This window comes from Methylobacterium sp. NPDC080182, from assembly GCF_050281105.1.
Classification (GTDB): domain Bacteria; phylum Pseudomonadota; class Alphaproteobacteria; order Rhizobiales; family Beijerinckiaceae; genus Methylobacterium.
This window is the reverse complement of the sequence record NZ_JBNNWO010000008.1, coordinates 111,411-219,655: the sequence shown is the minus strand read 5'-3', so window position 1 is coordinate 219,655 and position 108,245 is coordinate 111,411. Positions and strand designations below refer to the sequence as shown.

General features: G+C 71.4%; 118 protein-coding genes and 1 tRNA gene (2 of these 119 cut by a window edge). 54 read left to right on the top strand and 65 right to left on the bottom strand.

Annotated elements, in window-relative coordinates:
* The 9 genes in view from ACQKQD_RS16055 to ACQKQD_RS16015 are tightly spaced (at most 11 nt apart) and all read left to right on the top strand, a layout consistent with a single transcriptional unit that may run on beyond the window.
* Window positions 1–325, top strand: the 3' portion of a protein-coding gene (locus ACQKQD_RS16055; protein WP_427508850.1) for a hypothetical protein. It extends 32 nt beyond the left edge of the window; 325 of the gene's 357 nt are visible here — the last part of the coding sequence; the start codon falls outside the window, past its left edge; the stop codon is at window positions 323–325.
* Window position 326: 1 nt separating this feature from the next.
* The gene (locus ACQKQD_RS16050; protein ID WP_427508849.1) at window positions 327–617 is read left to right on the top strand and encodes a hypothetical protein; all 291 of its coding nucleotides are present in this window, start codon (window positions 327–329) and stop codon (window positions 615–617) included.
* Window positions 618–619: 2 nt separating this feature from the next.
* On the top strand, window positions 620–1,294 hold the full coding sequence (locus ACQKQD_RS16045) for a hypothetical protein (RefSeq protein WP_427508848.1): 675 nt from the start codon (window positions 620–622) through the stop codon (window positions 1,292–1,294).
* A complete protein-coding gene (locus ACQKQD_RS16040) occupies window positions 1,287–1,934 on the top strand; it encodes a hypothetical protein (protein ID WP_427508847.1) in 648 nt (215 codons plus the stop codon). Before ACQKQD_RS16045 ends, ACQKQD_RS16040 begins: the two co-directional genes overlap by 8 nt.
* Window positions 1,931–2,575 (top strand): hypothetical protein, encoded by a 645-nt coding sequence (locus ACQKQD_RS16035; RefSeq protein ID WP_427508846.1) that lies wholly within the window; start codon window positions 1,931–1,933, stop codon window positions 2,573–2,575. Before ACQKQD_RS16040 ends, ACQKQD_RS16035 begins: the two co-directional genes overlap by 4 nt.
* An 11-nt stretch (window positions 2,576–2,586) precedes the next feature.
* The gene (locus tag ACQKQD_RS16030; protein ID WP_427508845.1) at window positions 2,587–3,018 is read left to right on the top strand and encodes a hypothetical protein; all 432 of its coding nucleotides are present in this window, start codon (window positions 2,587–2,589) and stop codon (window positions 3,016–3,018) included.
* Window positions 3,015–3,326 (top strand): hypothetical protein, encoded by a 312-nt coding sequence (locus ACQKQD_RS16025; RefSeq protein ID WP_427508844.1) that lies wholly within the window; start codon window positions 3,015–3,017, stop codon window positions 3,324–3,326. Before ACQKQD_RS16030 ends, ACQKQD_RS16025 begins: the two co-directional genes overlap by 4 nt.
* Complete coding sequence (locus ACQKQD_RS16020; RefSeq protein WP_427508843.1) at window positions 3,323–3,610, top strand: hypothetical protein; 288 nt, start codon at window positions 3,323–3,325, stop codon at window positions 3,608–3,610. Before ACQKQD_RS16025 ends, ACQKQD_RS16020 begins: the two co-directional genes overlap by 4 nt.
* Window positions 3,607–3,849 (top strand): hypothetical protein, encoded by a 243-nt coding sequence (locus tag ACQKQD_RS16015; RefSeq protein ID WP_427508842.1) that lies wholly within the window; start codon window positions 3,607–3,609, stop codon window positions 3,847–3,849. The genes ACQKQD_RS16020 and ACQKQD_RS16015 overlap by 4 nt, the downstream gene beginning before the upstream one ends.
* 85 nt (window positions 3,850–3,934) lie before the next feature.
* On the opposite strand, the gene ACQKQD_RS16010 is transcribed toward ACQKQD_RS16015, so the two are convergent.
* From ACQKQD_RS16010 to ACQKQD_RS16000, 3 genes are all read right to left on the bottom strand, one after another.
* Window positions 3,935–4,010: transfer RNA gene (locus tag ACQKQD_RS16010), tRNA-Lys, on the bottom strand.
* Window positions 4,011–4,110: 100 nt separating this feature from the next.
* Window positions 4,111–5,676 (bottom strand): 2-isopropylmalate synthase, encoded by a 1,566-nt coding sequence (locus tag ACQKQD_RS16005; protein ID WP_091676703.1) that lies wholly within the window; start codon window positions 5,674–5,676, stop codon window positions 4,111–4,113.
* Between the two features lie 269 nt (window positions 5,677–5,945).
* Window positions 5,946–6,887 (bottom strand): hypothetical protein, encoded by a 942-nt coding sequence (locus tag ACQKQD_RS16000; protein ID WP_427508841.1) that lies wholly within the window; start codon window positions 6,885–6,887, stop codon window positions 5,946–5,948.
* Window positions 6,888–7,059: 172 nt separating this feature from the next.
* On the opposite strand from ACQKQD_RS16000, the gene ACQKQD_RS15995 reads away from it, so the two are divergent.
* From ACQKQD_RS15995 to ubiB, 4 genes are all read left to right on the top strand, one after another.
* Window positions 7,060–7,791: a carbonic anhydrase gene (locus ACQKQD_RS15995; protein ID WP_427508840.1), complete on the top strand. Its 732-nt coding sequence runs from the start codon at window positions 7,060–7,062 to the stop codon at window positions 7,789–7,791.
* A gap of 115 nt (window positions 7,792–7,906) precedes the next feature.
* Window positions 7,907–9,016 (top strand): 3-isopropylmalate dehydrogenase, encoded by a 1,110-nt coding sequence (gene leuB / locus ACQKQD_RS15990; protein WP_091676710.1) that lies wholly within the window; start codon window positions 7,907–7,909, stop codon window positions 9,014–9,016.
* Window positions 9,017–9,129: 113 nt separating this feature from the next.
* Entirely contained in the window at window positions 9,130–9,915 is a 786-nt protein-coding gene (ubiE, locus tag ACQKQD_RS15985) for a bifunctional demethylmenaquinone methyltransferase/2-methoxy-6-polyprenyl-1,4-benzoquinol methylase UbiE (RefSeq protein ID WP_427508839.1), read from the top strand.
* 31 nt (window positions 9,916–9,946) lie between these two features.
* Window positions 9,947–11,509: a 2-polyprenylphenol 6-hydroxylase gene (ubiB, locus tag ACQKQD_RS15980; protein ID WP_132366688.1), complete on the top strand. Its 1,563-nt coding sequence runs from the start codon at window positions 9,947–9,949 to the stop codon at window positions 11,507–11,509.
* Between the two features lie 51 nt (window positions 11,510–11,560).
* On the opposite strand, the gene ACQKQD_RS15975 is transcribed toward ubiB, so the two are convergent.
* Window positions 11,561–14,536, bottom strand: coding sequence for a response regulator (locus ACQKQD_RS15975; RefSeq protein WP_427508838.1), 2,976 nt, complete (start codon window positions 14,534–14,536; stop codon window positions 11,561–11,563).
* Window positions 14,533–15,765: a cell division protein ZapE gene (zapE, locus tag ACQKQD_RS15970; protein ID WP_056529318.1), complete on the bottom strand. Its 1,233-nt coding sequence runs from the start codon at window positions 15,763–15,765 to the stop codon at window positions 14,533–14,535. The genes ACQKQD_RS15975 and zapE overlap by 4 nt, the downstream gene beginning before the upstream one ends.
* 348 nt (window positions 15,766–16,113) lie before the next feature.
* Here zapE and ACQKQD_RS15965 point away from each other — a divergent pair, with 348 nt between their 5' ends.
* Window positions 16,114–16,707 (top strand): GNAT family N-acetyltransferase, encoded by a 594-nt coding sequence (locus ACQKQD_RS15965; RefSeq protein WP_020092128.1) that lies wholly within the window; start codon window positions 16,114–16,116, stop codon window positions 16,705–16,707.
* Between the two features lie 8 nt (window positions 16,708–16,715).
* Here ACQKQD_RS15965 and ACQKQD_RS15960 read toward each other — a convergent pair whose 3' ends face one another.
* Both ACQKQD_RS15960 and ACQKQD_RS15955 read right to left on the bottom strand, forming a co-directional pair.
* On the bottom strand, window positions 16,716–17,477 hold the full coding sequence (locus tag ACQKQD_RS15960; RefSeq protein ID WP_020092127.1) for a ComF family protein: 762 nt from the start codon (window positions 17,475–17,477) through the stop codon (window positions 16,716–16,718).
* 28 nt (window positions 17,478–17,505) lie between these two features.
* The gene (locus ACQKQD_RS15955) at window positions 17,506–17,751 is read right to left on the bottom strand and encodes a hypothetical protein (RefSeq protein WP_020092126.1); all 246 of its coding nucleotides are present in this window, start codon (window positions 17,749–17,751) and stop codon (window positions 17,506–17,508) included.
* Window positions 17,752–17,900: 149 nt separating this feature from the next.
* Between ACQKQD_RS15955 and ACQKQD_RS15950 the strand changes: the two genes are divergently transcribed.
* Together ACQKQD_RS15950 and ACQKQD_RS15945 are read left to right on the top strand one after the other, a co-directional pair.
* Window positions 17,901–18,791, top strand: coding sequence for a methyltransferase domain-containing protein (locus ACQKQD_RS15950; protein ID WP_056528928.1), 891 nt, complete (start codon window positions 17,901–17,903; stop codon window positions 18,789–18,791).
* Window positions 18,788–19,150, top strand: coding sequence for a DUF427 domain-containing protein (locus ACQKQD_RS15945; protein WP_056528925.1), 363 nt, complete (start codon window positions 18,788–18,790; stop codon window positions 19,148–19,150). The genes ACQKQD_RS15950 and ACQKQD_RS15945 overlap by 4 nt, the downstream gene beginning before the upstream one ends.
* 18 nt (window positions 19,151–19,168) lie before the next feature.
* On the opposite strand, the gene ACQKQD_RS15940 is transcribed toward ACQKQD_RS15945, so the two are convergent.
* Both ACQKQD_RS15940 and ACQKQD_RS15935 read right to left on the bottom strand, forming a co-directional pair.
* Complete coding sequence (locus tag ACQKQD_RS15940) at window positions 19,169–20,680, bottom strand: DUF6880 family protein (RefSeq protein ID WP_427508837.1); 1,512 nt, start codon at window positions 20,678–20,680, stop codon at window positions 19,169–19,171.
* 52 nt (window positions 20,681–20,732) lie between these two features.
* Window positions 20,733–20,972, bottom strand: a complete 240-nt coding sequence (locus tag ACQKQD_RS15935) for a hypothetical protein (RefSeq protein ID WP_427508836.1) — start codon at window positions 20,970–20,972, stop codon at window positions 20,733–20,735.
* A 95-nt stretch (window positions 20,973–21,067) separates the two neighbouring features.
* On the opposite strand from ACQKQD_RS15935, the gene ACQKQD_RS15930 reads away from it, so the two are divergent.
* Window positions 21,068–21,361, top strand: a complete 294-nt coding sequence (locus ACQKQD_RS15930; RefSeq protein ID WP_427508835.1) for a hypothetical protein — start codon at window positions 21,068–21,070, stop codon at window positions 21,359–21,361.
* Window positions 21,362–21,367: 6 nt separating this feature from the next.
* Here the strand turns inward: ACQKQD_RS15930 and fabI are convergent, their stop codons facing one another.
* The 3 genes from fabI to fabA form a co-directional block, all read right to left on the bottom strand.
* On the bottom strand, window positions 21,368–22,198 hold the full coding sequence (gene fabI, locus ACQKQD_RS15925; protein WP_427508834.1) for an enoyl-ACP reductase FabI: 831 nt from the start codon (window positions 22,196–22,198) through the stop codon (window positions 21,368–21,370).
* Window positions 22,199–22,565: 367 nt separating this feature from the next.
* Complete coding sequence (gene fabB, locus ACQKQD_RS15920) at window positions 22,566–23,792, bottom strand: beta-ketoacyl-ACP synthase I (protein WP_427508833.1); 1,227 nt, start codon at window positions 23,790–23,792, stop codon at window positions 22,566–22,568.
* A 140-nt stretch (window positions 23,793–23,932) separates the two neighbouring features.
* The gene (fabA, locus tag ACQKQD_RS15915; RefSeq protein WP_427508832.1) at window positions 23,933–24,469 is read right to left on the bottom strand and encodes a 3-hydroxyacyl-[acyl-carrier-protein] dehydratase FabA; all 537 of its coding nucleotides are present in this window, start codon (window positions 24,467–24,469) and stop codon (window positions 23,933–23,935) included.
* 215 nt (window positions 24,470–24,684) lie between these two features.
* Between fabA and irr the strand changes: the two genes are divergently transcribed.
* Window positions 24,685–25,200, top strand: coding sequence for a Fur family transcriptional regulator Irr (gene irr / locus ACQKQD_RS15910; protein ID WP_012319639.1), 516 nt, complete (start codon window positions 24,685–24,687; stop codon window positions 25,198–25,200).
* Window positions 25,201–25,340: 140 nt separating this feature from the next.
* Here the strand turns inward: irr and ACQKQD_RS15905 are convergent, their stop codons facing one another.
* Window positions 25,341–25,904 (bottom strand): SH3 domain-containing protein, encoded by a 564-nt coding sequence (locus ACQKQD_RS15905; protein WP_427508831.1) that lies wholly within the window; start codon window positions 25,902–25,904, stop codon window positions 25,341–25,343.
* A gap of 270 nt (window positions 25,905–26,174) precedes the next feature.
* Between ACQKQD_RS15905 and ACQKQD_RS15900 the strand changes: the two genes are divergently transcribed.
* Window positions 26,175–27,173 (top strand): 2-hydroxyacid dehydrogenase, encoded by a 999-nt coding sequence (locus ACQKQD_RS15900; protein WP_020092116.1) that lies wholly within the window; start codon window positions 26,175–26,177, stop codon window positions 27,171–27,173.
* A gap of 32 nt (window positions 27,174–27,205) precedes the next feature.
* Here the strand turns inward: ACQKQD_RS15900 and ACQKQD_RS15895 are convergent, their stop codons facing one another.
* Both ACQKQD_RS15895 and ACQKQD_RS15890 read right to left on the bottom strand, forming a co-directional pair.
* Complete coding sequence (locus tag ACQKQD_RS15895) at window positions 27,206–27,832, bottom strand: Crp/Fnr family transcriptional regulator (protein ID WP_056528908.1); 627 nt, start codon at window positions 27,830–27,832, stop codon at window positions 27,206–27,208.
* 87 nt (window positions 27,833–27,919) lie between these two features.
* Window positions 27,920–29,179, bottom strand: coding sequence for a flavin monoamine oxidase family protein (locus ACQKQD_RS15890; RefSeq protein ID WP_427508889.1), 1,260 nt, complete (start codon window positions 29,177–29,179; stop codon window positions 27,920–27,922).
* Window positions 29,180–29,409: 230 nt separating this feature from the next.
* Between ACQKQD_RS15890 and ACQKQD_RS15885 the strand changes: the two genes are divergently transcribed.
* From ACQKQD_RS15885 to ACQKQD_RS15875, 3 genes are all read left to right on the top strand, one after another.
* Window positions 29,410–30,111, top strand: coding sequence for a sulfate transporter family protein (locus tag ACQKQD_RS15885; RefSeq protein WP_091676735.1), 702 nt, complete (start codon window positions 29,410–29,412; stop codon window positions 30,109–30,111).
* A 101-nt stretch (window positions 30,112–30,212) separates the two neighbouring features.
* Window positions 30,213–31,487: an efflux RND transporter periplasmic adaptor subunit gene (locus ACQKQD_RS15880; RefSeq protein WP_427508830.1), complete on the top strand. Its 1,275-nt coding sequence runs from the start codon at window positions 30,213–30,215 to the stop codon at window positions 31,485–31,487.
* Window positions 31,488–31,882: 395 nt separating this feature from the next.
* Window positions 31,883–34,765 (top strand): EAL domain-containing protein, encoded by a 2,883-nt coding sequence (locus tag ACQKQD_RS15875; RefSeq protein ID WP_427508829.1) that lies wholly within the window; start codon window positions 31,883–31,885, stop codon window positions 34,763–34,765.
* Window positions 34,766–34,852: 87 nt separating this feature from the next.
* Here the strand turns inward: ACQKQD_RS15875 and ACQKQD_RS15870 are convergent, their stop codons facing one another.
* From ACQKQD_RS15870 to ACQKQD_RS15840, 7 genes are all read right to left on the bottom strand, one after another.
* A complete protein-coding gene (locus ACQKQD_RS15870; RefSeq protein ID WP_020092110.1) occupies window positions 34,853–36,235 on the bottom strand; it encodes a class II 3-deoxy-7-phosphoheptulonate synthase in 1,383 nt (460 codons plus the stop codon).
* 127 nt (window positions 36,236–36,362) lie between these two features.
* Complete coding sequence (locus ACQKQD_RS15865) at window positions 36,363–36,680, bottom strand: RNA polymerase sigma factor region1.1 domain-containing protein (protein WP_020092109.1); 318 nt, start codon at window positions 36,678–36,680, stop codon at window positions 36,363–36,365.
* A 55-nt stretch (window positions 36,681–36,735) separates the two neighbouring features.
* Window positions 36,736–38,118, bottom strand: coding sequence for a glutathione-disulfide reductase (gene gor, locus ACQKQD_RS15860; protein WP_427508828.1), 1,383 nt, complete (start codon window positions 38,116–38,118; stop codon window positions 36,736–36,738).
* Entirely contained in the window at window positions 38,115–39,335 is a 1,221-nt protein-coding gene (locus tag ACQKQD_RS15855; protein WP_427508827.1) for an O-antigen ligase family protein, read from the bottom strand. Before ACQKQD_RS15855 ends, gor begins: the two co-directional genes overlap by 4 nt.
* Before the next feature lie 42 nt (window positions 39,336–39,377).
* On the bottom strand, window positions 39,378–39,971 hold the full coding sequence (locus ACQKQD_RS15850; RefSeq protein WP_020092106.1) for a DUF2059 domain-containing protein: 594 nt from the start codon (window positions 39,969–39,971) through the stop codon (window positions 39,378–39,380).
* Window positions 39,972–40,015: 44 nt separating this feature from the next.
* On the bottom strand, window positions 40,016–40,729 hold the full coding sequence (rpiA, locus tag ACQKQD_RS15845) for a ribose-5-phosphate isomerase RpiA (RefSeq protein WP_020092105.1): 714 nt from the start codon (window positions 40,727–40,729) through the stop codon (window positions 40,016–40,018).
* 129 nt (window positions 40,730–40,858) lie between these two features.
* The gene (locus ACQKQD_RS15840) at window positions 40,859–41,323 is read right to left on the bottom strand and encodes a hypothetical protein (RefSeq protein ID WP_020092104.1); all 465 of its coding nucleotides are present in this window, start codon (window positions 41,321–41,323) and stop codon (window positions 40,859–40,861) included.
* A gap of 172 nt (window positions 41,324–41,495) precedes the next feature.
* Between ACQKQD_RS15840 and gph the strand changes: the two genes are divergently transcribed.
* Window positions 41,496–42,188 (top strand): phosphoglycolate phosphatase, encoded by a 693-nt coding sequence (gph, locus tag ACQKQD_RS15835; RefSeq protein WP_427508826.1) that lies wholly within the window; start codon window positions 41,496–41,498, stop codon window positions 42,186–42,188.
* Between the two features lie 4 nt (window positions 42,189–42,192).
* Here gph and ACQKQD_RS15830 read toward each other — a convergent pair whose 3' ends face one another.
* The gene (locus ACQKQD_RS15830; RefSeq protein ID WP_427508825.1) at window positions 42,193–43,347 is read right to left on the bottom strand and encodes a pyridoxal phosphate-dependent aminotransferase; all 1,155 of its coding nucleotides are present in this window, start codon (window positions 43,345–43,347) and stop codon (window positions 42,193–42,195) included.
* A 183-nt stretch (window positions 43,348–43,530) separates the two neighbouring features.
* On the opposite strand from ACQKQD_RS15830, the gene ACQKQD_RS15825 reads away from it, so the two are divergent.
* The 4 genes from ACQKQD_RS15825 to aat all read left to right on the top strand — a co-directional run bounded on the left by ACQKQD_RS15825 (window position 43,531) and on the right by aat (window position 47,166).
* The gene (locus tag ACQKQD_RS15825; RefSeq protein WP_020092101.1) at window positions 43,531–44,313 is read left to right on the top strand and encodes a DsbA family protein; all 783 of its coding nucleotides are present in this window, start codon (window positions 43,531–43,533) and stop codon (window positions 44,311–44,313) included.
* 156 nt (window positions 44,314–44,469) lie between these two features.
* A complete protein-coding gene (accB, locus tag ACQKQD_RS15820) occupies window positions 44,470–44,946 on the top strand; it encodes an acetyl-CoA carboxylase biotin carboxyl carrier protein (RefSeq protein WP_427508824.1) in 477 nt (158 codons plus the stop codon).
* 104 nt (window positions 44,947–45,050) lie between these two features.
* Window positions 45,051–46,403, top strand: a complete 1,353-nt coding sequence (gene accC / locus ACQKQD_RS15815) for an acetyl-CoA carboxylase biotin carboxylase subunit (RefSeq protein ID WP_091676759.1) — start codon at window positions 45,051–45,053, stop codon at window positions 46,401–46,403.
* 79 nt (window positions 46,404–46,482) lie between these two features.
* The gene (aat, locus tag ACQKQD_RS15810; protein WP_020092098.1) at window positions 46,483–47,166 is read left to right on the top strand and encodes a leucyl/phenylalanyl-tRNA--protein transferase; all 684 of its coding nucleotides are present in this window, start codon (window positions 46,483–46,485) and stop codon (window positions 47,164–47,166) included.
* A gap of 24 nt (window positions 47,167–47,190) precedes the next feature.
* Here aat and ACQKQD_RS15805 read toward each other — a convergent pair whose 3' ends face one another.
* Together ACQKQD_RS15805 and ACQKQD_RS15800 are read right to left on the bottom strand one after the other, a co-directional pair.
* Window positions 47,191–47,556: a hypothetical protein gene (locus ACQKQD_RS15805; RefSeq protein ID WP_427508823.1), complete on the bottom strand. Its 366-nt coding sequence runs from the start codon at window positions 47,554–47,556 to the stop codon at window positions 47,191–47,193.
* 66 nt (window positions 47,557–47,622) lie between these two features.
* Window positions 47,623–47,829 carry a DUF2842 domain-containing protein gene (locus tag ACQKQD_RS15800; RefSeq protein WP_012319661.1) on the bottom strand — a complete coding sequence of 69 codons (207 nt, stop codon included), beginning with the start codon at window positions 47,827–47,829 and terminating at the stop codon, window positions 47,623–47,625.
* Window positions 47,830–48,039: 210 nt separating this feature from the next.
* Here ACQKQD_RS15800 and ACQKQD_RS15795 point away from each other — a divergent pair, with 210 nt between their 5' ends.
* The 4 genes from ACQKQD_RS15795 (at window position 48,040) to ACQKQD_RS15780 (ending at window position 52,980) form a co-directional block, all read left to right on the top strand.
* Window positions 48,040–49,143: a COX15/CtaA family protein gene (locus ACQKQD_RS15795; RefSeq protein WP_427508822.1), complete on the top strand. Its 1,104-nt coding sequence runs from the start codon at window positions 48,040–48,042 to the stop codon at window positions 49,141–49,143.
* 150 nt (window positions 49,144–49,293) lie between these two features.
* On the top strand, window positions 49,294–49,977 hold the full coding sequence (trhA, locus tag ACQKQD_RS15790) for a PAQR family membrane homeostasis protein TrhA (protein WP_020092095.1): 684 nt from the start codon (window positions 49,294–49,296) through the stop codon (window positions 49,975–49,977).
* A 141-nt stretch (window positions 49,978–50,118) separates the two neighbouring features.
* Window positions 50,119–51,318 carry a glycosyltransferase family 4 protein gene (locus ACQKQD_RS15785; RefSeq protein ID WP_091676765.1) on the top strand — a complete coding sequence of 400 codons (1,200 nt, stop codon included), beginning with the start codon at window positions 50,119–50,121 and terminating at the stop codon, window positions 51,316–51,318.
* Between the two features lie 144 nt (window positions 51,319–51,462).
* Window positions 51,463–52,980, top strand: a complete 1,518-nt coding sequence (locus ACQKQD_RS15780; RefSeq protein WP_091676768.1) for an undecaprenyl-phosphate glucose phosphotransferase — start codon at window positions 51,463–51,465, stop codon at window positions 52,978–52,980.
* A gap of 41 nt (window positions 52,981–53,021) precedes the next feature.
* Here the strand turns inward: ACQKQD_RS15780 and ACQKQD_RS15775 are convergent, their stop codons facing one another.
* The 9 genes from ACQKQD_RS15775 to ACQKQD_RS15735 all read right to left on the bottom strand — a co-directional run bounded on the left by ACQKQD_RS15775 (window position 53,022) and on the right by ACQKQD_RS15735 (window position 61,814).
* Window positions 53,022–53,375, bottom strand: coding sequence for a hypothetical protein (locus tag ACQKQD_RS15775; RefSeq protein ID WP_091676771.1), 354 nt, complete (start codon window positions 53,373–53,375; stop codon window positions 53,022–53,024).
* Between the two features lie 212 nt (window positions 53,376–53,587).
* Window positions 53,588–56,158: a TonB-dependent receptor gene (locus ACQKQD_RS15770; RefSeq protein ID WP_091676773.1), complete on the bottom strand. Its 2,571-nt coding sequence runs from the start codon at window positions 56,156–56,158 to the stop codon at window positions 53,588–53,590.
* 247 nt (window positions 56,159–56,405) lie between these two features.
* Window positions 56,406–57,044, bottom strand: coding sequence for a hypothetical protein (locus tag ACQKQD_RS15765; protein ID WP_091676777.1), 639 nt, complete (start codon window positions 57,042–57,044; stop codon window positions 56,406–56,408).
* Between the two features lie 13 nt (window positions 57,045–57,057).
* Window positions 57,058–57,951, bottom strand: coding sequence for an ABC transporter permease (locus ACQKQD_RS15760; RefSeq protein WP_020092089.1), 894 nt, complete (start codon window positions 57,949–57,951; stop codon window positions 57,058–57,060).
* A complete protein-coding gene (locus ACQKQD_RS15755; protein ID WP_091926704.1) occupies window positions 57,948–58,697 on the bottom strand; it encodes an ABC transporter ATP-binding protein in 750 nt (249 codons plus the stop codon). Before ACQKQD_RS15755 ends, ACQKQD_RS15760 begins: the two co-directional genes overlap by 4 nt.
* Window positions 58,694–58,936 (bottom strand): hypothetical protein, encoded by a 243-nt coding sequence (locus ACQKQD_RS15750; protein WP_091926749.1) that lies wholly within the window; start codon window positions 58,934–58,936, stop codon window positions 58,694–58,696. Before ACQKQD_RS15750 ends, ACQKQD_RS15755 begins: the two co-directional genes overlap by 4 nt.
* Window positions 58,936–59,370: a hypothetical protein gene (locus ACQKQD_RS15745; protein WP_081636452.1), complete on the bottom strand. Its 435-nt coding sequence runs from the start codon at window positions 59,368–59,370 to the stop codon at window positions 58,936–58,938. Before ACQKQD_RS15745 ends, ACQKQD_RS15750 begins: the two co-directional genes overlap by 1 nt.
* A 67-nt stretch (window positions 59,371–59,437) precedes the next feature.
* Window positions 59,438–60,421, bottom strand: a complete 984-nt coding sequence (locus tag ACQKQD_RS15740) for a YVTN family beta-propeller repeat protein (RefSeq protein ID WP_020092085.1) — start codon at window positions 60,419–60,421, stop codon at window positions 59,438–59,440.
* A 121-nt stretch (window positions 60,422–60,542) separates the two neighbouring features.
* A complete protein-coding gene (locus ACQKQD_RS15735) occupies window positions 60,543–61,814 on the bottom strand; it encodes an ABC transporter substrate-binding protein (RefSeq protein WP_427508821.1) in 1,272 nt (423 codons plus the stop codon).
* A gap of 186 nt (window positions 61,815–62,000) precedes the next feature.
* Between ACQKQD_RS15735 and ACQKQD_RS15730 the strand changes: the two genes are divergently transcribed.
* From ACQKQD_RS15730 to ACQKQD_RS15700, 7 genes are read left to right on the top strand one after another with little or no spacing between them, the layout of a single operon-like run.
* Complete coding sequence (locus ACQKQD_RS15730) at window positions 62,001–62,525, top strand: DUF3280 domain-containing protein (RefSeq protein ID WP_427508820.1); 525 nt, start codon at window positions 62,001–62,003, stop codon at window positions 62,523–62,525.
* Window positions 62,526–62,552: 27 nt separating this feature from the next.
* Window positions 62,553–63,254 carry a (5-formylfuran-3-yl)methyl phosphate synthase gene (locus ACQKQD_RS15725; protein ID WP_427508819.1) on the top strand — a complete coding sequence of 234 codons (702 nt, stop codon included), beginning with the start codon at window positions 62,553–62,555 and terminating at the stop codon, window positions 63,252–63,254.
* Entirely contained in the window at window positions 63,251–63,826 is a 576-nt protein-coding gene (locus ACQKQD_RS15720; RefSeq protein WP_427508818.1) for a uridylate kinase, read from the top strand. The genes ACQKQD_RS15725 and ACQKQD_RS15720 overlap by 4 nt, the downstream gene beginning before the upstream one ends.
* Window positions 63,823–65,385, top strand: coding sequence for a DUF6513 domain-containing protein (locus tag ACQKQD_RS15715; RefSeq protein ID WP_427508817.1), 1,563 nt, complete (start codon window positions 63,823–63,825; stop codon window positions 65,383–65,385). The genes ACQKQD_RS15720 and ACQKQD_RS15715 overlap by 4 nt, the downstream gene beginning before the upstream one ends.
* 4 nt (window positions 65,386–65,389) lie before the next feature.
* Window positions 65,390–65,980, top strand: coding sequence for a DUF447 domain-containing protein (locus tag ACQKQD_RS15710; protein ID WP_427508816.1), 591 nt, complete (start codon window positions 65,390–65,392; stop codon window positions 65,978–65,980).
* 21 nt (window positions 65,981–66,001) lie between these two features.
* Window positions 66,002–66,535, top strand: a complete 534-nt coding sequence (locus ACQKQD_RS15705; RefSeq protein WP_020092078.1) for an SRPBCC family protein — start codon at window positions 66,002–66,004, stop codon at window positions 66,533–66,535.
* Window positions 66,532–67,488, top strand: coding sequence for a YncE family protein (locus ACQKQD_RS15700; RefSeq protein WP_427508815.1), 957 nt, complete (start codon window positions 66,532–66,534; stop codon window positions 67,486–67,488). Before ACQKQD_RS15705 ends, ACQKQD_RS15700 begins: the two co-directional genes overlap by 4 nt.
* Window positions 67,489–67,491: 3 nt before the next feature.
* Here ACQKQD_RS15700 and ACQKQD_RS15695 read toward each other — a convergent pair whose 3' ends face one another.
* The 8 genes from ACQKQD_RS15695 to ACQKQD_RS15660 all read right to left on the bottom strand — a co-directional run bounded on the left by ACQKQD_RS15695 (window position 67,492) and on the right by ACQKQD_RS15660 (window position 72,712).
* Window positions 67,492–67,692, bottom strand: a complete 201-nt coding sequence (locus tag ACQKQD_RS15695) for a hypothetical protein (RefSeq protein WP_020092076.1) — start codon at window positions 67,690–67,692, stop codon at window positions 67,492–67,494.
* A gap of 74 nt (window positions 67,693–67,766) precedes the next feature.
* On the bottom strand, window positions 67,767–68,942 hold the full coding sequence (locus tag ACQKQD_RS15690) for an alpha/beta hydrolase (protein ID WP_427508814.1): 1,176 nt from the start codon (window positions 68,940–68,942) through the stop codon (window positions 67,767–67,769).
* A gap of 115 nt (window positions 68,943–69,057) precedes the next feature.
* A complete protein-coding gene (locus ACQKQD_RS15685; protein ID WP_020092074.1) occupies window positions 69,058–69,258 on the bottom strand; it encodes a hypothetical protein in 201 nt (66 codons plus the stop codon).
* Between the two features lie 78 nt (window positions 69,259–69,336).
* Window positions 69,337–69,792, bottom strand: coding sequence for a response regulator (locus ACQKQD_RS15680; RefSeq protein ID WP_042675510.1), 456 nt, complete (start codon window positions 69,790–69,792; stop codon window positions 69,337–69,339).
* Between the two features lie 190 nt (window positions 69,793–69,982).
* Window positions 69,983–70,855 carry a dienelactone hydrolase family protein gene (locus ACQKQD_RS15675; RefSeq protein WP_427508813.1) on the bottom strand — a complete coding sequence of 291 codons (873 nt, stop codon included), beginning with the start codon at window positions 70,853–70,855 and terminating at the stop codon, window positions 69,983–69,985.
* An 80-nt stretch (window positions 70,856–70,935) separates the two neighbouring features.
* On the bottom strand, window positions 70,936–71,340 hold the full coding sequence (locus ACQKQD_RS15670; RefSeq protein ID WP_020092071.1) for a hypothetical protein: 405 nt from the start codon (window positions 71,338–71,340) through the stop codon (window positions 70,936–70,938).
* Between the two features lie 121 nt (window positions 71,341–71,461).
* Complete coding sequence (locus ACQKQD_RS15665) at window positions 71,462–71,956, bottom strand: DUF192 domain-containing protein (RefSeq protein WP_100251254.1); 495 nt, start codon at window positions 71,954–71,956, stop codon at window positions 71,462–71,464.
* Between the two features lie 150 nt (window positions 71,957–72,106).
* A complete protein-coding gene (locus ACQKQD_RS15660) occupies window positions 72,107–72,712 on the bottom strand; it encodes a cold-shock protein (RefSeq protein WP_056528802.1) in 606 nt (201 codons plus the stop codon).
* A 353-nt stretch (window positions 72,713–73,065) separates the two neighbouring features.
* Between ACQKQD_RS15660 and ACQKQD_RS15655 the strand changes: the two genes are divergently transcribed.
* Entirely contained in the window at window positions 73,066–74,085 is a 1,020-nt protein-coding gene (locus tag ACQKQD_RS15655; RefSeq protein ID WP_427508812.1) for a heparan-alpha-glucosaminide N-acetyltransferase, read from the top strand.
* A 45-nt stretch (window positions 74,086–74,130) separates the two neighbouring features.
* Here ACQKQD_RS15655 and efp read toward each other — a convergent pair whose 3' ends face one another.
* Window positions 74,131–74,754 carry an elongation factor P gene (gene efp, locus ACQKQD_RS15650; protein ID WP_199778764.1) on the bottom strand — a complete coding sequence of 208 codons (624 nt, stop codon included), beginning with the start codon at window positions 74,752–74,754 and terminating at the stop codon, window positions 74,131–74,133.
* 191 nt (window positions 74,755–74,945) lie between these two features.
* On the opposite strand from efp, the gene epmA reads away from it, so the two are divergent.
* The 5 genes from epmA (at window position 74,946) to ACQKQD_RS15625 (ending at window position 79,262) form a co-directional block, all read left to right on the top strand.
* Window positions 74,946–76,001, top strand: coding sequence for an EF-P lysine aminoacylase EpmA (epmA, locus tag ACQKQD_RS15645; protein WP_427508811.1), 1,056 nt, complete (start codon window positions 74,946–74,948; stop codon window positions 75,999–76,001).
* Window positions 75,998–77,041, top strand: a complete 1,044-nt coding sequence (locus ACQKQD_RS15640; protein WP_427508810.1) for a lysine-2,3-aminomutase-like protein — start codon at window positions 75,998–76,000, stop codon at window positions 77,039–77,041. The genes epmA and ACQKQD_RS15640 overlap by 4 nt, the downstream gene beginning before the upstream one ends.
* 16 nt (window positions 77,042–77,057) lie before the next feature.
* On the top strand, window positions 77,058–77,669 hold the full coding sequence (locus tag ACQKQD_RS15635) for a glutathione S-transferase family protein (RefSeq protein WP_042675274.1): 612 nt from the start codon (window positions 77,058–77,060) through the stop codon (window positions 77,667–77,669).
* A gap of 100 nt (window positions 77,670–77,769) precedes the next feature.
* On the top strand, window positions 77,770–78,420 hold the full coding sequence (locus ACQKQD_RS15630; protein ID WP_427508809.1) for a dimethylmenaquinone methyltransferase: 651 nt from the start codon (window positions 77,770–77,772) through the stop codon (window positions 78,418–78,420).
* Between the two features lie 5 nt (window positions 78,421–78,425).
* Window positions 78,426–79,262, top strand: coding sequence for a YdcF family protein (locus ACQKQD_RS15625; RefSeq protein WP_427508808.1), 837 nt, complete (start codon window positions 78,426–78,428; stop codon window positions 79,260–79,262).
* Here the strand turns inward: ACQKQD_RS15625 and ACQKQD_RS15620 are convergent.
* The 10 genes from ACQKQD_RS15620 to ACQKQD_RS15575 all read right to left on the bottom strand — a co-directional run bounded on the left by ACQKQD_RS15620 (window position 79,190) and on the right by ACQKQD_RS15575 (window position 85,804).
* Window positions 79,190–79,507 carry a DUF3253 domain-containing protein gene (locus tag ACQKQD_RS15620; protein ID WP_427508807.1) on the bottom strand — a complete coding sequence of 106 codons (318 nt, stop codon included), beginning with the start codon at window positions 79,505–79,507 and terminating at the stop codon, window positions 79,190–79,192. The two genes, ACQKQD_RS15625 and ACQKQD_RS15620, sit on opposite strands and share 73 nt — an antisense overlap.
* Entirely contained in the window at window positions 79,504–80,277 is a 774-nt protein-coding gene (locus ACQKQD_RS15615) for a DUF599 domain-containing protein (RefSeq protein WP_020092060.1), read from the bottom strand. Before ACQKQD_RS15615 ends, ACQKQD_RS15620 begins: the two co-directional genes overlap by 4 nt.
* A gap of 79 nt (window positions 80,278–80,356) precedes the next feature.
* Entirely contained in the window at window positions 80,357–80,641 is a 285-nt protein-coding gene (locus ACQKQD_RS15610; protein ID WP_427508806.1) for an acylphosphatase, read from the bottom strand.
* Window positions 80,642–80,696: 55 nt separating this feature from the next.
* Window positions 80,697–81,545 (bottom strand): formate/nitrite transporter family protein, encoded by an 849-nt coding sequence (locus ACQKQD_RS15605; protein WP_020092058.1) that lies wholly within the window; start codon window positions 81,543–81,545, stop codon window positions 80,697–80,699.
* 146 nt (window positions 81,546–81,691) lie between these two features.
* Window positions 81,692–82,123 carry a gamma-glutamylcyclotransferase family protein gene (locus tag ACQKQD_RS15600; RefSeq protein WP_056528783.1) on the bottom strand — a complete coding sequence of 144 codons (432 nt, stop codon included), beginning with the start codon at window positions 82,121–82,123 and terminating at the stop codon, window positions 81,692–81,694.
* Window positions 82,124–82,140: 17 nt separating this feature from the next.
* Window positions 82,141–82,263, bottom strand: coding sequence for a hypothetical protein (locus ACQKQD_RS15595; RefSeq protein ID WP_427508805.1), 123 nt, complete (start codon window positions 82,261–82,263; stop codon window positions 82,141–82,143).
* Complete coding sequence (locus ACQKQD_RS15590) at window positions 82,260–82,490, bottom strand: hypothetical protein (protein ID WP_056528780.1); 231 nt, start codon at window positions 82,488–82,490, stop codon at window positions 82,260–82,262. The genes ACQKQD_RS15595 and ACQKQD_RS15590 overlap by 4 nt, the downstream gene beginning before the upstream one ends.
* Before the next feature lie 28 nt (window positions 82,491–82,518).
* Window positions 82,519–84,522, bottom strand: coding sequence for an acetyl-CoA carboxylase biotin carboxylase subunit (locus ACQKQD_RS15585; protein ID WP_427508804.1), 2,004 nt, complete (start codon window positions 84,520–84,522; stop codon window positions 82,519–82,521).
* A gap of 100 nt (window positions 84,523–84,622) precedes the next feature.
* Entirely contained in the window at window positions 84,623–85,063 is a 441-nt protein-coding gene (locus ACQKQD_RS15580; RefSeq protein WP_427508803.1) for a hypothetical protein, read from the bottom strand.
* Window positions 85,064–85,225: 162 nt separating this feature from the next.
* On the bottom strand, window positions 85,226–85,804 hold the full coding sequence (locus ACQKQD_RS15575; protein ID WP_427508802.1) for a L,D-transpeptidase: 579 nt from the start codon (window positions 85,802–85,804) through the stop codon (window positions 85,226–85,228).
* A gap of 189 nt (window positions 85,805–85,993) precedes the next feature.
* Here ACQKQD_RS15575 and ACQKQD_RS15570 point away from each other — a divergent pair, with 189 nt between their 5' ends.
* Window positions 85,994–86,923: a histone deacetylase family protein gene (locus ACQKQD_RS15570; protein ID WP_427508801.1), complete on the top strand. Its 930-nt coding sequence runs from the start codon at window positions 85,994–85,996 to the stop codon at window positions 86,921–86,923.
* 129 nt (window positions 86,924–87,052) lie between these two features.
* Window positions 87,053–87,667 carry a LysE family translocator gene (locus tag ACQKQD_RS15565; protein ID WP_427508800.1) on the top strand — a complete coding sequence of 205 codons (615 nt, stop codon included), beginning with the start codon at window positions 87,053–87,055 and terminating at the stop codon, window positions 87,665–87,667.
* 20 nt (window positions 87,668–87,687) lie between these two features.
* Here ACQKQD_RS15565 and ribB read toward each other — a convergent pair whose 3' ends face one another.
* From ribB to ACQKQD_RS15545, 4 genes are all read right to left on the bottom strand, one after another.
* On the bottom strand, window positions 87,688–88,764 hold the full coding sequence (gene ribB / locus ACQKQD_RS15560) for a 3,4-dihydroxy-2-butanone-4-phosphate synthase (protein WP_026604765.1): 1,077 nt from the start codon (window positions 88,762–88,764) through the stop codon (window positions 87,688–87,690).
* 32 nt (window positions 88,765–88,796) lie between these two features.
* Window positions 88,797–89,897, bottom strand: coding sequence for a chorismate synthase (gene aroC / locus ACQKQD_RS15555; protein ID WP_020092049.1), 1,101 nt, complete (start codon window positions 89,895–89,897; stop codon window positions 88,797–88,799).
* Between the two features lie 103 nt (window positions 89,898–90,000).
* The gene (locus ACQKQD_RS15550) at window positions 90,001–90,618 is read right to left on the bottom strand and encodes a DUF3578 domain-containing protein (RefSeq protein WP_427508799.1); all 618 of its coding nucleotides are present in this window, start codon (window positions 90,616–90,618) and stop codon (window positions 90,001–90,003) included.
* Window positions 90,615–91,748 carry an anhydro-N-acetylmuramic acid kinase gene (locus ACQKQD_RS15545; protein WP_427508798.1) on the bottom strand — a complete coding sequence of 378 codons (1,134 nt, stop codon included), beginning with the start codon at window positions 91,746–91,748 and terminating at the stop codon, window positions 90,615–90,617. The genes ACQKQD_RS15550 and ACQKQD_RS15545 overlap by 4 nt, the downstream gene beginning before the upstream one ends.
* Before the next feature lie 123 nt (window positions 91,749–91,871).
* Here ACQKQD_RS15545 and tyrS point away from each other — a divergent pair, with 123 nt between their 5' ends.
* Together tyrS and ACQKQD_RS15535 are read left to right on the top strand one after the other, a co-directional pair.
* Window positions 91,872–93,143 (top strand): tyrosine--tRNA ligase, encoded by a 1,272-nt coding sequence (tyrS, locus tag ACQKQD_RS15540; RefSeq protein WP_427508797.1) that lies wholly within the window; start codon window positions 91,872–91,874, stop codon window positions 93,141–93,143.
* Window positions 93,144–93,175: 32 nt separating this feature from the next.
* A complete protein-coding gene (locus ACQKQD_RS15535; RefSeq protein WP_091676838.1) occupies window positions 93,176–93,859 on the top strand; it encodes a response regulator in 684 nt (227 codons plus the stop codon).
* Between the two features lie 15 nt (window positions 93,860–93,874).
* Here ACQKQD_RS15535 and tatC read toward each other — a convergent pair whose 3' ends face one another.
* The 6 genes from tatC to argS all read right to left on the bottom strand — a co-directional run bounded on the left by tatC (window position 93,875) and on the right by argS (window position 100,240).
* Window positions 93,875–94,675: a twin-arginine translocase subunit TatC gene (gene tatC, locus ACQKQD_RS15530; RefSeq protein ID WP_020092044.1), complete on the bottom strand. Its 801-nt coding sequence runs from the start codon at window positions 94,673–94,675 to the stop codon at window positions 93,875–93,877.
* The gene (tatB, locus tag ACQKQD_RS15525) at window positions 94,672–95,271 is read right to left on the bottom strand and encodes a Sec-independent protein translocase protein TatB (RefSeq protein WP_056528755.1); all 600 of its coding nucleotides are present in this window, start codon (window positions 95,269–95,271) and stop codon (window positions 94,672–94,674) included. The genes tatC and tatB overlap by 4 nt, the downstream gene beginning before the upstream one ends.
* A 103-nt stretch (window positions 95,272–95,374) precedes the next feature.
* Window positions 95,375–95,647 (bottom strand): twin-arginine translocase TatA/TatE family subunit, encoded by a 273-nt coding sequence (locus ACQKQD_RS15520; RefSeq protein WP_020092042.1) that lies wholly within the window; start codon window positions 95,645–95,647, stop codon window positions 95,375–95,377.
* Between the two features lie 157 nt (window positions 95,648–95,804).
* Window positions 95,805–96,809 (bottom strand): beta-N-acetylhexosaminidase, encoded by a 1,005-nt coding sequence (gene nagZ / locus ACQKQD_RS15515; protein WP_427508796.1) that lies wholly within the window; start codon window positions 96,807–96,809, stop codon window positions 95,805–95,807.
* A gap of 251 nt (window positions 96,810–97,060) precedes the next feature.
* Window positions 97,061–98,440, bottom strand: coding sequence for an SPOR domain-containing protein (locus tag ACQKQD_RS15510; protein ID WP_091976498.1), 1,380 nt, complete (start codon window positions 98,438–98,440; stop codon window positions 97,061–97,063).
* Window positions 98,441–98,488: 48 nt separating this feature from the next.
* The gene (gene argS, locus ACQKQD_RS15505) at window positions 98,489–100,240 is read right to left on the bottom strand and encodes an arginine--tRNA ligase (RefSeq protein ID WP_427508795.1); all 1,752 of its coding nucleotides are present in this window, start codon (window positions 100,238–100,240) and stop codon (window positions 98,489–98,491) included.
* Between the two features lie 279 nt (window positions 100,241–100,519).
* On the opposite strand from argS, the gene ACQKQD_RS15500 reads away from it, so the two are divergent.
* Window positions 100,520–100,972, top strand: coding sequence for a hypothetical protein (locus tag ACQKQD_RS15500; protein ID WP_427508794.1), 453 nt, complete (start codon window positions 100,520–100,522; stop codon window positions 100,970–100,972).
* Window positions 100,973–100,997: 25 nt separating this feature from the next.
* Here the strand turns inward: ACQKQD_RS15500 and ACQKQD_RS15495 are convergent, their stop codons facing one another.
* Window positions 100,998–102,245, bottom strand: coding sequence for a deoxyguanosinetriphosphate triphosphohydrolase (locus ACQKQD_RS15495; RefSeq protein WP_427508793.1), 1,248 nt, complete (start codon window positions 102,243–102,245; stop codon window positions 100,998–101,000).
* 153 nt (window positions 102,246–102,398) lie between these two features.
* Between ACQKQD_RS15495 and ACQKQD_RS15490 the strand changes: the two genes are divergently transcribed.
* From ACQKQD_RS15490 to ACQKQD_RS15470, 5 genes are all read left to right on the top strand, one after another.
* A complete protein-coding gene (locus ACQKQD_RS15490) occupies window positions 102,399–102,725 on the top strand; it encodes a HesB/IscA family protein (protein ID WP_012319723.1) in 327 nt (108 codons plus the stop codon).
* A gap of 145 nt (window positions 102,726–102,870) precedes the next feature.
* A complete protein-coding gene (locus tag ACQKQD_RS15485; protein ID WP_427508792.1) occupies window positions 102,871–104,787 on the top strand; it encodes a hypothetical protein in 1,917 nt (638 codons plus the stop codon).
* Window positions 104,788–104,858: 71 nt separating this feature from the next.
* The gene (locus ACQKQD_RS15480; protein WP_132366643.1) at window positions 104,859–105,374 is read left to right on the top strand and encodes a DUF2165 domain-containing protein; all 516 of its coding nucleotides are present in this window, start codon (window positions 104,859–104,861) and stop codon (window positions 105,372–105,374) included.
* Between the two features lie 495 nt (window positions 105,375–105,869).
* The gene (locus ACQKQD_RS15475) at window positions 105,870–107,087 is read left to right on the top strand and encodes a molybdopterin-dependent oxidoreductase (RefSeq protein ID WP_427508791.1); all 1,218 of its coding nucleotides are present in this window, start codon (window positions 105,870–105,872) and stop codon (window positions 107,085–107,087) included.
* Between the two features lie 11 nt (window positions 107,088–107,098).
* Window positions 107,099–107,431, top strand: coding sequence for a c-type cytochrome (locus ACQKQD_RS15470; RefSeq protein WP_427508790.1), 333 nt, complete (start codon window positions 107,099–107,101; stop codon window positions 107,429–107,431).
* Window positions 107,432–107,440: 9 nt separating this feature from the next.
* Here the strand turns inward: ACQKQD_RS15470 and ACQKQD_RS15465 are convergent, their stop codons facing one another.
* Window positions 107,441–108,245, bottom strand: the 3' portion of a protein-coding gene (locus ACQKQD_RS15465; protein WP_427508789.1) for a LysR substrate-binding domain-containing protein. The gene runs 83 nt beyond the window's last position; only the last 805 of its 888 coding nucleotides appear in the window; its start codon lies beyond the right edge, outside the window; it ends in the stop codon at window positions 107,441–107,443.

Sequence of the window (108,245 nt, the reverse complement as noted above, 5' to 3'; positions counted from 1 at the left end):
CATGCGCTCGGAAGCCGAGGCGGCCTACGGTTCGTGGGAGTCATTCCTCGCCCGCGTCGCCGAGGTCGGTCTCCGGGTGGTTGAGGACTGCACCGACCTGCAGTCGCCCTACCTGTTCTTCGCCGAGGTGGCCCGCATCGTACCGGTTGCGGAGCGCACCGACCTGTATCGGGATCACCTGCGCCGCGTTCAGGCTCTCCGGGCCGTGCGCGATCAGCGCCGCGGCGAAGGCTTTAGGCGGATGGCGGAGGCCCGTACCGCGGTCGCGCCGCAGGTCGCCCGGCCGCCCTCTGTCCTCTCCCGCCTGTTCCGGAGGGCTGCCTGACATGGCCACCGAGACCACCGAACAGACCGTCGCGCGCCTCTACGCCAGGATGACGCCCGGGCAGATCGCGGCCCACGAGGACTGGGTCCGCCGCTTCAACGCGTCCGACGCCGGGAAGGCGGCCGCCGCTGCCCGGGAGGCCGACCGTGTCCGCCAAGCGGCAGCGGCCGCGATCCGCGTGCTGTCCGACCAGGAGGTCCTCGCCGAGGCGGTCGCCATCGTCCAGCGCGGGGACGGCCTCGACGCTGCGCTCGATTACCTGATCGGAGCCGGCTTCCAGAGGGGTGACTGATCATGGCCGCCAGCTTCAAGCGCCGTTCGGAGGGGGTGTACCTCCGGCCCGCCGGTTCGACTGGATTGTTCGAGGTGAGCCTCAACGACATCCTCCCCAAGGACCGCGCCGAGCGCCCGCCCATTACGGTCGAAGACCTCAACGTGACCTTCACGGCCACGTGCACGATGTCGCCCGAGACCCGGAACGCCCTGGAGCGGATGTGCTGCGAGGCGGGGCTGGAACGCCTGTCCGAGATCGAGGACCTGCTGGCCGGTGACCTGAGCGGGCAGAAAGAGCGGCACCGGGTGACCCTGCTGCTGGCCCAGTTCGCAGACTACGAAGTCGGGGACAGGCTGGAGATCCTCCCGACGAACCTGTCCGCCGCGCAAGCTTTCGCGAGGCGCGTCATGCCCGGGTGCCGACTCGGCCTGTGCAGGGAACTTCACGCCGTCCTGTTCGATCCTCCGAGAGACGGGACTAGGCTGGCCGACCACGAGCGCGAAGCGCGGTGGCTGGAGTCCGTCGTCCCGGTCGTGGGAGCTGACCCGGAGGCGGTCGCCCTGCTCAAGGTCATCGCGAAGGTGATCACCGCCATCGTGCGGGGCGACCTTGCCAGACTGCCGCCGGAGCCACCGGCGCCGCCCAAGCGGACCCGCGATGCCGACTTGCCGGTCGTGGGGTCCTTCCATGGCTGAGATCGACCGCATCCGCGCGGCCGCGGAGCGCGCCATCGCCGCCATGCAGGCCCATCGCGACGCCGGGCCGTCCATCATGGGAGAGACGCCCTTGATCACCTTCCACAACTCGCCACCGGAGCCGGCCCGCCCGTCCTGGCGTGAGAAGACCGAGCTCGACAAGGCGGTCGCCTACGAGGCGATCCGCGGCCGCCTCCCCGACGTGTGGACGCTCCTCGACATCGTGGAGAGCGCCAACCCGCCCGACTACCTCGAAGACGAGTACAGCAACGTGACCTTCGGGGCGCGCGACGGGTGGTCGGTGACGTTCTTCTACGACTGCGGAGAGCTCGACTACATCGACAACATCATCACCCCGGACAACCTCGTCATCGAGCCGTGGGAGTGGCCCGCCGGCGCGCCGGGCCGCCAGGTGCTAATGAATTGGCGCAGCGTCGGCTGCCAGGCGCGCCTCATGGCATTCCGGGACGAGTACCCCGCCCGGACTATCGACTGCACCGACCTACAAGGCGACCTCTCCGTAGACGAGGACGAGAAGGACGGCATCACGTTCGGCCGCATCGACCTGATCGGAGGCTACCTCGACTGGGATGCCTCGGTCGTTCGTCGCACGTCGGTTCCGGCGAAGGAGGCTGCATGACCGAGCCCTGGAAGGACCGCATCTTCACCAACGCGGGGCCCCTGCCGCTTCGGTCGGAGAACCCGGACGACGGCTACACCGTGGAGGACCTCGTTCCGCATGGTTGGGCGCCCGGCGAGTACGTCGGCCCCTGCCGGGAATGCAGCGAGGTCTTCGTGGCCGCGAAGCGCTCCCGGCGATGCCGTCCCTGCGCGGTGAAGTCCCTGGAGGCCTATCGCAACCGCCCGACCTGGCAGAGCGGCCATAAGGGCATCCCGACCGACCGGCCGGTGTGGGCCTACTTCTTCGACAGCGGCGGCGAGGACGAGCACGTCACGCTGCTGCGCGGTGTCTCGGAAGTGGATGGCGAGGTGTTCAGCGCCGAGTGCAATCCCGACGGTGACGAGTGGCCTAGGTTCGGCCACGTCGTCTGCTGGATCGATTTCGAGGAGCGCCCGTCGCTGTCTGTCGAGGCAGTCGATGCCATCGTGGTCGCCCTGTCCGAGGCGGGCATCCACTGGTCCTGCGGCGACCACATCGTCGAGGACTGGCTGCACCGCGAGGCGCTGCGGGCGGTCGTCGACGGGCACCGGGACGCCCCGGCCATCGCGGCGGCCGCGCTCAAGAGCCGCGAGCTCAAGTTCTCCCGATACTACGGCTGAGGGATACGGCCATGTTCGCATCGAAGGTCGAAGCCGCCGCCATCGCTTGGCGCCAGGCCCGAATGAAGGCCTGCTCGGCACCGGTCGAGGGGTTCGTAAAGGACAAGAAGGGCGACAGCATCGCGGTGCCGAACCCATCGGTCTGGACTGATCTCGGCGCCGCTGAGACCGCCCTGAGCGAGGCGGTGAAGGCCCATCTTGACGAGGCGGCCGAGCTTGCCCAGCTAGCGGCGCGGCCCAAGCTGTTCGTCATTCATGGCTACCGCTTCCACGGCAGACACTCCGAGGAAGCATGTACCGTGGAGGAGGCCATCCAGGCCGCGCGCTGGGCAGTCGAGGAGAACACTTGGCGCCCGGTTGAGATCAGAACCGTCGCCGGCGAGCTCGTCCTCGGCGGGAGCGCATTCCAGGAGCGCATCTGGGCGGATGAGGTCTCGGCATGACCGAGGGCGAGCGCAACCAACTCCTCAACCGTGTCTTCGCCGTCATTCGGGACCGCGCCGCAGAGCTTCGGAAGGCGAGCGACTTCTACGAGAGCTCGTATGTCGCCGGCGAGATCGCGAGGCTGCCTGGGTACATCGTGCCCCGGGTGGATGCCGGGCTCACCCTGGACCCAGTCGTCATCTCCCATGAGGAGTTCATGGCCCTCTGGAACGGCCTGCGCTGGCGGGACACCGAGGTGCCAGGCTTCGACTGGCTGGACCTCCTGAAAGCGCGCGTGGACGCTCAGCAGCCCGAGGACGAGGAATGACCGTCACCGCCCACTCCACAGGCCACATGCTGGCGCAGGCTTTGGCGTCCGAGCCGGAGGCAAGGGTCGACCTCCCGTACCCACTACTGCTGCTCCTCGCCCGCCAGGCCGTGGCTGCGGGCCTCTGGGCGCCGCCGGCCGGCGTCCCGGTCGAGGAGGCGCTCGACATCTTCGCCGGCGGGCTGCGCGTCCGAACCGAGGGCGATGCCTTCATCTCCGGCGATGCGGACGTCGAGGAGGTCACCATCCATCCGGCCGGCACCTACACGTCGAGGCTGACATGACCGATTCGACCCTCTGCCGCCAGGCCGTCCTTTCGCACATGGTGGCGCCCCGCCTCGCGCGCCTGGAGAGCCCGGTCACGACCGTGGACCGGGTCACGAACACGATGGTCGGCCTGATGCAGGCGGAGATCCGGGAGCGGCGCCAGGTCCTCGGCGACGGCGCCTTCGTGGCCTGCATGATCGAGGAGATCGCCGCCCGGGTCGTGGCGCTCGCGGACATGTCGGCCGAGCGCGCTTAGCCTGACCGCGCGCCGTTGCGCGAAGGGGCCTGTTCCGGGCTTGCCGCCCAAAGACCGCCCAAGGCCGGATTTTCGAGGGAATTCTTGGTGGGCGCACTAGGGTTCGAACCTAGGACCCGCTGATTAAGAGTCAGCTGCTCTACCAACTGAGCTATGCGCCCGATCGCTTCTGCGACCGCCCGGTGGCCACCAAGTCCGTCCGGGGTGGCGGGCTGATACCAACGCGGCCGGGGCCTGTCCACCCCCGGCCGCCGCTTTTTCTCATTCCGCCGCCGCATGCTGTGCATGCACGCGCACGGAATGGGCCGACAGCTTGTTCAGCGCCGACAGATACGCCTTCGCCGACGCCACGAGCGTGTCCGGGTCGGCGCCGCGCGCGGTGACGCTGCGCTCGCCGTCCCGCAGCCGCACCGAGACCTCCGCCTGCGCGTCCGTCCCGCCGGTCACGGCATGGACCTGATAGAGTTCCAGCTGCGCCTGATGCGGGACCAGCGCCGAGATCGCGTTGAACACCGCGTCCACCGGCCCGTTGCCGTCCGCCTCCTCGATCCGCGTGCCGGTCTCGTCGGCGATCCGCAGCGTGGCGCGCTGCGGTCCGCGGGTGCCGGCGATCACCGACAGGGAGACCAGCCGGATCCGGTCATGGGCCGTGGCGAGGTTCTCGTCGACGAGCGCCTCGATGTCCTCGTCGTAGACGTGCTTCTTCCGGTCGGCCAAGGCCTTGAACCGGTCGAAGGCGTCCTGGAACTGGTTGTCCGACAGGTGCAGGCCGAGATCCTCCAGCTTGGAGCGGAACGCCGCCCGGCCCGAGTGCTTGCCCATCACCAGGGAGGTCTTGGTCAGCCCCACGGAGGCCGGCGTCATGATCTCGTAGGTCTCGGCGTTCTTCAGCATGCCGTCCTGGTGAATGCCGCTCTCGTGCGCGAAGGCGTTGCGGCCGACGATCGCCTTGTTGAACTGCACCGGGAAGTTAGTAGCGTGGCTCACGAGCTTGGAGGCGCGGGTCAGCATCGTCGACTCGACGCCGGTCTCGTAGGGCAGCACGTCGGCGCGGGTGCGCAGCGCCATCACGATCTCCTCGAGCGCCGCGTTGCCGGCCCGCTCGCCGATGCCGTTGATCGTGCACTCGACCTGCCGGGCGCCACCCTCGATGCCCGCCAGGGAATTGGCGATCGCGAGGCCCAGATCGTTGTGGCAGTGTACCGAGAACACGGCCCTGTCGGCATTCGGCACGCGCGCGCGGACGTTCGCGAACATGTCGCGGTACTCCGACGGCGTGGCGTAGCCGACTGTATCGGGCAGGTTGATGGTCGTGGCGCCGGCCTTGATCGCCGCCTCGACGCAGCGGCACAGGTAGTCGAGCGGCGTGCGGGTCGCGTCCATGGCCGACCACTCCACGTCCTCGACGAGGTCGCGGGCCTGGGCCACGGTCTTGAGGATGATCTCGACGACCTCGTCCTGGCTCTTGCGCATCTGGTGCGCGAGATGGATCGGCGAGGTGGACACGAAGGTGTGGATCCGCGCGCGCTTGGCGTGGCGCACGGCCTCGCCGGCCCGGGCGATGTCGGCGGGGATCGCGCGGGCGAGTCCGGCGATTGTCGCGCGCTTGGTCCTCCGGGCGATCTCCGAGACCGCCTCGAAATCGCCGTTCGACGCGATGGGGAACCCGGCCTCGATGATGTCGACGCCCATCGTGTCGAGCAACTCGGCGACCGCGAGCTTCTCGTCGAAGGTCATGGTGGCGCCGGGGCACTGCTCGCCGTCGCGGAGCGTCGTGTCGAAGATCAGGATCCGGTCGCGGGCGGAAGCGGTGCTGGTCGTAGTCATGGCATTACCCTGTCGCGGGCCGCCCGGCACGTGATGGCGCGGCGCGGCGTGGTGCCCTCGCGGGCGGAATCGCGAATGAAAGAACTCCCCTGAAGGCCCAGGCGCGCGCCCGGACGGCCCTCAGGGGCGGGTAAGCAGAAGCGGAAGAAGGAGCCCGGAGCGGCGCGCACGGGACCGCAGCGCCGTAGAGGCGGCGCGGGCGGTCTCGATCGCTGAGCCGGCTCTGGCCAAGGCTCGTCTCTCCTGTCGGCGACCCGCGCGGGACGTTCTCACGGCGCGGTGCCGCCCGTAGGTATCCCCGGATCGACCGGAACACAAGCGAGGCCGACGTGTCCGGAGGCGCCGGCCGGGACGGGCGCGGCCGGCGCCTCCGCGAGGATCGCCGCCGCGAGATCGTCGTAGAACAGCATCTGCCCGGCGGCCCAGACCTCGAACTCCGCCAGCAGCGTCGGGTCGAAGGCGGTCAGGTGGCCGCCGGCGATCCGGATCCATCCCGCGGCCTCGGCCTCGCCGAGCAGGTTGCCGACATGGGCCCGCGACACGTCCAGCCGCTCGGCGAGGCTGCGCAGGCTGAGCGACACCGCCGCCGGCGCGCCGGGCACCGTGGCGGCATAGTGGGCCCCGACCAGGGCCGTGAGCAGCGGGTAGCCGCAGTCCCGTCCGGCGAAATGGAGCACCCGCGGGAACGGCGCGATGAGCGTGCCGTGCCGCAGCACGTGGGCGGCCGAAAGGCGGACCAGCTCCCCGAGCCGGTCGGGGCCGTCGAGCATCCTGGCGCGGCCCGGGTCGCGACGGGTCACCGCGTCCATGGCGGCGACGAACAGGCGCCCGCTCCGCGCGATCTCGGTCACCAGGGCCGGCGCCGCCTGCAGGCATTTCACGCGCCCGTCGCCCCGATCCGCCACCGCGGTGACGAATCGCCCGGCCTTCAGGGCCGACACGAAGCCGGCCGTCTGCCTCGGGCTCGATCCCACCATCGCCTGGAGGACAGTCAGGGTGGGGCGGGGACCGCCGTGGTGCCGCCACGCGTAGTCGTTGTGGATCAGCATGAACGAGACCACGTAGCGCCCGATCTGATTGAGCAGCTTGTGGCTCGGCCAAACAATCTGCGCCGGTTCGATCATGCCCTGGCAGTAACCGGCGACCGCCAGGCGGAAATCGCGCTCGGATCGAAGCAGAGCGATCCGCGCCCGGAAATGATCGTCCAACATCCGCGCCCCGACTCAGCCGGATCCGGCCGAAGGGATGCCGCGCGCCCGGCCTTCGGTCCAGGACTTCCTGCAAAGTTTGGACTCGGTGGTGAAGAACGCGCCGGGATACGACTCGCAGTGCTTGTCTCAGCGCTGCCGGAGCGAGCGGTCCGCCGGGCCTGGCCGGCGTCAGATGCGAAGGGGACCGTCCACCGTGTGCGATCTGCATCGACCCTCTCTCTCCCGGCGCGGCCTGCTGGCCGCGGCCGGTACCGTGATGGGGGCTTCCGCCGGGATCCGGCGGGCCGAGGCGGCCCCCGACGGCGCGCGATCGAACGCCATCACGCCCGAGGCGGCCCTCACGCGGCTGCGCGACGGCAACGGCCGCTACGTCGCCAACACGTCGACGAACCGGGACTTCTCGGCCGGTCGCGCCGCGCGAGCCGCGGCGCAGTATCCGATCGCGTGTATCGTCGGCTGCGCCGATGCCCGGGTCGCCCCGGATTTCATCTTCGACCAGGGACCGGGCGATCTGTTCGTCGTCCGCGTCGCCGGCAACTTCGTCACCACCGACGGTCTCGCCAGCCTCGAATACGGCGTGTCGGTCCTGGGCGCGCCGCTGATCCTCGTCCTCGGCCATTCCGATTGCGGGGCCGTGAAGGCGACGATCGACGTCATGAAGACCGACGCGTCGCTCCCCGGTCATCTCCCCGTGCTGATCGAGGCGATTCGTCCGGCGGTGGATCTGGCCGAAAAGGCGCGTGCGCAGGATCCCCTCGCAGAGGCCATCGCCCAGAATGTCCGGCACAGCGTCCGGCGCCTCGAGCAGGCCGGCCCCATCATCGCGGAGGCCGTCGCCGCCGAGCGGGTGAAGGTCGTGGGCGGCTTCTACGACATCGGCACCGGCCGGGTCGTGATCCTCTGACCGCGGTGCCCGATCCGTCCCGGCCTGCGGGCCGGCGCTTCGCCGAAGCTTGCCAATGACGGTGCAGCCTCGATAAAGCCCGCCGGCACGTCGAGACCGAACCCGCGAGACCGTCATGGCCAGCTACAAGCTCCTGCTCCTCCCCGGCGACGGGATCGGCCCGGAGGTCGCCGGCGGTATGCAGGTGGTGCTCGACACCCTCAAGGAGACCGGTCTCGCGACCTTCGAGACCGAGACCGACCTCGTCGGCGGCAGCGCCCTCGACGCGCACGGCGTCCCGCTCGCGGACGCGACGTTGCAGCGCGCGAGGGACGCGGACGCCATCCTGCTCGGCGCGGTCGGCGGACCGAAATGGGCCGGTGTCGCCTACGAGAACCGCCCCGAAGCCGGCCTGCTGCGCCTGCGCAAGGAACTCGACCTCTTCGCCAACCTGCGCCCGGCGATCTGCTACCCGGCACTGGCCGAGGCCTCGGCGCTGAAGCGCGAGCTGGTCGAGGGACTCGACATCATGATCGTGCGGGAGCTCACCGGCGGCGTCTATTTCGGCGAGCCGAAGGAGATCACCACGCTGGAGGACGGCTCCAAGCGGGCGGTCGACACCCAGGTCTACACGACGGCGGAGATCGAGCGGATCGCCCACGTGGCCTTCGACCTCGCGGGCAAGCGCTCGGGCCGGGTCGCCTCGGCCGAGAAGCACAACGTGATGAAGTCGGGCGTTCTCTGGAAGGAGGTCGTCACCAAGGTGCACGCCGAGCACTACGCCGACCTGCAGCTCGAGCACATCCTCGCCGACAACTGCGCCATGCAGCTGGTGCGCCGGCCCAAGCAGTTCGACGTGCTGGTGACCGACAACCTGTTCGGCGACGTGCTCTCCGATATCGCCGCCATGCTCACCGGCTCGCTGGGCATGCTGCCGTCGGCTTCCCTCGGCGCGGTCGACGCGAGCGGCCTGCGCCGCGCGCTATACGAGCCGGTCCACGGCTCGGCGCCCGACATCGCCGGCCAGGACAAGGCCAACCCGATCGCCATGATCGGCTCGCTCGCCATGTGCCTGCGCTACTCCTTCGGCCTCGGCGACGCGGCCGACGCCCTCGACGGCGCCATCACCGACGCCCTCGCGGGCGGCGCGCGCACCGCCGACATCGCCGGCGAGGGCACGAACCCGATGGGCACGCGCGCCATGGCCAGCGCGGTGGCGGACGCGCTCCGCACCCGGGTCGGCTGAGACACGTCTTCGGCGCGTCGCAGCACCGGGGTCGGTCCCCAGCCGCGTGTTTCGACGCATGGCGGTCGGGCGCGACCTTCGCTATGACGCGCCCATCGAGGATTGGGAGCGTCATGAAGGCCGGAGACGGGGCGTCTGAGCGCGCGAGCGCGGATTTCGGCTTCGAGCGCGTGGCGCTCGACGAGAAGCAGGGGCGCGTCGACAGCGTCTTCCACTCGGTCGCCCGCCGCTACGACATCATGAACGACCTGATGTCGGCGGGCCTGCACCGGGCCTGGAAGGCGCAGCTCGTCTCGATGCTGCGGCCGCCGCAGAACCGCGCCTTCGCGCATCTCGACGTCGCCGGCGGCACCGGCGACGTGGCCTTCCGGGTGCTGGCCGCGGGCGGTCCGCGCACCCGAGTCACCGTCCTCGACATCAACGAGTCGATGCTGCGGGTCGGCGCCGAGCGGGCGCGGGAGCGCAAGGTCGACGAGGCCGGCGACCGGATCGCCTTCGTGACCGGGAACGCCGAGGCGCTGCCGCTGCCGGACGCCTCCTACGACGCCTACACGATCGCCTTCGGCATCCGGAACGTGCCGCGGATCGAGACGGCCCTTGCCGAGGCGCGGCGGGTGCTGAAGCCCGGTGGGCGCTTCCTCTGCCTGGAATTCTCGGCCGTCGACATCCCGCTGCTCGACCGCATCTACGACGCCTACTCGTTCAACGTGATCCCGCGCATCGGCGCCCGGGTGGCCGGGGACGCCGAGTCCTACCGCTACCTCGTGGAGTCGATCCGGAAGTTCCCGACCCGCGGCGCCTTCGCGGGCATGATCGAGCGCGCGGGCTTCCGGCACGTCACCGACCGGGCGCTCACGGGCGGGATCGTGGCGATCCATTCGGGCTGGAAGGTCTCTTGACCGCCGCCGCGCGCGACGGGAGCCAGCACCGGTGATCAGCGCCGCCGTCAACCTGTTTCGCGGCGCGCGGGTCGGCTTCGTGCTGGCCCGCGAGGGCGCCCTCGCCCTCGTCGACCCCTCTGAGCTGCCCCCGCACCTGCGCCTCGCCCTGCGGATCGGCCGCTCCCTCGAGCGGCCCGGCCTCGACGACGGGGCGGCCCGGCTCTCTGCGGCGATGACGCGCCTAGGCCCGTCCTACGTGAAATTCGGCCAGTTCCTGGCGACGCGGCCCGACATCGTCGGCATGCGCGCGGCCTTCGACTTGGAGAAACTGCAGGACCGGGTGCCGCCCTTCCCGCAGGCGGTCGCGCTTCGCACCGTCGAGGCCGCCCTCGGCAAGCCCGTGAGCGCCCTGTTCGTATCGTTCAGCGAGCCGATCGCCGCCGCCTCGATCGCGCAGGTCCACAAGGCGATCGTGCAGGATCCCGACGGCACGCAGCGCGCCCTCGCCGTGAAGGTGATGCGGCCTGGCGTCCGCGAGCGCTTCATGCGCGACCTCGAGGTCATGCGCTTCATGGCGCGGGTGGTGAACGCCCTGTCGCCGCAGGCGGAGCGGCTGCGCCCGCGCGAGGTGGTGGAGATCCTCGCGCGCTCGGTGCTGATGGAGATGGATTTCCGCCTGGAGGCGGCGGCCGCCTCCGAGCTCGCCGAGAACACCAAGGACGATCCGGACTTCCGTGTGCCGAGGCCGGAATGGGAGCTGACCGCCCGCGAGGTGTTGTCGGCCGAGTGGATCGAGGGGACCCGCCTGCACAGCGCCGCGGAGCTCGCCGCCCGGGGGCACGATCCGCAGACGATCGGCCGGACCGTCATCCAGAGCTTCCTGCGGCACGCGATCCGCGACGGCTTCTTCCATGCGGACATGCACCAGGGGAACCTGCTGGTCGATGCCGAGGGCCGGCTGGTCGCGGTCGATTTCGGCATCATGGGCCGCCTCGGCCCGAACGAGCGCCGGTTTCTCGCCGAGATCCTGCTGGGCTTCATCCTGCGCGATTACCGCCGGGTGGCGAAGGTCCATTTCGAGGCGGGCTACGTGCCGGCCCACCACTCCGTGGAGGATTTCGCGCAGGCGATCCGCGCCATCGGCGAGCCGATCCACCAGCGCCGGGCCGACGAGATCTCGATGGCCAAGGTCCTGACCCTGCTGTTCGACGTCACGGCCCTGTTCGACATGAGCACCCGCACCGAGCTGGTGATGCTCCAGAAGACCATGGTGGTGGTGGAGGGCGTCGCCCGCTCCCTCGACCCGCGCCTCGATATGTGGACCACGGCCGAGCCGGTCGTGCGCGCCTGGATCGCCCGCAACATGGGGCCGGTCGGCCGGGCGCAGAGCGGCCTGGACGCCCTCAAGGTCGTGTCCGACGTCGTCGGCGACATCCCGGACCTTGCCATGCGGTTGAAGCGCGTGCTGGTCCGCCTCGACGAGGCCGGCACCGGCGATGCCCGTCGGCTGGAGCGCTTCGCCCGCAACGAACGCTACCGCGCGATCTGGTCGACGCTGGCCCTTTGGGGCATCGCCGTCGGCGCGCTGATACTGGCGTTCCGGGGTCTCTGACGCGGCACCATCCCCGATCCGGGACCGGGACCGCGCGTCGTCCGCGGGCGCTCAGCCGGGCTCGGGTCCCTGGGCGGGCGCGTCCTCTGTCGCGGGGACCAGGGCACGCAGCTCGCGGGCCAGCTCCTTGAGCCCGGTCGAGCCCTTGGCGAGCACCCTGTCGGCCTGACCGGCCAGACGGCGCCGGTCCTCGGCCGTGATGTCCTTGGCGGTGAGCACCACCACCGGCACGTCGCGGCTGTCAGGCCGGGCCCGCAGCGCCCGCAGGAACGCGAATCCGTCCATCTCGGGCATCATCAGGTCGAGCAGGATGAGGGATGGGCGCTCCGTCTCCAGGGCTGCCAGAGCGCGCAGGCCGTTCTCGGCCTCGCGGACCGGGAAGCCCTCGCGCGCGAGATAGGCGCAGACGTGCTCGCGGACGTCGGCCTCGTCCTCGACGACGAGGATCGCGCCGTCACCCGAGGCGAGGCGGAAGCGGTCGACGATCTGGCGCAGGCTCCCCCAGTCGATCGGCTTCTGCACGTAGTCGGTGGCGCCGAGGGAGAAGGCGAGGTTCTGCTCGTCCAGGACCGTCACCATCACGATCGGCGTCGCGCCGATCTCGGGATCGGCCCGGATGGCCCGCAGCACCGCCCATCCGTCCATCTGCGGCATGGTGACGTCGAGGAGCACGGCCCGCGGATGCAGGCTGCGAGCGAGATCGAGTCCGCGCCGCCCGTCCTCGGCGACCGTCACCGAGAAGCCCTCGCGCTCCAGGAAGCGCGCCAGCAGATCGCGGGTCGCGGCGTCGTCGTCGACCACCAGGATCGTCCCGCGGTCGCCGTCTCCCGATGCGGCCGGGTCCGCGTCCTCGGCCGCGGCGGCCTCGAAACGGTCCGGCAGCGTCAGCGTGAAGGTGGTGCCCTGCCCCTCGCGGCTGTCCACGGTGATCGAGCCGCCCAGCATCTCGGCGAAGGCCCGGGTGATCGCGAGGCCGAGCCCGGTGCCGCCGAACCGGCGCGTCGTGGAGGCGTCGGCCTGGGTGAACCGCTCGAACAGCTTGCCGACCTGCTCCCGCGTCATGCCGATGCCGGTGTCGGCCACGCAGAAGCGCAGCGCACCGTCCGCCCGGGCGACCGCCAGGGTGATCCGGCCATCCTCGGTGAACTTCGCGGCGTTGCTCAGGAGATTGATCAGGCACTGCCGCAGCTTGGTCACGTCGGTATGCGCGCTGCCCAGGCCCGGCTCCAGCTCCAGCGCCAGGGTGTTGCCCTTCTTGGCGACGAGACCCTCGACCGTGACCGCGACCTCCTGCACCACGGCGGCGACCTCGAAATCCTCCGCGTAGATCTCGACCCGGTCGGCCTCGATCTTCGAGATGTCGAGCACGTCGTTGATCAGGCCGAGGAGGTGGCGGGCGTTGGTCTCGATCTTCTTCATGTCGGTGACGAGATCGGCCTCGCCGATATCCTCCAGCTCCTCCTGCACCATCTCGGAATAGCCGATCACCGCCGAGAGCGGGGTGCGCAGCTCGTGGCTCATATTGGCCAGGAACTGGCTCTTGGCCGCGTTGGCGGCCTCGGCCGCCGCGCGCGCCGCCTCGATCGCGGCCTCGGCCTCCTTGCGCTCCGTGATGTCCGTGTGGGTCCCGACCCACTCCCGCAGGGTGCCGTCGGGTTCGAGGATCGGGACGGCGCGCACGCTCATGTGCCGGTAGGTCCCGGAGGCGGCGCGGATCCGGTGCTCGGTGGCGTAGGGTTCCAGGCTGGTGACAGCGCGGGTCCACGCGGCGCGGGTATGCGCACGGTCCTCCGGGTGGACCGCGTCAAGGAAGCCGAGCCCCGCGTAGGCGGCCTCGTCCTGGCCGGTGAAGCGGGTCCAGGCCGTCTGGCGGCGATGGAGGCTCCCTTCCGGGTTGGCGGTCCAGACGATGGCGGCGCTCGCCTCGATCAGCGAGCGGAAGCGCTCCTCGCTCCGGCGCAGCCGGGCCTCCGCGAGGTGGCGGATGGTCTCGTCGACCACCACGAGGCCGACGCCCTCGACGCTCTGGTCGGCCGCCGCGCTCTCCTCGCCCCGGAGCGGATAGAAGCTCATCGAGAAATGCCGCACGCCGCCCGGCGCCGAGGGGGTCGGCACCGCCACCGGCACGTTCGGCGAGACCAGGCCTTCCGTCAGGGCCGCGGCCAGCTTCGGGGCCAGCTCCTCCCGCAGAGTCGGGAGCATGGCCCAGATCGGCGCGCCGAGATCGGCCCCGAAGCCGCGCACGCTCATGGTGGCGAGCGCCCGGTTCATGTGCCGGATCTTCAGGTCACGGTCGAGGAAGCCGAGCCCCACCGGCGCGTTGGCCAGCACCCCGTCGAGGAGGCGGGACATCCGCAGGGATTCCTGCCGTCGCACCAGGGCGAGGCGCGCCAGCAGCACGATCGCTCCGAGGGCCGCCGCCGCGGAGAGGAGGAACAGAAGGAGTCCGCGCCACGCTTCGCGCGCCTGGATGGTCGCGAGCTGCTCCAGGGTCGCGGCCTGCCGGGCCGCCGACTCGGCGCGGATCGCGTCCATCAGCTGCTTGCCCTCGCCGGTGCGGACGAGGTCGATGGCGGCGTCGAAGCCCCGGTTCCGCCGCGCCTCCACCACCCGGGCGGCGAAGTCGCGCTTCTGCGCGATCAGCCCGGCGAGCGACGGGCCGCCGGCCCGGACCGACTCCTGCGCGGCGGCGCCGAGGCCGGTCAGCTCCGTGTCGATCTTGGTGAGGGCGGTCGTGTAGGGACGGAGGTAATCCTCGCTGCCGACCAGCACGAAGCCGCGCTCCCCGGTCTCCAGGTCCTTGACCTCGGAGATCAGGCGCTCGATCCCGGCGATCGTCGCGTTCGCCCGGGCGGTCGCGGCCCGGTCGGTCTCGCCGGTTACGTAATTGGCCGTGCCGCTGCCCAGGGCGACGATCAGCAGGATGAAGGCGACGGGCGAGCCGAGGAGCCAGCCCAGCGGGCCGGCGCCGCGCCAATTGCGCCGGCGCAGGCCGAAGATCGATCCGGCGCGCGACGGGGCGCTCACGTCTCCACCAGCCCGGTGGTGGCGCCCGACGCCTCGGAATCCGGCCGGCCGTGCGGCTGGCCGAGATATTCCCGCGACCGCATCTCGATGAGGCGCGAGACGGTCCGGTCGAACTCGAAGGCCTCGCGGCCGGTCCGGGCGGTGTAGAGGTCCTGCGCTTCGGCGGCCGCGGAGGCCACGAGCTTCACGTGCCGGTCGTAGAGCGTGTCGACCAGCGTGATGAAGCGCTTGGCCTCGTTCCGCTCCGCCTCGCCCATCACCGGGATCCCGTCGAGGATCACCGTGTGGTAGGCGCGGGCGAGTGCCATGTAGTCGGAGGCGCCGAGGGGCTGGCGACAGAGATCGTCGAAGCCGAACCGGGCCACGCCGGTCGCCTGCTCGGGAACCGCCACGGCCCGGCCGTGGACCGTGACCGTCGCTGGGAGGCCGCGAGCCTTGCCGGTCAGCGCCTTGAAGGCGGCGTCGAGGGCCGCGCGCGCCGCCGCGTCGGCGGGGACATGGTAGACCGCCGCGCCGCCGAGCTTCTCGAGCCGGAAATCCGTCCGGGAGTCGAGGCGGACGACGGTCACGCGTTCCTGGAGGTTCGCCACGAAGGGCAGGAACAGCGCCCGGTTGAGGCCGCCCTCGTAGAGTCGGTCGGGCTCGACGTTCGAGGTCGCGACGACGGTGACGCCGCGCCGGAACAGATGGTTGAACAGGCGACCCAGGATCATCGCGTCGGCGATGTCGGTGACAGTGAACTCGTCGAAGCACAGCAGGGTCGCCTCGTCGGCCAGCTGGTCGGCCACCGGTCCGATCGGGTCGTCGCCCTTGACGGTGCCGGCCTTCAGCGCCTGACGGTAGGCGTGGATCCGCTCGTGCGCGTCGGCCAGGAAGCCGTGGAAATGGACGCGCCGCTTCGGCTCCGGCGCCGCCTCGTGGAAGAGGTCCATCAGCATGGTCTTCCCGCGCCCGACCGAGCCCCAGATGTACAGGCCCTTGATCGCCTCGGCCTCGTCCTTGCGACGGAACAGCCACCCCAGGGCGCTCGTCTTGCTGGCCCGCTTGCGGCGCTGGAGGTCGACGACCAGCCGGTCGAGTGCGCGCACGAGGTGCGCCTGGGCGGGATCGCGCTCGATGGCGCCGGTGGCGACCAGCGCCTCGTAGCGCTCGTGGACCGGGCCGGGCGAGACCGCACCGGCGAGCGCCGCCGGCGACGGGGCGATGGGCTTGCCGGATCTGTCGTTCACGCCGCCGGTTCCTCGCTGCTGATCGCGGTACCGGTTCGGCACCCCCTGCACCCGCGTCGGCGGTCAACGACCCGGGGCCTGTTCCAGTGCCGCGCAAGCTCGGCCTGAATCAAGCCCGCGGCCGAACAGCCGCGGGCAAGCGTCCCATTGAGGCGTCCCATCGAGGCGTCCCATCGAGGCGTCCCATCGAAGCCTCCCATCGGTCCCACGCATGGCAGGCCCGCGACCGACCGGCCCCGCACTCTGCTGCATTGCACAATGAATACGGGGATGCGACATCCCGGCGGTCTCTTGGGAGGAGCGTCCGGATCACCCCGCGCGGCAGCGCGCACGAACCGGAGCTTCATCATGGCGGTACAAGCCCTCGATGGGCCGACCCACACCATCCGGCGTCTCTGGCCGGCGGACCGCGCGGCGGTCCTCGACTATTTCCTGCGGCTGGATCCGGAGACCCGGGCGAGCCGCTTCATGGGCAATGTCAGCGAGGCCGGAGTCCGGGCCTACGCCGCGCAGGCGCTGACCGCGGAGGGCGTGATGTACGGCGCCTTCGTGGGCGGCGTGCTGCGCGGTCTCGCCGAGCTGCGGCCGATGGGGCCGGGCGCGTCCCGCTACGCCCTGGGGCCGCACGCTGAGGCGGCCTTCGCGGTCGAGCAGACCTTCCGCCGCAAGGGGATCGGGGCCGCCCTGTTCGCCCGGATCGCCCGCGCGGCGCGGCATCGCGGCGTCAAGGATCTCCACGTCCGCTGCCTGTCGGGAAACGGGCCCATGCTGCGGCTCGCGGCCAAGCACGGGGCGGCCCTCCAGCACGAGGGGCGCGAGACCGAGGGCGCCCTGCACCTCGCGCGTCCGACGCCGTTCTCGCTGTGGTACGAGGGGATCGCGGAGGCGTTCGACTTCACCCTGGCGGCGGGCTTCCCGGAGCGGGTGCAGGCCGGGCGCTGAAGGCAGGCTCAGCCGGCGATGTCGCCGACGAGGGCGAAGGTCAGGAGATCCACGGACGTCGCCCCGCCGCGCAGGAGCGCGCGGGCGGCGGCGTTGCCGGTGGCGCCGGTGGTCATGACGTCGTCCACGAGGAGGACCCGGCGCCCGCGGACGCGGTGCTGCTCGGCGGAAGCGACCCGGAAGGCGCCGCTCAGGTTCTCGGCCCGCGCCGCGCGGCTCAGGCCGACCTGGGATCGCGTGGCCCGCACGCGCACGAGGGCCGTGGCGACGCACGGCCGCCCCGCCGCATCCGCGATCGCCCGCGCCAGCAGGGCGGACTGGTTGAAGCGCCGCCGCCACAGGCGTCCGCGATGGAGCGGTACCGGCACGAGGCACTCGGCCTCGGCGATCAGGGTCCGGCCGCTCGCGGCCATCATCCGGGCCATCACGCCGGCGAGATCGAGCCGGTCCTCATACTTCAGGCGATGGACGAGCCGCCGCGCCACGGAATCGTAGAGGGCGACCGCCCGGGCGCGGCCGAAGACCGGCGGTTCCGCGATGGCCCGGGGCGACACCAGCGGGCCGACCCCGAGGTCGACCGCGAAGGGCGTACCGTAGCGCTGGCACACCGGTTCCTCGATCAGGCGCAGGCTCGACCAGCAGGACGGACAGAGGGCGCCCGGGTCGGCAGTGGCGCCGCCGCAGCCCGCGCAGGTGGGCGGGTAGATCAGGGAGACGACCCCGCGCGGCAGACCGCGCAGGGCCGTGGCGACGGCCTGGAAGGCCGTCATGCGCGCGACGCGCTCCCGCAGACCCGGCTTACTGGGCCGAGACGGGGCGCGCCTGCGGCGCCATCTGCTGCCGCTCGACCTGACGGTCGCGAGCGTTGGCGCGGTGGCGGCCGATGGCGCAGCCGGCCGCGGCGCCGACGAGGCCGTGATGGCCGGCGTAGTGACCCGCGATGCCGCCGACGATGGCGCCCTTGATGCAGCCCTTCGCCTCGGCGCCGCCCGCAGCGGCCAGGGTGGTGAGGGCCACGGCGGCCCCGACGAGCATGCGCTTCATGATGTGTGCTCCCTGAGGAATCTCGGCCGTTGGGCCGGTTGCAGCAGGAACAGCGACGCTCCCGAGTCGTTCCAGCATCCTAGCGCAGCTCACGAGACCGTGCGCGGCGACGGTGGCGCGACGCGACCGCAGATGCCATCTGCCCCCCGATGGATGCTCCCGCCGCCCTGTTCGACACGCGCCTCGCCCGCCGCCGCCTCGCCCGTGCCGGGCGCCTCGGCTACCCGGGCTTCCTCCTCGACCGCCTCGCCGAGGATCTCGACGACCGGCTCGGCGCCGTCCTGCGCAGCTTCGTCTCTGTTCTCGACCTCGCCACGCCGCGTCCCGTGGCGACCCGGCTGCTCGCCGCCCGCTATCCGGCGGCGCGGCATGTCCGCCTCGCGGCCCTGCCGGAGCCGGGTGGCGACCTGATCGTCGGAGATCCCGAGGCGCTGCCGCTGGCGACCGGGAGCCTGGACCTCGCCGTGTCGCTGCTGGCCCTCCACGCCGTGAACGACCTCCCCGGCACGCTGATCCAGCTGCGCCGCGCCCTCCGTCCGGATGGGCTGTTCGTCGGCTGCCTGCTCGGCGGCGCGACGCTGACGGAGCTGCGCCAGAGCTTCGCCCAGGCCGAGAGCGAGGTCGAGGGTGGGGTCAGCCCCCGCGTGGCGCCCTTCGCGGCGGTGCGCGAGGCCGGCGGCCTGCTGCAGCGGGCGGGCTTCGCGCTGCCGGTGGCCGATACCGACACGCTGACGGTCCGCTACGCCGACCCGTTCGGCCTGATGCGCGACCTGCGGGCCATGGGCATGACCAATGTGCTCACCGAGCGGCGGCGGACGCCGCTGCGGCGGGCGACGTTGCTGCGCATGGCCGAGATCTACGCCGAGCGGTTCTCGGACCCGGACGGTCGCGTGCGGGCGACCTTCGAGGTGCTGTGGCTCTCGGGCTGGGCGCCGCACGAGACCCAGCAGAAGCCCCTGCGGCCCGGGACCGCGAAGACGCGCCTCGCCGACGCGCTCGGGACCGTCGAGCTGAAGCCCGAGGGAGGGAACACGCCGTGAAGCTGCCCGGACCGGACCACCCGATCACCGTCGAGCCCGAGTCCCGCCGCGTCCGCGTCGTCGTGGCGGGCGCCGCGGTCGCCGAGACCCGGAACGCCCTGCGGCTGCAGGAGGCTCAGTACCCACCGGTCTTCTATGTGCCGCGAAGCGACATCCGCGCCGATTGTTTCGTCGCCTCGGCGCGGACGAGCCACTGCCCGTACAAGGGCGACGCCCACTATTTCGACCTCGTCGTCGACGGCGATCGGCGCCCCGACGCGGTCTGGAGCTACGGCGACCCGTACCCGGCCGTCGCGGCAATCCGCGACCACGTGGCTTTCTACCCGGACCGGGTCGACGCCATCGTGCTAGAGGACTGAGCCGGCCGCGCGTCCGGTTCAGTCGCGCACTAGGCTCCAGAACCCGTGCTTGCGGCCGTGCGCCCGCCGCAGAGCAGCGCGGTAGGCCTGCGGATCCGGATCGACGTCGCCGGTCGCGATGCGCCCCGCCAGGGCGTCGAGTTCCGCGAGGTAGCGCGCGCCGTGCGGGTAGGCGGCGCTGCGGCCGGTCTCGAGGATCGAGTCGAGGAGCCGGCGATACAGGATCGTCGCGGCCCGGGGGTGATCCTGCGCCAGCGCCTCGGCGACCGGCGCCAGCACCGCGTACTGGTCGCCCTGCCAGGTCTCAGGCCGCGCGACGACCAGCGCGGCCGCACGGCGTAGATCCGGCCAGGCTGCCAGGAAGGCGAGCGCCCGGTGCGGCTGCGGGAAGGCCTCGGCGTGGTCGAGAGCGCGCAGGAGCGCCTCCTCGTCGTCGAAGTCCGGGAGCTTGGCGAGGAAGGCCCGCAGCATCGGCGCGTCGAGTTCGCGCTCGAACCGCCCCCAGCGCAGGGCCTGCGCCTCCTCACCCCGGCCGAGCGCGTCGAGGATCTCGATCTCCAGGGCCTGCCGCTCCCGTTCTGGTCCGCGCAGGTCGAAGCCGGCGATCAGGTCGGCCCGGGTGGCGATGCGCAGGCCCGGGTCCTGCATGCGCCGGATCCAGTCCAGCGCCTCGGTGGCGCGCCCGGCGTCGAGGAGCCGCCGGGCGATCGCCACGCGGTTCTCCCGCCCCGGCAAGGTCGCCCGCTCCAGGGCGATGAAGGAGTCGGTGTCGCCGCGCCGGTCGGCGACGGCCTGGCGCAGGCGCAGGATCTCGATCCGGGCCGCCTGCCGGTGGTGGGTCGCGTCGCGGCGGGGATCCCCGCCCTGCGGCAGGGCCGCCTCGGCGGCGGAGAGCCGGTCGTCGATCTCGGCGAGGGCTTGCTCGGGCAGCGCCGGGATCATGTCGCCGAGGACGGTTCCGAGGGGGCCGAACGGATCCGTCGCGAACGGCTCGACGAGGCGCGCCGCTACCCCGGCGGCGTCCTCCGGCGGCAGGGCGCCGGCGATCTCCACGAAGGCCGTGGCGGCGCGGTCGAACACGCCCTGCACGGCGCCGGTGCTGTCGTCGACGCGGTTCAGGACCGCGTCGGCGCCGTCGAGGAAGCGGCGGAGCCGGTCGAGCGCGGCCCCCGGATCGAGGGGCCGCAGCTCGTTGAGGATCACCGTCACGGTCGTGTTGAGGTCGGCTGCGAAGGTCCGGCGCTTCTGCCAATCGATGTAGCCCTGGGCGCCCTCGAGGGCCGTCAGCCGCCGGTCGACGATCGCCGCGACGGCCTCGGGGCCCTGGAGCGAGGCGAGCGCGGCGCTCACCAGCTTCTTGAAGGCCGGGTTGCGCCCGGTCTCGCCGAGGATCAGCGCGATCAGCCGCTCCGGGCCGAGCGCCGCCAGCGTCTCCGGCGACGGGGTCGTCCGCCGCGCGCCCTTCGGCAGGGCGGGCGCCCTGCGGCCGGCCGGCGCCGCGGCCGGGGTTACGCGCCGCGCACGCGCCACGAGATTTCCCGCCGTTGCGGACGATCGCGCATGTCCGTCCCGTCCGCTGCGGCTACTCCACGACCCGGGCGCTGGGCCGGTCGCTGCCCTGCGCCGTCTCGTCGTGCCAGCCGCCGGCCTGATCCTGGTAGCGGATCCCCTCGGTCGATCCGGGGACCTGCTGCTCCGCCGCCGCGGCCTGCGCCGCCTGCAGCGCCTCCTCGCGGCTCGGGAACGTCTCGGAGAACACGTCGCCGACCTTGTAGGCGAAGCCGCCGTCGTGCTCGACGATGCGATAGGTTACCTCGGACATCACGCCTCCTGTACGCGCCCTCATCGTTGACCGCGAACCCGCCGGACGCGCCGGGGTTCCAGGCGACGGGGACTCGGCCTCCGATCCGCCGGAAAGTGGCCCTAACCCGGCTCGGTCCCGGCACGCAGACGACGACGATGCAGCTTCGCCCGATCCTCGCCCTCGCCCTTCTCCTGGTCGCCCGACCCGCGAACGCCGAGGAAGGCTTCCTCGACAAGCTGTTCGGCGGCTCCGGGCGCGGGGCGCCGCCGAACCCCTTCGCGTCGAACTATCCCTCGGCGCCGCCGACCGCGGAGGAGGCGCGCGCCGCCCGGGAGCGGCGCTCGGTCCGCGGCGAGCGCGGTTCGCCGGCCGGTCCCCTGCCCCCGGGGCGCATCCCGGAGGAGTGAGGCGCCTCAGGCGTCCCCGACGACGCCGGCCTCGTCCTGCGCCTGCAGCACGTCCGGGCGCGGCATCGAGATGATGTTGTAGCCGGCATCCACGAAGTGGATCTCGCCGGTGACGCCGCCCGAGAGCGGCGATAGCAGGTAGAGGGCCGAACCGCCGACGTCCTCCAGGCTGACCGTGCGGCGCAGCGGTGCGTGCGCCCGCTGGTGGTTGAACATCAGCCGCGCGTCGGCGATCCCGGCCCCGGCCAGCGTCCGCATCGGACCGGCGGAGAGCGCGTTGACCCTGATCCCGTCCGGGCCCAGGTCGCTCGCCAGGTAGCGCACCGAGGCCTCGAGCGCCGCCTTGGCGACGCCCATGACGTTGTAGTTCGGCATGACCCGGGTCGCGCCGCCGTAGGTCAAGGTCAGCAGCGAGCCGCCCTGGCTCATCCGCTTGGCCGCGCGCTGCGCGATCTCGGTGAACGAGAAGCACGAGATCGTCATCGTGCGCACGAAATTCTCGCGCGTCGTCACGTCGACGTAGCGGCCCTTGAGCTGCGCCTTGTCGGAGAAGCCGATGGCGTGGACCACGAAGTCGAGGCCACCATCGAATCGGGCGTCCAGGGCCTCGAAGGTCGCGTCGACCGAGGCCAGATCCTCGACGTCGCAGGGCAGGACGATATCCGAATCGAGCTTGGCGGCGAGCGGCGCCACCCGGCGGCCGAGGGCCTCGCCCTGATACGTGAAGGCCAGTCGCGCGCCCTGTTCGTGCAGCGCCTTCGCGATCCCCCAGGCGATCGAGTGATCGTTCGCGACGCCCATGATCAGGCCGCGCTTGCCCGCCATCAAACCCGTCATGCCGACTCACATCCTGACCGAGCACGCCGGACCCGCGAAGCGGGCCCGGACCGGGGTCGCGACGAGCGACCCGCGGCAAGCTGCCTTAACGCGGCTCGCGCAGTGTTCCAAACGCGGCGGTGTCCGGCAACGGGCAAAAAAAAGCCCCGCCGGCGGGCGGGGCGACGGTGGCGCGGCGGCCGGGCTCAGAAATGCCCGTCCGTGTGGGTCTCCGCTTCCTCCAGCGCGACCTGCTTCGCGTAGATCGCGGCGACGCCGGCGATCATCAGGCCGCCCAGCGTTCCCAAGATGAATGTCCCCATCACCACCACCAGATCTCAACGACGGGTAAACGCCGGCCTTCGGCCGGCGGTTCCGCGCCGGGCGATCAGGCGTCGACGTGCTTCAGGACCAGGGTGGCGTTGGTGCCGCCGAAGCCGAAGGAATTCGTCAGCACGTGCCCGAGCTGCGCGTTGTCCCGGCGCTGCTGCAGGATCGGCATGTCGGCGAAGGCCGGATCGAGGGTGTCGATATGCGCGCTCTCGCAGATGAAGCTGTTGTTCATCATCAGCAGGCTGTAGATCGCCTCCTGCACGCCGGTGGCGCCCAGGGAATGGCCGGTCAGCGACTTGGTGGCCGAGATCGGCGGGCAATCCTCGCCGCGGCCGAACACCTCGCGGATCGCCTCGATCTCCTTGTCGTCGCCGACCGGCGTCGATGTGGCGTGCGGGTTGATGTAGTCGATCCGCGCGCCCTTCAGCCCGTCCAGCGCCTGGCGCATGCAGCGCACGGCGCCCTCGCCCGACGGCGCGACCATGTCGTGGCCGTCCGAGGTGGCGCCGTAGCCCGCGACCTCGCCGTAGATCCGGGCGCCGCGCGCCTTGGCGTGCTCCAACTCCTCCAGGACCAGCACGCCCGCACCGCCCGCGATGACGAAACCGTCGCGGTTGGCGTCGTAGGCGCGAGAGGCACGGGACGGCGTGTCGTTGTACTTCGACGACATGGCGCCCATGGCGTCGAACAGCACCGAGAGCGTCCAGTCGAGATCCTCGCAACCGCCCGCGAAGATGATGTCTTGCCGGCCGCCCTGGATGATCTCGGCGGCGTTGCCGATGCAGTGATTCGACGTCGCGCAGGCGGAGGAGATCGAGTAATTCACGCCGCGGATCTTGAACCACGTCGCGAGCGTCGCCGAGGCGGTCGACGACATCGCCTTCGGCACGGCGAACGGGCCGATGCGCTTGGGACCCTTGTCCCGCGCGATGCCGGCGGCCTCGACGATCACGCGGGTCGAGGGACCGCCCGAGCCCATGATGATGCCGGTGCGCTCGTTCGAGATGTCGCCCTGATCCAGGCCGGCATCCTGGATCGCCTGATCCATGGCGACGTGATTCCAGGCGGTCCCGCCGCCGTGGAAGCGCATCGCGCGCCGGTCCACCACGCCCTCGGGATCGAGGGTGGGCGCGCCGGAGACCTGGCTGCGGAAGCCGTGCTCGGCGTAGCTGGCGTCGCGCGCGATGCCCGAGCGGGCCTCGCGCAGGGAGGCGAGCACCTCCTGCGTGTTGTTGCCGATGGACGAGACGATGCCCATCCCGGTGATGACGACACGGCGCATGATGGTGACACTACCTCCGTCGCGGTCCCGGTCGCCCGGGCCGCGTCACGGTCAGCTAAGGTGACGCGGACACAATCTCAACCGCCGAGACCGTCCGGCGTTGCGGCCAAGCCGCGAACCGGACGCGCGGCGGCTGCGGCTCAGCTCTGGAACAGGCCGACCCGCATGTCCTGGACCTGATAGACGCGCTCGCCGTCAGCCTCGAGCCAGCCGTCACCGATGCCGAGCACGAGCTTGCCCTGCCGGATCCGCTTCACGTCGACATTGTAGACGACCTTTTTGATCGTCGGCAGCACCTGGCCGGCGAGCTTCACCTCGCCGACGCCCAGGGCGCGCCCGCGGCCCGGCGAGCCGAGCCAGCCGAGATGGAAGCCCAGCATCTGCCAGAGGGCGTCGAGGCCGAGGCAGCCCGGCATCACCGGGTCGCCCTGGAAATGGCAGGGGAAGAACCAGAGGTCCGGCCGGATGTCGAGCTCGGCCGTCACGTGCCCCTTGCCGTGGGCGCCCCCCTCGGTCCCGATGGACGTGATCCGGTCGAACATCAGCATCGGCGGCAGCGGCAACTGCGCGTTGCCGGATCCGAAGAGTTCGCCGCGCCCGCAGGCCAGAAGATCCTCGTAGGAATAGTGCGACCGGCGGTTCGCACCATGCGCTTGTGTCTCGGCGTCTGGCGGCATTGCGTTGGCTGTTTCCTCGGATGTGCGCGATCTTCGCGTCGCGGGCGACTATACTCGGCCCATCGGCTGGCGCGCGGGTTAGCACGGGGCGCCGCGCCTTCAAAGCCTGCAGCCGCGGGTATGCGGCAACGCTCGGGTTGCGACTGTCCGACCACTTCAATATACTGAGGAGACATCCGTTCCTTCAGGCCCCTCGTCGAGCGTTCAGTCCAGCGATGTCCGAACCGGTGCCATTCCAGGCCGTCTTCAACGGCCGGGTCCCCGCCCCCCAGTTGGAGGCCAACGGGACTCCGCGCCGCGGCTGTCCGCTGTCCGACCTGCGCGACCGTCTGCGTCGGGCCGGCCTGCGCCCGACGCGGCAGCGCCTGTCCCTGGGCTGGCTGCTCTTCGGCCGCGGCGACCGCCACCTGACGGCGGAGATGCTGTACGACGAGGCGATGCGCGCCAAGGTGCCGGTCTCGCTGGCGACCGTCTACAACACGCTGCACCAGTTCACCGAGGCCGGGCTCCTGCGCCAGCTCGCGCTCGACGGGTCGAAGGCCTATTTCGACACGAACCCGACCGAGCACCACCATTTCTACCTAGAGGACGAGAGCCAGGTGATCGACATGCCGGATTGCGGCATCACGGTCGATTCGCTGCCCGAGGCGCCCGAGGGCATGGAGATCGCCGGGGTTGAGGTGATCGTGCGCCTGCGCCGCAGCCGTCCGGCGGGCCGCCGCCAGGGCTGAGGCCCGGGTCCAACGCAGTACGCGAGCGACGCGAGGCCCGGCATCGTCCGGGCCTTCGCTTTTTCGGGCTGCCGGCGTGCCGGGAGCAGGCGCGCCGCCGCCCGGAATGACGGACGGGCGCCGTCGGGGCGCCCGGACCTCTATTCCACGATCTCGTTCGGGTAGACGCCCCACAGGCGATTCTGGCGAATGTAGCCGTCGACGTCCCGCTTGTTCGGCAGCGCGACGATCATGCGGCACCACGTGCCGGTGCAGCTCTTGACGCTGCCGATCACGCCGGTCTGGAGCTTGGCCTCGTCGTCGGCGCCGTCGTCGGCCTTGGCCCGCAGCGACACGGCCGCCTTCTCGACACCCTTGTCGGGGCCGGCATTCACGATGGCGGTGCGGCGCCCGGACAGCAGCGAGTGCAGCACCCAGCCCTCGGTGCCCTCCGAATCGCGGATCCTGCGCCAGGTTTCGAACTCGCCCACGATCTCGACCGGCAGGCCTGCCCGCTGGAACACCCAGAGCGTCCTGTGATCCTTCGAGGGGCCTTCGCGGAGGTTGACGCGATCGGTCTTCAGGCTCGCGTAGCGCGGCAGTGGCAGCTTGGTCACCGGCCCGACCCCGGCCTCGGGGCCGGTCGGCGGCGCCGCGCGGGCACCGGTCGCGAGGCCGCCGGCCAGCACCGCCGCGACGGCGAGGCTGAGGCATGACACGCGCATGGTCGTCTCCCTATCCAGACGTGGCGTTGCTGGGCGCCGGACATGTCGAAAGCGGGGCCGGTTCGACACGCGGACCGGTCCGCATCCGATTGTGTTCCGGCCCACCTCTGGTAGAGAGGCCGATGGGTCGGAACAGGCTCCGGAACCGGCGCCCCGTGACCGATCCTGTCTGGCCGAGTTCGGTTAACGGACGCTTGCGGGACGCGGTCCGGGCGGGAGCCGCCGGGCGCGAGCCGCGATCAAGGCCGCTGGGCTGACGGGGAGAGAGACGTGTCGAAGCGCAAGCCGCTGGTGGTCGTGACGCGGCGCCTGCCGGATGCCGTCGAGACGCGGATGCGCGAACTGTTCGACGTCCGGCTCAATTCCGAGGACGCGCCGATGGCGCCGGACGCGATGGCGTCGGCCCTGCGCGAGGCCGACGTGCTCGTCCCCACCGTGACCGACGAGATCGATGCCGGGCTGATCGCCCAGGCCGGCCCGAACCTCCGCCTGATCGCCAATTTCGGCAACGGCGTCGATCACATCGACGTGGCGGCGGCGCTGGAGCGCGGCATCACGGTCACCAACACGCCCGGCGTGCTGACCGAGGACACCGCCGACATGACGATGGCGCTGATCCTCGCGGTCGCCCGCCGGGTCACCGAGGGCGCGCGGATCATCCCGGACGACGAGTGGACCACCGGCTGGTCGCCGACCTGGATGCTCGGCCGGCGCATCACCGGCAAGCGCCTCGGCATCGTCGGCATGGGCCGGATCGGCCAGGCGCTGGCCAAGCGCGCCCGCGCCTTCGGACTGCAGGTGCACTACCACAACCGCCGCCGGGTGCCGGCCGCCATCGAGAGCGCGCTGGACGCGACCTACTGGGAATCCCTCGACCAGATGCTGGCGCGCGTCGACATCGTGTCGGTGAACTGCCCGCACACGCCCGCCACCTACCATCTGCTCTCGGCCCGGCGCCTCAAGCTGCTCAAGCCCGAGGCGATCGTGGTCAACACGGCCCGCGGCGAGGTGATCGACGAGAACGCCCTGGCGCGCCTGATCGAGGGCGGGGAGGTCTCGGCGGCCGGCCTCGACGTGTTCGAGCAGGAGCCCGCCGTCAGCCCGCGCCTCGTCAAGCTCGCCCGCCAGGGCAAGGTCGTCCTCCTGCCCCACATGGGCTCGGCGACCTACGAGAGCCGCACCGACATGGGCGAGAAGGTCATCATCAACATCAAGACCTTCATGGACGGACACCGGCCGCCGGACCGCATCCTGCCGAGCATGCTCTGAGCGGCGGACACTGAGCAGCGGACGGCGGCGCCTCACAGGGCGTCGCCGGCCACCGCCTGGGGCTTGGACATGCCCTGCACACCCTGGAAGAGCCGCTCGCTGGTCAGCTTGAGGAAGTAGAACCCGAATTCGGGGTTCTGGTAGTAGAGCTGCTTCACGTCCGAGTAGGACACGCACAGCGCGTGTCCCGCCTCGACGCAGACCAGCGAGGCGGTGCGGGCGTTGCCGGGCGACAGGAGCCCGAGCTCGCCGACGATCCCGCCCTGGCGCACCTCGAGGTCGACCTCCGGGATCCGGAACACGCCGCTCTCGATGTAGTACATCTCGGTGGCGAGATCCCCCTTGCGGAACACCACCTCGCCGATGCCGAACGGGCGTCGGGAGCCGAAGGGCCGGAGCCATTCCAGGGACAGGTCGTTCTCGGCGGCCGTCTCCACGTCACGGACGAGGCGCAGCATCTGCCAGAGCCGGTAGGCGTTGAACGGCATCTGGATCAATTCGGTCAGCACCACCGGCATGCTGCCGATCATGATGCCGTAGGTGATCACGGCGCAGCTCGCGCAGAGCGAGATGATCCGCAGCGGGATCATCGTGCTCATGGCCGTCGCCGTGATGGTCAGCGCCGTCCCGAGATAGCCGATGCCCTCGACCCAATCCATCGCCGCCCCCTGTCGCGTTTCGGCCGGGGGATGCCTGTCTTGACCGGCCGCGGCAAGCGTTCCGGCAGGTTCCGCGCCGCGCGCGCTTCAGCCTGTGCCCGCCCGGATACGCTCGCCGGCGCCCGTCTGTACGACGGCGGACACGGCCTCGGCGGCCCGGACGCCTTCCGCGTAGGCGCCCCCGACCGTGCCCCACTGCTCCCGGGACAGCGCCTCGCCGGCGAACCAGACGGTGTCGGCGACGGCGGCGCGGAGGGCCTGTCGCGCCGGCGCGTGGCCCGGCGGGACCACGGCCCACGAGCCGCGCGACCACCGGTCGTGGCGCCACGCGCTCACCGCGGGGATCGTCAGGTCGCGCAGCCGCGCCCGGCCGAAATGCTCGCCCAGGACCGCGCGGACATGGCGGCGCACGCCGTCCGCACCGGATCCTGCCGCGTCGATCGCCGCCGCCTCGTGCAGGTCGAGCTCGTAGTAGTGGAACGGCGTGTCGTCGATGCGGGTGAGGAGGCCCGGCGGGGCGCGCCGCCCGCCGTGGATCGCGGCGAGCCGGTCGCGGCCGCGGAACGGGCTCGACGGCCAGTGCAGCACCGCGTGCTCGTAGATGCCGGTGGTGAAGCCGTCGATGGCGGCGCGCACCGCGTTCGGCAGCGGCGGCGTGAAGGCCGGCCCGTCCCGGAGCACCATCATCGGAACCGTCACGATCACCGCGCGGGCGGCGTAGACGGTCCCGTCCGCGCCGGTCGCGCGGACGCGGCCATCCGACCAGTCGATCCGGGTCACCGGCGACGCGAGCGCCACCGGCAGGCCGTCCGCCAGTCGGGCGACGTAGCTGCCGTAGCCGTCGGCCAGGAAGTAGTTGTCGCCGTACTCCATGCTGGGGAAGTCGTGGAGCGAGACCGCCTCCAGCGGCCGGCCCGAGACGAGGCCGTGGACCTGCGCGACCCGGTCGCCCCAGGCACCGAGCCCGGGCGGCAGCGCGCTGGCGGCCGGCCGGTCGGGGCCGGGCTGCGCGGCGCCACGGGTCATGGCGCGGTCCGCGCGGTCGAAGGCGCGCGCGTTGGCCCGGACGTCGTCGGTGCGGCCCGGCCGGCCCCCGACCCAGACATGGCTCTCCTGCGCGGCCCGGCGGAGCCGCTCGCCGCGCGCCCGGCCGAGCGCCACGAGGGGATTGATCGGCCCGGCATGGAGCCAGTGGGCACCGAGATCGAGGGCGTGGCCGCGCAGGGTCACCGTCAGGGCGCGGCCGCCGACGCGCTCCCGCGCCTCCAGCACCGCGACGGACACGCCCCGGGCCGCGAGGGTGCGGGCCGCGCCGATGCCGGCGGCGCCCGCGCCGATCACCAGCACCTCGGGCTTCTCCGGCAGCGGCGCGAGGCGCGGCCTGTAGGTGGGCCGGACGACCGGGTCGCTCCACCGGTGATCGGGCGCCCGCGGCGCCGAGACCTGTCCTGTCGTGTCCTGCACGCGTGCTCCCCGCACCCTGCCGCCCCTGCGACGGAGCCCGATCTTGCACCGGTCGCCGCACCGCTCCACAACGCGCCAGCGCCGCTTCCGGCGCAGGCCGGAATTCTCGCCCGATGCTCGTCGAGTCCGCCGCGGCGGCTTTGCGCCAGACTTTCTCGCCGCCGCTGCGTGCGATCCTGTGGAAGTCCCTCGGCCTGACGGTCGGGCTCCTGCTCCTGATCTGGCTCGGCCTGACCCGGCTGATCCAGGCCTTCCAGGCGAGCCACCACATTTCCGCCCAGTACCCGATCCTCGACAGCCTCGCCTACTACCTCGCGGGTTTCGGTCTGGTCGTGGCCCTCGCCTACCTGATGCCGGCGGTCTCGATCCTGGTGGCGGGCTTCTTCCTCGACGACGCGGCCGAGATCGTCGAGCGCACCGATTTCCCGAACGAGCCGCCCGGACGCGCCATGCCGTTCGGGACCGCCATGCTCTACGCCCTGCGCTTCGCCGGTGTGACGCTGCTGGTGAACCTCGCGGCCCTGGTGATCTTCTTCGTCCCTGTCATCGGGATCGCGGCCTTCTTCGCCGCCAACGCCTACCTGCTGTCCCGCGAGTACTTCGAGATGGCGGCGGCCCGGTTCCGCCCCCTTCCCGAGGCCGCCGAGATGCGCCGCGCCTTCTCGGTCCGGACGCTCGGCGCCGGTTGCCTGCTGGCCGGCCTGATGATCGTCCCGGTTCTCAACCTGCTGACGCCCCTCTTCGGCATCGCCCTGATGGTCCACCTGCACAAGCGCCTCAGCCGGCGCCTGCTGGTGGCCGGGCCGGCGCGTTAGGCCGGCGCGCCGATGCGGCCAATGCACACGCTGGCGGGCCGGGCCGCCGGCCGCTACCCTCACCGTGACCCGGCCGGATGTCCGGGGCGGAGAGCCGATCGATGAAGGCGCACGACGCGGGCTCGGACGTCCCTCCGCCGCCCGGCAAGGCCCCGTTCCTGCTGGTCGGCCTCGCCGGACTCGGCCTGCTCGCCTGGGGTGCCTACGGTCACTGGCAGCGCGACGTGGAGGCGACCGCGACGCTGGAGCGGATCAAGACCCTCGTGCCGCAGGTGCGCACCGTGGCCGCCGAGCGGGCCGATGGCCCCCTCGATCTCGTGCTTCCCGGCGAGATCCAGGCCTTCACCACGGCGGCGATCGCCGCGCGCGCCACCGGCTACATCGCGGAGCGCCGGGTCGATATCGGATCCCGGGTCAAGGCGGGCGACCTCCTTCTGCGCATCGCCGCACCGGATCTCGACCAGCAGCTCGCGCAGGCCGAGGCGCAGGTCGGCCAGCTGAAGGCGCAGCTGCTCCAGGCGCAGGCGCAGGTCGAGCAGGCCCGCGCGAACGTGAACCTCGCCAACCTCACCAACAACCGCACCAGCACCCTGGCCGTGCAGGGCTGGGCCTCGCGGCAGAACGCCGACAACACCAAGGCGGGCGTGTTGAGCCAGGCCGCCGCGCTCGCCGCCGCCGAGGCGGGCGTGAAGGTCGCCACCGCCAACATCAAGGCGCAGGAGGCCGTGGTCGACCGCCTGAAAGCGCTCACCGCCTTCGAGCGTGTCGTGGCGCCGTTCGCCGGGGTCGTGACCGTGCGCAACGTCGATGTCGGCGACCTCGTCCGTGCCGACAACGGGGGCACGCCGCTGCTGACCATGGATCAGGACAGCCTGCTGCGCATCACCGTCAACGTGCCGCAGAAGGATGCCGTCGGCGTCAAACCCGGGGTGCGGGCCGAGATCACCGTGCCGCAGATGCCGGGGCGGCGCTTCGAAGGCTACGTGGAGCGCAGCTCCGTCGCGCTGAACGCGGCGTCGCGCACGCTGACCACCCAGGTGGACGTCCCCAACGCTGACCGGGCGCTGCGGGCCGGGCTGTACGCCTACGTCACCCTCAAGATTCCCCGAGCGGAGCCCGGGGTGTCGATCCCCGCCGAGGCAACGGTGTTCGACGGCAACGACCTCAGGGTCGCCAGCCTCAGCGACGACGACCGGGTGACGTGGCGGACGATCCGCGTCCGGCGCGATCTCGGGCGCACGCTGGAGCTCGACTCGGGGCTGCCCGCCGACAGCCGGATCATCTACAGCCCCGCCCCGGATCTGCGGGACGGCCAGTCGGTCGAGCCCCTGAAGTCACCGCCTCCGCCCGGGCCGCTCCGCTCGGCGCAGCGGTGAACGCGGGAATCACTCGACCGCGGGAATCACTCGGGCGCGCCGGCCGCGGACCGCGTCGCGACAGCGCGGCCGGCGTGCGGATACGGCCTCTGAGCTGTTGGAAACCGGTCGGTATATCGGTGCCGAGCTGGCAACATGAGCATCGCGCCGGTCGGGTCCGTTGCTCAAATGCGCGCCACTCGTAATGAAAGGTTGCGTTCAATCGACGGGATCCGCTCGCCGGCAGAAGCGCGGTGCCGAAGATTTCACCGATCGTGCGGTCGACTGTGCACGATCCGCCGATTGCTCCGTGACGGTCGCGCGCAGCTGATCCGTGATCTGAGACAAGCCAGCTAATTGCCTCTTAACAACTGACATTTATCGCTGGCCGGACGTGTGACCCAGCGACCTGTGCGATGCGAGATCCCGAGACACCGACGGCGTGCGCGGACCGAGCCGGGCACACCCGCGCGGCCGCGACGCGGACGGGCCGTATCACGTCGATTCGCGCCGCGGTCAGCGTCGCCTTCCTCTGTGTCGGTCTTCTCCTGGGCGCGCTCGCGCTCTCGGCTGGCTTGGCGATCACGCAGGTCGGCACGCTCGTCACACGGACCTACGACGAATCCCTGACCTCGATCAGCTTCGCCCGCGCGGTGGCGGCCGACTTCGCGAAGATGCGCGCTGCCCTCGTCCGGCGGATGCAGACCGGCGACGCTGCCGAGGTGGCGAAGCGGGATGCGGACATCACCGACCTCTCGGCGATCCTGGCCGAGGATCTCACCATCGCGGCCGAGCGGGCCCAGTCCGAGCGGGCGCCGCGGACGGCCGAGGCCGTCCAGACCAGCGTGGCGTCCTGGGAGAGCCTGCGCCGCGCTTTCGATCCCGTGACGGTGCGGCCGGATCAGAAGGCGTCTCTCGAACGGCAGGCCGACGCAATCGAAGGCCAGATCGATCTCCTGATCAACGTCATGGCCGGCGACGGCTTCACCTTCCGACAGGCTGCGCGGCAGCGCGTGCGGGGCGTCGTCCGGTGGCACGCCATCGCGGCGGCCCTCGTGATCATCGCCTGCGGGCTGATCGCCTGGCTGCTCACCCGCCACATCGGCGGATCGGTCGGCGCGGCGGCCGAGGCGGCCGAACGGATCGCGGGCGGCCAGCGCGACGATCGGATCCCCACCGGCGGCCGCGACCGGTTGAGCCGGCTGCTGAACGCCGTCGCGGCGATGCGGTCGACCATCCGGGCTCTCACGCTCCGCGAGGGCAGCCAGCGCCGGGGCACCGAGACGCAGGTGACGGACGCGCTGCAGACAGCACGGGAAGGCGTCGTCGTGGTCGATGCCGACGGCCGGATCACCCTGGCCAACGCGCAGGCCCTGCGCTTCTTCGACGGGCTCGACGCTGCCATCGAGGCCGGTCTGTCGCTGACGAAGGTTGCGCACGAGCCGCAGGACTACCGCTCGGATGTCCCGGAGGATCGCTTCGGAGCCCTGGCCCGGGACGGCGACGTCCGGTTGGCCGACGGCCGCTGGCTGCGGGTGAGCCGCACCGCGACCCGGCAGGGCGGCTTCATCGCGGTGTGCAGCGATATCAGCCTGCTCAAGGAGCAGGAGCATTTCCTGACCCGGACCAACCTGCGCCTCGATGCGGCCCTCGACACCATGTCCCAGGGGCTCTGCCTGTACGACGCGCAGCATCGGTTGATGGTGGTCAACCGGCGCTACGGCGAGATCTACGGCCTGCCGCCCGGCACGGTCGTACCCGGCATGACGGCCCTCGAGATCCTGAGCGCCAGTCTCGCGGCCGGCAACCATCCCGGCTGCGATCTCGAAGCGCTGCTGCGCCAGCAGCGGGACGCCTTCAGCAACGGCGTTTGGCAGACGCATTTCCAGGAGCTGAGCAACGGCCGAATCGTCGCCATCGACCGGCGAGAGGCCGCCGATGGCGGCTTCGTGGCCACCTACGAGGACGTCACGGAGCGCCGCCGGGCCGAGGCCCGCATCGCCTTCCTGGCGCATCACGACATGCTGACCGGCCTGCCTAACCGGGTGGCGGTGGGGCAGCAGATCGACGTGGCCGTGGCGCAGGCCGGGCGCGACCAGGGCTTCGCGGTCTTCGCCATCGACCTCGACGACTTCCGGCCGGTCAACGAGACCCTGGGCCACGGGATCGGCGACGAGCTGCTCGTCGCGGTCGCGAATCGGCTCACCGCCTGCGTGCGCGAGATCGACTGCGTCGCGCGCCTCGGAGCCGACGAGTTCATCGTGGTCCAGCGCGGCGTCGACCGGCCCGAGGACGCCGCCATCCTCGCCCGGCGCATCATCGAGGTCGTCGGCGCGCCCTACAGCCTCACCCACCACACGATCTGCGTCGGGCTCACCATCGGCATCACCCTCGCCCCGAGCGACGGGTCCGACGCGGACAAGCTCCTGAAGAACGCCGAGGTCGCCCTCGACCGGGGCAAGGCCGAGGCGCGGGGCGCGTTCCGCTTCTTCGAGCCGGCCATGGATGCCCGCCTCATGGCCCGGCGGATCATGGAGCGCGACCTGCGTGACGCCCTCGCCCGGGAGGCGTTCGAGGTCTACTACCAGCCGATCTACAGCCTCGAGACGGACCGGATCTGCGGCTTCGAGGCGCTGCTGCGCTGGAACCACGCGGTCCGCGGCTCCGTCTCGCCGGCCGAATTCATCCCGATCGCCGAGGAGCTCGGGCTGATCGTGCCGCTCGGCGAGTGGGTGCTGCGCCGCGCCTGCGAGGAGGCCGCCCGCTGGCCGGACGAGCTCAAGGTCGCCGTCAACGTCTCGGCCGTGCAGTTCACCTCGGCGAGCCTCGTCACCGCCGTGCGCGAGGCGCTGCGGCGGACCGGGTTGCCGGGCCGGCGCCTGGAGCTGGAGATCACCGAGACGGTCCTGGTGGCCAATCCCGGTGCGACGACGGCGATCCTGCATAGCCTGCGCGCGCTGGGCGTGCGCGTGGCGATGGACGATTTCGGCACCGGCTACTCGTCGCTCAGCTACCTGCGCTCCTTCCCGTTCGACAAGATCAAGATCGACCAGTCCTTCGTGCGCGACCTGTGCGTGAAGGACGGGACCGATTTCATCGTTCGGGCGGTGATCGGTCTCGGTGCCAGCCTCGGCATGACGACGACCGCCGAGGGCGTCGAGACGGAGGCGCAACTCGCGCAACTGCGTGCCGAGGGCTGCGACGAGGTCCAGGGCTACCTGTTCAGCCGCGCCGTCCCCGTCTCGGAGGTCGCCTCGGTCATCCGCCGCTGGAACGGCACGCTCCGGGCGATCGCCTGACCATCGTGGCGTCCGGCGGTGCGCGCCGCCCCCGCGAGGGGACAGCGCGCGTCGTTGGCCGGTCGGATGACCGGTCGGAGATCCGCCCTACTCGGCCGCGTCGAGGCGCGGGCGCTCGATGTGGCTGCGCTCGGCCTTGACCAGCTCGGCCGTGCGAAACGCCACCTCCAGCGCCTGCTCCGCGTTGAGACGCGGGTCGCAGTAGGTGTGGTAGCGGTCCTGCAGGTCGTCCGCCGTCAGTGCCCGGGCGCCGCCTGTGCACTCGGTCACGTCCTTGCCGGTCATCTCCAGGTGGATGCCGCCCGCGAAGGTGCCCTCGGCGCGGTGGACGCCGAAGAAGCCCTCGATCTCCTGCATCACCCGCTCGAACGGCCGGGTCTTGTAGCGGCCGGCCGGGATCGTGTTGCCGTGCATCGGATCGCAGATCCACACGACCGAGCGCCCTTCCCGCTCGACCGCCCGAATCAGCGCCGGCAGGTGGTCACCGACCTTGTCGGCGCCGAAGCGGCAGATCAGGCTGAGGCGCCCCGGCTCGTTCTCCGGGTTGAGCAGGTCGATGAGCCGGATCAGGCCCTCCGCCTTCATGGACGGGCCGCACTTGAGGCCGATCGGGTTCTTGATGCCGCGGGCGTACTCGACGTGGGCGTGGTCCGGCTGCCGGGTCCGGTCGCCGATCCACAGCATGTGGCCGGAGGTCGCGTACCAGTCGCCGGTCGTCGAATCGACGCGGGTCAGCGCCTCCTCGTAGCCGAGCAGCAGGGCCTCGTGACTGGTGTAGAAGTCGGTGGTCCGCACCTCCGGATGGGTCTCCGGGTTGATGCCGATCGCCCGCATGAAGTCGAGCGCGTCGGTCATGCGGCCGGCCACGTCCTGGTAACGCGAGGATTGCGGCGAATCCTTCACGAAGCCCAGCATCCAGCGATGCGCATTCTCGAGGTTCGCGTAACCGCCGGTTGCGAAGGCGCGCAGCAGGTTCAGCGTCGCGGCCGATTGCCGGTACGCCTCGAGCTGGCGGCGCGGATCCGGCACCCGCGACTCCTCGGTGAAGCCGATGCCGTTGATGATGTCGCCCCGGTAGCTCGGCAGGCTCACGCCCTCGAGGGTCTCGGTCGGCGACGAGCGCGGCTTGGCGAACTGCCCGGCGATGCGCCCGACCTTCACCACGGGCGAACCGCCCGCGAAGGTCAGCACCATCGCCATCTGCAGGAACACCCGGAAGAAGTCGCGGATGTTGTCGGCAGAGTGCTCGTCGAAGCTCTCGGCGCAGTCGCCGCCCTGGAGCAGGAAGGCCTGGCCCGCGGCGACGCGCCCGAGCGCGGCCTTCAGCTTGCGGGCCTCACCGGCAAAGACCAGCGGCGGAAAGCTCGCGATCTGCGACTCGACGGCACCGAGGCTGGCGGCGTCCGGATAGGTGGGGACCTGCTCGATCGGCAGATGTCTCCAGCTCTTCGGTGTCCAACGCTCGCCCATGGTCTCTCTCCGCGCACCTCTTCGTGCGATCGCGCCTACGCGCGAAGCGCGGCTTATAGAGAGGTTCCTCTACACTGGCGAGTGCCGTGAACCGGGGGGCAGGCGCGTCCCGGATTCAGGTCTCGGATCAGGCCTCGCCGTCCTCGACCTCGATCCCGTGCTCGGCCAGAATCCAGAAGATCGCCTCCAGATCCTCGGCCGAGACGTCCCGGGGCGGCAGCGCCTCCTCCAGGTCGTCGTAGGTCAGGTTGCGGCTGCGCTGCGCCTCAGCTTTGGCGAGGAGGCGGTCGATCGCATGCCGGATGTCGGGGGAGAGGGCCTCGTGGCTCGGCGGCCGGTGGAAGGCCGGCCGCAGGGCATCCTCCAGCAGGCCGTCGATGATCGCCTGCCGCCGCGCGTGCGCGTCGTCCTCGCGTCGTCCCTTGCCGGTGCCCTGCTTGCCCATGACCCTGATATGGCTCGGTCGCGCACCGCGTCGAGCCCCGGCCGCGGCGCAGGTCTCAGCCGACGCCGACCGGGTGCTTGGTGACCTCCGGGACGCGCATGGTCACCAGCTCCTCGGCGGCTGTCGGGTGGACCGCGATGGTCCGGTCGAAATCGGCCTTCGTGGCGCCCATGGTCACGGCGATGCCCACCGCCTGGATCACCTCCCCGGCATCGTGGCCGAAGATGTGGACGCCGACCACGCGGTCGCTGGCGCAGTCGACCAGCACCTTCATGAAGATCCGCTCCTCGCGGCCGGACAGGGTCGCCTTCATCGGGCGGAAGCGCGCCTTGTAGACGTCGATGTTGCCGTAGATCGCCCGGGCGGCCGCCTCGTTGTGGCCGACGACGCCGATCTCGGGGGTCGAGAACACCGCGGTCGGGATCAGGCGATGGTCGACGCAGGCCGGCTTGCCGCCGTAGACCGTGTCGGCGAAGGCGTGACCCTCGCGGATCGCCACCGGCGTCAGGTTGGCGCGGTTGGTCACGTCGCCCACCGCGTAGATCGACGGCACCTTGGTCTGCGAGTAGGCGTCGACCGGGATCGCGCCGGCGGCGTCGGTCTCTATGCCGACCCGGTCGAGGCCGAGGCCCTCGACGTTCGGCCGCCGCCCCGTGGCGACGAGCACCTCGTCCACCAGGATCTCGCCGCCGTCGTCGAGCTGCGCGCAGAGGCCGCCGTCCCGGCGCTCGATGCGCCGCAGCGTGCGCCCGAGCCGCAGGTCCATGCGCTGGGCGTAGGCTTCGGCCAGAGCGTCGCGGATCTCGTCGTCGAACCCGCGCAGCAACCTGTCGCCCCGGTGCAGCAGCGTCGTGCGGCTGCCGAGCGCCGCGAAGACGCCCGCGAACTCCACCGCGATGTAGCCGCCGCCGATCACCAGGATCCGGTCCGGCAGGCGCTCCAGCTCGAACACCTCGTTGGAGGTGATCGCCAGGTCGATGCCCGGCACCGCCGGCTCTTTCACGGGGTGCGCGCCGACCGCCACCAGGATCCGCTCGGCCCGGATGGTGCGGCCGGACGCGACGAGGCGGATCGTGTGGGGATCCTCGATCACCGCCCGCTCTGGCACAATCTCGACGCCGGCGCGGATCAGGTTGGTGTCGTAGATGCCTTCGAGCCGGGTCACCTCCGCGTCGCGCCGCGCCTTGAGCGTGCCCCAGTCGAAGCGGGGCTTCTCCACCGTCCACCCGAAGCCCGCGGCGTCCTCGAACTCGTCGGCGAAGCGGCCGGCATAGACCATCAGCTTCTTCGGGACGCAGCCGCGGATCACGCAGGTGCCGCCCACCCGGTACTCCTCGGCCAGCATCACCCGCGCGCCGTACCCGGCCGCGATCCGCGCCGCGCGGACACCCCCGGACCCGCCGCCGATGACGAAGAGGTCGACGTCGAACGCGCTCATGCCGGACCGTCCCGCTCGGATCTCACGATCGCGCCGCCCTGAGGGGCCGCGCGCATCCAGGTGATGGCAGCGCCGAGCCCCGCCGTCCACCACGCGGCCCAGCCGTTGTGCTCGACGAAGGCGATCGAAGCCGCGCAGGCCACGAGGCCGAGCGCCGCCGCGCGGTCCGGTCGCGGCAGCCGCGCGATCCGGGCGAGCATCAGCATTGCGGTCAGCGCCGCGAGGATCGCGCCGGACAGGCCGAGCTCGGCCCAGACCTGCAGGAAGCTGTTGTGCGGGTGCCCGACCCCGAGGAGGACGCGCATCTCCGGCGGCACCGTCTGCGCGACGGCCGTCTCGGCGAAGCGCGCGCTGGTGCCGACGCCAGCGCCGCGCCAGGGATCGGCCGCCACCGCGGCCCCGAAGCTGCGCGCGATCGCCACCCGGGCCCGGGACGAGGACTGGACGAGGCGCTCGTGGGCGGCCTCCGGCATGGCGCGGGCGAGGAGGTCGCCCTCGACCGGGGCGAGGATCAGCGCGAGGCCGAGACCGAGTCCGGCGAGGCCTATGCCGACCCGCCTGGGCAGCGAAAGCGCGAGGGTCGCCATCGCGGCGCCCGCCAGAAGGCCGAGCTGGGCGGCGCCGCTGATCGAGCGGACCACGCCGAGGCTCGCGAAGGCGAGCGTCGCGGCGGCGAGGCCGCGGGCGCGGTCCTTCCAGAGGACGAGGGCCAGCGGGCCGGCCACGAGGTCGAGGGTCAGGGCCGGCCGGTTGTGCACGAAGGCTGCGACACGGCGCCCGAGGGCCCGCTCCAGGGCGAGATCCGAGGCGAGATCCACGGCGATCAGGAGTCCCGCCAGCGCGATCGCGATCGCGCCGAGCCGCGGCGCGAAGGCCGGGATCCGGCCGGGCGCGAGGCAGGCCAGCAGGTAGGCGGCAAGCAGCGTCGGGAGGAACTCGCCCAGCACCCGCAGGGAGGCCGCCGGGAACGGGCTCCAGGCCAGCGAGACCAGCGCCCAGGTCAGGAAGGCGAGCGCCGCCCCGGCGAGCGGCGTCCGCAGCGGGGACAGCAGCGCGCGGCGCAGGGCGGACGCGTCCTCCGCCCATCGTCCGGCCAGGAAGGCGAGCGCCGCCAGCCCGACCACCAGCGGGCTCGACCGGTTGGCCAGCACCATGGCCAGCGGCATGGCCGCGAGGAGCGCGCCGCCCGCCGCGTACATGCGGCCGGCCGCTCTCATGGACGACCTCTCACGGCGATCCGCCCCCGGGAGCGGCTGCCCTCACTGCATCTGGTGTCCGCGCTTGCCCATCTCGGCACGGACGCGGACCATGACGTATTCGGAGACGTCCTGCGTCCAGTCCTGCATCTCCTGCACCATCTCGTCGAGGAGCTGCGGCTGCGCCTCGACGTAGTGCTTGCCGGCGGGCGAGCGGAAGAAGGTTGCGATCTCCTTCAACTCGGTTTCCGAGAACTTCGACGCGTAGGTGCGCGCCGCGATGTCGATCATGCGCTGCTTCTGCAGTTCCATCTCCGGCTGCAGCGAGGCCAAGACCTCCTCGAGGTCCTTGGACAGCTCGGGACGGGTGACCGCCTGCTTGCGGATCTGGTCGGCGAAGGCCGGCAGCACCGAGTCGAACGACCGGGCGATGCCGGAGCTGAGCATCACCTCGCGGGCCAGGGCGAGGTGGGCCGGCGTGTAGGTGGCCGCGGCCGGGCTGTTGGCCGCGGGGGCGCCGGCGGCCGGCTGCGCCGCCGGCTTGGCCTGCGCGGCCTTCTGCGGCTGCGCGACCGCCGCGTGGGGGAGCGCCGGGAGCGCGAGGCCGAGCGCGAGGCTGAGCGCGAGGCCTGGCACGGCGGTGAGGCGACGGGACATGCTGGACTTTCTTGCGAGGATGGCCGGCGATGGAGGGCGGCGCCTCAGGTGAGGCTGCCGAGAACGGTGACCTCGGCCTGCCCGTCCCGCGCCGCCGCCAGGATCGCGGCGTCGGCGATGCCGAGGAACAGACCGTGCTCGACGACGCCCGGCACGGCCCAGAGGGCGGCGCCGAGGGCCTCCGGATCAGGAATCGCTCCGAGGCGCGCGTCGAGGATGTAATGGCCTCCGTCGGTGACCAGGGGCTTGCCATCCGTCAGGGCGCGCAGCCGGACCTCGCCGGAGCAGCCGGTCCCGGCGATTGCGGCCTCGACGGCCCGGTGCGTGGCCTTGAGGCCGAAGGGATTGACCTCGATCGGGAGCGGGAAGGCGCCCAGCCGCGCCACGTGCTTGGCCGCGTCGGCGATCACCACCATGCGATGGCTCGCGCAGGCGACGATCTTCTCGCGCAGGAGTGCCGCGCCGCCGCCCTTGATCAGGCGCAGCCGGTCGTCGACCTCGTCGGCGCCGTCGATGGTCAGGTCGAGCTCGGGCTGCTCGTCCAGGGTCGCGAGGCGGATGCCCAGGCCCTCGGCCTGCGCGCGCGTGGCCTCGGAGGTCGGGACGCCGACGATGTCGAGGCCGGCGCGGACGCGCTCGCCGAGGAGCGCCACGAAGGCCGCCGCCGTGGAGCCCGTGCCGAGGCCGAGCCGCATGCCCGGTTCGACGAGGTCGAGGGCGCGGGCGGCCGCGGCCCGCCGCAGGTCCGGCCCGCTCACCGGGACACGGCCCGGTCGGCGAGGGGGAGCGAGGGAGCGCGGGTCATGGGCAGCCGGTCTTTCCGTGGGCGTCGGGCGGCCCCTAGCACGGGACCGGGCCGACCGGAACGCCCCGCCCGCACGGCCGCGTCACGGACGGCCGCCCTGTGTCGGGGTGGCGCTGGCGCCCGCGCGACCCGGGGCCGGACCGGTCAGCGGTGCGTCGGACGCGCCTTCGGCGCCCGGCTTGCCCTGCTGGGTGCAGACGACCTGCTCCTTCTTCACCAGCACGAAACAGATGCTCATCTCGCCGGTGCGGTAGTTCACCCGGAAGACGCCGGCCTCGCGGGTATGCCGGCTCGCCACCAGCCCGTACTCGGACGGGGTCTGCGGCCCGGCGCCCTCTCCCGATCCGAAGCAGACCGTCTGGCCGATGCCGCCCGCCGATTCCTGGAGGCCGTACTGGCAGGAGGTCACCTCGCCGGTCACCTTGTCGACCCGGTACATCCGGTTCAGGTCGGTCTGCGGGGCGGGCACGAACTCGAAGGAGGTCGCCGCCGCCGGCAGGGCTTGCAGCGCGGCGCAGGCGGCCAGGAGGGGCAGGAAGAGTTTCATCGCGGGTCCCGGGGCTGGTACGCGCTGCGTTTCGCTGCGCTTTCGGGCGAGTCTGGGGCGCCCGGTGAGACGATCCGCGCATCCGCCGTGCTGCGCCGGTCGGCTTGCCCCGGGTGCCCGGCCCCGATAGCGACGCCGTTCGAGATCCCGCCGAGCACGGAACCGCCCAGGCATGTCTACCGAATCGACGCGCAAGCCCCCGATCGCCGTTTTCGACCTGGACGGGACGCTCGCTGAGACCGCGGGAGACCTTATCGGCACCCTCAACGTGCTGATGAAGCGCGAGGGATTGGCCGAGCTGCCCCTCTCGCAGGCGCGCGGGCTGATCGGCGCCGGCGCCCGGGCGCTGATCCGGCGGGGTTTCGAGGCCGAGGGCCGGCCACTCTCGCCGGAGGACCACGACCGGCTGTTCGACGCCTTCATTGCCCATTACGGGGCGCACCTCGCCGACACGTCCCACCTCTTCCCGGGCGTTGTCGAGGCGCTCGACGCCCTGGAGGCGGCGGGTTTCCGGCTCGCGGTCTGCACCAACAAGTACGAGGGGCAGTCGGTCGAGCTGCTGCGCCTCCTCGGCATCGGCCACCGCTTCGCGGCGATCTGCGGTCGGGACACCTTTCCGCAGTCGAAGCCCGACCCCCGCCACCTGACCGGCACCATCGCCCGCGCCGACGGCGATCCGGCCCGCGCGGTGATGGTGGGCGATTCCCGCACCGACATCGACACCGCCAAGGCCGCCGGGATCCCGGTGGTGGCGGTCACCTTCGGCTACACCGACCGCCCGGTCACCGAGCTCGGGCCCGACCGGGTGATCGAGCACTTCTCGGAGCTGGTCGAGGCGGTCGGCGCGCTCGTGCCGGCGGCCTGACCTGTCAGCGCAGCCACGCCTTCAGGCGCCGCGCCGCCTCGCGGCACTCGGTCTCCGAGCCCGCGAAGGAGAAGCGGACGTGGTGGTTGCCCACGTCCGGATCGAAATCGAGGCCCGGCGTCGCCGCGACGTGCGCCTCGTCGAGCATGTGCCGGCAGAAGTCCGAAGCGTCGTTGGTGAGGTCCGAGACGTCCGCGTAGAGGTAGAAGGCGCCGTCGGCCGGGTGGACGCGGCCGAGGCCGAGGGCCGGCAGCGCGTCCAGGAGGATCGCGCGGTTGCGTGCGTAGCCGTCGCGAACGGCGTCGAGTTCGTCCGTCGCGTCGAAGGCTGCCAGGGCGCCGACCTGCGACAGGTACGGCGCGGAGATGTAGAGGTTCTGGGCCAGCCGCTCGATCGGGCGGACCAGCGCCTCCGGCACGACCATCCAGCCGACGCGCCAGCCGGTCATGCAGTGGTACTTCGAGAACGAGTTGATCACGACCGCGTCGGGGTCGAAGCGCAGGGCCGTGACGGTGGGCTCGCCGTAGCTGAGGCCGTGATAGATCTCGTCGGAGATCAGCGGCAGGCCGAGGCCGCGCGCCGCCGCGCAGAGATCCTGCAGGGCGCCCTCCGTGATGACTGTGCCGGAGGGGTTCGCCGGGCTCATCACCAGTGCCCCGGAGACTGGCGCGCGGGCGTGGGTCTCGCGCAGCAGGGCGGCGGTCGGCGCGAAGCGGTCCTCGGCGCGCAGCACCATCGGCGCCGGCACGAGGTCGAGGGCGGCCAGGATGCTGCGATAGGCGGGATAGCCCGGCTGCGGGACGGCGACCCGGGCGCCGGAGTCGAACAGGCTCATGAAGGCGAGGATGAAGCCGGCCGAGGATCCGGTGGTGATCACCACGCGCTCCGGGCTCACCGCGACGCCGTGCCGCTCCGCGTAGTCCCGGGCGATGCGGGCGCGCAGGGACGGCAGGCCCAGGGCCTCGGTGTAGGGCACGCGGCCGGTCGCGAGCGCCCCCTGCGCGGCCGCGATGACCGCCCGGGGCGCCGGTGCCGACGGCTGGCCGACCTCCATCCGCACCACGTCGCTGCCGGCCCGCGCCTTGGCGGCGGCGGCGGCCATGACATCCATCGCGAGGAACGGCTGGACGGCGGCGGCGCGCCGGGAGATCGGGATCATGGGGTCTGCTCTGAGCCGGACGACGCTGGAGCCTCCGGGGGTTAGACGCTCCCCCTTCCCGCCTCAAGCCGGCGGCGCACGCCGCCCTCGCCGCAGGAATTGACCGGACGCCGCGAAAACGCCTAACCCAGCCCCTACCGCTCGCGCCACGCGCGGGCCGCCCCGCCGCGCAAGCGAGGATCTATGCCCTTCATCCGCCCCCTGCCCGCGCTGGTCCTGGCGCTCGGCCTCGTCGCCGTCCCGGCCCTCGCGCAGACCGCGACGCCCCCCGCCGCGCCGTTCACCGACGCGCAGCGCGCCGGCATCGAGGCGATCGTCAAGGACTACCTGATCAAGCATCCCGAGGTGCTCCAGGAGGCCCTCGCCGAGGCCGAGAAGCAGCAGGCCGAGACGCAGCGCCTGGCCCAGGCCGCCGCCCTCAAGGAATCGCGCGAGGCTCTCCACAACGGTCCCCACGACGTCGTTGCCGGCAACCCGTCGGGCGACGTCACGCTGGTCGAGTTCTTCGATTACAATTGCGGCTACTGCCGCAAGGCCCTGGGCGACATCCAGGCGCTGATCAAATCCGACCCGAAGCTGCGGGTGGTCATCAAGGACTTCCCGGTCCTCGGCCCGGAATCGCTGGAGGCCAGCCAGGTCGCCGTCGCGGTGCGCCAGCAGCTGAAGGGCGACAAGCTGTTCGAGTTTCATCAGAAGCTTCTGGAGACCAAGGGCCGGGTGAACGGCGCTCGCGCGATTCAGGTCGCCAAGGACATGGGCGTCGACACGGCCAAGCTGCAGAAGGACATGGCCTCCCCCGAGGTGAAGGCAGCGCTCAGCGAGAACCGCGGCCTCGGCGACCGCCTGGGCCTGTCGGGCACGCCGGCTTTCATCATCGGCGACGAGGTGATCCCGGGCGCCGTCGGCGTCGAGCCGATGCGCAAGACCATCGCCGACGTGCGCCAGTGCGGCCACGCCTCCTGCTGAGCTGACGGATCGGGCCGAGGAACCCCGAAGGCGGTCCGCGCAGCCTTGTCGCGCCGGGGCGCCTTCGTCTAAGAGCCGCCAGCCGCAGGGCCGCGGTGGGGTCCAGGGCCGAGCCCGGATGGACGCACCGACGTGCCGCGAGACGAAGTAGGCCGGATGCCAAAGAACGACGCCATCGATCCCGAGCTCGTGCGCGAGCTCGCCAACCTCGTGACCGAGACCGGCCTGTCCGAGATCGAGGTCGAGAAGGGCGACCTGCGCATCCGCGTGGCGCGGCGGCTCGAGCCCGTGAGCGTGCAGGTCGCGGCGCCCGCGCCGCTCGCGGCCGTCGCCCCGCCTCCGGTGCCCGCGCCCGCCGCGTCGTCTCCCCTCGCCCCGGCCGAGCCGGCCCGCGCGCAGCCCGGCACCGTGCCCTCGCCGATGGTCGGGACCGCCTACCTCCGCCCCTCGCCCGACGCCAAGGCCTTCGTGGATGTCGGCTCGACGGTCGCGGTCGGCGACAAGCTGCTGCTGATCGAGGCGATGAAGACCTTCAACGAGATCGTGGCGCCCCGCGCCGGCACGATCAGCGCCATCTTCGTCGAGGACGGTCAGCCGGTCGAGTTCGGCGAGGCCCTGCTCGTCATCACCTAGGACGTCCGCCGGGCGCCCGCCGCCCAGTCCCGGACGACGCCGCAACACGAGAGGATAGAGCATCCTGCGCGGTCCGGGATCGCCAGGACGCCCTAACGGGTCCGATGTTCGACAAGATCCTGATCGCGAACCGCGGCGAGATCGCCCTGCGCATCCTGCGGGCGGCGAAGGAGCTCGGGATCGCTACCGTGGCGGTCCACTCCACCGCCGACGCGGACGCGATGCACGTGCGCCTCGCCGACGAGAGCGTCTGCATCGGGCCACCGGCCGCCCGCGACAGCTACCTCAACATCCCGTCGATCATCGCGGCCTGCGAGATCACCGGGGCCGATGCCGTGCATCCCGGCTACGGCTTCCTGTCGGAGAATGCCCGCTTCGCCGAGGTTCTGGCCCATCACCAGATCGGCTTCATCGGACCCAAGGCGCAGCACATCCGCACCATGGGCGACAAGATCGAGGCCAAGCGCACGGCACTGAAGCTCGGCATCCCGTGCGTGCCGGGCTCCGAGGGTGGCGTCGACGACATCGACACGGCCAAGCGCGTGGCTGCCGGGATCGGCTACCCCGTGCTCGTCAAGGCGGCGGCCGGCGGCGGCGGCCGTGGCATGAAGGTGGCGCGCTCCGAGGCCGAACTGGAGCAGGCGATCGGCATGGCCAAGTCCGAGGCCAAGGCCGCCTTCGGCGACGACGCGGTCTACCTCGAGAAGTACCTAGAGAAGCCCCGGCACATCGAGGTTCAGGTGCTCGGCGACGGCCGCGGCGGCGCCGTGCACCTCGCCGAGCGCGACTGCTCCCTCCAGCGTCGACACCAGAAGGTCTGGGAGGAAGGCGGCTCGCCGGCCCTTAACGAGTCGATGCGCGCCGAGATCGGCGGTATCTGCGCGAACGCCATGAAGGAGCTCGGCTACCTCGGCGCCGGAACCATCGAGTTCCTCTACGAGGACGGACGCTTCTACTTCATCGAGATGAACACCCGCATCCAGGTCGAGCATCCGGTCACCGAGATGATCACCGGGATCGACCTCGTCATCGAGCAGATCCAGGTCGCCTCGGGCGGCCCGCTCTCGGTGAGCCAGGCGGACATCAAGGTCGAGGGCCACGCCATCGAGTGCCGGATCAACGCCGAGCACCCGGAGACCTTCCGGCCGTCGCCCGGTGAGATCACCCACTACCACACCCCCGGCGGCCTCGGCGTCCGCGTCGATTCGGCCGCGTTCCAGGGCTATCGGATCCCGCCGAACTACGATTCGCTGATCGGCAAGCTGATCGTCCACGGCCGGACCCGCAACGAGTGCCTCATGCGCCTGCGGCGCGCCCTGGACGAGTTCGTCATCGACGGGATCGACACGACGCTGCCGCTGTTCCGGACGCTGGTCCGCAACCCGGACGTGCAGAACGGCCTTTACGACATTCACTGGCTGGAGCATTTCCTGGAAGACGGCGGCATGAAAGCCTGACCGGACCTGGGCGGGGCTGCGGCGAGCGCGGCGCGCGCGGGATCTGGTCTTCGCGCCGTCCGCGCGCGACATTCACGGCATGCACGACACCGCCCGCGTGGACATCACCCCCGAGATCCTGCTGAAGGCCTACGCGGCGGGCATCTTCCCGATGGCGGAGGATGCCGACGACCCCACGCTCTACTGGGTCGAACCCAAGGCGCGCGGCGTTCTGCCCCTCGACACGTTCCGCGTTCCCCGGCGCCTCGCCCGGACGGTGCGGTCCGACCAGTTCGTGGTCCGCTGCGACACCGATTTCGACGGGGTGATCGACGGCTGCGCGGCGCCCCGGCGGGACAGCGAGCGCACCTGGATCAACGGGCGGATCCGCGAGCTCTACGGCGCCCTGTTCGACATCGGCCACGTCCACACGGTCGAGGTCTACGCGGGCGCGGACGGCCGGCTCGTCGGCGGCCTGTACGGCGTCTCGCTGGGGGCGGCCTTCTTCGGCGAGAGCATGTTCCACGAGGTCCGCGACGCCTCGAAGGTCGCCCTCGTCCACCTGATGGCCCGCCTGCGCGCCGGGCGCTACCGGCTCGCCGATACCCAGTTCGTCACCGACCACCTGTCGCAGTTCGGTGCCGAGGAAGTGCCGCGTCACGTCTACAAGCGCCGCCTCGCCGAGGCTCTCGATCAGGTCGCCGACTGGAACGTCTGGCCCGGCGACGGTTCGGTTCCGGGTACGCGGGTCCTCGAGGCGCTCGAAGCTCCGGATCGCCGCTAGTGCAGTGACGCGGGCCGGTGGCCGCTAGCGCCGACGCCGGTGGCGGTAGCCGGTCGAGAACGAGGCGTATTGACGGCCGCGCACGGACCGGTAGCGTCGACGCCGGCTGGTGCTGGCCTCGACCGTATCCTCCACCTGCGGGATCGGCTCGGCCATGGCCGCCGCGGGCGTCGCCGCCATGGCGACCGCCGTATCGGCCGAGGCGTAGCCCCCGGCGACGTTCTTGGCCGCCGGTCCGAACATCGCGAGACACTGGTTGTAGGCGAGGTCGTTCTTGAGACGCTCGCATTCACCGATGGAGCGCGGTGTCCCCTGCGCCAGGGCCGGCAGGGGCGCGAGCAGCACGACGAGAGCGGCCAGCGGCTTGAGGCAGAGAGTCGGGCGGTGCACGGAGGGGGTCTCGAGCGGCGACGGCAGGCTTGTGATCCCCGAGTGCGGCAAAATCGAGGGTCGGCCTCAGCGATCGGGCCGCTCCATCCACCGGATCAGCGGCATCAGTGGGAAGATCCACGCGATGCCGAGGATCGAGTAGATCACCGCCTGCACCGCCGCCGGCGTCTCCGAGATGCGGCTATCGGCCAGGGTCATCGCCAGCGGCCCGTAGAGGCAGACGAAGACCAGGATGGCGAGGGTGCCGATCAGGGTCCGGGTGCGGCGGCGCATTGCTGTGTTCCTGGACCGTGCCTTCGAACAGTGCTCCTGGTCCCGCGGGCGGCGCCGCGGGCTCGGACGGGCGACGGCTACCGTCCTAGAACCCGGTTGGCAACGCGCCCGCTGACGCGGGCTGCGGCGCCGGCGCCGTTGATGGGCGACCGGACATCCCCTAACCCGGGCACTGCGGGGGGCATCCCGGCATCCGCGGAAGGGACGTGCATGGACATGAGCGGCGCGGGCGACCGGCGGTCGGGGGCGGTGCGAACCTGGCTCTACGTGGTCGCGGCCCTGGTGGTCGCCATGGTGGCGGTCGGCGGTGCGACGCGGCTGACCGGGTCCGGCCTGTCGATCACCGAGTGGCGCCCCGTCACGGGCGCGATCCCGCCGCTGACGGAGGCAGACTGGGCGGCCGAGTTCGCCAAGTACAGGAACACGCCGCAATACAACATCCTCAACCAGGGGATGGGATTGTCCGCCTTCAAGGTGCTGTACGGCTGGGAATGGGGCCATCGCCTGCTCGGCCGGGTGATCGGCCTCGTGTTCTTCCTGCCGCTAATCGTGTTCTGGTGGCAGGGCCGGATCAGCCGGCGGCTCGGCCTCGGCCTGCTCGGTCTCGGCGCGCTCGGCGGCCTCCAGGGCGCCATCGGCTGGATCATGGTCGCCTCGGGCCTCCAGCCCGGCATGACGGCCGTGGCGCCGCTCAAGCTCGCCCTGCACCTCACCACCGCGAGCCTGATCCTGGCCGGGCTGGTCTGGCTGGCCGCGGGCCAGCGCCCCGGCGTCCTGGCGCCCGCCCCGGCGCGCCTGCGGGCGACCGCCCTGCTGCTGCCGATCCTGGTCCTGGTGCAGATCTTCCTCGGTGGCCTCGTCGCCGGCTCGCATGCCGGCCTCGTCTACAACACGTGGCCGACCATGGACGGCCATCTCGTCCCGCCGCTGGACAGCCTGTTCGCGATCCGGCCGTGGATCGAGAATTTCATCGACAACCACGCCTTGGTTCAGTTCGACCACCGGGTGACGGCCTACCTCGTCTTCGTCGTGGCGGTGCTGCACGCCGTCGACGCCCGGTTCACCGGCCCGAAGAGCGCGGCTGGGCGGGCCACGGGGGTCGTCATCCTCGTCCTCGCCCAGATGGCGCTTGGGATCGCGACGCTGCTCCTCGCCGTGCCGCTGTGGGCGGCGCTCGCGCATCAGGTGCTCGCCATGGCGGTGCTCACGATGGCCACCGTCCATGCCCGCCTCAGCCGGGGATCCGGCCTGGTCGAGCCCGCAGCCGCCGAGCCGCCGCTGGGCTTCGAGGGGCTCGCCGCCGGCCGCATCTAGGCTCTCGTGCGGTGCAGCGGCCTTGCTGCGCCGCACGAGACTTTTACCGCTTTCAGTGGAACCTTGGGATAACTCCCCATCAGCAATCTGCACATGGAACGACTAAGACTTCTCAAGCTTTAAGCTGCACGCGTTGCAGGAGGCTTCAAGATGTCTCTCGCGGAGGATGGTCGACCGCTCTCCCTGACCTGGCACTACACGCCGCGGGAGATCATGGCGGATGGCGTGATCCACGGTCTCGGCGTGGTGCTCGGTCTCGCCGGTGCCGTTGCCCTGGTGGCGACCGCGGTCACGGCGCATCTCGGGCTCGGCGAACGTGCGGCGGTTGTCGTGTACGCCACGGCCCTCGTCCTGATGCTCGGCGTCTCGGCCGTCTACAATCTCTACCCTGTGAGCCCGCGCAAATGGCTCCTGCGCCGCGCCGATCACGCGCTGATCTACCTGATGATCGCCGGGACCTACACGCCGCTGGTGGCCCTCGTCGGGTCGGGCCCGCGGGCCTACGCGCTCCTGGCGATGATCTGGGTCGTGGCCCTCATCGGGATCGCCGTGAAGCTGTTTCTGCCGGGCCGGTTCGACCGCCTGTCGATCGGGCTCTACCTGTTGCTCGGCTGGAGCGGGTTGTTCGCCTACGAATCAGTGATCGCGGCGCTTCAGCCGACCGCCCTGTGGCTTTTGGGAATGGGCGGAGCGCTCTATTCGATCGGCGTCGTGTTCCACATCTGGCGGACCCTGCCCTTCCAGAACGCGATCTGGCACGGCTTCGTCCTCGCCGCCACGGCCTGCCACTACGGGACGATCTGGGCCAGCCTGAACGGCTCGCCGATGACGTAGCGTTGGGATCGATTGCGATCGTGCGCGTAAAATTCCGGTTACCGTCCTGATGGAAAGGTCGAGACGCGGCGACCTGCTTTAAGTTTCCTGCGACCACGGGTGCACCACAACCTGGGGACTGATATTCCCGGGAGCTGGACCGTGGTCCCGAAGACGAACGACTCTGGCATCGCTCAGCGTTACCGGATCCTGCACGTGTTCCGCGCGCCGGTGGGCGGCTTGTTCCGGCACGTCATGGATCTCGCTCGCCTCCAGGCGGCCGCGGGGCACCATGTCGGTCTCGTCTGTGATTCCAGCACCGGCGGCGACCGCGCTGCGGGCGCCCTGGCGGACCTGGTGCCCTGCCTGGACCTCGGCCTTGTCCGGCTGCCGATGCGCCGCAATCCGCATCCGTCGGACTGGTCCTGCCTCCGGGCCGTGGCGCAGAGGGCCGCGGAGGTCGGCGCGGAGGTCCTGCACGGACACGGCGCCAAGGGCGGGGCCTATGCCCGGCTCGCCGCGGCGGGTCCGGCGATCCGCGCCTACACGCCGCACGGCGGCAGCTACAATTACCGGCCGGGCAGCCCGCTGCACCGCCTCTACATGGGTGCCGAGGCGGTGCTCGCCCGCCGCACCGACGCGTTCCTGTTCGAGAGCGAGTACGTCGCCGGCCGCCATCGGAGCTTCGTCGGCGGTCCCGAGCGCGTGACGCGGATCGTGCACAACGGCATCGCCGAGGCCGAGTTCGCGCCGCTGGACCGCGTCGCCGAGCCCTTCGACCTGCTCTATGTCGGCGAGCTGCGGGAGGCCAAGGGCCTGCCCTACCTGCTCGAGGCCCTTGTCCGGCTGCGGGCCGAGGGCCGGGCGCTGCGCCTGCTCCTCGTCGGGTCGGGACCGGATGCCGAGATCCTTCGCGACACCGTTGCGCGGCTCGGCCTCGCCGACGCGGTGGCGTTCGAGCCGCCGCAGGCGATCCGCTCCGTGCTCGCACGCGGGCGGATCCTCGTCGTCCCGTCGCTCGCGGAGTCGCTGCCCTACGTCGTGCTGGAAGCTGCCGCGGCGGCGCAGCCCCTGGTCGCCACTCGGGTCGGCGGAATCCCGGAGATCTTCGGCGCGGCCGCGCGCGACCTCGTGCCGTCGCGCGACCCGGCGGCGCTCGTGGAGGGGATCCGACGGGTCCTCGACGCCGCGCCGGAGGCCCTGGCCGAGCGGACGCAGAGTCTGAGCGCCTCGATCCGGCAGCGCTTCTCCCTGGAACGCATGGGCAGCGAGGTGATCTCCGGCTACGCCGCGGCCTTCGAGGCCCGCGCGGAGCGCCGCGATCCCGCACCGCGCGCGATCGCCGGGGCCCGGACCGCCTGACGACGAGACCAGCAGCAAGAGGAACGGGGGCCTGTGCGCCGCGGTGGAAAAGGCGGCGGCGCCCGCGCTCTTAAATGTTCCCACAACGCCCCGTGCCAAGGTTTCGCCGAGGCAGCAACCGCAAGGCTCGGGGGGAGCCGATCGATGAGCGCGTTCGACATTCGCGATCTTCTCGAGGCCGCCGTCCCGATGGAGGCGTCCTCGACCCCGGCCACGAGCAGCGTGCCCCTCGCCGAGACCGCCGTCCCCGGCCCGACGGCGATCTCGCCCGTCGTGGTGGCCGGTCTGGTGCGCGGGCTGGAATGCGCGCTCATCTTCGGCTTGGGCGCATTGCTGCACGTGCTGATGCTCCGCGGCCGCGTCCCGTTCGGGCTGACCTACGCGGGCGCGATCGGCATGATCGCGGTGATCACCGTGACGCTGATCCAGGCGTCCGGCGGCTACCGGGTCGCCGCCTTCCGGAGCTTCTTCAAGACCGCCGTCCGGCTGATCGCTGCGTGGTCGATGACGTTCCTGATGGTCGCCGCCGGCCTCGTGCTGGCCAAGGTCGCCGACCACTACTCGCGCCTCTGGCTCGCGACCTTCTTCGGCACCGGCCTCGCGATGCTGCTGGTCGGCCGCTTCGTCCTTTTCCGCATCATCGATGCCCAGACCCGGGCGGGACGGTTCGACCGGCGCACCGCAATCGTGGGCGGCGGACAGCCCGCGGAGGACCTGATCGCCGCCCTGGAGACGCAGAGCGAGAGCGGCATCCGCATCGTCGGGGTGTTCGACGACCGCAATGCCGATCGCTCCTCAGACGTGGTGGCGGGGCACCCAAAGCTCGGCAACGTCGACGACCTCGTCGCCTACGCGCGGCACGCCCGGCTCGACCTGATCGTCTTCACGATCCCGATCACCGCGGAGGCCCGGATCCTCCAGATGCTCGCCAAGCTCTGGGTCCTGCCGATCGACATCCGCCTCTCGGCGCACGCCGCAAAGCTGCGCCTGCGCCCGCGCAGCTACTCGTATCTGGGCTCCGTCCCGGTGCTGGACGTGTTCGACCGTCCGATCGCCGATTGGGACGTCGTGGTGAAGGCGCTGTTCGACCGCTGCGTCGGCCTGATGATGCTGCTGGCGCTATCGCCGCTCATGCTGGTCATCGCCCTCGCGGTCCGGCTGACATCGCGCGGGCCGGTGCTGTTCCGGCAGAAGCGCCACGGGTTCAACAACGAGCTGATCGAGGTCTACAAGTTCCGCTCGATGTACGTGGATCAGTGCGATGCCGGCGCGACCAAGATGGTGACACGGGGCGATCCCCGGGTCACGCCGGTCGGGCGCTTCATCCGGAAGACCTCGCTCGACGAGCTACCGCAGCTGTTCAACGTGCTCAAGGGCGATCTCTCGCTGGTCGGGCCGCGCCCGCACGCGTTGCAGGCCAAAGCCGCCAACACACTCTACGACCAAGTGGTCGACGGCTACTTCGCGCGCCACAAGGTGAAGCCCGGCATCACCGGATGGGCGCAGGTCAACGGCTGGCGCGGCGAGACCGACACCTCAGAGAAGCTGCAGCGGCGCGTCGAGCACGACCTCTACTACATTGAGAACTGGTCGGTGCTGCTCGACCTGCAGATCCTGCTGACCACGCCGTTCGCGCTGTTCAAGACCGAGAACGCCTACTGAGCGGAAGGGCCGGCACCGGAGCGGTGCCGGCCGGAAGCCCGCTACGGCAGCGCGCCGGCCTTCTCCTTGGCCTTCAGGATCGTGTCGCGGCAGCCCTGGGCGTCGCCGGCCTTGTCCTGCTGGCGCGCCTGGGCGACCAGCTTCTTGGCCTCCTCCACGCCCGAGGCGGTGGGCTTCACGGCGGCGTCCGACTTGGTGAGCGCCGGCGGCGTGTCGAGGGCCTTGGGCGAGTTCGAGGACGTGGTGCCGCCGGGCGGGGTCGTGCCGGTCACCGAGGCGGCGCCGGCACTGTCGAGCCGCCGCTGCAGCGTGTCGACCTCGTCGGAGCACGGGGTCGCCAGGGCCGGCGTGGCGGCCGCCAGGGCCAGGGCTGCGACGGCGAAACGGATGATCATCGAGACGAGGCTCCACGGTGTCGGGATGCGGCCGGCGCCGACCCCTCATGCGTGAGCGGACGGTGATGCGCCGGTGCGGCTACCGGGGAGACGCCGGGCGAAGGGGCCCGTTCCCGAGACAGGAGGCCGCATGCGGCCGCTCCGGAACGCGACGGGCGCCCCGCGCGGCCCTCTGGCCGCGGGAGGCGCCCGCCTCTCGACATGCTGACGGATCAGTACTTCCGGATGATCGGCTCCGGCGACATCGGCACAGGGTCGGCGCCGAAGGCGTAGCGGATGCCGGCGTAGACCGAGAAGGGCTGCGCCAGGGTGGTGGTCCGCGGATCGCTGATCCGCAGGTTGCCGGCCACCGCGCCCGGCTCGGCGTAGGTGCCGAACGTGGTGTAACGGTTGTTGGTCAGGTTGGTGATGAGGCCGAAGACCTCGAGGTTCTTCGTCACCTGATACTTCGTCTGGAAGTTCAGAACGTAGTAGGGCGGCAGCTTGCGGTTCAGGTTCGACTCGTCGCCGCGGAAGTAGGACGAGGAGAAGGCCTGGAGGTAGAGGCCGAACTGCCAGTTGGGCGTGACGAAGTAGTCGAACCCGGCCTTGATCTGGTGGGTCGGCACCAGCGGCACGACGTTGCCCTTGCGGACCTGGATCGCGCCGTCATCCGCGAGCGGGTTGTTGGGCGACGACAGGGTGCCGTTGAACTGGAAGGTCGCGTCGACCAGCGCGTAGTTGGCGTAGACCCGCAGGTAATCGGCCGTGTACTCGCCGCCGACCTCGATGCCCTGCCGCTGCGTCGACGGCACGTTGACGAAGTAGGCGCGGGCGGTGTTGCCGGGGGTGGCCAGCGACAGGATGTCGTTGGCGAGATCGGTGCGGAAGGCGCCGATCTTGTAGGTGATGATGCCGCCGTCATAGGTGTTCGGCAGCTGGCCGCGGAAGCCGACCTCGTAGGTCCGTCCGGTGACCTGCTTGAGCGGCGGGTCGGCCACCAGCGAGTTCGGCAGCAGGCACGGCCGGTCCGGGTTGGCGCAGGCCAGCTCCAGCGGGGTCGGGGCGCGGTTCGACTCCGAGTAGCTGCCGTAGAGGTTCAGCGCGTCGAAGAACCGGTAGGTCAGGCCGGCGACCGGGTTGATCTTGTTGAAGTAGTGCGTGCCGGTCACGTCCGGCGAGAAGCCGGTCAGGTCCTCGCTCTGGATGCGCGCGAAGTTGAGCCGGGCGCCGGCGGTCAGCGACAGCCGGTCGGTCACGTCGAGCGTGTCGAGGGTGTAGAGACCCATGTAGAGGTTGGAGCCGTTGACCGAGCTCGGCGCGATGCCGAGCGCGCCGGCGGTCCGTAGCTGCGGCGTGCCGAGGCCCGGGACGTTGCCGTAGAACGGGTTGCTCGGGTTGGTTGTGATCGACAGATCCGGGTTGATGACGCCGAGCGTGCTGGACGACTTGAAGCCGTAATTGGCCGCGTCGATGCTGCCGCCGACCACGAAGGTGTTGGACAGGCCGAAGATCCGGTCGCGGTTGGCGGCCTGGAGCGAGCCGCCGAAGCCTGTAGCTTCCGTCCGGGTCGTGTCCAGCGTGCCGTACGGGATGCCCGCCCGGAACGGGATGCGCTGGTTCTGCTGCCCCAGGATCAGGAACTGGTTGCGGAAGGCGAGCTGCGACTGACCGGCCGCCGGGCTGAACCCGTCATCCTCGAAGCAGAGGTTGCCGCGGAAGCTGGAGCGCGTGCTGCAGTTCTCGAAGTTGCCGTCGTTGCCGTCGACGTAGGTCTGGCTGAAGCGGCGGAAATAGGCGTTGCCGGCGAGGTCCCAGGTCGGCGAGATGTCGACCCGGCCGGTCAGCTGGAGCGTGCCGACCTCGGTGGTGGTGGTCTGCGGGAAGGTGAAGATCGCCCGCGGGTCGCGGTGGGTGAAGTCCACCGGCGTGGCCGCGGCCGCGCCGAAGAAGCTGCGGGCGGCGAGCCCGATCAGGTGGAACTCCGCATCCTGCGAGCGGTAGCCGATGTCACCGTAGAGGCGGCCGATCGTGCTCGGGCTCTCGTAGCGCCAGCCGCGGTCATTCAGGCCGTCGCCGGTGAAGTAGACGCTCCACGGGCCGGAGACCTTGCCGTACTCGAGGTAGCCGGCGGTGCGCGCGTCCGAGCCGCCCCAGGCCGAGATCTCGGTGCCCTGCCAGGTGAAGCCGTTCTTCATCTGGATGTTGACCGCGCCGCCGAGCGCGTTGAGGCCGAAGACCGGGTTGCCGGTGACCACGTCGATGCGCTGGATCGCCTGCGGCGGGATCAGGTCGAAGTTGACGATGTCACCGAAGGCCTCGTTGATGCGCACGCCGTTCTGATACACGGCGAGGCCCTGCGGCACGCCCTGCACGGGCGAGGCCGTGAAGCCGCGGTAGGTGATGTCGACGCGGTTGTTGTTGCCCTGCGAGTCCGAGACGTTGATGCCGGGCGTGCGGCGGGCCAGCGTCGTGGTCAGGTTGTCGCTGGCGCGATCGATCGTGATATCGCTCGCCGTGACCGATTCGACGGTGCTGGGGATCTTGTAGAGCGGCTGCTCGGAGCCGCGCAGCCGCACGCCGGTGCTCGGTCCCAGGGAGCCGGCCGGCGGCACCGGTCCGGGACCGTTGAAGATCTGCGCCTGGCTCGAATTTCCGCCGCCGGACCCGACCGGCGACGTCGAGACGACGCTGATCTCGCCGAGCGTGACCGATTGCTGAGCCTGCACCGCCGCCGGGAGAACCGTCCCGGCGAGAACCGATGCCGACGCGACCAGGCTGCTCCGAAGCGCCCGAAGTGACATCCCCAACCCCCTCAAACCCAAACACGTGCTCGTGACTGCCGAGCTTGGGTCTTTCTTGGCGGGTGCCGGGAACGCGCACAATTGGTTCAAGAACACGTGAGACGCGTTTCGGCCTCATTTCCGGGCCGCGCCGACCGAAGCCGCCGCCACGTGGTTAAACAGCAACAGTTTCGGTAAAGATTTCAGGCACTTAAGGATATTTCGGCAATCTGCCCGGGATAGTTTGGCAATGATCGCTGGTGCTGGGTCAGAGCCGCGCCTGAATCAGGCGCGCGATCTCGCCGAGCCGCTGCTCGAGCAGCTGCGGAACCTCGCAGACATAGGTCAGCGACTGGCTCCGCTCCTGAAAGATCCGGCGATCCCAGGCGAACTTCGTCTCCAGCTCGGACTGGTCCTTCGGGAGTTCCGTGGCGTCGGAGGCGCTCGGCGCGTCCTTCACCTGACTGATCTTGTCGGCCTCGTCGCGGATTCGCTCGGCCATCCGGCGCTGGCCCTGCGCGTAGCGCGCGATGCCACCCACCACCTTGTTGCGCTCGCCGTTCAGCACCTCGAACACGCCGGCGTAGACGCGGGTCAGGGCCTTGTCCTTCGCGTCCTTGTCGGAGCCGAACTTCTCCGCGAACGTGTCGAGGAGCGGGCCGACCTGCGAGAGGTCGGTGCGGCGCGACGCGATCTTCTGCGCCAGGACGGCGGCGTCGTTGTCGCTGCCCCAGTCGCCGGCGGCCTCCACGTCGGGGCCGGTCCAGAACTGGCCGGGGCTGAGTGTGGCGACCTTGCGCTGGACGCAGGGCCAATCCGGATCCTGTTTCGGCTGCGCCAGGGCTGGACCGGCGAGGATCGCGAGCCCCAGCGCCGGGCCGACGATGCGGGTCAGGAGGACGTTCATCGGGCGGACTCCATCAGGTGTTGTCGCCGGCCGGGCCGCCGCGCCGGGCCATGATGCCGCGGCCGGGATCGTAGGCGACCACCGCCATGCCGAAGAAGGCGAGCCCCACGCCCAGCACCACGGCGCAGGCGACCGGCTCGAACTGGAGGTAGAGGGCGTAGCGGACGAGCTGGACCGCGTGGCTGAACGGGTTCAGCTCGCAGATCCAGTAGAGGGTCTCGGAGGATTCGCGGATCCGCCACAGGGGGTAGAGGGCCGACGAGGCGAAGAACATCGGGAAGATCACGAAGTTCATCACGCTGGCGAAGTTCTCGAGCTGGCGGACCAGCGAGGACAGGAACAGCCCGATCGCCCCCAGCATCAGCCCCGTGGCCAGGAAGGCCGGCAGGGCCGCGAGGTAGCCCAGCCACGGGATGTCGCTCTCCCAGAAATACGCCACGGCCAGGAACGCGTAGGCCTGCACGATCGACACGGCGACGCCGGCGATCAGCTTGGCGAGCAGGAGCAGCCACCGCGGATAGGGCGAGGTGAGCAGCACCTTCATCGAGCCGACCTCGCGGTCGTAGACCATGGACAGCGACGATTGCATGCCGTTGAACAGCTGGATCATCACGGCGAGGCCCGGCACCACGTAGACCTCGTAGAGCACGTAGGTCTGGTAGGGCGGCTCGATGGACACGCCGAGCGTGTTGCGGAAGCCGGCGGCGAAGATGAACAGCCAGACCAGCGGCCGGACCAGCGCCGAGAAGAACCGCTCCTTCTGATTGAAGAAGCGCAGCAACTCGCGGCGGACGATGCCGCCGAGGCAGATCAGGTAGCCGACCGCGTCGAGGCGGCCGATCCGCGCGGCCTGGCCGCGCGGCGGGGCGGTGCCGATCCGGGTGGCGAGCGGTGTCGGGTTCGTCATGCCGCCGCCCTCCCCGGCTCGGCGACCAGGCGGCGGAACGCGTCGGCGAGCGCCTCGCCGGGCCTGCCGATCCCGCCGGCCCGGCCCCGGGCGACGATCCGGCCCCGGTGCAGCACCACGGCGTCGTCGTCGTCCGCGATCTCCTCGAAGATGTGGGTCGCCCAGAGCACCGACAAGCCCTCCTCCCGCACCAGGGCGCGGACGATCGCCACGATGTCGGCCCGCGACTCGAGGTCGAGGCCCACGGTGGGCTCGTCGAGGAGCAGCAGGTCCGGGCGGTGGATCAGCGAGCGGGCGATCTCGATCCGGCGCGACTGGCCGCCCGAGAGCGTGCGCACCTTGTCATGGCGGCGGTCCGCGAGTCCGACGCGGTCGAGCAGCTCGCCCACACGGACCTTGGCGGCGCCGCGGGCGATGCCGTGCAGACTCGCGTGGTAGAGGAGATTCTGCTCTACGGTGAGATCGGTGTCGAGGGTCCGGGCTTGGAACACGACGCCGAGCCGCGCCAGCGCCCGGGACGGCTCGCGATCCAGGGCGTGGCCGAAGATCGAGACCCGCCCGGTCTGGTTGTTGTAGAGGCGGGTGATGACCGAGAACAGCGTCGTCTTGCCGGCGCCGTTCGGCCCCAGCAGCGCGGCGAAGTGGCCACGCTCCACCGTGATCGAGACGTCGTCCAGCGCGGCGCGGGCGCCGAACTTGTGGCCGACATGCTCGATCAGGAGCGCCGCCGGCTCGGTCGCGCTCATCGGCCCAGGACCTTCCGGGCGTCGGAGACGGCGTCGAGGCACTCGTCGAACTCGCCCTCCTTCTGCTCCCGCTCGGCCACCCGCAGGGCCTTCTTGAGCTTCGGCACCGCCGTCTCGGGCGGGTTCAGGGCGAGGGCGTCGCGGATCATCGTGATGCCCTCGGCGCAGGACGCGGCGTCGTCGGCCGCGAGGGCCGGGCCGGCGGCGAGGAGGCAGGCGGAGAGGAGGAGGATGCGCATCACTTCACCGTCAGCGTGCCGGTCATGCCCTTGGACTCCAGGCCGTGCACCGACCACGTGTAGGTGCCGGGCTTGATCGCGACGAACTCGATGGCGATCTCGCCGGGATCGTCGAACTCCAGGTGATCGGGTGGGCCGCCGCCGTGGATCTCCTTGTGCTCGATCACGATCTGGTTGAACCAGATGTAGCGGAAGAACTCCGGCGCGTAGAATTTGTATTCCTGGCGCCCCTTGGCGACGATCCGTAGCCGGTAGGCCTTGCCGGATTCCAGCGTGATGTCCTTGTTCTCGACCACGAAGTCGTTGCCCTGATCGTCGCCCAGGACGAGGTCGGGCAGGTTCTCCCGCTTCTTGGTCAGGTCGAGGGCACTGGCCGGTGCCGCGGCGAGCAGCCCTGCCAGGCCGAGGGCCGCCGTTCGAAACATGCGTGTCATGTCGTGTTCCACCCTAGGGCCGCGTCGCGCGCGGCCGTCCTCGCTCGGCGCCCGGAGGTCGCGCGGATCAGTTCGGCGAGATCGCCACGCCCCAGGGCAGGAGCCCGACCGGGATGCTCTTCACCACCTTCTCGGCGGCCACGTCGATCACCGAGACGTCGTTAGAGGTGCCGTTCGTGGTGAAGAGCTGCTTCTGGTCAGGCGTGAAGGCGAGCTGCCAGACCCGCTGGCCGACCGGCAGATACTTCTCGACCGCGTAGGTCTTGGCGTCGATCACGGCGACGCGGTTCGCCGGCCCGAGGGCCACGAAGGCCTTGGATCCGTCCTTGGTGATCCGGATGCCCACCGGCTGGATCGCCTCGTCGTTCACGCCCGGGATCTTGAAGGTGATCTTCCTGATCACGCGGCGCTGGGCGACGTCGATCACGCTCACCGTGCCGCCGACCTCCGCCGAGACCCACAGGAACTTGCCGTCGGCGGTGAACTCGGCGAAGCGCGGCCGGGCGTCGACCAGCACGTTGTCGATGACCTGGAATGTCTTCGTATCGATGAAGTGGGCCATGTTGGTCGTCTCGGAGGTGTTGACGAGGATCTTCCCGTCCGGCGACAGGCCCATCCCCTCCGGCTCGACGCCCACCGGTACCTCGGCGAGCACCTTGTTCTTCTCGATGTCGATGATCGTGACCTGGCTGTCGTCCTCGTTGGCCACGTAGAGCGGGTTCCCGGAGGCGTCGAGGATGAACTGCTCCGGATCCGGCCCGGAGCGCAGCGAGCGCACCACCTTTCCGGAGCTGGTGTCGAGCACGTCGATCCGGTCGTCGTCGCTCGCGCAGACGAACAGCTCCTTGCCATCCTTGGAGACGGTCACACCGCGCGGGCGCCGCCCGACCTTCCACGTCGCCGTCACCGCCATCGTGTTGGTGTCGATGACGCTGACCGAGTTGCCCTTCTCGTTCGTCACGTAGGCGGTGAAGGCGGCGGCCGGCCCGCACAGGGCGAACCACGCACCGAGGGCGACCCCACTCAGACATGCCTCGACGCGGCGGCTCATACGGTTTCCTTCCCTTGCGACGGCCCGGCGCCCTGGGCGGACGTTCTCGGGGGACGTTTGTAGTGCGATTTCCGCGCGTTGCGAGGGCTTTGGTCGCTCGCCATCGCCGCAGGCCGCGGGTTCACTTGAACTTGCAGGTGGTCTCGGGGAGGTCGACGCCCAGCGTGTCGAGGGGCGTGCGCTGGTGCAGGAAACCCTGCTCCGGCGCGACGGAGACCAGCGCCTTCGGCTGTACCACGATGATCGCCTGCCGGAGCTGGTGGTCCCAGGGCCGGAAGCTCAGCGGCACGCCCTTGTAGGCCGGCAGCGTGAAGCCGGGCTCGACGAGGTACGGGGCGATCACGGCCGGGTCGTTGGTCTTCTTGGCCGTCACGGCCTCGCCCACCGTCCGCACCGCGGCCCAGACCTGATAGTCCAGCGGGCGCATCAGCCGGGAGGCGAGCCGCCGGAACCGGTTCTGGGCCTGCGCGGCGCCCCAGGTCTCCAGCACGGGGGACCAAGTCGTCGGCGTCAGCGCCTGCGTGCCGCCGACGGGGCGCGGATCGACCGTGCGGTAGGGCACGTAGTCGCCCCAGTCGCCCTCTTCGTCTGCCACGATGGCCATGTCGTAGTCGAGGCCCCGGGTGAAGACCATCGCCTCGGCGCGGGTCGGCGTGTCGCCGCGCGCCTTGGCGAGGGGGCCGAAGGTCCAGGGCTTCTCGGCGGTGATCTTCAGCGCGAACTTCCGCGCCGAGTTGCGCATCGCGTCGGCGTAGGCCTTGTCGGCGTCGGTCGGGCCGACGATCAGGAAGAGCTTCCGCCAGCGCATCACGGTCAGGTACTGCGCCAGCGCGTCAGTGAGCATCGCCCGCGACGGCAGGATGTGGAACACGTTGGCCCGGCACTCGGCTCCGCGCAGACGATCGTCGGGCGCCCCCGCGTTGAGCACGACCGCGCCCGTGTCCTTGACGGCGTCGGCCACGGCCAGAACCGCGTCGGCGGGGAGCGCCAGGACCAGGTAGCGCACGCCCTTGCCGATCAGCTCCTTGGCCGCCGCCACGGCGTCCGGCTTGTCGTCGGTCAGCGCGACTTCGTCCAGGACGTAGGTCTGCTTGGTGAAGCGGCCGGTGGTGTTGTTGTCGGCGATGCCCATCTTGGCGCCGGCCAGGCCCTCGTCCTCCGGCGCCGCCTCGGCATCGTACGAGGACGGGGCAGGCTGCGGCCGGTAGATCAGGCCGACATGGGTCTCGAGCGCCTGCGGAGCGGCGGCCTGGGCCGGCTGCGCCGCCGCGGCCGGCGCCGGGTCCTCGGCCCGCGCCGCCGCCGGGGCGATGGCGAGCGCGACGGCGGCCGCGCGCAGCCAGGACGGGCGCGTCTTGTGCCGGAGGGCCGTGTCGGGTGCAGGATGGTGCATGCGCGCGGCCTCTATCAGCTTCCGCTCAGGCCGCTCAACCGCGGCGTCTCGTCCCGACGTTCACGTTACCGTCGTGGGATAGGCGGGCGCGGAAGTACATTGCCAAATTGTCCCTTCGCCCGACCTATGGCGGGAACGATGCCGCCGCCTCGGGCGGTCGCACGCCTCGAGAGGAAGCTCCCGCCGATGCGCCACACGTCTCTCCGCGCCGCGCTCGCCTGCGGCGTCGTCCTGTGGACCGCCCTGCCCGGTGCGGCCGGCGCCGCCGAGAAGGCCGCCGTCTTCCCGGTCGAGCTGTTCGATCCCGGTGCCGCCTACGGATCCCGGACGCGGCCGGTGGACGCCCGGAAGCTCGCCCTCGTCACCGACGAGTTGCGCAACGCCCTGCGCGACAAGGCCGGTCTGGAGATCGTCGATACCGCGCCCAAGGCCGACGTCGTGGCCAAGGAGGGGCCGCTCTACAAATGCAACGGCTGCGCGGCCGACATCGCCAAGAGCCTGGGTGCGGACCTCGTCGTGACCGGTTATGTGGAGAAGGGGTCCGGCCAGATCTTCAACCTGAGCGTCGCGATCGCCGAAGCCGATACCGGCAAGGTGGTGCGCGGCGGGCAGGTGACGATCCGGGCCGACACCGACGATACCTGGGCGCACGCGATGCGTTGGGTGGTCAAGAACCGCCTGCTCGCCGAGCCGCTGCCCGGGAAGTCCTGAGACGGCCCGTTCAAGTTCGAGTGTTTCGTGCCCGCGTCCACCATCCCGCAAGACCCCCTGCCCCGGCTCCTCGTCAGCGTTCGCGATCCGGCCGAGGCCGAGGCAGCCCGCCTCGCCGGCGCCGACCTGATCGACGCCAAGGACCCGGAGCGCGGGGCGCTCGGTGCCCTGGACGAGGACGTCGTGCGGGAGATCGTCGCCCGCGTGTCCGGAGGGGCCGCGACGAGCGCGGTGGCCGATCCGGCGGCCGGATCCGTCGCCGCCCTGGCCCGGACCGGCGTCGACTGGGTGAAGGTCGGTCTACGTCCTGCCGAGATCCGGGACGCGGCGACGCTGGCCGATCGCGTCGCGGCCGCGCCGGGCCGGCTGATCGCCGTGCTGTTCGCCGAGGACGGGCCGGCGGCCCCGCACGTGCCCGCCCTGGCGGCGGCAGGCTTCGCCGGCGCCATGATCGACACCGCCGGCAAGACTGGCGCCCGCCTGCCCGACCTCGCCGCGCCCTCGGACCTCTCGGCCTTCACCACCGCCTGCCGGGCCAACGGCCTGATGAGCGGCCTCGCCGGGTCGCTGCGGGTCATCGACATCCCCGGCCTCTGCGCGCATCGGCCGGATTACCTCGGCTTCCGCGGCGGCCTGTGCCGGGACTTCGACCGCCGCAACGGCATCGATCCCCTGCGCGTGGCCGAGGCCCTGCGCGCCCTGCGGCCGAGCCGGCAGGACGCGGCGTGACGAGCGTCATCAAGATCGGCGGCAGCCTCGAGGCGGATCCGCATCGCCGCCGCGCCCTGCTGGAGGCGATCGGCGACGGAACGCACGGGCGCTGCATCGTGGTGCCGGGCGGCGGCGCCTTCGCGGACGCCGTCCGGGCCGCGCAGGCGCGGGAGCGCTTCGGCGACGCCGAGGCCCATCGCCGGGCGCTCGACGCCATGAGCGACGCGGCCGGCATCTTCCGCGGGATCGAGCCGCGGATGGTGCAGAGCCTGGAGCCCTGGGCTGAGACGGCGCCCGCGCGGATTCGGGTCTGGAACCCGCGCGTTCTCCGAGCCGGCCACCCGGACATCCCGGAGACCTGGGACGTCACCTCGGACAGCCTCGCCCTCTGGCTCGCCGCGCGGGTCGGGGCGGAGCGCTGCGTCCTGGTGAAATCCGTCGATGCGCCGCCGGGCGTCGACCCCGCCGCGCTGGCGCGGGACCGGATCGTGGATGCCGCCTTCCCGGGCTTCGCGGCATGTTTCGGGGGTACGATCGAGGTCTGGGGACCGCACCGCCGCGTCGCGGTCGAGACGAGGGCCGCCGCGTGAGCACCGCCGAGCACATCGTCTTCGTTACCGGCCGCCTCGCCCGGGCGCGGCTCGAGAAGGTCGCGGCGGGGCTCCCGCAGACCCTCCACTGGAGCATCGCGGATGCCGGCGTGAAGGTCGCGGCGCTGATGACCGAGGAGATCATCCGCCGGCGGGTCGTGCTGCCCGAGGGCGCCACGCGGATCGTCCTGCCGGGCCGGTGCCGGGCCAATCCCGAGCACCTCGCGGCGCATTTCGGCGTCCCGGTGGAGCGCGGCCCCGACGAGGTGGTCGACCTGCCGGCCTGGCTCGGCCTGACCGCCCGCAAGGTCGACCTGTCCCGGCACGACCTCCGGATCTTCTCGGAGATCGTGGACGCGTCGAAGATGAGCGTCGACCAGATCCTCGCCAAGGGGCTCGATCTCGCCGGGCGCGGCGCGGACGTCATCGATCTCGGCGGCCTGCCCGATACCCCGTTCCCGCACCTCGAGGATTCCGTGCGGGCCCTGAAGGGCGCCGGCCTGAGGGTCAGCGTCGATTCCTTCTCCCGCGAGGAACTGGTCCGGGGCGCCGGCGCCGGCGCCGACTTCCTGCTGAGCCTGAACGAGGAGACCCTCGATCTCGCCTTCGAGACCGATGCGATGCCGATCCTCGTACCGATGCGGCCGGACGACCTGCCCTCCCTCGATCGCGCGATCGAGCGCATGCTCAAGGCGGGGCGGCCGTTCCTGGCCGACCCGATCCTCGAGCCGATCCACCACGGCTTCGTCGACTCGATCGCGCGATACCGCGACACCCGCGCTCGCTGGCCCGAGATCGACATGATGATGGGCACCGGCAACCTCACCGAGCTGACCGAGGCCGATTCCCTGGGCGTCACGGCGCTGCTCGTCGGGATGTGCTCGGAGCTGTCAATCCGCAACGTGCTGATCGTGCAGGTCTCCAACCACACCCGCCGAACCGTCGAGGAGCACGACGCTGCCCGGCGGGTCATGTACGCGGCCAAGGCCGATTCGGCGCTGCCGAAGGGCTACGGACAGGCGCTCCTCGCCCTTCACGACAAGCGCCCGTTCGTGCAGACCGCCGACGAGATCGCCCAGGCCGCCGCCGAGGTGCGCGACCCGAATTACCGGATCGTGATCGCCGAGGACGGGATCCACCTCTACAACCGCGACATCCACAGGGTCGGCACCGACGCGATGGCCTTCTTCCCCGACCTCGACGTGGCGAGCGACGGCGCCCACGCCTTCTATCTCGGCGCCGAACTCGCCAAGGCCGAGACAGCGTGGCGGCTCGGCAAGCGCTACGTTCAGGACGAGGCCCTCGACTGGGGCTGCGCGGCCGACGCCGACGTCGAGGATGCCACCGCCTTCAAGAAGGCCGGCCACACCCGCCATTCCGGACCCGACGCGCCCCCGCCCGGGACCCGCGACGCGCGCTTGGCCGGGCCCGAGGCCGGCGCGAGCCCGCCCGAGACCGTCCCGGAGGCCGCGGCGCGCGCCGCGGTCGCGCCCGAGCGCCCGCAGGATCCGCCGTCGAAGCTGGTCTGCGGGCGCCTCGTCCCCGCCGACAAGGCGTGAGGCCATGCCGCTGATCCTCGAGACCATCGTCACCACCTTGTCCCCGGCGGGCGAGCTGCACCTCGTCCCGTTCGGGCTGATCGGCGAGGATGAGGGCTACGTCCTCGCGCCGTTCCGGCCATCGCCGACGATCGTCAACCTAGAGGCCAATCCCTGCTTCGCGGCCTCGAGCCCGCGCGACATCCGGGTGATCGCCGGCGCGGTGACGGGCCGGCGCGAGTGGCCGACGCTGCCGTGCGCGGCGATCGAGGGCCGCCGCCTCGCCGACAGTTTCGGCCACGCGGAGTTCGAGGTCGCCTCCGTCGAGGCCCACGAGACTCGGCCTCGCTTCCGCGGCCGGATGGTCCACAGCGCCGCGCACGCGCCGTTCATCGGCTTCAACCGCGCGCAGGCGGCGGTCCTCGAGGCCGCCATTCTTTCGACCCGGCTCCACATGCTGGAGCCCGAGAAGGTGTTGACGGAGATGGCCTACCTCGCCATCGCCATTGGCAAGACCGCGGGACCGCGCGAGCGCGAGGCCTGGGGTTGGATCGAGGACAAGGTCGCGGCGGCCCTCGGCCCCGAGGCGCGCGTCCTCGATCGCGACGACCGCTGAGGGCGGGAGGAGAAGGACAAGATGAAGAAAATCACCCTGGCCCTGGCGGCCACGGCGGCCCTGGTGGCGGCGACCGCGCAGGCCCACGGCCCGACCCGGCGCAAGATCACCGAGTCGATCGAGATCAACGCCCCCGCCGACAAGGTCTGGGCCGTGGTCGGCGACCTGAAGAATTCCGACTGGATGCAGAACGTCACCAAGACGGAGCTCAACGGCGACCCGGCCGGCAAGTTTAAGCGCGTGCTGACGCTCAAGAACGGGAATCAGATCTCCGAGACCAGCAACAAGTACAAGCCGGAGGACAAGCTGTTCTCGTACTACATCGACAAGGTCGACGTGAAGGATCTTCCGGCGAACGACTACTCGGCGACCATCACGGTCGAGCCCGAGGGCAACGCCAAGTCGAAGGTCGAGTGGAAGGCGGCGTTCTACCGCGGCTACATGAACAACGACCCGCCGCCGGATCTGAACGACGAGGCCTCCGAGAAGGGCGTCGGCGACTGGATCAAGGCGAGCCTCGCCAACCTGAAGGCCAAGGTCGAGAAGGGCTCGTGAGCCCGGCTCGGGGCCGCGCGACCCTCGTCGCCGGCCTCGTCCTCGTGGCGACTGCCTCCCGCGCCGAACCGGCCCGGGAGGCCATCGTCACCGCCCAGCTCGGCGGCGCGGTCGAGATCGTCGACTTGGCCGCCGGGAAGGTGGTGCGCCGAATCCCCGTCGACGGCGCCCCGGCCGGGATCGCCCTGTCGCCCGATCGCCGGCGCGCCTACGTCACGCGCCCCGAGGGGCACGGTCTCGCCATCCTCGATCTCGACGCCGGCAAGATCCTGTCCGAGGTGCCGCTGCCCGGCGGCCCGCTCGGCGTCGCTTCCGACCCGCGGGGCGGCGCGGTCTACGTGGCCGACTGGTACGGGCACCGCCTGTTCGTGCTGACCGAGCGCGACGGCACCCTAATTCCGGACGGCGAGATCGCGGTCGGCGCTTCGCCCTCGGGGATCGCCGTCAGCCCCGACGGGGCGACGCTCTACGTCGCCAACCGCGAGGCCGACACGGTCTCGGTCGTGGACGCCGCGACCCGGCGGGAGACCAAGGTCATCCCGGTGGGGCAGCATCCGTTCGGAATCACGCTCGATGCCGCGGCGGGGCGCGCCTACACGGCCAACGTGACCGGCGACGACGTCTCGGTGCTGGATCTGAAGACAGAGCGCGAGATCGGCCGCATCCCGACCGGCCGCCGGCCCTACGTCATCGCCCTCGCCGGCGGGCGCGGCTTCGTGACGGACCAGTATGCCGGCAGCGTCACGGCGTTCGACCTCGCCACGCTCAAGCCGATCGCCGACGTCGATGTAGGCGACCACCCGGAAGGGATCGCCGCGGATCCCGACGGACGCCTCTACGTCGCCAACTGGGGCGACAACACGCTGAGCGTCCTCGATTCGAAGACTCTCAAGGTGCTGGCGACCATCCCGACGGGCAACGGCCCACGCTCGTTCGGCGCGTTCCTGCGCTGAGCGTCAGCCCGGTCGGCGCTGGGGCGCCCGCCGGTAGGCCGCCCGGGCCATCAGGAGCGCACCGCCGACCTGCAGGAAGCCGGTCTCGCCGAGATCCGAGGGGGCAATATGCGCCTGGATCAGCAGCCGTGTCAGCGCGTTCAGCGCGAGCAACGTCAGGCAGAAGGCCGCGGCGGCGAGCAGGCTGGCGACGAACTCGGGCATGATCTCCCTCCCGTGTCGAACGGGAAGAGATTAGCAAGCCGCGCGCCAAGGCCAAGCTGTCGGGACGTCCGATCTCAGCGCTTGCGTCCGGGGGGTGCGGGCGCCGGCGTCCCGGCCTGAGCGGCCGGTGTGGGCCGCGGCGTCTCGACGGCGAGCCGCTTCACCGGCCAGCCGTCGCTCCAGCGCTCCATGTCGGCGAGGCGCGGATTGTTCTTCAGCGCCGCCGCATCCGACCCGGCGAAGGCCGCCGCGGCGGCGAGGTCGAAGGTCTTCCAGAAACCGAGATAGTCGAGCGCGTCGACCCGGGCGAGGTTGATCTGCGAGACCAGGGTCTGCTGCTCGCCGGACAGCGCCATGTCGGCGGACCAGCGGAACGGCGGCGGCTTCGCTGCGTCCTTGGTCCCGTCCTTCGGCTCCGGTCCCGGCTTGATGGCGCCGCCGTCATAGGCCGTATCCACCCCCGCCGGGGACGCGAGGGTCGCCGTCAGGGCCGGAAAGCCGTGATCGTCCGACAGGGCCCGCACGAAGAGCTTGCGCTCCAGCGGCACGGCACTCGCCTCGCGCAGGAGGCGCTTGGCCGCGAGATCGGCGGCCCGCGTGTCTTTGTCGCCGACCATGGTCACGATCAGCGTCGCGGGATCGATCGCCGACAGGTCGGTGAGGGCGATGCCGCGGGATTTCGGCCCGCTGGCGATGCCGCCGGGCATCACCGCGAAGATCAGCTTCGGCACCGGCAGGCCCTGGGCCTTGGCCGCGGCAGCCAGATCCATGGCGAGCGGAGCCCCGGCGAGATGGCCGATCATCGCGACGCGGCCGAGGTCGGGCTTCGCCTCGCCGTCCGTCGCGATCTCGGCGAGGGCCGCCTTGACGAGGGATTCCGCGATGGCCGGGGCGTCGGCCGGGCGGGTCCGATTCACCTCCTGAAATCGTGGATACAAGACGAGCCAGCCCTGGCGGGCGAGATGATCGATCCAGCCGCCGTAGCTCTGCGGATTGACCGCGCCCCACCCGTGCAGGACGATCGCGACCGGCCGGCCCGTCTCGGGGGCCGCGCCCGCGGCGTAGAACGCGTAAGTCGAGGCCGTGCCGCGCCCGAGCAGCCGCTTGGTCACCGTCGCCTTGCGGTCACCCACACCGCCCGCGCCGTTGGCGGGCTGGGCGGGCGGGGTCGCCGCCTGAACGGACGCGAGACCGGCCAGGGTCATGATCGCGGCGGCGGTGAGCGAGCCGCGAAGAACTGTGAGACGCATCCGGGACTCGACTGAGAGACGCACTGCGTCGGCAGGTCAGAATGCGCTGAATAGCAGATTCTCTCGTCTTGGCGACCCGCTGGCGCAGTCTCCTGTCAAGGTTCCGCGGCGGAAGCTAGGTCGGGCCGCAGCCCGCGGGACCCGGACGGTCGAGCTGCCGCGCCAGCGCCGCCAATTCCGCCGGCAGGTCGCGATCCGCCGTGCCGTAGACACTGAGCAGCCCCTCCCGGACCGTGTCGAGAACGGCGGATTCCGCCGAATCCCGCGAACCGGGGCGTCGGAGTGAATCGGCGTGGTTGGTTGCGACAATCTTCATGGCGGCGTCGGGGATCGGTTGTACTGCGGAAGTCCGGGCGCGGCGCGCTCCGGAGTGGCGTACAACTGTGCGGCCGCCTCAGGTTTCCAAGCCGGACGGGATTATTTTGCCGCCCGGTCCGATAACGGACGGTCCCGACCCGGCCGAGGGTCGCCCGGCCGCCTGCTCCACCCAGGCGAGGATGTCTTCGGCGCGCCACGGCTTCGGGATGAAGGTCGCCGAGACGCGCAGGTCGCTCGGCTGGTCGCCCGCGTCGCCCGAGGTCAGCAGGACCCGCACACGCGGCCAAGTCACGCCGATGATCCGCGCGAGCTCGAAGCCGCCGATCGGTCCGGGCGTGCGGACGTCCGAGAAGACGACACTGACCTCGTCCGCGCGATCGTTGAGGATCGCCAGGGCGCGATCGGCGGTCTCGGCCTCGATCACCGTGAAGCCGGTATCCTCCAGCAGCGTGGCCGCGAGGAAGCGCTCGTCGGGCTGGTCCTCCACGACGAGGATCACGGGCTTCTGGCCAGGCTGTACCGAATCGCTCATGGACCAGGACACTCTACAGGGGCTGAACGGCGGTCGCTTCGATCGGTTCAACGCCCGAGCGCCGCGAAGGGCCAGACCCGCGCGGGCACAGATCCTCCTTGGATCCTTGCACGATTGTGAAGTTGTGGCCGTGTCTTGGGTAACACAGCCACCCCGGAACGCGCCCGATCGGGCGTCCTAGGCCGACTATTCAGCCGACGCCGTGCGATTTCAGGAAGGCCAGCGCGCGCTTCCAGCCGTCCTCCGCCGCCTCGCGGCGGTAGCTCGGACGATAATCCGCGTGGAAGCCGTGCGGCGCGTCCGGGTAAACCACGAGTTCGACGCTCTTGCCGGCCGCCCTGGCGCGGTCGCGCGCCTCCTCGACCGCCGCCACGGGGATGCCGGTATCGGCCCCTCCGTAGAGGGCGAGGAGCGGCACGTGGATCTCGGCCGCCACGTCGCCGGCGGTGCGCGGCTGGATGTCGGTCCGCTCGCCACCGACCGGCCCGTACCAGGCGACGGCCGCCTTCAGGTCGCGACGATGCGCCGCGTAGAGCCACGTGGCGCGCCCGCCGCGGCACCATCCCATGACGCCGAGGCGGTTCGGGTCACCTTTCGCCGCCGAGGCCGCCCAGGCCACCGTCGCGTCGAGATCGCCGATCCACTGCGCGTCCGGCGTCTTCGCGATGACGTCGCGGATGATCTGCTTCGGATCCGACATGGTCGAGAGGTCGCCCTGGCGGGCGTAGAGCTCGGGGGCCACGGCGCAGTAGCCGGCCTTCGCGAGCCTGCGGCAGATGTCCTTGATGTAGTCGTGGACGCCGAAGATCTCCTCGATCACCAGGACGATCGGGAACGGGCCCGCGCCCTCCGGAACCGCGCGGTAGGCCGGCATCGGCCCGTCCGCGGCCGGGATCTTCACCTCGCCGGCCTCGATGCCCGCACTGTCGGTGTGAATCACCTGGGCCTCGACGCGGGTGGTCGCGAGCGTCAGCCCGCTCATCAGGCTCGTCATCACGAAGCCCCGTCGCGACAGGGGCGGCGTGATCAACCCGTCGAGTCCGGCCCGGTCGTGATCCGCCATCGTGCTCTCTCCCTCGTTCCGAGGCTGAGGGCTATCCGCGGGCGGCCGCCCGGGTCAAATCGGTCGCCGTCGCCGGGCCCTCAGGCGCCGGCGGCCGCCAGGGCCCGGACGGGCCGCGGGCTGGCGGCGCGCGCGGGCTCGGCGATCTCGCGGGGCTTCAGCATGTCGCCCAGGCTCACGAAGGTCTCGGCGGCCGGCGAGATCACGGCGCGGATGCCGTAGCCCAGCGCGAAGGAGCGGATCAGCTCAGCGTCCCGCGGGATGCCGAACCGGTCGAGAGCGGCGAGGAACGCCTCGCGGAACAGACTCGGCCGGCACCAGCGCTTCTCGGCCATCTGCAGCGGCCAGTCCCACAGGCCCTCCGCCCGGCGCGTCGCGAGCGCCGAGCGGGCGATGAAGTAGCCGGTCTGGCGGTGCTCGATTCCGTCCGCCTGCACCGACCAGTCGTCGTTGCCGAACAGTTCGACCTCAGCCGCGTCGCCCATCGGGTCCTCCGCCCTGAACCAGCCTTCCGGCGCACCGGAACATTGCCGGAACACTGGAGCGGAAATCGGCGGTGGTCAAGGCGCTTGTTCCCGGTGCGTTCGCGAATCGCGCGGGCGCGCCTCAGCGGGCCTTGAACATGGCGTGCTCGATCCGGTCGCCCGGGGCGATCCCGAGCTTCGCCGCGGTGCCGGCGTTCAGCTCGAGCACCGCCACGACCGGGCCGCCCGACGGGATGATCGCCGTGGAGAGCGGCTCGGTGTCGGCGGCGATCCGGCTGATCGTCCCGTCGGGCCGGATGAACACCATGTCGAGCGGCAGGTAGGTGTTCTTCATCCACATCGTGACGGGCTGGTTCTGCTCGAAGTCGAACAGCATGCCGTGGTCGGCCGCCATGTGCCGGCGGAACATGAGGCCGCGGGCGCGGGCGGCGTCGTCGCGCATCACCTCGACGTCGAAGCGCTTCGGCCCGGCCTTCGTGACGATCGTCAGCGGCTCCGACTTGGTCGCGGCGGCCCGGGCGGCCGCCTGCGCCACGACGGCGGGCGCCGGGGCGATCGCGGTCAGGGCGAGGCAGGCGATGGCGGCCGCCCGGGCGGTGCGAAGGAGGGATCTCACAGGCTCATGCCTCTCGTGGGATGGCGCGCGGACCGTGAGGCCCGTCGCCCGGTGATAGACCAGGACATGCCGAAGGGGAATCCGGCTCCGGATTTTCCGAGCATCGACAAGGAGATAGGACGGGGTGTGCCCGGCTGGGGAAACGCGGCCTCAATGGGACGCGGGCATCGTCCCGTCGATCAGCCGCACCTCCGCCGCCATCACGCCCTTCGAGCCGTCGCCGTAGCGCACCAGGACGGACTCGCCGGGCTTCAGCTCGGCGATCCCGTAGCGCCGCAGCGTCTCCATGTGCACGAAGATGTCCGGCGTCCCGTCGCCGCGGGTCAGGAATCCGAACCCGCGCAGGCGGTTGAACCACTTCACGACGGCGGTCTCGAGCCCGCTGGTCGGCGTCACGGTGACGTGCGTGCGCGGCATCGGCAGCTCGGAGGGATGCACCGCCGTCGCCTGATCGAGGGAGATGACCCGGAAGGCCTGCCAGCCGCGGGGCCGCTCGACGGCCTCCACGACGATGCGGGCGCCCTCGCTGGCCGCCTGGTAGCCGTCGCGCCGCAGGCACGTGACGTGGAGCAGGATGTCGGGCGCACCGTCGTCGGGCACGATGAACCCGAAACCCTTGGAGACGTCGAACCACTTGATGCGGCCGGCCACCTCGACGAGGTCGAGCGCCTCATCCTCGTGCTGATCCAGTTCGCCGGTTCGGGCGACAATCCCCCGCTCGGGGTTCTCCGGCCCGGATCCGCGTTCGTCAGACATGGCCGAGCAACCTACACCGAATCACGCCGCGCGCTCTCCCAGCAAGATTAACGAAGTCCTGATGTCCGGGAAGCCCATTTGGCCGGCAGAACAGTGACGCCAAGTTGCAATCTTGGCGCAAGGAGGCGGGGCCGCAACAGTCGATCGGTCGCAGGCTCGGGCGAAACCGGCGTTTAAGCGTCGGGGCTGCCGAGGGGTTTTCCGGATGCCGGCTCTCCCTCCCGGCACTCCCGCGCACGCCGCGTCGGCGTTCACGTTTCCGAGAGCCGACGTACCCGCTTCGGGCTCGGTCGGAGCGTCCGTCGCACGGCGCGATGGAAAGGGCGGCCCCGACATGGTTTGGGTGCACCATCATGTCCGTTGACGTCACCCTCGTCCGTCCCGTCGCCGCCTCCCCGGTCGCGCCCGCCTCGCAGCGGCGCCGCCTGCCGATCATCGACGCGGCGCGGGCGGCCGCCCTGCTGGCGATGGCGAGCTACCACACGCTCTGGGATCTCGGTCACCTGCGGCTGACCGCGGAGAACTACGCGCTGACGCCGACGGGGCGGCACGCCGCCGAGGCGATCGCCGGCACCTTCCTGGTCCTGGTCGGCATCGGCCTCGTGCTGATGAACGGGCGCGGGGTCCGGCTTCGACCGACGCTGCTGCGGCTCGCGCGGATCGGCGGGGCGGCGCTCCTCGTGACCCTCGGCACCTGGGTCATGTTCCCGGACGCCTTCGTGTTCTTCGGCGTGCTCCACTGCATCGCCGTCTCGAGCCTGCTCGGGCTGCCGTTCCTGTTCCTGCCGGTCCCGGTCACCGCCGTCGCGGCCGCGGCCGTGCTCGCCGCGCCGCACGTGGTGCACGCGCCGGTCCTCGACGCGCTGGCCCTGTTCTTCCTCGGCCTCGGCTCGGTGGTGCCGCGGACGAACGACTACGTGCCGCTCTTCCCCTGGTTCGGACTGGTGCTGGCCGGCATCGTCCTGGGTCGTCTGGCCCTGCCGCCGCTCGCCCGGTCGCGGCTGGGAGCCTGGGCGCCGCGCACGCGGCTCGGCCGCACCGCCACCTTCGCGGGCCGGCACAGCCTCGCGATCTACCTCATCCACCAGCCGCTGCTGCTGGCGCTGCTGACCGGGCTCGTCGCGGTGGTCGGCGCCAATCCGCGCGCCGGGCTGCGGGCGTTCCGCGCCGATTACGTGACGATCTGCGCGCGCACCGGCGGCGAGCCGCCACTCTGCCGCATCGCGGCCCGCTGCACCTCGGAGGCGCTGCTCCGCGAGGACCTGTTCCGGGAGGATGGCCGCCCATTCAGCGGGACGGAGCGCCTGCGCGCGCAGGCGATCTCGCAGGGCTGCTACGCCACCCTGGAGGCCGCCACGCGATCCGCGCGCTGAACGCGGCTACCGACCTCGCAGGGTTGGTCGCCGGCGCGGACCGGATCAGTCCTTGGCGCGCTCGACGTAGGATCCGTCGGCCGTCATGACGACGACGCGGGTGCCGGCGGCGATGTGGGGCGGCACGGTCGTGCGCACGCCGTTCGACAGGGTCGCGGGCTTGTAGGACGACGAGGCGGTCTGGCCCTTCAGGACCGGCTCGGTCTCGGCGACCTCGAGCGTGACACGCTGGGGCAGCTCGATGGTCAGCGGGACGCCGTTATGGACGGAGAGCATCACCGCCATGCCCTCCTGAAGGTACGGGGCGGCGTCGCCGACCACGTCCTGCGGCACCGCGATCTGCTCGTAGTTCTCCGGGTTCATGAAGTGGAACCCCTCGCCGTCGCTGTAGAGAAAGGTGTGCTCGCGATCCTCCACGAAGGCGCGCTCGACCTGCTCGGTCGTCCGGTAGCGCTCGGACACCTTCACGCCGTCCGTGATCCGGCGCATGTCGAGCTGGGTCACCGGGGTGCCCTTGCCGGGGTGGATGTTCTCGGCGAACAGGATCACGTAGAGCTTGCCGTCCTTCTCGACGACGTTGCCCTTACGGAGCGTTGAGGCGATCACCTTCACGGAATTGCGTCCTGCATTGACATGGGGGCCGGCACGCGCCAAGCGCGGGCGCTGCATCTCGGACCCCGCCACTATCGCATCTGCGCCGCGGTTGCCAGCGGGCGGGCGCGGACCGTCGATGGCAACCGGCATCGGCCGCGGCGCGTCTCCGCGGCCCGGAGCCAGTCAGGTCCGAGGATGAGAGTGCTCCAGAACGCGACGCGTCCCGGTCGGAGCCGGCCGGTCCCGATCCGGCGCGGAGGCCGGTCGTGAGCGGACCCGCCTCCCCCTGGTGGTCGGCCGGCCGTCACGCCGACCGGCGCCCGGCGCTGATCCTGCGCAACCGCGTCCTCGCGGCGTTCCGCGCGTGGTTCGCGGACCGCGACTTCGTCGAGGTCGAGGCCGCCTGCCTGCAGGTCTCGCCCGGCAACGAGGCGCATCTGTCGGCCTTCGCCACGGAAGCCATCGGCGCGAGCGGCGCCCGCACGCCGCTCTACCTGCACACCTCGCCGGAATTCGCCTGCAAGAAGCTCCTGGCCGCGGGCGAGACGCGGCTGTTCAGCGTCGCCCGGGTGTTCCGCAACCGCGAGCGCGGGCCGCTGCACCATCCCGAATTCACGATGCTCGAGTGGTACCGCGCCGGCGACCCCTACACGGCGCTGATGGCGGATTGCGCCGCCCTGCTCGCCGGCGCGGCCGAGATCTCCGGCGCCCGCCGCTTCACCTTCCGCGACCGGGAGACGGACCCCTTCGCCGAGCCGGAGCGCCTCACCCTGGCCGAGGCCTTCGACCGCTTCGCCGGGATCGACCTGCTGGCGAGCGTCGCACCGGGCGGCGAGACGGACCGCGAGACTCTGGCCGCCGCCGTCGCGGCCTCCGGCCTCCGGGTCGCCCCGGACGATACCTGGGCCGACCTGTTCTCCCGCGTCCTCGTCGCGCGGATCGAGCCGCATCTCGGCCTCGGCCGCCCGACCATCCTGTGCGAGTACCCGATCAGCGAGGCCGCCCTCGCCCGTCCGGCGCCGCACGACCCGCGGGTGGCCGAGCGGTTCGAGCTCTACGCCTGCGGCGTCGAGCTGGCCAACGCGTTCGGCGAGCTGACCGACCCGGCGGAGCAGCGCCGCCGGTTCGAGGCCGAGATGGCCGAGAAGCAGCGGGTCTACGGCGAGCGCTACCCGATCGACGACGAGTTCCTCGCGGCGCTGGCCGTCATGCCGGAGGCGTCGGGAGTTGCCCTGGGCTTCGACCGCCTGGCGATGCTGGCCTGCGGGGCTACCCGGGTCGAGGACGTGATCTGGACTCCCGTGGCGGAGACGCGGCCATGAACCGGGTCCTGCGCAGCGCGGACGACCTCCTCACCGCCGGCCTGATCTCGGGGGCGGAGGCCGAGGCCCTCGGCGCCGTCCTCGCGCGCTACGCGGTCTCGGTGACGCCCGACATGGCCGAGCTGATCGACTCGCAGGACCCCGACGACCCGATCGGCCGCCAGTTCGTGCCCCGCACCGCGGAAGCCGTGGCGACGCCGGAGGAGCGCGCCGACCCGATCGGCGACGCCGCCCACGCCCCGGTGACGGGGATCGTGCACCGCTACCCGGACCGCGTGCTGCTGAAGCCGCTCCACATCTGCCCGGTCTACTGCCGCTTCTGCTTCCGCCGGGAGATGGTCGGACCCGACGGGCTCGGGACCCTCACCGACGCCGAACTCGACGCCGCCCTCGCCTACATCGCGCAGGATCCGCGGATCTGGGAGGTGGTTCTTACCGGCGGCGACCCGTTCGCGCTCTCGCCGCGCCGCCTCGGCGCCATCGCGGAGCGCCTCGCCGCCATCCCACATGTCCGGGTCATGCGGGTCCACACGCGCGTGCCCGTGGTGAAGCCCGATCTCGTCTCCGACGCCCTCGTCGAAGCGCTCAAGCGGTTCGGGCGCGCGGTCTTCGTCGCCGTCCACGCCAACCATCCGCGGGAATTCACCGCCGCCGCCAGCGCCGCCTGCGCCCGCCTGGTCGATGCCGGCATTCCCCTGGTCAGCCAGTCGGTGCTCCTGCGCGGCGTCAACGACGAGGCCGCGACCCTCGAGGCGCTGATGCGGGTCCTCGTCGAGAACCGGATCAAACCGTACTATCTCCACCACGGCGACTTGGCCCCCGGGACGGCCCACCTGCGCACGGACGTGCCCGAGGGGCAGGCGCTGATGCGCGCCCTGCGCGGCCGCCTCTCCGGCCTCGCCCAGCCGACCTACGTGCTCGACATTCCCGGCGGCCACGGCAAGGTACCGATCGGACCGGGCTACCTGCACGACACCCCCGACGGGGTGCGCGTGACCGATCCGGGCGGGCAGGACCACGCCTACCCGCCGAAGGCGTGACGGAGACTCTTCGATTATGCGCAGGCTTTGGGGCCGCCTCACCTCGGTGAACGTGCAGAAGGCGGTGTGGGGACTCGACGAGACGGGCCTGCCGTATGAGCGGGTCGAGGCCGGCGGCGCCCACGGGGTCGTCGACGACCCCGGCTACCGCGCGATGAACCCGAACGGCCTCGTCCCGACCTTGGAGGAGGACGGCTTCGTCCTGTGGGAATCCAACGCGATCCTCCGCTACCTGGCGGCGGTGAGCCCGGCCCTGGCCCTGCCGGCTGACCCCCGGGCGCGCGCCCACGCGGAGCAGTGGCTCGACTGGCAGGCCACGAGCTTCACGCCGGCCATGCGCGACGCCTTCTGGCAGCTCTACCGCGCGGCCGACCCGGACCGCGGCCTGATCGCCGCATCGCTGAAGAAGAGCGAGGCCATGGCGGAGATCCTCGACCGCCATCTCGCGGACCGGACCTACGCGGTCGGCGACAGCTTCGGCATCGCCGACATCGCCCTCGGCTGCGCGGCGCATCGCTGGCTGAACCTTCCGGCCGAGCGGATCGAGCGCCCGGCGCTGCGGCGCTGGTACGACCGGATCGCCGCCCGGCCCGGCGCCGCCCGGGCGCTCGGCGAGCCCATCGCCTGACGGCCGCCGCGGGCGCCCGGAGCCTTGCCGGCACGCCCGCGCGATCCACCTTCCCCGACCGCGCCGCCCGGACCGGGACCGGCCTTTCACGGAGCCCCCGATGGCGATCGACCCGACCCTGCGCGACGCGCTCTCCGCCGTGACACCGGCGAGCCTCGCCCGCGCCCTGGCGCGGGCCGGGGTGAAGGCATGCACGCCGCACGGGCTCTCGGCGCGGGGGAGCGGAGCCGTGGTCGGGCCCGCCTACACGATGCGGATGATCCCGGCCCGCGACGACGCCGCGGGCGATCTCGCCGCGGCCATCGATGCCGTCCCCGAAGGCGCTGTGGTCGTGATCGATGCCGCGGGCTCCGCCCTTGCCCTACCCTTCGGAGCGATCCTGGCGGCACGCCTCGCCCAGCGCGGCGCCGTCGGTCTGATCACCGACGCGGCCCTGCCCGAGGAGATCGGCCTCCCCGCCTGGTGCCGGCCGGCCGCGGCCACAGGGGCCCTGGCCCTGGTCGGCACGCAGGAGCGCGTCGCCTGCGGCGGCGCCGCCATCCATCCCGGCGATATCCTGGTCGGCGACTCGAGCGGCCTCGTCGCCGTGCCGGCGGCGCTCGCCGAGCGGGTCGCCCTGGAGGCCGTCGAGCAGCAGCGCCTCGATCTCTGGATCCAGCGCGAGGTCGAGCGCGGCGCCGACCTCGCGAGTCTCCTTCCGCCGGACGCCGCGGCGCTCGCCCGGTTCGAGGCCGAGACGAAGCCGGCCTGAGCACCGTGTTCTTCCCCGTCTCGAAGGTGATCTTCTTCCTGATCACCCCGTCGAACTTCTGCATCTTCGCGATCCTGCTCGGGATCGCCGTCGCGGCGGTGACGCGGTGGCGGAGGACCGGCCTCGGCCTGGCGCTGCTCGGCACCCTGCTGCTCGGCGCGGCCGGGCTGGCGCCCCTGTCGGACGTGGCCCTGATCCCCCTCGAGCAGCGCTTCCCCGCCTATCCGGATGACGGGCCGGCCCCGGCCGGGATCATCGTGCTGGGCGGCGGCATCGAGACGGGCCTCTCGGAGGCGCGTCGCCAGATCGTCGTCAACGATGCCGGCGAGCGGCCGATCTATCTCGGCGACCTCGCCCGGCGCTACCCGGCAGCGCGGCTGGTCTTCTCCGGCGGCAGCGGCTTCATCGCGGGCGGCATGGCCGAAGCCGACATCGTGAGCCGGCAGGCGGACGTGATCGGCGTGCCGCGGACGCGCCTGATCCTGGAGAACCGCTCGCGCAACACCCACGAGAACGCCGCCTTCTCGGCGGCCCTGGTCCAGCCGAAGCCCGGCGAGCGCTGGCTGCTCGTGACCTCGGCCTGGCACATGCCCCGGGCGGTCGGCTGCTTCCGGCAGGCCGGTTTCACGGTGGACGCGTTCCCGGTGGATTACCGGACCCGAGGCTGGAGCGACGTCGCGCATTTCCACGGCTTCGCGTCGGACGGGCTGCTCCAGTTCGACCTGGCCGTGAAGGAGTGGATCGGCCTCGTCGCCTATCGCCTGTCCGGCTACACGCCGGACTGGCTGCCGGGCCCGGATCCCGAGGGGGCCGCGCCGGAGGCCGGCAGCGACAGACGGTAGATCCCGCGGAAATCGTCCGGGTCGACGGGCTTTCCCTTCCGCAGGATCGCGATCCGCCCGGCATGGGCGAGCCGCACCGCGACCCGGCGGACCGGCTGCATCAGCGGGCCCCAGCCGTCCGGGTGCGGGCCGCCGAGGGCGCGGGCGACCTCCGAGGGGCAGACGGTCTTGTCGGCGCCGCGCTCGGCCACGAGGCGCAGCATCGCCGTCTCGATCGCGGCGTCGTCGGGTCGTGGGTCGGTCATGTGCGGGCCTCTTCGGCGGGCGACAGGAGCGGCGCCTCGAGCGGTCCCTCGTGGGGCCCCTCCCCGGCTTCGAGGAGTGCCTTGCGGATCTCCGAGGCAAACTGGCGGCGCCACATGATGATCACGACGGCCGTCGTCGAGACAAACAGCACGTAGGGGCTGATGAACCAGCCGAGATAGGCCAGCGCGAAGAAGAACGCGCGCTGACCGCGGGCGAAGTGCCGCCCGGCGCTGACGTTCATGGCCGCGAGCCGCCGCACCGCCCGCAGCATCTCGACGTCGCTCGTGCCGGACCCCTTGTGCGGCACGGCGCCCAGCAGGATCGCCGTGTAATTGAACAGCCTGTAGGCCCAGGCGAACTTAAAGAACGCGTAGACGAAGATCAGCGCGAGGCCGGCGACCTTCAGCTCCCAGGTCAGGCGATTGGCCACCGTCCCGAAGGGCAGCGTGGCGAACAGGTTCAGGACGTCGTCCCCGGAGCGCGACAGGGTCAGGACCGAGCCAAGGGCGATGAGCGAGGTCGAGGCGAAGAAGGCCGTACCGTTCTGCAGCGAGGCGTTGATCTGCGTGTCGACCACCCGGTTGTCGCGGCCGATGACCTGGCGCGCCCAGTTGGCCCGGTGGCCGTTCATGATCTGGCTGAGGGAGACCATCCTGCCGCGCAGCCGGCCGACGGAAAGGCCGTAGGCGATCCAGGCGAGGACGAAGTAGAGCAGCGCCGCGAGATCGAGATGCGAGAAGGCGGCGCTGCCGGCGGACAGGTCGGTCATGGTCTCCGGATGGCGGATACGCGAAGGGGCCGTCCGCCATACCAGTCCGCGGGCGCGCGCTGAACCCGCCGCGGCGATCTCAGTCGCGCAGGATCCGGAATTCGTCGCCGCGCGGCACGTCGCCGCCGTCCCGCGCGGCCACGTCGGTCACGCGCGCACCCGGCGGACCCGACCGGCACAGGGCCGCCATCTCCGCCACGGCCTCCGGCGCGCCGCTGAAGACCGCCTCGACCGTGCCGTCGTCGCGGTTGCGCACGGAGCCAGCGAGGCCGCGGGCGCGGGCCTCGGACTGCGTCCAGGCCCGGTAGGACACGCCCTGGACGCGACCGGTGACGATGACGGAGATCGTCCGGGTCTCGCTCATGCGGGCGCGGTCTCGCCTGGAAGGGCCCGCGCCGGCGGCGCGGGCCGGGATGGCCTCACTCGGCCGCGATCGGGCGACGCATGCCGGCGCCGAGGGCCGGGGTCCGCGTCGCGCCGGTGCGGACATGCGTGGAGTAGAGCATCAGGCCCGTGAAGGCGATGCCGCCCACGATGTTCCCGATCAGCGTCGGGATCTCGTTCCAGAGCAGGTAGTCCATCACCGTGAGGTGGCCGCCCATGAGGATCGCCGACGGGAACAGGAACATGTTCACCACCGAGTGCTCGAAGGTCATGAAGAAGAACACCGTGATCGGCATCCACATCGCGATGACCTTGCCGGGCACGGAGGTCGACAGCATGGCGCCGATGACGCCGGTCGAGACCATCCAGTTGCACAGCATGGCGCGGACGAAGAGCGTCAGCATCCCCGAGGCGCCGTACTTCTCGTAGCCGAGGGTGCGCGCCTCGCCGATCCCGGCGATGAGCTTGCCGACGGCGTTCGGCTCGGTGGCGAAGCCGAAGGTGAAGACGATCGACATCATCACCGCGGTGGTCAGGGCGCCCGCGAAGTTGCCGAAGAAGACCAGCACCCAGTTGCGGGCGACGCCGGCCACGGTGACGCCGGGGCGCTTGTCGATGAGGGCGAGCGGCGTGAGCACGCAGACGCCGGTGAACAGGTCGTAGCCGAGCAGGTACAGCATCGAGAAGCCGACCGGGAACAGCAGCGCCGCGACCAGCGGCTGGCCGGTCGCCTGGTTGACGCTCACCGCGAAGGCGGCGGCGAGCGCCAGGATCGCGCCGGCCATGTAGGCTCGGATGAACGTGTCCTTGGTAGCCATGAAGACCTTCGCCTCACCGGCATCGACGGCCTTCTTCACGAAATCGGCGGGCGCCAGATACGACATGCACAACTCTCCCTCGCGAACGCACGCCGATCGTCGTTGACCGACGGGCGCGCCGCGCAATCACGGATGGCCGGACGGGCGCGGTGCTGCCGCTCGCCCTCCAGCTCGCTCGTGGGCAAGCATGTCGCGTACCAACTGCGCGACGCTCAGGCGGGCAGGCCGCGGGCCCAGGTGCCGAGTTCCCGAAGATAGGCGGGCGGCAGCTGCGCCGCGCGCGCCGCCGCGACGACCGCCTCCAGGTACCCGGGCCTCGGACGCCCGGGCGCCGTCGAGCATCCGCGATAGATCAGGGCGCGCTTGACGCCCTCCCCGGTGCGGACTGGCAGCGCCGCCTTGGTGTAGAGACCCCCGGCGACGCCCTCGTAGCGGTCGAGGGCCGGGATGTCGTCGGGAGCGAGTTCCCACAGGACGCCCCAGACGGTGCGCCTTGGATCGGGCACGACGGACGCGTAGCCCTCGCGCATGATGATGAAGCGGTGGTTCGGCAGATGTCCGCCGCCGATCAGCCGCGAAACCGGGCAGCGCAGCGCCATCGCGGCGGCATCCATGTTGGCGCCGTAGGCGAAATAGAGGGGCATGCCGGAGCTGTGAGAGCCTACTCGCCCGCGGGAGGATCGAGGCGCCGCGCGGCCCGCTCGTTCGCGCGCACGGCCGCGTAGGCGATCGCCAGCGTGATCGCCGGAATGCCGAACGTTACGAAGATCCAGTCGTGGTTCACGGCTTCAGGCTCCGGAGGGCACGCCTCGCGCCGTAATGTAGTGCGCAGCCGGTCCCCAGCCGAACGAGCGTGAAGATCGCGTTCTCGACGCGCAGCGCCGGTGCACTCGGCACACCGAAGCTCGCGGCCGTCATCGGCGTGACGAAGCCGATGACGACGTAGGCAACCGCGATGTTGTTCAGCGCCGTCGCCAGCAGCTTGGTCTGCTCGTTGTGAACCGCGGTCACGGCCGCGAGCGCGACGCGTGCCCCGCGATCAGGCGAATTCCAGGATCACCGCGTCGACCGCGAGGCTGTCGCCCTCCTTGGCGTGGATCTTCCCCACCGTCGCGTCGCGCTCGGCGCGGAGGACGTTCTCCATCTTCATGGCCTCGACGACCGCGATCGGCTCGCCGTTCTTCACCTCCTGGCCCTCGGTGACGAGGATCTGCTTCACGAGGCCGGGCATCGGGCAGAGCACCTGCTTGCCCGAGCCGGCCTGCTCCTTCACCGGCATCAGGGCGGCGAGCTCCGCCTCGCGGCGGGTGTAGACCCGGGCCTCGGCGGCCGCGCCGGCGTGCTGCAGGAACACGCCGTTGAGCAGGCTGCGCACCTGGATCGCCACGCGCTCCGAGCCGATCGTGCCGATCCAGACCGGCTCGCCCGGGCGCCACGCGCTCGCCACCGTGAGCGCCGTGCCGTCGTCGCGGGTGACGAGGATGTCCTCGCCCTCCGGCTCGACCGTCACCGGGAAGGAGTGACCCGCCAGGATCACCACGCGCTCACGCTCGAAGGCGAAGAGGCCGGGCGCGCGCATCTGCCCGGAGATGCCGCGCTTGCGCTGGTTGAGCTTGTGGTCGATCGCCGCCGCCGCTGCCATCATGCGGATCGCCACCGGGCCGGTGGGCTCCGGAGCCGTGAAGCCCTCGGGGAATTCCTCGGCGATGAAGCCTGTGGACAGCCGACCCTCCTGCCAGCGCGGATGGGCCATCAGCGCCGAGAGGAACGGAATGTTGTGGCGGATGCCGTCGATGGCGAAGGCGTCGAGGGCCTCGCCCTGCGCAGCGATCGCCTCGGCCCGGGTCGGCGCCCAGGAGACCAGCTTGGCGATCATCGGGTCGTAGTGGATGGCGATCTCGCCGCCCTCCTCCACGCCGGTATCGTTGCGGATGATCGCCGTGCCCTGCTGGCCCTCCTCCGGCGGACGGTAGGTGGTCAGCCGGCCGATCGAGGGCAGGAAGTTGCGGGTCGGGTCCTCGGCGTAGACGCGGCTCTCGACCGCCCAGCCGTTCAGCTTCACGTCGTCCTGGGTGATCGGCAGCTTCTCGCCGGCCGCGACGCGGATCATCAGCTCGACGAGGTCGAGGCCGGTGATCATCTCGGTGACCGGATGCTCGACCTGCAGACGGGTGTTCATCTCCAGGAAGTAGAAGGACTTGTCCTGCCCGGCGACGAACTCGACCGTGCCGGCCGAATCGTAGTTCACCGCCTTGGCGAGCGCGACGGCCTGCTCGCCCATCTTGCGGCGGGTCTTCTTGTCGAGGAGCGGCGACGGCGCCTCCTCGATCACTTTCTGGTTACGGCGCTGGATCGAGCACTCGCGCTCGCCGAGGTAGACGACGTTGCCGTGCTTGTCGCCGATCAGCTGGATCTCGATGTGGCGCGGGTCGGTGATGAACTTCTCGATGAAGACGCGGTCGTCGCCGAAGGAGGAGGCCGCCTCCGACTTGGCGCGGGCGAAGCCCTCCGCCACTTCCTCGCCCGAGTAGGCGATGCGCATCCCCTTGCCGCCGCCGCCCGCGGAGGCCTTGATCATCACCGGGTAACCGATCTCGTCGGCGATCTTCCTGGCGTGCTCGGGTGATTCGATCACGCCGAGGAAGCCCGGAACCGTCGAGACCTCGGCGGCGGCCGCCGCCTTCTTCGACTCGATCTTGTCGCCCATCGCGGCGATGGCCCCCGGGTTGGGGCCGATGAACACGATGCCGGCGGCCTCGAGCGCCTTCGGGAAGGCCTCGCGCTCGGAGAGGAAGCCGTATCCCGGATGGACGGCCTGGGCGCCGGTCTTCTTGCAGGCCTCGACGATCTTCTCGATCACGAGGTACGATTCGGAGGCGGCAGCGGGCCCGATATGCACGGCCTCGTCGGCCATGGCGACGTGCACGGCGTCGCGATCGGCATCCGAGTAGACCGCTACGGTCTTGATGCCCATCCTCCGGGCCGTCTTGATCACCCGGCAGGCGATCTCACCCCGGTTGGCAATCAGGATCTTGTCGAACATCGCTGGCGCACTGCTTTCGAGATCGCCGGATTGCGCACCGGCTTGACTGTCCCGATAGATCAGTTGCGCCGCGGACGGAAGCTGCGCCTTGGTCTGAGGCTCAGGCGGCCAGGGCGAAGGTCATGCGCGGGGCCTGGACCGCGTCGCGGGCGCGGCGGTTGGCCTCGAGGGCGAAGGCGACCAGCGATTCGGCGCTGCTCTCGGCCTCGCGGACGACTTCCATGGCGATTCGGGCGCCCACCGCGCTGGGGCCGTCGCGGCCGCTGAGCGAGGCGGCGAGCCAGGCGGCGACGTCGCGGTCGATGTAGCCGGTCGGGCGCGAGCCCCACACCGCGAAGTCGACGACCGAGGCGACCAGGAAGTCGGCGAAGGCGTCGGAGCCGATCACCGCGCGCTCGAGGGCGATCAGCAGGTCGGCCTCCTCGCGGTTCATGATCCCGTCCGGGAGAACCTCGCGCTTCAGGACCAGCAGGTCCTCGTCGCTGATCGTGCCGGCCGAGACAGCATGGTTGCAGAACTGTTGAACGGAAATGGTGGTCATGATCGCCTGCCTCCCCGACCTTTGTTGCGGTCGGCTCTAGTCCCTGTGTGTCTTCAACTTACGGGACCGCTCCCCTTCCAGAGGTTAATGGCGAGATCTGAACGGAAGTTCAGGTAAACACCCCCCGAGCAAGCAGGCTTATTGGGACGTTGACCGGTTGCGTTACCGGACGATGACCGTGGCTCCGACGGGGACCCGGTTGTAGAGGTCGACCACGTCGATGTTGCGCATCCGGATGCAGCCGGAGGAGACCGCCTGCCCGATCTTCTCGGGCTCGTTGGTGCCGTGGATCCGGTAGAGCGTGTCGCGGCCGCGATCCGACAGGTACAGGGCGCAGGCGCCGAGCGGGTTCATCGGGCCGCCCTGCATGGCGTGGACGTGCGGCCAGCGCCGGATCATCTCGGCCGGCGGGTTCCAGGCCGGCCACTCCGCCTTGCGGTCGATCCGGGCCGTCCCGGTCCAGCCATAGGCCTCGTCGCCCACCGAGACGCCGTAGCGCATCGCCCGGCCGTTCGGCAGGACGAGGTAGAGCTGGCGCTCCTTGGTCTCGACCACGATCGTGCCGGGCGCCTCCCGGGTCGGGTCGGCGATCTCGTAGCGGGCGAAGTGCGGATCGAACTCGGCCTCCGGGACGAGGGCCATGTACTCGGCGTCGCGGGCCGAGAGGGCGGGATCGGGCACGCCCTTGAAGGTGCAGCCCGCCAGGAGCAGGGCGCAGCCGAGAACCGAGATGATGCGCATGTCCCCGCCTCGAAGATCGTCGCGGCCGCGGACGCAGCGCAGGGATTGGTGATCCGGAGCCGTCCCGTTGACGAATCACGCAACCATAAGGGGGCAACGGCACGCCGCCGTAGTCCGCGCGTCGGGCCCGTGGCACATTGCCGGCTCCTGTTGCAGGTGCGCGACAGGCGAGCATCGGGAGCGACCCTCGTGACCACTCTCTACGTGAGCCATCCCGCGAGCTTCGATCACGAGGTCCCGGAGGGACATCCGGAACGGCCGGCCCGGATGCGCGCGGTGGAGCGGGCCCTGGAGGATGAGCGCTTCGCCGGCCTCGTGCGGGCCACGGCCCCGCGGGGCGAGATCGAGGCCGTCACCCTCGCGCACCCGCGCGAGTACGTGGATGCCCTGATGGCGGCGGTGCCCGAGCACGGCATGGTCGGGATCGATTCCGACACGATCCTGTCGGCGGGCAGCCTGGAGGCGACGCTGCGGGCTGTGGGCGGCGGGATGCACGCCGTCGACGCCGTCGTGGGCGGCGAGTGCCGCAACGCCTTCGTGGCCATGCGCCCCCCGGGCCACCACGCCGAGCGGACCCGCGCGATGGGCTTCTGCCTGTTCAACCACGCCGCCATCGCGGCTCGCCACGCCCGGCAGAAGCACGGCGCCGAGCGGGTGGCCCTGGTGGATTGGGACGTCCATCACGGCAACGGCAGCCAGGACATCTTCTGGAACGACGCCTCGGTGCTCTACTGCTCGACCCACCAGATGCCGCTCTACCCGGGGACCGGATCGCCGTCCGAGCGGGGCGAGAAGGACACGATCGTCAACGTGCCGCTGCGGCCGAACGACGACGGCGAGGTCTTCCGGGAGGCCTTCGAGACCGGAATCCTGTCGCGCCTGGAGGCCTTCCGGCCCGACGTCATCGTGATCTCCGCCGGCTTCGACGCCCACCGGCTGGACCCCCTGGCCAATCTTCGCCTGGAGGCGGAGGATTTCGGCTGGGCGACCCGCCGCCTGATGGATCTCGCCGAGCGCTGCGCGGGCGGCCGGATCGTCTCGATCCTCGAGGGCGGCTACAGCCTCGAAGGGCTCGGCAAGTCGGTGGCGGCCCACGTCGACGCGTTGATGGGGCGCTGACGGCGCCGTTGCGGCCGGCCGGCGGCGCGCCATAATCGGCGTCTCGGGGGAGATCGCAGCCATGTCGTCACGGAGCCGAGCCTGTCCGCCGCTGCGACACGGCCACGTCGCCCGCTCGGGCACCGGTCGATGACGCTCGTGGGCTTCCTGACCTACGCGTTGGGCCTCGGAGTCGCCGCTGCGATCCCCGGGCCGGATGTGGTCGCCCTGGTCGCCCGGGCCCTGGGTTCCGGCTTCGGCGCCGCGATGGCCTTCTCGATCGGCCTGATCCTGGGCGATTTGACCTATCTCGCCGCCGCGATCTTCGGCCTGTCGCTGATCGCGGAAGCGCTCGGCACGGCCTTCGTCGTCCGCTACGGCGCGGCGCTCTACCTCGCCTATCTGGCGCTCCGGCTCTGGCGCGCGGCCGGAGCCGGAACCCGGGTCGAGGGCGAAGCCCGCGACGGGCCGTGGACCAGCTTCGTCGCCGGGCTGACCATCACCCTGGGGAATCCGAAGACGATCGCCTTCTACCTCGCGATCCTGCCCACCCTCGTCGACCTGCGCGGCGTGACGGCGTCGGATGTCGTCGCGCTCGTCGTCCTCACGGCCGCGATCCTCCTCGCCGTGATGACGCCCTACGCGGCGCTGGCGGCGCGGGCGCGCGAGTCTCTGCGCCGGCCGGCCGTCCGCGCGCGGCTGAACCGCGGTGCCGCCGCGATCATGGCCGGCGCGGCTTTCTGGACCGTCCTGCGCCGCGCCTGACCGGGCGTCCCGGCCCCGCCTCAGCCCTCGAGGGGCTCGTCGCCCAGGAGCTCGATACCGAAGCCCGAGAGGCCGACATAGGAGCGGGACGAGGTGGCGAGGTTGCGGATCGAGACCACGCCGAGATCGCGCAGGATCTGGGCGCCGAGCCCGACCTCGCGCCACTGCCGCGCCCGGAGCGCCTCCGTTCCCTCGTCGGTGACGCTCTTGACCGGGACACCCGCGGTGCCGTCGCGGAGATAGACCAGCACGCCGCGCCCGGCCGCCGCGAAGCGCTTGAGCACGGCGTCGATCTGCTTGCCGCCGCCGATCACGTCGGCAGCGACGTTGGAGCGGTGCAGGCGCACCAGCACGTCGCGGCCGTCGCCGATCTCGCCCATCACGAACGCGAATTGCTGGATCGACTCGAAGGGCGTCGAGAAGACGTAAGCGTTCAGGTCGCCGTGGTTCGAGCGCACCGGGAAGTGTCCGACCCGCTCCACCAGACGATCGCGGGCCTGCCGATAGGCGATCAGGTCAGCCACCGAGACCTGCTTGAGGCCGTGCTTCTCGGCGAAGGTCTCGATCTGCGGCCCCTTCATGACGGTGCCGTCGTCGTTGGCGAGCTCGCAGATCACGCCCACGGGCGGCAGCTCGGCGAGGCGGCACAGGTCGACGGCGGCCTCGGTGTGGCCCGAGCGCATGAGCACGCCGCCGTCGCGGGCGATCAGCGGGAAGACGTGGCCGGGCCGCACGAAGTCGCCGGCGCCCATGTTGCCGTTGGCCAGCGCCCGCACGGTGTTGCAGCGCTGCTCCGCCGAGATGCCGGTGGTCAGGCCGTGCTTGACGTCGACCGTGACGGTGAAGGCGGTGCCCAGCGGTGCGTCGTTCGATGCCACCATCGGCGCGAGGTGCAGGCGCCGGGCCTCGGCCTGCGTGATCGGCGCGCAGACGATGCCGCAGGTGTTGCGGATGATGAACGCCATCTTCTCCGGCGTGCAGAGCGAGGCGGCGACGACGAGGTCGCCCTCGTTCTCGCGGTCGTCGTCGTCGGTGACGACCACGATCTCGCCGCGGGCGAAGGCCGCGATGGCCTCTGTGACGGTGCAGTGGGGCACGGGCATTCTCGAATCGTTGGGACGGACCCGGATCAGGGCTGGGATCCGACCTGTCCGCGATGGCGCAGATAGTGATCGGCCAGCACGCAGGCCATCATGGCCTCCGCGACCGGCACGGCGCGGATGCCGACACAGGGATCGTGCCGGCCCTTGGTGACGAGATCGACCTCGCCGCCGTCGCGGGTGACGGAGCGGCGCGGGGTCAGGATCGAGGAGGTCGGCTTCACGGCGAACCGCACCACGACCGGCTCGCCGTTGGAGATGCCGCCCAGGATGCCGCCCGCGTGGTTCGCCAGGAAGCGCGGCCGGCCGCCGTTGCCGGCCCGCATCTCGTCCGCGTTGTCCTCGCCGCGCAGGGCCGCCGCCGCGAACCCGTCGCCGATCTCGACGCCCTTCACGGCGTTGATCGACATCATCGCGGCGGCCAGGTCCGCGTCCAGCTTGCCGTAGACCGGTGCGCCGAGACCGGGCGGCACGCCCTCGGCGACGACCTCGATGACGGCGCCGACCGACGAGCCGTCCTTCCGGAGCCCGTCGAGATAGGTCTCGTAGAAGGACGCCGTCTCGGCATCGGGGCAGAAGAACGGGTTGTTGCCCACCGCGTCCCAGTCCCAGCGGGACCGGTCGATGGCGTGCGGGCCCATCTGCACGAGGGCCGCCCGGATGGTCACGCCCGGGATGACCTTGCGCGCCACCGCGCCGGCCGCGACCCGCGCGGCGGTCTCTCGCGCCGAGGACCGGCCGCCGCCGCGGTAGTCGCGGATGCCGTACTTCACGTCGTAGGTGTAGTCGGCGTGGCCGGGGCGGTAGCTGTCGCGGATCTCCGAGTAGTCCTTCGAGCGCTGATCCGTGTTCTCGATCATCAGCGCGATCGGGGTGCCGGTGGTGAGCTGGCGGCCGCCGGTGCGGTCGTCCGCGAAGACGCCGGACAGGATCTTGACCTGATCGGGTTCGCGGCGCTGCGTCGTGAAGCGCGACTGGCCGGGCTTCCGGCGATCCAGCTCGGCCTGGATCTCCTCGGCCTCCAGGGGCAGGCCGGGCGGGCAGCCGTCGACGACGCAGCCGAGCGCGATCCCGTGGCTCTCGCCGAAGGTCGTGACGCGGAACAGGTGGCCGAAGGTGTTGTGCGACATGGCGCGGCTGCCTTAGCGCGGGAGCGGCGGGGGCACAAACGCGGCCCGTGCAGGGCGGCCGGGCAGACCCGCGCGCGGTGACGGGTCGGAGCGCCCCGCAGCCTCACCGGGCCTTCGGCGAACCGGGCAGATCGAGCCCGCCCCGCGCCTTGAGCGCCCGGTACGCCGCGACCGCCGCCGCGAGATCCCGGCGCAGCCGGCGCTCGTCGCCGAGATCGGCGAGGGCGTAGGTGAGGCCGAGGATGTGGGCGGCCTCGTAGCCCTCCGGCAATTCGCCCGCGCTGCCGAGGGCGATCGCCGCGTTCGGCAGCGCGTCGGCGAAGTCCGACAGCCGAGTCCTGAGCGCGGCGCCGCTGGCGCGAAGATGGGCACCGGCCGCCGCCGGACCGTGGCTGCGGATCGCCGCCACCGTTCCCTGCGCCAGCGACAGGTGCACCGCCTCGCGGTGCGCCGGAAACAGGTAGACGAGGTAGTAGCCCCGCGTGGCGCTGGTGGTGACGGCGGGATCGAACACGGCGATCCAGGGGATCGCGGCCCAGTGGCTCCCGCGCCCCGGGCTGCCCTTCACCAGGAACGGCCCGTCGATCGGCTCCAAAGCGGCGCGCAGCTCGTCCGGCGCACCCCTGCGGATGACGGCGGCGAGCGGGTGGCCGGCCGGCGGGTCGAGCCGGGCGAGCGGGTATTCCTCGACGATCCGCCGGAGGGCGTAGCCGAGGCTCACGGCCGCGCCAGCACCCCGCCGGCGATGGCCTCGCGTACCCCGGTGGTCGCCGGAAAGGTGATCGGCAGGCCCTTGAGCGAGCGCACCGCGAGGTACGCGAAGGCCTGCGCCTCCAGATAGGCGGAGGACCAGCCGATCGCGTCCGCGGTCGTGATCTCGGCGCGCAGGTGGTAGTTCAGGAGCCGCACCAGCTCGCCGTTGCGGGCGCCGCCGCCGGCCACGATCCAGCGGGTCGGGACCTCCGGGGCGTGGTCGAGGGCCCGGGCCACGGCCCGGGCCGTGAAGGCCGTGAGCGTCGCGGCGCCGTCCTCGGTCGAGAGTTGCCCGGCGAGCTTGTGCGAGAACCAGTTCCGGTCCAGCGACTTCGGCGGTTTGCGGAAGAAGAACGGGTGCGTCAGGAGCCAGGCGAGCAGCTGCTCGTCCGGGCGGCCGCGGGCGGCGGTGCGGCCGCCATCGTCGAGGTTCTTGCCCTCGCGCTCCTGCATCCACTCGTCGATCAGGGCGTTGCCGGGACCGGTGTCGAAGGCGATGACGCCCCCCTTCGAGTCGATCAGCGTCGCGTTGGCGACGCCGCCGATGTTAAGGATGCCGAAGGGCCCGTCGAAGCCCGACGCCTCGGCGAGCGCCTTATGGAAGACCGGCACCAGCGGCGCCCCCTGCCCGCCCGCCTCGATATCGGCCCGGCGCAGGTCCGAGACGACCGGGATGCCGAGCCGGGTCGCCAGCGCCTGCCCGTCGCCGATCTGGATCGAGATCCGCTGGTCCGGGCGGTGGATCACGGTCTGGCCGTGGAAGCCGATCACGTCGATCTCGGAGGCATTCAGGCCGTGCTCCTCCAGGAAGCGCTCCACGGCCTCGGCATGGGCGAGGGTGACGAAGGCCTCGGCCTCCGGCAGACGCCCCGGCCGGTCGGCGGGATGGAGGACGGATTCGGCGTCCTTGGTGGCGGCGCGCAGCAGCGCCTTCTCGTCGTCGGCGTAGCCGCGGTAGCCGGTGGGGCCCAGCGGCTCGAGGAAGTTGTTGTGGCCCTTGACCACGTGGACGCGCTCGCCGTCGGTCTCGATCAGCGCGATGTCGACGCCGTCCAGCGAGGTGCCGCTCATCAGTCCGATCGCGCGCATCATCGCCATGCCGTGCTGCCCCGTGCCTTTCGGTCAACGCCCTGCTAAGAGCGCGCCGTATCCTGAACCCAGCGCGAGCTAGCATGCGGGGCCTCGGCCTGTCGCGCCAGCGCGCGACCCGAGATGGCATCCATGACCGCCGAGAGCTTCGCGCCGAAATCCGACTTCCTGCGGATCCTGACCGAGCGCGGCTATATCCACCAGACCTCGGACCTCGCCGGCATCGACGCCGCGGCCCTCGAGGGCCGGCTGACCACCTATGTCGGCTACGACTGCACGGCGCCCTCGCTCCATGTCGGGCACCTGCTGTCGATCATGATGCTGCACTGGCTGCAGGCCACCGGGGGCAGGCCCATCGCCCTGATGGGCGGCGGCACGACCCGGGTCGGCGACCCGTCCGGCCGCGACGAGACCCGCAAGATCCTCACCGTGGAGCAGATCGACGCCAACAAGGCCGAGATCCGCAAGACCTTCGACCGGTTCCTCCGCTTCGGCGACGCGGCCGGCGACGCCGTGATGGTCGATAACGCCGAGTGGCTGACCAAGCTCAACTACATCGAGATGCTGCGCGACGTCGGTCGCCATTTCTCGGTGAACCGCATGCTGTCGATGGACAGCGTGCGCCTGCGCCTGGAGCGCGACCAGGAGCTCTCGTTCCTGGAATTCAACTACATGATCCTCCAGTCCTACGACTTCGTGGAGCTGAACCGCCGCTACGGCTGCGTCATGCAGATGGGCGGCTCGGACCAGTGGGGCAACATCGTCAACGGCATCGATCTCGGCCGCCGCATGGGCACGCCGCAGCTCTACGCCCTGACCTGCCCGCTGCTGACCACGTCGTCCGGCGCCAAGATGGGCAAGACCGCGGCCGGCGCCGTCTGGCTCAACCCGGACATGCTGAAGCCCTACGATTTCTGGCAGTTCTGGCGGAACACCGAGGACGCGGACGTGGCCCGCTTCCTCAAGCTGTTCACCCTGCTGCCCATGGAGGAGATCGCGCGCCTCTCCGCCCTCGCCGGCTCCGAGATCAACGCGGCCAAGACGGTGCTGGCCACGGAGGCGACCGCGCTGATGCACGGCCGCGAGGCCGCCGAGGCCGCCGCCGAGACCGCCCGCAAGACCTTCGTCGAGGGGACGCTGGCCGCCGACCTCCCGAGCGTCACCGTGCCGTCCGCCGCCCTGGAGGCGGGCCTCGGCGTGCTCACCGCCTTCGGGCCGGAGGTCGCCAAGCTCGTGCCGTCCACCAGCGAGGCGCGCCGTCAGATCAAGGGCGGCGGCCTGCGCGTCAACGACGTGCCGGTCACGGACGAGAAGGCTGTCCTCGGCCGCGGCGACGTGACCGCGGACGGGGTCATCAAGCTCTCTTTCGGCAAGAAGCGGCACGTGCTGTTGCGGCCCGAATAGGCCGCCCGAGACCGCCACGAGGGACGGAACGCGTGAGCATAGCCCGCATCCTGGTGATCGACGACGAGCCGCCGATCCGCCGGCTGCTCCGCACCGGTCTCGGGACGCAGGACTACGCGGTCGTCGAGGCCGCCGACGGGGCCGCGGCGCTCGTCGCCCTGGAGGCCGGCGGGGTGGATCTCGCGCTCCTCGACCTCGGCCTGCCCGACATGGCCGGCCACGCGCTCCTGGCGGCGATCCGCGAGCGCTGGCCCGACCTGCCGGTCGTGATCCTGTCGAGCCGCGACGACGAGCGCGGCAAGGTCGAGGCTCTCGATCTCGGCGCCGACGACTACGTCACCAAGCCCTTCGGCATGAACGAGTTGCTGGCGCGCATCCGCGCGGCCCTGCGCCATCGCCTCGCCATGCAGGGTGAGCGGCCGGTCTTCCGGGTCGAGGACCTCTCGGTCGACCTCGTCCGCCGCATCGTCCGCGTCGGCGAGCGCGAGGTGAAGCTGTCGCCGCGGGAATACGAGTTCCTGCGCGTGCTGGTGCAGCACGCCGGCAAGGTGCTCACCCACGCGCAGCTCATGCGCCACGCGCCGGCCTCGTCGGACCCGCAGTACCTGCGCGTCTACATCCGGCAGCTGCGCCAGAAGCTCGAGCCCGATCCCGAGCGCCCGCGCTACCTTCTCACCGAGACCGGCGTCGGCTACCGCCTGCGCGCGCCGGACTGAGCCCGGCGCGCCGGCTCAGGGCTCCAGCCCCTCCTCGACGCGCCGCGCGGCGCGCAGCTTCTCGACCCGCGCCACCGAGAACACCGAGGCCTCGTAGAGGAGCAGCATCGGGATCGCGAGGGAGAGCTGCGAGATGACGTCCGGCGGGGTCAGGATGGCGGCGGCGACGAAGACCAGCACGATCGCGTAGCGGCGCTTCTCGCGCAGGAACGCCGCGTCGATGATCCCGATCTGGCCGAGGAGCGTCAGGATTACCGGCAGCTGGAAGGCGATGCCGAACGCGAAGATCAGCGTCATGATCAGCGACAGGTACTCGTCGACCTTCGGGAGCAGCTTGATCGTCGGCTCCCCGGCGACGCCCACCTGCTGGAGCGACACCGAGAATTTGATCAGCAGCGGCATCGCCAGGAAGAACACCACGAGCGCGCCGAGCAGGAAGAAGATCGGGGTGGCGACGAGGTAGGGCAGGAACGCCTTGCGCTCGTTGCGGTAGAGGCCGGGTGCCACGAAGGCGTAGATCTGCGTCGCGATCACCGGGAAGGCCAGGAAGGCCGCGCCGAAGACGCTGAGCTTGATGTTGGTGAAGACCTGCTCGAGGAAGTGCGTGGCGATCAGCTCGGCGTTCTGCGCACCCACGATGGAGACGTAGGGGTAGACCAGCACGTTGTAGATATCGCGCGAGAAGAAGAAGCACGCGAAGAACATCAGCACGAAGGCGATGAGCGACTTGATCAGCCGCGACCGCAATTCGATCAGGTGCTCGAGCAGGGGCGCCCGGGACGCCTCGATCTCGGCCTCGTCCGCCTCGCTGATCATCGGGCAGCCGTGCCGTTCTTGGACTCTTCGGTGGCGGGATGCGCGGCGGGCGGGTCGGGCGGAGGGCCGAACGGATCGTCCACCGAGCCGGGCACGGGCAGGGGCGCCTCCGCGACCTCGGTCGCCGCACCATGGTCCGACGCGCCGGCTGGCGTCACCGGATGCGTATCGGCGGCGTGAGGCGCCGCCGCGGCTTCTTGCTCGGCCTTCAGCTGCGCCGTGGCGTCGGCCAGCGACCGGGTCTCGACCGGGGGTGTCTCGGGGCCGGGCATCTCCGGTCCCATCTTCTCCGGACCCATCTTGGCCCGGCCCTCGACGGCGCCCTTCAGTTCGTCGCGGATCGTCTGCACCGGATTGAAGGTCGAGCCCGCCGTGCGGACGGTGTTGCGGATGCCGTCGACCTCGCGCCGGACGTCGTCGAGCTCGGCCTCGCGGATCGCCTCGTTGAACTGCATCTGAAACTCGCCGGCCATGCGGCGCAGCTTCGTGGTGATCTGCCCGACGGTGCGCAGCGCCTTCGGCAGATCCTTCGGCCCGATGACGATGAGGGCGACGCCGCCGATCAGCATCACCTCGCCCCAGCTCATGTCCAGCATGTCGTCGACGGTCCTGCTGCCCCGAGATCCGGCACGGCGGCCGGACCCCGTCAGGCTCTACACGAGCGCGCGCGCTCTGACAGTCCTACAGTCAAGCTCGCCCTCAGACCGGCTTGCGCTCGCCGCCGGGGATATGACTCGCCGGGATCGCGGTGCCGGGGCTCGTCTCGGCGGTGTGCGGGATGGTGCGAACCGGCTCGGCCGGAGGCGGCGCGGCCTGGGCCGCCGGCGGGGTCTCGTCCTCGGCCATGCCCTTCTTGAAGGCCTTGATGCCCTTGGCGACGTCGCCCATCAGGTCGGACACCTTGCCGCGTCCGAAGAGCAGCATCACGATGACCGCGACGATGACCCAGTGCCAGATACTCATGCTGCCCATGGCAACCTCCTGCGGGCGCCCCGAAGAAGCGGGAGCGTGACGCCACGTCCGGTTGAGGATTTCGGGGCGAACCTAGGGATCGCGCCGCCCGAACACAAGCAGAGGCGATGCCACGGCCGGTGGAAGGCCGCGATGGAACGTCGCGCGGTGTGTCAGGTCAGGCGGCGGCGAGGGCCGCGGCGAAGCGGTCGCGGGCTTCCGCGACGTCGAGCCCGTCGCCGGCGGGGTCGAGCCGCGCCAGCGCGGCGGCGGCGCGCCGCGCGGCCTCGCCGGTCAGTTCGGGTGCCGCCTCGGCCACAGCCTGCATCTCGGCGCGCGCGCCGTTGCAGTGGAGGCCGATGTCGATCCCCGCCGCGAAGGCGCGCTCCGTCCGGTCGCGGAACGTGCCGGTCAGCGCGTGCATGGACAGGTCGTCGGTCATCAGCAGGCCGTCGAAGCCGATGGCGCCGCGAATGATGTCGCGGATGACGGTGTCCGACTGGGTCGCCGGCCGGTCGGGGTCAATGGCGGTGAAGACGACGTGCGCGCTCATCGCCATCGGCAGGTCTGCGAGGGCGCGGAAGGTGCGGAAATCCTGCCCGGCGAGATCCGCGCGGGTCGCGTCGACCACCGGGAGGCCGTGGTGGCTGTCGCAGGTGGCGCGCCCGTGCCCGGGGATGTGCTTCATCACCGGCAGGACGCCGCCGGCCATCAGGCCCTCGGCGACGGCGCGTCCGATCTCGGCGACCCGTTCCGGACTCGTCGCGTAGGCGCGGTCGCCGATGATGTCGTGCGAGCCCGGCGCCGGCACGTCGAGGACGGGGGCGCAGTCGACGTTGATGCCGACCTCGGCAAGGTCGTGCGCCATGAGGCGCGCCCCGAGCCGGGCGACGGTCGCGGCGCTGCCGTTCAGCCGACTGTAGCGGCCGCCGGCCGGATAGGCCGGCCAGTGGGGCGGGCCCATCCGCTGGACCCGGCCGCCTTCCTGGTCGATCAGGATCGGCGCCCGGTCGGACCCGACGCAGTCCCGGAGTGCCCCGGTGAGGGCGCGGACCTCGTCGGGCGTCCCGATGTTGCGCTTGAACAGGATGAAGCCCCACGGCTTCACGTCCCGGAAGAAGGCCCTCTCCTCCGCCGTGAGCGACGGGCCGGTGCAGCCGAGAATCAGGGCGCGGGAGGTCATCTGGAACGACTCGGGGACAGCTCGGTTGCGGCGCGAAGACGGCGCGAGAACGGCGGCGGAACCGCCGGACGGCGCGAATCGATGGCGACAGAGTCGGGCGGGAACGGGGAGCCGGCAAGACCAAACCGGGGCCCCGGACCGGTGGCCGGGGCGATCGCGCCGCCCGTGTTGCCTAGGGGACTCGGTCGGACGGGCGACGCGGATCACCGCGGACGGGCACGCCGTCCCGTCCGCGAGGTGCCGTCAGGAGATCAGTTCTTGGCCACGAAACACTGGCCACCCGCGCCCTGCAGGGCGCTGCACAGGCTCGCGGCCTGGGCCTTCTCCAGCGGTCCGACGCGGACGCGGTAGATCGTCTTGCCGTTGACCTCGGCCTGCCGGATCAGCTCGGGCTTGCCGGCGAGCTGCGCGTACTTGGCCTGCAACTGGTGGAACGCGGCCTTGGCCTCGGCGGCGGAGCTGCGCACCCCGAGCTGGACCGAGAAGCCGCTGACCGGGCCGGACTTCACGGCGTCGTCGTCCGTCGTGGTGCTGGCGGTGGTGTCGGGCGCGGCCGCCCCGGCCGGAGCGACGGCGGCGATGCGCTGGGCGGCCTTCGGCGGCGGCTTCACGGCCACCGGCTTGGGCGCCGGCTGCTCGACCGCGGCTTCCGGCTGCGCGTCGACGGGCGTGGCCGTGGTCGCCGGCATGGCTGCGGCGGTCTGGCGGACGGGCCTGGACTTCGGGGCCGGCGGGGCGGGCGGCTCGTCGCTCGGCAGGACCATGGTGGGGATCGGGGCCGGCCCGGCATCGGCGGCCTGCTGCTCGCGCGGCGGCGGCGCGGGCGGCGCTTCGGGCTTGACCGCCACGGTGCGGACGCGGCGCGGCTCCCCGAAGGCCTCGAACGGGCCGCTGCCCGGCGTCGTGCCGCCCTGGGCGCCGCTCGGCTGCGACGGGCCCTGGGCCGCCCGCGCGGCCTCGGCCACGTCGAGGGGCTGCTCCTCGCGGTTCACGATCTTGATCTGGCCGTCCTTCTTGCCCTTCGGGTCGTAGATCTGCCGATTCTGATCCGGGATCTCGACGCCGTCGGCGACCTTCGGGGCGACCTTGAGGGGCGTGGAATCGGCCTGGACCACCGGCACGCCGCCGTGGCCAGAATTGCTCAGGCCCTTGTAGGTGAGCGCACCTGTGACGGCGAGCGCCACCACGGCGACGCCGGCACCCACCGAGACGAGCCGCCGCCGCGGATTGGCGCGCCGGAGCGCGCGGCTGTCCGCGTAGGTCTCCTCGTCGCCGGTCGAGGTCGGGCCGCTCTCCGGAGCGTAGCCGGCGCCCTCGCGGTGTGTGTCCTGCTCTACCGAGGCGAGATACTGGTCGAACGCGTCGGCCGGCGTGGCCTTGGCGGGTTCCGGGGCGAAGCTCGGCTCGACCCGGGCATTCCAGGCGGCCTGCTGCGGCGCGGCGGGCGCGACGGCGCGCATCTCGTCGCGGGCCGCGAGCAGCGCCCGGAACGGGTCGTCCTGGCCGACGATGCGGGCGAGTTCCGCCAGCGGGTCGCCCTTGCCGGACGCCTGCGGCGCTTGGCCCTTCTCCTGACGCAGATCGCGCGCGAGGGCGTCCAAATCGACCTGAGCGCGCGAAGCGTTCGTCATGGCAGCATCCTCACATCAACGCCGAAGACCGGCCCGATGCACTCGGGCCTATCGCATCTCGTCCGGCGCGGTCACACCGAGAATCGCAAGGCCGGCCGCCAGCGTGCTCCGCAGAGCTTCGACGAGCGCCAGCCGGGCCCACGTCGACTTTCGGTCGGTTGCATTAACAAACCGTAATTGCGGCAAGTCTTTGCCCTTGTTCCAGAAACTATGCAGCGCGGAGGCCAGTTCATAGAGGTGGAAGGCGATTCTGTGCGGCTCGTGCGCCAGCGCCGCGGATTCGAGGACCCGCGGGTACTGCGCGATGAGGCGCATCATCTCGATCTCGCCCGGGTCGCTCAGCACGGAGAGGTCCGCCTCACGGGCCAGCGCCGCGGCCGAGAGGTCGGCGTCCGGGAAGGCCTCGCGCGCCTGCCGCTGCACCGAGCGGACGCGGGCATGGGCGTACTGGACGTAGAAGACCGGGTTGTCCTTCGTTTGCTCCACGACCTTGGCGAGGTCGAAATCCAGGGTCGCGTCGTTCTTCCGGTAGAGCATCATGAACCGGATCGCATCGCGGCCGACCTCGTCGATCACGTCGCGCAGGGTCACGAACTCGCCGGCCCGCTTGGACATCTTGACCGGCTCGCCTGCGCGCAACAGCCGCACGAGCTGGCAGAGCTTGACGTCGAGCGTGGCCTTGCCGTCGCTGACCGCCTTCACGGCAGCCTGCATGCGCTTCACGTAGCCGCCGTGATCGGCTCCCAGGACGTCGATCAGCTCGGTCGCGCCGGCGAGGTACTTGGCCCGGTGGTAGGCGATGTCGGAGGCGAAGTACGTGTACGAGCCGTCCGACTTCAGCAGCGGGCGGTCGCTGTCGTCGCCGAATTCCCGGGTGCGGAACAGCGTCTGCTCGCGGTCCTCCCAATCCTCCGGCAGCTGACCCTTGGGCGGCGGCAGGCGGCCCTCGTAGACGAGGCCCTTGGCGCGCAGTTCCGCGAGCAGGGACTTCACGGCCCCGCTCTCCTGGAGCGTGCGCTCGGAGAAGAACACGTCGTGGCGGATGCCGATCGCCGCCAGGTCCGCCCGGATCATGTCCATCATCATGCCGAGCGCGGTCTCGCGCACCGCGGGCAGCCACTCCGCCTCGGGCTTTTCGAGGAGCGCGCGGCCGTGAGTCTCGGCCAGCGCGGCGCCCACCGGCTTCAGGTAGTCGCCCGGGTAGAGCCCCTCGGCGATCGCGAAGGGCTCGCCCAGGGCCTCGCGGTAGCGCTGGAAGGCCGAGCGGGCCAGTACGTCGACCTGAACGCCGGCGTCGTTGATGTAGTATTCCCGCGTCACCTGCCGGCCGGCGGCGACGAGCAGGTTGCACAGAGCGTCGCCGAACACCGCGCCGCGGCCGTGCCCGACATGCATCGGCCCCGTCGGGTTCGCCGACACGTACTCGACGTTGATCGGGCCGCCGGGCAGCCGCGCGCGGCCGAACGCCTCCGGCGCCGTCAGCGCGTCGCGCACGACCGCGTGGAAGATCGCGGGGTCGAGCCGCAGGTTGATGAAGCCCGGCCCGGCGACGCTCACCTCGACGATCCGCGGGTCCGCGCGGAGCTCCGCCGCCAGGGCCTCGCCCAGCGCCTTCGGGTTGGCTCGCGCCTCCTTGGCGAGGACCAGGGCGGCGTTGGTGGCGAGGTCGCCGTGCGACGCGTCGCGGGGCGGCTCGACCACCACGCGGCCCAGGTCGAGGCCCTCGGGCAGGTGGCCGGCGCGGGTCAGCGCCTCCACGGCCTCGCGCACGCGCGCCTCGAACAGGGCGAAGATGTTCATGGGTCTCGATCTCGCTCGCGCGGGGGTCTCGTCGCCCGGCCCGTCCGGCCTGCGCCCGCCCCGGCGGTCTAGCAAGGGGGCGGGAGGGTGTCACGGCGCCGGGCCGCGCACCGAGCCCGCGGAATCCGCGGTCACGGCATCGCTCCGGTAACCACGTGCGCGTCGCCGACGGGTTATCCCGCGCGACGAATACGGATCGCCCAGTGTCCGTCTTGTCTCGAACGAGACGACACGGTGTCATCGTCGGCGATCGTGAGTAGGCCGATCGCGGAGTTACTGATGAAGACCTTGACGATTGCGGGCACGGCGCTCTGCGCGCTCATCCTGGCCGCGCCGAGTGCCGAGGCGGGCGGGTTCCGCGGCGGCGGATTCCATGGTGGCGGATTCCATGGTGGCGGATTCTATGGTGGCAGCTTCCGGGGCGGTTACCGCGGTGGCTACGGCTACCGCAGCGGCTACGTGGCCCGCGGCTTCTACGGGCGCGGCTACGGTTACGGCTACCGCGGCGGCTACGGTCGGGCCCTCGGCTACGGGCTGGCCGGCGCGGGGATCGGCCTCGGGCTCGGGCTCGCCGCCGGCAGCGTCTACGGCGGCTACGGTTATGGCGGCTACGGCTACGGCTACCCGGCCGCCTACGGCGGTTACGGCTACGGTTACGGCTATCCCGCCACCTACGGTGGCTACGGCTACGGCGGGTGCTACGGCAGCTTCACCTGCGGCTGCGGCTGCTGACACGCGCCGGCCCCGCGCCGGGCCCTCAGGGCTCGGCGAGGGGCAGGCCCCGGCTGGGCAACTCCCAGTGGAGGTCCGGCGTCGTCGCGTAGAGCTTGCGATGCGCCAGGACCGCGTAGGTGTCGGTCATGCCGGCGATGTAGTCGGCGACACGACGGGCGACCCGGGCCTCGGTGGCCCCGTCGAGACCGGCGCTCCACTCCTCCGGCATCCGGGACGGCGCCGCGGTGAACGCGGCGAACAGGTCGTTGACGATGGCGTCGGCCTTCTTCCGCACGGCCACCACGCCGGGATGCCGATACATCCGCTCCCACAGGAAGCGCATGATCTCGGCGTCGGCCGCCGCGATCTCCGGCGAGAACACGATGACCGGCTGATCCGCGTTGCGGATGTCCTCGACGCGCTGCGGATCCAGGGCGGCGATGCGGCGGCCGCCCTCGCGGATGACGTCCTCGACGAAGCGGGTGATCACCCGGCGGGCGAGCTCGTGGATCATCCGCGACGGCTCCAGGCCAGGATGCAGCCGGTCGATCTCGTCGAGCAGCGCGGCCAGGAACGGGACCGCCCGCAACTCCGGGATCTCGAACAGGCCGGCGCGCAGCCCGTCGTCGAGGTCGTGGGCGGCGTAGGCGATGTCGTCCGCCAGGGAGGCGGCCTGGGCCTCGGGGCCGGCCTGGCTCCACAGGTCGAGGGGATTCAGCGCGTCGTATTCCAGGATCGCCGCCGGGATACCGCGGGCGGCGTAGCGGGGCGTCGGGCGGGCGTCCGCGGTGAGCAGCGGACCGTTGTGCTTGACGAGGCCCTCCAGCGTCTCCCAGGCGAGGTTCAGCCCGTCGAAGCCGGCGTAGCGCCGCTCCAGCCGGGTGACGATCCGCAGCGCCTGGGCGTTGTGGTCGAAGCCGCCGTGGCGCGCCATGCAGGCGTCGAGGGCATCCTCGCCGGTATGGCCGAAGCAGGTGTGGCCGAGGTCGTGGCTGAGGGCCAGCGCCTCCGCGAGGTCCTCGTCGAGCCCGAGGGCGCGCGCGAGCGCCCGGCCGATCTGGCTCACCTCTAGGGTGTGGGTCAGGCGGGTGCGGTAGTGGTCGCCCTCGTGATGCACGAAGACCTGCGTCTTGTGCTTCAGGCGCCGGAACGCCGTCGAGTGGATGATCCGGTCCCGGTCGCGCTGGAAGTCGCTGCGGGTCGGCGAGCCGGCCTCCGGGATCAGGCGGCCCCGGGTGCGGGCCGGGTCGGTGGCGTAGGGCGCGCGCCAGCGCTCACCGTTCGGTCGCACGGCATCCGCTCTGAAACTCACGCACCCTGCTCATGACGGCTCCCCGCCCGGCGCGTTGCGGCGCGGGCTTGCGGCTCATATCTTGTGGGTCGAGGCGCTCTCGGCAACGGGCCGGGCGCGCCGTCCACCGAACGAATGCGTGGCCAGAGACCGATGGCTGAGATCACCCTGACCGCCCGCGCGGCCAAGCGCATCAACGAGATCATGGTGTCGGAGCCGGCCGGCTCGTCGCTGCGGATCAGCGTCAACGGCGGCGGCTGCTCGGGCTTCTCCTACGCCTTCGACATCACCCGCGCCCGCGAGGCGCAGGATGTCGCGATCGAGCGCGACGGCGCCACCGTGATCGTCGATCCGGTCTCGCTCGAGTACATGAGCGGCTCGACCATCGATTTCGTGAACGACCTGATCGGGCAGTCCTTCAAGATCGAGAACCCGCTCGCCACCGCCTCCTGCGGCTGCGGCACCTCCTTCTCGTTGTAGCGCCCGGCCCGGCGCCGCCGCGCCGTTGCGTTCGTACGACACCTTTCCCGGCTCGATCGCCCGGGCCGGCGCGCGCGATTGCCTCGCCCGGCAAAACACGGCACGGCTAGGGCATCCCCGCGAGAGCCCTGGTCCGGACGCTGCCATGAACCACCCGAAGGCCCGTCTCCGCCTCCGGTCGGCCTGGGCGGCGGCCGTCACGCTCGCCCTTCTCGGCCTCGCGCCCGCGCCGCTCGCCGCGCAGGAGGGCGCCGCCGCCGTCCAGGACGTGACGGTCAACGACGTGGTGATCCCGCTGGGCGGCACCCTGCTGAAGGCACCGAAGCTGACGGCGAGCGGAACGCGCCTCTCCAAGGAGGATCTCGCGGCGATCCTGCGCCCGGATTCCAACGTGCCCTGGGAGCAGCGTCTCGCCCGGCTCGACGCCGGCAGCCTGACCGTCCCGGTCCTCGTCTCCGAGAATGCGGGTCCCGGCGAGAACCGGCAGACCGTCACCTACCGCGACGTGGTCGCCCGCGACATCCGGGCCGGCCGCGTCGGCGAGCTGACGGCGGCCGGCGCGACGGTCAGCTCCGTCGCGGGGCCGAACCGCGGGTCCGGGACCTACGGTCAGGTGCGCGCCACGGACCTGGATCTCGCCGCGCTCAGCCGGCTCTACACGGTGCCCGGCGACGGCAAGGGACCGGTTCAGCGCGTCTACGGGACCATCCAGGTCTCGGACGTCACCTACTCGGACGCGCGCGGCACCACCGTGAAGATCGCCCGCCTCGACGGCCGCGACCTCGGCGGCCGGCAGGTCCCGGACGGCTGGAGCGGCGCCTTCGCCATCGTGGCGAACGGCTTCGACGGCGCCAGCGACCGCCGCCCCCTGGCCGCGGCCGCCGCCGATCTCATCGACGCCACCTCGGTCGGCAGTCTGGAGATGCAGGGCCTGAGCGTCAGCGACACCGATCCGAAGGGGCCGGTGCTGTTCGAGATCGGCCGGGCCGCCTACACCTCCTCGGGCTCCGAGGGCGGTACCACCCTGGACAACCTGTCGATGACCCGCGGCGCGCTGCGGATCCATGTCGGCCGCGTGGCCGCGCTGGGGACCTCCCTGGCGCCGACCGTCGCGACCCTCCAGGGCATCGCCGCCGAGCCGACGGGCGGCGCCGGCTTCTCCGACGTCGAGATGCGTCGCCTGACGCCGAAGCTCGGCACGCTCACCCTCACCGACCTGTCGATCGACCTGCCGCCCGAGGCCGAGGCCGAGCGGGCGCCTCCCCGCGACGTCCGGCCCCCGGCCCGCGGCGCCCTGCCCGAGCCGGGCCGGTCGGCGCGGACACCCGAGCCCAGGCCGGCCGACAGGACCGCAGATCCCCTGGCGGTCACGGTGTCGCCGCGGCCGTCCCCCCGCGTCGCGCTGCGCGAGGCGGCCCTGGCCTTCGGCCCGCTGACCGATGGCGTGCCCAGCGCGACCCGCATCAGCCTCACCGGCCTGAGCCTGCCCGCCGACCTGCTCGCGGGCGCGCCGCTCCTCGGCCTGCTGCCGGCCTACGGCTACCGGGACCTCGACCTCAACCTCGTGGCCGACGCGAGCCTGGACGAGAAAGCCCGCGACCTCGCCCTGCGCGAGGTCACGATCTCCGGGCGGGACATCGGCACCGTCCGCCTGTCCGGCACGCTCGGAGGCATCGGGCCCGAACTGTTCTCCGGCACCCTGCCGGCGGCGACCATGGTGATGTTCTCGGGCAGCGCCAAGACCCTGAACCTGACGGTCGAGAATGCCGGCCTGTTCGAGCGCTTCCTGGCCGCGCAGTCGAAGGATCTCAGCCTCAAGCCGGACGAGCTGCGCAAGGAATACGTCACCGCCAGCCTGCTCGGCGTGCCGATCATCCTGGGCAACAGCGCGGCCGCCAAGGGGATCGGCGCCGCCATGGGCCAGTTCGTGATGAAACCCGGCAAGCTCGTGGTGCACGCCAAGTCCAGGGAGCCGGCGGGGATCGGCTTCATCGACCTGGGCGCGGCGCGCTCACCGGCCGCCGTCCTCGACCGGCTCGAGGTCGAGGCGAAGGCGAACTGAGGGGCACCGCGATCGGCCGAGGCCATGGCCCGGCTCCGAAGGCGACGCCCGCATATCTGGAAGGGCCGCCCATGCTCGCCGTCCGCCTCTCGAAGGCCGCCCTCGTCGGCGCCCTGGCCCTGACCTGCACGCTGGTCGTGTACGGCAACGTCACGGAGCCGGCGGTGAACCTCGCCTTCGTGCAGCACGTGCTGTCGATGGACACGATCCTGCCGGATTCGGGCATCGCCGACCGCGCGATCACCGATCCGGCACTGCAGCGCGGCGCCTTCGCGATGATCGTCGCCGCGGAGGCTGTCACGGCGCTCCTGCTCTGGATCGGCGTCGCGCTGATGCTGGCGCGGCTGCGGGCCCCGCGCGGCGACTTCGACCGGGCCAAGACCTGGGCGATCGCCGGCCTGAGCGTCGGCTTCCTGGTCTGGCAGGCGGGCTTCCTGGGCATCGGCGCCGAGTGGTTCGGCATGTGGATGTCGAAGGTCTGGAACGGCCAGCAATCCGCCTTCCGCTTCGCCATGACGGTCCTCGGCGTGATGATCTACGTCGCCCTGCCCGAGGCCGAGGATCCGGAGGCGGGCCGCAGAGGCTGAGATCGCGCGGCCGGCACCGCCCCGACGCGGGTGCTGTCGTGCCGACCGCGTTCTCGGACTTCGCCGCACCGCCACCCGGAACGATCGGGAATCGCGATCAGTTCGTTCCATAAGTTCTGTTGGATTGAACGCTCGGCGAGAGGGATGGTGGCTTCCTGTTCCGGAGCCGAGCCGTGTCGCGCAGGACCAACCCTCTATCGATCGCGTGCCGCATCCGCGGTTCGGTAGCCAGGCTTGGCTCCCGCGTCGCGGTCAACCCCAGAGCCGTCGGCCCGAGGCGGTCGAGGTCGCGATCGTCGGCCGGGTCCTGGACCTGCACCCTCGCTCGCCGCGCTCACCGCCGTCAGCCTCCACCTGATCCGCCTTCTCGGCATCGCGTGATGCCCGGGTCCAGTTCGAGGAGCGTCAGGAGAGAGATCAGACCGCGGAACCGCGATCTGCAAACCGCAGAGCAACGGTCATCGAGTTACCCCAAGCCGTTGAGGAGACATTGCCGTGAGCCAATCCGCCCTTCCCCGCCGTGCCGTGCTGGCCGGCCTCGGCCTCGGAGGCCTCGCTGCGGCCGCCCCGGCCTGGGCCGCCGGCACGGTCAGACTCCCCCTGCCCGGCGGTCCCGAGCAGCGCGCGGTCACGACCGCCTTCCCCGGGAAGGGCGCGATGATCCTGCAGCGCACCCGGCCGCCGCTGCTGGAGACACCCTTCGCGGTGTTCGACGAGGGCGTGTTCACCCCCAACGACCGCTTCTACGTGCGGTGGCACTGGGCCGAGATCCCGACCGCGATCGACGTGCCGTCCTTCCGACTGACAGTGCGCGGCCACGTCGAGACGGCCCTGTCGCTGTCCCTCGACGCACTCGCCGGCATGCCGCGATTCGAGATTGCGGCGGTCAACCAGTGCTCGGGCAATTCGCGGGGCCTGTTCGTGCCGCGGGTCCCCGGCGCGCAGTGGGCCAACGGCGCGATGGGGAACGCACTCTGGACCGGCGTACGCCTGAAGGACGTGCTCGACCGCGCGGGCGTGAGGGCCGGCGCCGTGCAGGTGCGCTTCGCCGGCCTCGACGAGCCGGTCGTGAGCGACGCGCCGCACTTCCGGAAATCCCTGGCCCTGGACCATGCCCGCGACGGCGAGGTGATGATCGCCTACGCGATGAATGGCGCGCAGTTGCCGCTGCTGAACGGCTTCCCGCTGCGCCTCGTCGTTCCGGGCCGGTACTCGACCTACTGGGTCAAGATGCTGTCGGACATCGAGGTTCTGGACAGGCCCGACGATCAGTACTGGATGGAGACGGCCTACCGCATCCCGGACGTGCCGGGAGCCAACGTCCGGCCCGGCCAGACCGGCTTCAAGACGGTGCCGATCGACCGCATGGTGCCGCGCGCCTTCGTGACGAACCTGCAGGACGGCGCCCGGGTCGCGGCCGGCGCGCCGGTGGCCGTGCGCGGCATCGCCTTCGGGGGCGATTGCGGGGTCAGGTCCGTGGAGATCTCCACCGACGGCGGCGCGTCTTGGGCGCCGACGCGGCTCGGGACCGACGCGGGCGCCTACAGTTTCCGCCGCTTCGACGTCGACTTGCCGGCCCTCGCGACCGGCACCCGCGCCGTCAAGGTCCGCTGCACCAACACGAACGGACTCGCGCAGCCGATGGACCCCGTCTGGAACGGCGCGGGCTTCATGCAGAACGGCGTCGAGACCGTGACGCTCCAGGTCGCCTGAGGAGGAGTTTCATGTCCCTGACGCCAACAGCGCGCTGCCTGGCCGCGCTCGCCCTGATCCCCGTCTCCGCGGCCGCCGCGCCGGAGCCGATGCGCTTCACGTCGCAGCAGGTCGAATGGCCCACGTCCGATCAGGTCTTCCCGGCGGGACCGGGCGCCGAGGCGATCAGCAACACCTGCCTCGCCTGTCACTCGGCCGGGATGATCCTCACGCAGCCCGCCCTGTCGAAGGCGCAGTGGAGCGGGATCGTCGACAAGATGATCCACAGCTACAAGGCGACCGTGGATCCCGCCGACCGGCAGGCCATCATCGACTATCTCGCCGCGCTGAAGCCGCGGCCCTGACTACGCCGCTCACGGCGCCCCGTCTCGGATCAGGCCGAGCAGGGCGTCCGCGGCGCGGCTCCTGTACCGCTCCCTGTGGCGCAGCATCCGGAAGGTCCGTGCCGGCAACGGGAACGGCGGCGCGACGAGCGCGCCGGCGGCCAGCTTGCTCGCCACGACCGCCTCCGACAGGACGCTCGCACCGGCCCCGGCCTCGATCGCGGCGAGCACGGCCTCGTTGGAGGGCAGCTCGAGCGACACCGCCACATCCGCGAGCGCCAGCCCCGCCGCCGCGAGCGCCGCCTCGAAGGCGGAGCGCGTTCCGGAACCCGCCTCGCGCAGCACCCACGGGTGGCCCGCGAGATCGGCGGCCGTCAGGGTCTCCCGGGCCGAGAAGGGGTGGCCGGCCGGCACGACGAGCACGAGCCGATCCTGCGCGACCGCCGCGCTCGCCAGGACCGGATCCTCGACCTCGCCCTCGACGAAGCCGAGTTCGGCCGAACCATCGGCGACCGCCCGCGCCACCTCCGCGGTGTTGCCCACGGCGAGCCGGATCGTGATGTCCGGATGGGCGGCCCGGAACGCGACGAGATGGCTGGGCAGCCAGTGGCTGGCGATGGTCTGGCTCGCGTGAACGCGCAGGCTTCCCCGCCGCAGGCCGCTCAGGTCGGCCAAGACCCGCTCGGCCGCCTCGGCGCGGGCGAGGACCGCGCGGGCCTCTTCGAGGAACACGCGACCGGCATCGGTCAGCTCGATCCCGCGGCCGACCCGGTGGAACAGCTTCACCGCGTGGCGCTCTTCCAGCCCGGACACCGCGGCGCTGACCGCGGACTGC

Bases quoted from the DNA above. Each gene is read 5' to 3' on its own strand.
- accC (WP_091676759.1), top strand. From the start codon at position 45,051: ATGTTCGACAAGATCCTGATCGCGAACCGCGGCGAGATCGCCCTGCGC.
- ACQKQD_RS15755 (WP_091926704.1), bottom strand. From the start codon at position 58,697: ATGAGCGCGACCGAGCCGGCGGCGCTCCTGATCGAGCATGTCGGCCAC.
- ACQKQD_RS15765 (WP_091676777.1), bottom strand. From the start codon at position 57,044: ATGAACGTCCTCCTGACCCGCATCGTCGGCCCGGCGCTGGGGCTCGCG.
- ACQKQD_RS15850 (WP_020092106.1), bottom strand. From the start codon at position 39,971: ATGTCCCGTCGCCTCACCGCCGTGCCAGGCCTCGCGCTCAGCCTCGCG.
- ACQKQD_RS15680 (WP_042675510.1), bottom strand. From the start codon at position 69,792: ATGAGCGATTCGGTACAGCCTGGCCAGAAGCCCGTGATCCTCGTCGTG.
- accB (WP_427508824.1), top strand. From the start codon at position 44,470: ATGCCAAAGAACGACGCCATCGATCCCGAGCTCGTGCGCGAGCTCGCC.
- ACQKQD_RS15955 (WP_020092126.1), bottom strand. From the start codon at position 17,751: ATGAAGCGCATGCTCGTCGGGGCCGCCGTGGCCCTCACCACCCTGGCC.
- ACQKQD_RS15690 (WP_427508814.1), bottom strand. From the start codon at position 68,942: ATGCGTCTCACAGTTCTTCGCGGCTCGCTCACCGCCGCCGCGATCATG.
- ACQKQD_RS15470 (WP_427508790.1), top strand. From the start codon at position 107,099: ATGTCCCTGACGCCAACAGCGCGCTGCCTGGCCGCGCTCGCCCTGATC.
- ACQKQD_RS15615 (WP_020092060.1), bottom strand. From the start codon at position 80,277: ATGACCGACCTGTCCGCCGGCAGCGCCGCCTTCTCGCATCTCGATCTC.
- ACQKQD_RS16045 (WP_427508848.1), top strand. From the start codon at position 620: ATGGCCGCCAGCTTCAAGCGCCGTTCGGAGGGGGTGTACCTCCGGCCC.
- ACQKQD_RS15520 (WP_020092042.1), bottom strand. From the start codon at position 95,647: ATGGGCAGCATGAGTATCTGGCACTGGGTCATCGTCGCGGTCATCGTG.
- ACQKQD_RS15905 (WP_427508831.1), bottom strand. From the start codon at position 25,904: ATGCGCGTGTCATGCCTCAGCCTCGCCGTCGCGGCGGTGCTGGCCGGC.
- ACQKQD_RS16020 (WP_427508843.1), top strand. From the start codon at position 3,323: ATGACCGTCACCGCCCACTCCACAGGCCACATGCTGGCGCAGGCTTTG.
- tatB (WP_056528755.1), bottom strand. From the start codon at position 95,271: ATGCTGGACATGAGCTGGGGCGAGGTGATGCTGATCGGCGGCGTCGCC.
- ACQKQD_RS15565 (WP_427508800.1), top strand. From the start codon at position 87,053: ATGACGCTCGTGGGCTTCCTGACCTACGCGTTGGGCCTCGGAGTCGCC.
- ACQKQD_RS15830 (WP_427508825.1), bottom strand. From the start codon at position 43,347: ATGATCCCGATCTCCCGGCGCGCCGCCGCCGTCCAGCCGTTCCTCGCG.
- ACQKQD_RS15965 (WP_020092128.1), top strand. From the start codon at position 16,114: ATGGCGGTACAAGCCCTCGATGGGCCGACCCACACCATCCGGCGTCTC.
- fabI (WP_427508834.1), bottom strand. From the start codon at position 22,198: ATGACGGGTTTGATGGCGGGCAAGCGCGGCCTGATCATGGGCGTCGCG.
- ACQKQD_RS15780 (WP_091676768.1), top strand. From the start codon at position 51,463: ATGAGCGCGTTCGACATTCGCGATCTTCTCGAGGCCGCCGTCCCGATG.
- nagZ (WP_427508796.1), bottom strand. From the start codon at position 96,809: ATGACCTCCCGCGCCCTGATTCTCGGCTGCACCGGCCCGTCGCTCACG.
- ACQKQD_RS15775 (WP_091676771.1), bottom strand. From the start codon at position 53,375: ATGATCATCCGTTTCGCCGTCGCAGCCCTGGCCCTGGCGGCCGCCACG.
- ACQKQD_RS15885 (WP_091676735.1), top strand. From the start codon at position 29,410: ATGCTCGTCGAGTCCGCCGCGGCGGCTTTGCGCCAGACTTTCTCGCCG.
- gph (WP_427508826.1), top strand. From the start codon at position 41,496: ATGTCTACCGAATCGACGCGCAAGCCCCCGATCGCCGTTTTCGACCTG.
- trhA (WP_020092095.1), top strand. From the start codon at position 49,294: ATGTCTCTCGCGGAGGATGGTCGACCGCTCTCCCTGACCTGGCACTAC.
- tyrS (WP_427508797.1), top strand. From the start codon at position 91,872: ATGACCGCCGAGAGCTTCGCGCCGAAATCCGACTTCCTGCGGATCCTG.
- ACQKQD_RS15880 (WP_427508830.1), top strand. From the start codon at position 30,213: ATGAAGGCGCACGACGCGGGCTCGGACGTCCCTCCGCCGCCCGGCAAG.
- ACQKQD_RS15485 (WP_427508792.1), top strand. From the start codon at position 102,871: ATGAACCACCCGAAGGCCCGTCTCCGCCTCCGGTCGGCCTGGGCGGCG.
- ACQKQD_RS16040 (WP_427508847.1), top strand. From the start codon at position 1,287: ATGGCTGAGATCGACCGCATCCGCGCGGCCGCGGAGCGCGCCATCGCC.
- ACQKQD_RS15640 (WP_427508810.1), top strand. From the start codon at position 75,998: ATGAACCGGGTCCTGCGCAGCGCGGACGACCTCCTCACCGCCGGCCTG.
- aroC (WP_020092049.1), bottom strand. From the start codon at position 89,897: ATGTCGCACAACACCTTCGGCCACCTGTTCCGCGTCACGACCTTCGGC.
- ACQKQD_RS15745 (WP_081636452.1), bottom strand. From the start codon at position 59,370: ATGACACGCATGTTTCGAACGGCGGCCCTCGGCCTGGCAGGGCTGCTC.
- gor (WP_427508828.1), bottom strand. From the start codon at position 38,118: ATGAGCGCGTTCGACGTCGACCTCTTCGTCATCGGCGGCGGGTCCGGG.
- ACQKQD_RS15825 (WP_020092101.1), top strand. From the start codon at position 43,531: ATGCCCTTCATCCGCCCCCTGCCCGCGCTGGTCCTGGCGCTCGGCCTC.
- ACQKQD_RS15875 (WP_427508829.1), top strand. From the start codon at position 31,883: ATGCGAGATCCCGAGACACCGACGGCGTGCGCGGACCGAGCCGGGCAC.
- ACQKQD_RS15580 (WP_427508803.1), bottom strand. From the start codon at position 85,063: ATGACCACCATTTCCGTTCAACAGTTCTGCAACCATGCTGTCTCGGCC.
- fabB (WP_427508833.1), bottom strand. From the start codon at position 23,792: ATGCGCCGTGTCGTCATCACCGGGATGGGCATCGTCTCGTCCATCGGC.
- ACQKQD_RS15510 (WP_091976498.1), bottom strand. From the start codon at position 98,440: ATGACGAACGCTTCGCGCGCTCAGGTCGATTTGGACGCCCTCGCGCGC.
- ACQKQD_RS15490 (WP_012319723.1), top strand. From the start codon at position 102,399: ATGGCTGAGATCACCCTGACCGCCCGCGCGGCCAAGCGCATCAACGAG.
- ACQKQD_RS15610 (WP_427508806.1), bottom strand. From the start codon at position 80,641: ATGAGCGAGACCCGGACGATCTCCGTCATCGTCACCGGTCGCGTCCAG.
- ACQKQD_RS15630 (WP_427508809.1), top strand. From the start codon at position 77,770: ATGGCGATCGACCCGACCCTGCGCGACGCGCTCTCCGCCGTGACACCG.
- ACQKQD_RS15710 (WP_427508816.1), top strand. From the start codon at position 65,390: ATGCCGCTGATCCTCGAGACCATCGTCACCACCTTGTCCCCGGCGGGC.
- ACQKQD_RS15895 (WP_056528908.1), bottom strand. From the start codon at position 27,832: ATGGATTGGGTCGAGGGCATCGGCTATCTCGGGACGGCGCTGACCATC.
- ACQKQD_RS15960 (WP_020092127.1), bottom strand. From the start codon at position 17,477: ATGACGGCCTTCCAGGCCGTCGCCACGGCCCTGCGCGGTCTGCCGCGC.
- ACQKQD_RS16035 (WP_427508846.1), top strand. From the start codon at position 1,931: ATGACCGAGCCCTGGAAGGACCGCATCTTCACCAACGCGGGGCCCCTG.
- ACQKQD_RS15600 (WP_056528783.1), bottom strand. From the start codon at position 82,123: ATGCCCCTCTATTTCGCCTACGGCGCCAACATGGATGCCGCCGCGATG.
- ACQKQD_RS15500 (WP_427508794.1), top strand. From the start codon at position 100,520: ATGAAGACCTTGACGATTGCGGGCACGGCGCTCTGCGCGCTCATCCTG.
- ACQKQD_RS15620 (WP_427508807.1), bottom strand. From the start codon at position 79,507: ATGACCGACCCACGACCCGACGACGCCGCGATCGAGACGGCGATGCTG.
- ACQKQD_RS15750 (WP_091926749.1), bottom strand. From the start codon at position 58,936: ATGCGCATCCTCCTCCTCTCCGCCTGCCTCCTCGCCGCCGGCCCGGCC.
- ACQKQD_RS15840 (WP_020092104.1), bottom strand. From the start codon at position 41,323: ATGAAACTCTTCCTGCCCCTCCTGGCCGCCTGCGCCGCGCTGCAAGCC.
- ACQKQD_RS15760 (WP_020092089.1), bottom strand. From the start codon at position 57,951: ATGACGAACCCGACACCGCTCGCCACCCGGATCGGCACCGCCCCGCCG.
- ACQKQD_RS16030 (WP_427508845.1), top strand. From the start codon at position 2,587: ATGTTCGCATCGAAGGTCGAAGCCGCCGCCATCGCTTGGCGCCAGGCC.
- tatC (WP_020092044.1), bottom strand. From the start codon at position 94,675: ATGATCAGCGAGGCGGACGAGGCCGAGATCGAGGCGTCCCGGGCGCCC.
- ACQKQD_RS15800 (WP_012319661.1), bottom strand. From the start codon at position 47,829: ATGCGCCGCCGCACCCGGACCCTGATCGGCACCCTCGCCATCCTGGTC.
- ACQKQD_RS15995 (WP_427508840.1), top strand. From the start codon at position 7,060: ATGCGAAGGGGACCGTCCACCGTGTGCGATCTGCATCGACCCTCTCTC.
- ACQKQD_RS15735 (WP_427508821.1), bottom strand. From the start codon at position 61,814: ATGCACCATCCTGCACCCGACACGGCCCTCCGGCACAAGACGCGCCCG.
- ACQKQD_RS16005 (WP_091676703.1), bottom strand. From the start codon at position 5,676: ATGACTACGACCAGCACCGCTTCCGCCCGCGACCGGATCCTGATCTTC.
- ACQKQD_RS16050 (WP_427508849.1), top strand. From the start codon at position 327: ATGGCCACCGAGACCACCGAACAGACCGTCGCGCGCCTCTACGCCAGG.
- ACQKQD_RS15605 (WP_020092058.1), bottom strand. From the start codon at position 81,545: ATGTCGTATCTGGCGCCCGCCGATTTCGTGAAGAAGGCCGTCGATGCC.
- argS (WP_427508795.1), bottom strand. From the start codon at position 100,240: ATGAACATCTTCGCCCTGTTCGAGGCGCGCGTGCGCGAGGCCGTGGAG.
- ACQKQD_RS15655 (WP_427508812.1), top strand. From the start codon at position 73,066: ATGTCCGTTGACGTCACCCTCGTCCGTCCCGTCGCCGCCTCCCCGGTC.
- leuB (WP_091676710.1), top strand. From the start codon at position 7,907: ATGGCCAGCTACAAGCTCCTGCTCCTCCCCGGCGACGGGATCGGCCCG.
- ACQKQD_RS15870 (WP_020092110.1), bottom strand. From the start codon at position 36,235: ATGGGCGAGCGTTGGACACCGAAGAGCTGGAGACATCTGCCGATCGAG.
- ACQKQD_RS16015 (WP_427508842.1), top strand. From the start codon at position 3,607: ATGACCGATTCGACCCTCTGCCGCCAGGCCGTCCTTTCGCACATGGTG.
- ACQKQD_RS15685 (WP_020092074.1), bottom strand. From the start codon at position 69,258: ATGAAGATTGTCGCAACCAACCACGCCGATTCACTCCGACGCCCCGGT.
- aat (WP_020092098.1), top strand. From the start codon at position 46,483: ATGCACGACACCGCCCGCGTGGACATCACCCCCGAGATCCTGCTGAAG.
- ACQKQD_RS15670 (WP_020092071.1), bottom strand. From the start codon at position 71,340: ATGGGCGACGCGGCTGAGGTCGAACTGTTCGGCAACGACGACTGGTCG.
- ACQKQD_RS15705 (WP_020092078.1), top strand. From the start codon at position 66,002: ATGAAGAAAATCACCCTGGCCCTGGCGGCCACGGCGGCCCTGGTGGCG.
- ACQKQD_RS15635 (WP_042675274.1), top strand. From the start codon at position 77,058: ATGCGCAGGCTTTGGGGCCGCCTCACCTCGGTGAACGTGCAGAAGGCG.
- ACQKQD_RS15675 (WP_427508813.1), bottom strand. From the start codon at position 70,855: ATGGCGGATCACGACCGGGCCGGACTCGACGGGTTGATCACGCCGCCC.
- ACQKQD_RS15575 (WP_427508802.1), bottom strand. From the start codon at position 85,804: ATGCGCATCATCTCGGTTCTCGGCTGCGCCCTGCTCCTGGCGGGCTGC.
- fabA (WP_427508832.1), bottom strand. From the start codon at position 24,469: ATGCCGCCAGACGCCGAGACACAAGCGCATGGTGCGAACCGCCGGTCG.
- ACQKQD_RS15795 (WP_427508822.1), top strand. From the start codon at position 48,040: ATGGACATGAGCGGCGCGGGCGACCGGCGGTCGGGGGCGGTGCGAACC.
- efp (WP_199778764.1), bottom strand. From the start codon at position 74,754: ATGCAGCGCCCGCGCTTGGCGCGTGCCGGCCCCCATGTCAATGCAGGA.
- ACQKQD_RS15695 (WP_020092076.1), bottom strand. From the start codon at position 67,692: ATGCCCGAGTTCGTCGCCAGCCTGCTCGCCGCCGCGGCCTTCTGCCTG.
- ACQKQD_RS15660 (WP_056528802.1), bottom strand. From the start codon at position 72,712: ATGTCTGACGAACGCGGATCCGGGCCGGAGAACCCCGAGCGGGGGATT.
- ACQKQD_RS15865 (WP_020092109.1), bottom strand. From the start codon at position 36,680: ATGGGCAAGCAGGGCACCGGCAAGGGACGACGCGAGGACGACGCGCAC.
- ACQKQD_RS15770 (WP_091676773.1), bottom strand. From the start codon at position 56,158: ATGTCACTTCGGGCGCTTCGGAGCAGCCTGGTCGCGTCGGCATCGGTT.
- ACQKQD_RS15855 (WP_427508827.1), bottom strand. From the start codon at position 39,335: ATGAGAGCGGCCGGCCGCATGTACGCGGCGGGCGGCGCGCTCCTCGCG.
- ACQKQD_RS16000 (WP_427508841.1), bottom strand. From the start codon at position 6,887: ATGTTGGACGATCATTTCCGGGCGCGGATCGCTCTGCTTCGATCCGAG.
- ACQKQD_RS15730 (WP_427508820.1), top strand. From the start codon at position 62,001: ATGCGCCACACGTCTCTCCGCGCCGCGCTCGCCTGCGGCGTCGTCCTG.
- irr (WP_012319639.1), top strand. From the start codon at position 24,685: ATGTCCGAACCGGTGCCATTCCAGGCCGTCTTCAACGGCCGGGTCCCC.
- ubiE (WP_427508839.1), top strand. From the start codon at position 9,130: ATGAAGGCCGGAGACGGGGCGTCTGAGCGCGCGAGCGCGGATTTCGGC.
- ACQKQD_RS16025 (WP_427508844.1), top strand. From the start codon at position 3,015: ATGACCGAGGGCGAGCGCAACCAACTCCTCAACCGTGTCTTCGCCGTC.
- ACQKQD_RS15935 (WP_427508836.1), bottom strand. From the start codon at position 20,972: ATGTCCGAGGTAACCTATCGCATCGTCGAGCACGACGGCGGCTTCGCC.
- ACQKQD_RS15585 (WP_427508804.1), bottom strand. From the start codon at position 84,522: ATGTTCGACAAGATCCTGATTGCCAACCGGGGTGAGATCGCCTGCCGG.
- ACQKQD_RS15545 (WP_427508798.1), bottom strand. From the start codon at position 91,748: ATGGCGATGATGCGCGCGATCGGACTGATGAGCGGCACCTCGCTGGAC.
- ACQKQD_RS15480 (WP_132366643.1), top strand. From the start codon at position 104,859: ATGCTCGCCGTCCGCCTCTCGAAGGCCGCCCTCGTCGGCGCCCTGGCC.
- ACQKQD_RS15740 (WP_020092085.1), bottom strand. From the start codon at position 60,421: ATGAGCCGCCGCGTCGAGGCATGTCTGAGTGGGGTCGCCCTCGGTGCG.
- ACQKQD_RS15950 (WP_056528928.1), top strand. From the start codon at position 17,901: ATGGATGCTCCCGCCGCCCTGTTCGACACGCGCCTCGCCCGCCGCCGC.